This is a genomic window from Bradyrhizobium monzae, assembly GCF_021458635.1.
Taxonomy (GTDB): Bacteria; Pseudomonadota; Alphaproteobacteria; order Rhizobiales; family Xanthobacteraceae; genus Bradyrhizobium.
On record NZ_JAIRDQ010000013.1, the window covers coordinates 1 to 115,343 of the forward strand.

Genomic DNA, 115,343 nt, shown 5'->3' on the forward strand with positions numbered 1-115,343 from the left:
TTAGGTCGCACTCGCACGGATTGATGAAGAACAGGACTCACCGACATGGACGAAGACCTTTCTGTCGCGATCGACAATCACAGAACACTGTGGCTCACGGAAATTTCGCGAGTCACTTATGAGGATCAAGCTCTCGACCAACTTGGGGGGGATGGGGGGCTGTTTGTTGTTCTGGAGGACTGTGCCGAAGGTACGTTTGAGGTGCTAGCTAAGGCCGCATCGACCTGGGCCGGGCAGTCCCTCTTGAACCTATTCGCATCGCGTCTTCGAAACCCGAATCACCTCGTCGTCGTCTCTCAATAATTACTACCAAAGCGTAAAAATCGACTTAATCGCTGAACACTTTATTAGTGTTGTCCTGACTTGACTCTCTGCCAATTGCGCTTACGCGAAGTCCGATTCTATGCGCGCCAAGCTCCGGCTAGTCACCGAGGCAGCATCAACCACCTTGTGCACCAAAAGTAATCGACAATTTAACTCCCAGCCGGTGCCACCACAGGGCGATTATGGTGACGCCTGGATCGAGACCGCCCACCGGGAAATCATGAAGATTCCGAAGTATCATATTGCGGCCGATACGCAATCCGACTGAACACCGGGGTCACCACCTCGACCGCACGGTCGAGCTACACACGATTGCTCGCCACTCAGGTAGTCTTCGTTTCGTTCGCGAATGACCTATGTCGCCTGGGATTGTGTCGCTAACGATCTTCGCGCTACAGTGGCTAATTGCAGCTGAGTAATCTATGAGATTCTCACGATCGATTGATGTTTTGGGGCGCACAGTGCTGCGTCCACTCCGATACTTGGGTGAAATATGAAGAACAAGGTGCTTATCGGCTTTCTCGTCATCGTCGCCTTCGCGCTAATCGCCGTGTTCATCCGCCCATCTCCGACCATTTGTGCGGACGACGTGCGCGGATACGAAACGACCGCCAGCTCGTCAATCGAAGTCGCACGAAACGCGTTGAGCAAAATAAACTCGAGCGCATCGACGACCATCGGGACCAAGGTCGCCGCTCAGCTTGATGGACTGAATGCGACGAACTTTGCGTCTATCAAGGCGTGCGACACTCAGTGCAAGCTTCTGGATAGATGTTTGAGATTCGTGTTCTTCAAGCCTCCGTCGGAAGCTTGTCCGACCGAATATAGAGACTACAAACAGCGCATCGATGCGGCGTCCGGTCTGCTCAGGCAGGTGGAAGGGGTCGCCGCCTCCGCCGAAGACGCGCGGAAGAAGGCGGACGAGATAGGACGCAGTCAGAAGGCGATCGAAGAACTCGCCAATTCATCCGGCGCGACGGGCGGGAGGGTCGATCAATTGAAAGCGCAAATCGGAAAGCTGACGAACGATCTCTCTGCGCAACTCTCGTCAATCGACGGAAAACTCGATGAAATCGCGAAGGACCAGAGGAAGGGCGGCTAATGCGGTCAATCTTCGTCGCGCTCCTCCTGGTATTGCCTTTCGCGCAGAGTTCTTCGGTCGCAGCAGCCCCCGTCGATTTCGGGGCCGCTTGCGATTCGCCGGTGACCAATCCGGACGCCAACGCCATCGTCCACGAGGTATTCGACGTGAAGACGGAAGAGTTGGCAAAAGCCGGACTCCTTCCTCCTGGTTTCTGGGAGCGCAACAAGGATTACGGCTTCGCCATATGCGACAATCCGGGAAGCTACGACGCGAACGCGATTTACGGAAAGGGCGTCATGTTCGACTATGGCCTTGTCGTCTTTCTCTTCGCGCAAGCGAGAGCATTGATCCTGGGCCGGTACATCTCCGCTCCGCGTCAGTTCGACGTCTTCACCGAACTCGTGGCACGGTTCGCGGATCAGGGTCCGGACACGAAGATGAATCCGTTTCAAGTACTGACGGAATCCGCGGTGGAACGAGGCGTGAGTCCCGAAGAGGTCAGGAAGACTGTGTCGGATCCCGCCTTCCAGAAGCGCGAACAGACCCTCATGCTGGTGACAATGTATTTCCTGTCGATGCACGAGCGCTGCCACATCGCGCTGGATCACGGTACGAGGCTTGCGGAAATCAACAAGCTGCCGGAGCCCGAAAGAGCCAAACCAAAGCAAGATCTCGAGATCGAAGCCGATCGGTGCGCACTCGATATCATCAACAAAGATGAGTCGCGGTTCAAGAGTTCACCCGTATCATTCTTTGGCGTTCTCGTAGTCATCGCAACGCAAGCCGTCGTTTCCTCGCGTCCCGCGCTCAGCCGCGAGAATAGTCACCCCTCGACACGAGCGCGGCTCAAGATCGCTAAGGCCCGCGTCCTTGAATTCATCGGCACTCCTTCGACTCAGGCGGCCAGCAACTACGCTGCAACGATTTCGGCTACCGCAGATTTATTCGATACTCTTCTTGCGAAGCTGGAAGTTGCCCAATGATGCCCTTCCTCGCAGGATAAGCGCGCTGGATGAGTGGCTACTGTCCTCGAATACTCCCCAGTTTGAAGCAAGCCGAGGCAGGCCGCGACCTAGTAAAATCCATACCAAGCCACTATCCGAGCATTGTTAGGCTCAGGCCGCCCAGCACCGGAAGAGCGGCCAACGCGCTCAACGCAACGACTGCCAACTCTTTCTTCGCGCTTCGCTCGTCATGATCGCTTTCTTCGTTCGATGCTGTTCGAACGGCTGGAGGCTGAGTTCCGTTCCGGTGGAAACCAGATCAAATTCCGTCGTTGTAAGGGAACAAGGCGAGCGTACGCTTGATCCGTGACCCACCAAGGCTTGGCACCGTCGAAGCATAGGCACTGTTCCAAACCGTCCCGCGAGATGGACTAGTCCCTCATTCACTCGACTCGTCGCAATGCATGCGGGGCAATTCGATCGCCATGCGCGCCTGCCCTGGCCCGCCATGATCCCGCGCGATCCTCCTCCAGCGTCGTTAGTTCCGTTCGTCGGCGCAGGGATTCAGCCGGGCAAGCACTGGGACTGTGCGTCCTCCGCGCAAAGCTCGCACCGCAGGTAAGGAGGGCCGCCGATAGTAGTACCCTTGCACGAGGTGCATTTGAACACTTCCTGTCGCTTCCCGCAGATGAGACACAGCGTGGGGAGCTTCTTATTGATGTCGAGGTTTAGGTGATCGTAGATTACGCTCCGTTCAGAACAATGCTCGCACGTGAGCAGCCTTATGGAAGGATCTTCATACCCGCATGAGAAACATTTGAGTTCGTAATCCGAAAAGGCCTTCTGATCGCACATCGGACACCGCAGCACGACCCTAGAGTATTCTCTGGCGATTTTTTCGACGTGATATTGGTAGGGTGGAAAGCGAATGAGCTTTTGAAATACCTCACGAGAGAGAAGATTGGCTACGTTGTTGGGATGGTCTGAATCGTCTTCGCAGATGAAGCGCGAGACTATGTGGACGAGCATGAAAGTCGCCTCGTACTTGAGATCGTAAAGGTCTCCCTCCTCGAAGCGAAAATGGAGATGCATTATCTTGTTACGTGACTGTTGGAACCGATCGACAACTTCCTCGAAATCGGAATACCTTTCCACGTGCTTGCTCGCGATGAGTTCTCGGTAATCCTGGAATGTCTTTGTTCGCAGCTCGTTGGCCTGCCATTTTTCGCGGATCTGATCGTCAGATAGCGCTTCTGGTTTCGTGAGAATCGTCCTTATGCCATCGTGCTTGACCAGAAAGCTCGCCATAGCAAGCTCGAGCGACATTTGAGTAAGCACTGTCACAACCGTGCCTGTCTCGTGGTCAAAGGCAGTATCTTCGCTGTCGTCGTGACCTGCCATTTCGGTAGCCGCGCGGCGAAGGAATATGATTCCATTCGCCCGGATCGCTTCGGCCACCTCATGTTCAAATGTCTTCCATTCGTTCATTCATCAGCTCGGCGGGATAGAGGAGGCAACAGGCGCAAAAAGTGTTGAAGTGGCCTGCGGACAGAGGATTGAACCGCTAATGACCATCGGCCTAAGGATCAAGCCCTCGTCCCGCACGCACCAGATGAGATCCGGATAGCTGCGTCGGAAATCACGCCCCTAGCGGAGACTAAAGCAATTCCGTCGCCCTCGGCTTGGAGGTTGTCGGCGTTGATGCGCGCGTTCGAGGCGACGATCACCTGGACTTCCCGGATTTCGGACCGATGGTCCCTGACGTGCTTCACCAGCTCCGCCACTTCCGGGCGGTCGTCGAGCTCCTTATCGTTGTTCGACGAGATCGTGATCGGCGTCGTGAAGCAGGACGAACTGTACAGCATCCGCCGCATGACATCATGAAGGCCTTCATCCCAGTCCTTGGCGGGGTCGCCCGACATGCCATCTTCCTTTCTGGAGCTACGGAGCCATAGCCGCGACGCTCATCCGACGAATCCCCATTCCTTGCGCTCCAGCCAGTCGTCCGGGAAGCCCATCTCCGTCATCGGCAGATGGGGGCTGGCCGCGACTAGGGCGCGGAGTTGCTCGGCCCAATTGTTGTTGGCCCAGATGCGTTGCAGCAGGATCTGCATCGTCAGAAGCGATGCATAGATGAGCTCGTTTCGATTACCGCCAAACTGCGCACGGCGGTCGGACGGTATGACGGGCTTGATCGTCATCTGATGCTTCCACAATCGGGAATGATGAGCGCACAGGTTGCGCACGTAGGACATGGAATGTAGCCAAGAACTCAAGATCTGATGGTTGAGGCCGAACTTTCCGCACGTGGCTTTCACCTCGGGGCGGGGGACAGAAGGGCTCCGACTTGGCTATCGCGACGGCGACGGCAGCCGCCATGGTCGGGTCCTTCGGACTGGCCGGCGACACGCCGCTCCTCTACCTCGGTGCCGCGACAGACACCTCGCACCTTCTGTCGTTCGAGAGCGTGCGTGGTCAGGTGAGCACAGAATTGGAGAAATCTCTCGCGCGGAGCACGCGCATTCTCCGTCGGCACCGGAACGCACTCGACGCCATCGCCGGTCGGCTGATGCGCCATGGTCGCATCGAAGGGCGGGAGGTCGAGGCCTTCATCGACAACCCGCCGACGCCGGACTCATACCCGGATTCCAAAGATTGATCGCTCCGCTCGAGCGGACTTCGTCGCATTCGCGTTCGGTAAGTTGCAGGGATCTGTCCCAATCCTAAGCGAAGCGATGGGCCAGGTGAGTAGCTTGTGTCCATTTTTCGGCAGTCGGCCGACCCATCCCGAGCTAGGATGGATTCGGGTTCGAGCCCTTCGTGCTTCCCCTCGACCCCTTGGAAGGGGCCGAGGTCAGAAACCGCGGTTCACCTGGAAAGCTTCGTTCCGATGCGGAAGAGTACGCCGCAATGGCAAAAATGGCCGTCAGTAGCGAAGAACGAGAGCGCCTCGAGCGACCGGCGGCTCATATCCGCGAGTTGGTAAGCCAACTAGAGAAAACCTTGTCCAACGAGGCCCGGCCGACGGGCACCATGCCGAAAGAACGGCGTTCGAAGGCGAACGCTCGGTGATGGCGAAAGCAGGGAGCCGCCAGACCGGCTTCGGGAGCGTTGAACGACTTCTCTCCAGATGGACGCGGCCAAGGCTCCTCAGTGGTCTACCGGTGCGGTCTTCAGCACATCTACCCAAGTACACATGCCGGAATCGTCCTTATAGCAGACTGAGATATAACCCGGTTTCGAGGATGGAGCATGTCCGCAAACCGAACCCGCGCGGGCACCGTGCTGCGCAAACTGCACGAAGTTCTCCTCCACGTCGGAGAACTTGACCCGACGCTTTTTGTAGCCGAGTGCGAGCGCCGTCTTGAGGGTCCGCGGGATGCCGCGGTGCCGAACGGGAATATCGTCTTCCTTCATGAAATCTGCTCCTTGCAAGAGGCTTCGGTCGTCAAGGCGTGCGTCCGCTGATCGCGTTGGCAACGGCGATACCGATCGCGGCGGCGAGATCCTGGTTCTGTTGGTGCACGGCCGCGGCGGCCGCGGCGTCGTTCGGCGCAGGGCCGAGAGTCAGGACGAGATCCTGCGTGCGCGTGCGTTGCGCGTTGAAGAAGTTGCCACCCTGGTTGGCCGAAACGCGCACCAGCTTCCAGCCCGGCGTGGCGTTTCCACTGTACGACACCACGAAGGTGATCTGATTTTGCAGTACGTCCTTCTTGGCAACCTTTATTTCGTTCTGAAGGTTTTTGGCGAAGTCGCCCGTCACGCCGTTGTCGACGAAAGCCGTGCGCAATGACATGATCAGCCACTGTCGTATTTTCAGGTCGCCCTCGATGAGAACGCCGCCGGGATACTTGCATATCGGCGGCAGCGTATCGCTTCCCGCAGCGACAGCCTGCCTCTGGAGCTCATCGTAGGTCCTCTTCGCCACGGCGAGTTCTGGAGTCAACTTCCTCAGAAGATCGGTAACTTGCTTCGGGGGCGGCTTCGCTCCTGTCTGGGCCAAGAAGGACGGCTTTTCGACGTCCACCTTCGTGAACTCTCTGAAGTCGACGAACCAGGAGACTACGGCCTTCCGCGTGGCATCCGTGGAGCCAGTGGCGCCCAAAGAAATCGTTTCGAGTTGCGACGTAGAGACGTTGCCGCTCGTGAAAACCGATGTCGCGTTCGGCAACACCTTGTTCAACGTTACGCCAGGACTCAGGGTCGTCTTTTCCTGGACCGTCAAGGTGAGCGAGAGCTGCGCTCCCCAATCGTCAAGCCATTTGAGATGGCGCTTGGCAGGCAAGCCACTCGCGATGTCGTTGCGAGCAAGCTCGATGTCATCGAGAATCAGAAACTCGATCTGGCTCTTCACTTCACAGTGGACATGGCTGACGATCGCATCGATCAAGGCGTCCGGTACAGCAGACGTTGTGTCGTACAGTTCGCCGAATTCCGGAACGAACGCACCGCAACCGGAAAGCACGCATGCAAATCCGATCGTTGCAGCAGCAACCTGCAATCTCCCCATAGCCCCTCTCCCCCGCAGTTGGCGGATTAAAGCCGTAAAACTCTACGTTGTGAAGTGGCGTCCGACAATTTATCTTCGGGCGTCGCTCTCAATTGCTGACGAACACTCGAGCTTCCTTGAGAGGGAAGCTGAGCGGACTTCGGGAGTGATGGCGACGTTGGCTTGCGGACTGGAGGGCAGGATGGACGTGAGAACGGGCGCCTTCGACCACGCCGTATTGATTCCAGGCAGGGCTCTTGCCGTCATTCTGCTGATGTTGGTCGTCGGGAGGTGCCCTGCATACGGCGATACCCAGAAGCCGAGCCTCGTATTCGTAGACGGAGCCGCAGCCACGCTGTCACCGAACAGTTCAGGCGCGTTCGAACTCGATGTTCCGATCAGAAGCGCCGCAAGCGTGGATGCAGCGGGTTCGTTGAAGCTTCTGGATGAGAAGGACAACGGATGCGGCAAGGTCCCGCCCCAGGCAATCGCCAAGCTTCCGCAGGGCAATATGTCCGTGGTTCACCTTTCTGTTGCCGACGTGTCGCTGCCGGCGACGTGCTATCTCGAACTGCGCACCGACGGTGGAGACACCGTACTCAAACAGTTGAAGCTCGTCCAGCGCTACGTGACATCGGCCGTGGTCACTCCTCTGTGGTACTGTTTCTGGCTTTCCATCGGCACCGCGATTCTTGCCGGACTCGCAATCGGCCTCTTGATCGCCTGGATACCACCGTGGTTCAAACTGGGCTCTCCCGCGTGGGAATTCGCCAAAAGCTGGACATCGACCACGACCCTCGTAGGTGGGGTGCTTGCGACCGCGCTCAGCTTGAGCGCCCTTCCGGATCTTACCCTATATGCGAGCAAGGCAGGCTATTCGGCCGCGGCCCTTTTGGTCTCGTTGGTTGTCGTGGTCGCTCCGTTCATCTACGTCGCTCTAAGGAGGGGTAGCTTCGAGAAGGACGCCACGTCGAAGGTCTACTCCGTCGGATACCACGGCTATCTCTGGACGTTCCTGCTCTCATGCGCTGTAACCCTCTTCGGGGGCCTTGCGCAGATCGTCATCCTGTCTCTGCTGCTCCACGAAGTGTTTCGGGGGTACCGGTTCTGGTCTGTTTCGAGCGGTCTCGATCCGTGGGGCTGGAACTTCTGGTCGATCGCGACGTGCGTCTTGGGTGCGATCATGTGCTGGTATGCTGGCTATTCGATGTACCTGACAGTCGGCTTGCAGAAGGAAGCCGACAATGACGCAATTGCCGAGAAGAAGGATCGTCATGCCAAAGACCGTAATCTAGTGGACACAGAAGGACCTCCCGAGACGGCGAAAGGGCCACTACTTTCCTGGCCGGTGCTCTGGAGCCACTACGTCGCAGTCGGACAAGTTGCGCCGATAGAGGCGTAGGACCCGCTGTTGGCGTTCGAAGAAATCGTCGGATTGTCTCGCGAGCTAGAACAAACGGTCGAGTCCGGCCCTCGAAAAAAGCTTTAGGTTCCAACATTGCGTGCGCGGGCTCCCTCTCTGGTCCGAGGCGAAATGCAGGCATGCGGGCCTAGCGCAGATCCCTTATTCCATGCGTTCTTGGCTGACCGTATCTCCTTCGGTTATCCTGCATCCCAACGATTCGCTCCGACAGGAAGAACGCGCAACCCCATGACTCCAAACTTCGACGCGATGAACGAGACAGACGTGCGAGAAATCATCGTGCGCCCACTTCTGCAACGGCTTGGCTATGCACATGGTACAATCGCCAACGTCCGCACCGAAGTCCCACTGCGCTATGACAGGGCCTTTTTGGGCCGGAAGCAGCCTAAGAAAGATCCACCCTTGGCTGGCGAGCAGATTACATCTGCGACGCTACCTCCTATGGGCGCTGGGCCGTAGAAGTAAAAGCGCCTTCGCAGTCGCTAACTCAAGACGATGTTGAGCAGGCCCACACCTACTGTGCGCATCCAGAGATTAGCGCTGCATACTTCCTACTGACGAACGGGCGGGAGTTTAGGCTGTACGCGACGGGGCAACTTACGGAGCCTTATCTGAGCTGGACTTACGAAGAGGCCGATCAGAAGCTAATGAATCTCTTCAACGTCGTGGGTTACGACGCAATCAAAAGGCTATGGCGGTTCGAAAGATTGGATCATTCTATTCTCCCTCTACGTCGATAAAGGAGGGGAGTTTGAGCGAGCGACCTCATCGCGCGTCAGAGGCAATCGCGTGTATCGAACCTACCTCAAGGACGGGATTGAGCAAGGTGCCGTGGAACTTCTCCGCTGCTCATTCAGCGAGGCGCTGAGGGCGATGACCGAGCATTTGAGTGAGGAAGAGCGAAATCGTATGACCGTCTTTCGTTCTAACAATGCTGGTCGATACGAATTTCGGCACGAATAACGCGGTCGATTAAGCGGTCCGGCCTCGCGAGCCAACATGCCTGCAATTGAACGGCGATAACATGCATTAGGTCAGAGGCTAGAATCGCGCCATGCTTTGAAGTAGACGCGCCGATTCCGCGTGCAGTCCGATGGCTTCATGGTGCAGCACAATGGCTGACAAGAAGTTAAAGTACGTCCCGTTCGTCACCGAAGTCATGACGCCCGCTATCCGAAGCTCTCGGAGCCCGACACCAAGGGCCAGTACGCGGACAGCAAGTACAAGACCGAAGCGACCGCTGACGAGGACTATGCGGAGCGTTTCCAAGAGGAAATTCAGGCCGTCATTGACCAGCACTTCGGCGGCAAGAGGGTGGTCTATCTACCTGTGAAGAAGGCCAAGGACGGAGCTATCGTCTTCGTCTTCAAATCGCCCAAGAAGCAGCCGGAGCTTGTCGATGCTAAGGGAAACGCTCTCGGGCAGGGCATCATCATTCGCGGCGGCTCGCTCATCCGCATCACGGGCGTCATGGCCCTGTGGGAGAAGGGCGGCATTCGCGCCGTAAGTCTCTGGCCCGACGCCGTGCGTGCGGATTCCGATCGATGTCGCCCAGGATTCCGAGATGATCTCGCCCACCATTCCGATTTGAAGTCGCCCACCCGTTCCGAGATGATGTCGCCCGCCATTCCGGGATGATGTCGCCGTGACGAGGCCCCTTCTGGCTCCCATAGGATCAACCCTTTCGGCTTTGCGAAGGGGGATCCTGGATGCCGACGGAGAGGCTTGCGATGCGCCGTGTGCGCGATGTGATCAGAATGAAGGCGGCCCGGCTGCCGAGCCGCGAGATTGCGCGACGAGTGGGCGCGGCCCCCTCGACGGTGCGGCTGGCGATCCGGCGGTCGATCGCCTCGTCCACAATGCCCATCGGCTCGACCTCACCGGTGAGAGCCTGCGCCGAACCCGGCAATCCGACCGAAAGACCTGAGCCCGTGGCGCTGTGGACATGCCGCTGCGCTTGGACAGCGCAATCGCGTTGCCCACATGCCCACAGCAACCGCAGAAGAAGAAAAACAGGTTGAAGTCGCAATTCCAGATTGACCACGCGGCTTGACCGATGCCAGAGAACCAGCCGGTCAGAACGCCTCGCCACTGGGCGAGATCAAATCGGAAAGGTGGGCGACATCGTCTCGGAATCCACGGGCGACTTGATATCGGTACGCCTCGGCGACTTCGTCGGAATCCTCACCGTGCGCGTTATCAAGCCTGCAGAAGGCTTCGCCGCTGCGTTCGGTCCACCTGAAGAAGGCTTCGACGGAACAGTTCGCTGCAAAGGCCCTCGGAAGTCTGGTTTGGCGGCCGGAAGCAGGACATGGTAGCAAAGACGAAGCAGGCAAGCTGATTTGTCCTGTTTTTGCTTGGGCTTATCTCGGAGCGCTTTGCCTCCCCCTAGGCAGCGCCAGAGATTTCAATGACTTAGATCCGTTTTGAACAAGTCGTCGAATATCCATTGAATAAGCGTCGGCGAACGTTGGCGAACTCCGCCGCGCTAATCAGGAGGCCCAGCCGCAGCTTATTTTCGCTTCCATCGCCGGCTAGCGTTCGCTGTGTTCCGCTGTACATTGAGATCAGCACGAGCAACTGCTGTGGGGATCATCACACCGCGCTCGTCACGCTGAATCAGGCGTGAAACTCTGCTTGATGAACATGCCCGTTTCATCGACCAAAACGCTGAAGCGTCCACCGTCGATCGCCTGTTCGATCTCCTGCTGCGTCTTTCCTGCGACTCGTATCTGCTTCACGCTTTCGCCGAACGAGTCGTGCAGCAGGCGTCCTCGCAGTGCAAAGTTGAGTTCACCCAACTCGAAGGGATCTGGCATCACGGCCTTCTCGGTAACTAGAAGTTGCTGGTGTGATGAAGTCGAGCCGCAGCATTATCCCCCGCGCCCTTCACGGCGAGCAGCGATACTCTAGTCATCGACCTCGGGCACGGCAGCTAGACGCCGTGCGTAATTCATCAACTGGCACTTGGTACATCTCGTTGATCCCCAATTGTTGCCTGATCGGTTCGGTGTTGCCCTTATTTCGGTTACTTTGCTCGGTTGGCATCCTCCGGGCTTGTGATTGCCGTTGCAAACGCCGCGCCAAGCCAGGAAGTTTTGTTAAGATGCCACGATCGCTCTACCAGAGTAGCGTTGCTTGTCCGACATGTCGGAAACCACACAAGTGATGCAACTGCACATCTAAGAGTCTGTTTTGAAAATCCGGGATGGTATTTCGTCGGATGAGTTCCACGCATTGCGACGAGGATCATGGCGTGAACGACGTCGATGCGCTTCTCGTAGTCGCGCGCGAGCCGTAAGCGTGGACTGAGGCCGTTTGGGGATAGCGATCGTTTGCCCATGGGGAGTGAATGGCGTGGATATCGAATCAACCGAGCCTTGCCGATGTCTATCGAATCCCGGTTGCCCGAGAAGTTGTGGAAGATCGAGGCACTTTTTGCGGGAGCTAGAATGGCCGGCGAGCGGCTCGCGGCGGAAGCTGCGCTGGAACGTGTGCGGGAGAATTTGACGGAACTTGGTCGGCAAATCCGTTTATTGAGATGCAATTCTCGATCGCGGAGCGATGGTCGCACCATCCGTTTTTCGCCTTGTCGATGAACTCCTGCGCTCGTTCGCGCACCGCACGTTCAATCGGATCGAACCAATCGTCGAAAAGCTGGGAGCCGTCTCCCCTTCACACTGCGGAGAATGTGTCTTCGTGATATTGCTGCTCATGGCGTGGTCTCCGATCCGGCGCTCCAACGCCGGATGATTCGAGATTGATCAACTTGGAAACTTCGCCACCTTCAATTCCAACCAATCTCGCGACGGGACCGCGCGTTGCGGGTACAGGTTGGCGCCGTCGATAAAGAGCGCGATTTTGTCGGATGGCGCATTGGCGTTCGACCGCTGTCGCCACTCATTCGGCCGCATGCAATCCATCCAAAAAAGATACCCGATGCTCGCTCATCCGAGTTTAAGAGATAGTTCAAGAGTGTCCCCTGTTAGAAGTTGACCAATGCCGTACAACACAGACAACGCAACAATCACAGCGTAGAGATAGGCCGCAAGTTGAGACCAGAATTCACCGTCACGGCTGAACATTAGCGCGCCACTGAAGCTCAAAAGCAATCGCTGCCATCGCCTACAACAAGGCGCGTTTGCTCTGTCCAGCCCGTCATCAATGTGTCTCCCGACCTATCCGGCGCTTCCAACTAAAAATTAGGAGCCCCGCCCCCTGGATCACAAGGGCGGGGCCGCTCCCCATGCCCCCCAAGACGGGAAGCCGCGCTGCTGGGAAACAGCGCGCCTCTTCGGCGTCGCTCAGAGACCCACGGGCGTGCCGATTGTCGCCCCTCGTCGCTCTCGACGACGTTGCGCAAGACAATTTCAGAAAGCTGCACAACCAGCTGTCTGAGGCGCGCAATCTCTTGCTTGCAGCGCTCCAGCTCGCGCCGTTCGTCTGTCATCGCCGGTGCTTCACGGCGATTCCTCCTTGCATCATGATTCATGTAGAACCATTGTCCGCGAAGGGCTCAAACTATTGCGTTTGGCAGACGTCTTTTCGACCAGGAATTGCGCGGGCTCGCCGTGATTGCCTTCGACAAAGCCCCTCGCCACCAACAGCTCGCGGGCATCGCGCATCAGTGCAGGGCTGCCGCAAATCATAACGCGGTCATGCTGCGGCTCGAGTTCCGGCAGCTCGATGTCCGTAAACAGCTTGCCTGACGTGATCAGATCGGTGATCCTACCGCGGTTGTGGAAGGGATCGCGCGTCACGGTCGGATAATAGATCAGCTGGTACCGCACGAAGTCGCCGACCAGCTCATCGCTCGGCAGTTTTTCCGTGATCATCTCGCCATAGGCGAGCTCGGCGATCCGGCGGCAGCCATGCAGCAGCACGACATTCTCGAATCGCAGATAGGTTTCGGGATTCTTGATCACGCTCAGGAACGGCGCAAGCCCGGAGCCCGTGCCGATCAGATAGAGATTGCGCCCGTCCTCGAGATTATCGATGACCAGCGTCCCCGTCGCCTTGCGGCTGACGATGATCTCGTCACCCTCTTTCAGATGCTGCAGACGCGAGGTTAAGGGACCACCCGGCACCTTAGTCGAGAAGAATTCGAGCCGGTCCTCGTAATGGGCGCTGGCGAGGCTGTAGGCACGTAACAACGGCTTCTCGTCGACCTTGAGCCCGATCATCGTGAATTCGCCGCTGCGGAAGCAGAATGATGGATTCCGCGTGGTGGTGAAGCTGAAGAGATTGTCGGTCCAGTGATGAACGCTCAGCACGCTTTCCTGGTTGAAATTACTCATTGTGACCGCTCGCGAAAAAATTAGAGCATAATGATCGTTCCGAGTTGCCGAGCATCTCATCCTCAAACGGAACCTTGAATGACAAGAGCGCGAAACGCACCAACGCGTTCTCCTTAGGTAAAGGCAAAGGCGAGCAGGCTTGAGCTGAGCAGCACGAGACCGACTCCGGTCACTGCCAAGAAGCTGTCGGAGACAAGGTCATGATTGCCCATGAAATACCCTCGACAAGGCGTCGCCGCTGGAGGGATACGTAAGTCGCGCTCGGGTCGCCGCGGAAACAGGATCATGACCGCGCCTTCGTCACGCTGAGATGAAGCCTCTGCCCACCCTCCAGCAGGAGAGATAGCAGTGGGCAGTTGCTGGTTGGCTTGCTGATAGAAATCGCGACCTTGCGCCGCCCAAAATAGTATCTCAGAAGGGCTTCCTTCACGTCCTCTGCAAGGATTTCTCGAGGATCTGAAAGCACGGTGGTTGTCATGGCTTTTGGTTTCCCGGTTTGCTGTGGGGTCGAATCTGTAAAGTGGCGACCGCCGGGTGGTTGGGTTGATGTCCTAAATTGCCATCATTCAGCAGCAGCAGAGGTGTCGTAAAACTGTCATTCAGCATACTGGTGTCGTATAACTGTTTTCGTTGCATTTTCCTTGTCATTCGGAGGACTTTCTGCATCGCATGGGCATCTGGCGACGGAATCCACCTCAAAGGGAGGAGCCGATTGTGCGATACGACCGAACGGACGCCCGCATCCTCGAGATTGTGCAAAAGAACAATCGTCTAACTTCCGAGGCGATCGGCGAATTGGCCGGGCTTTCTGCGACCGCATGTCAACGACGACTGAAGAGGCTCCGCTCGGAAGGCATCATCCAAGCCGATATCTCAATCGTTTCGCCAAAGGCGGTAGGAAGACCTATTCAAGTGCTTGCGTTAGTGAGCCTGGAGCGGGAAAGTTCGGGTATAATTGATAGGTTTAAGAAGGCCATCAAATCGTCGGTTGAAGTCGTCAATGGATTCTACGTCACGGGCGACGCTGACTTTGTCCTCTACATTACCGCGTGCACCATGGACGATTATGAGCAGTTCACCCGGCGATTCTTCTATCAGAACCCGGACATTAAGGGCTTCAAGACGATGGTCATAATGGATCGCGTAAAGGCGGGCTTTGCCGTTCCAGTTGAGGTCCCGCCCGAGGATTGACGAAACTCGGATGCAGATGTCTCATCCCCCGGATCCTCTTGGCGCAGGGATGTAAAAGGCACCGAAGCTGATAACAAAATCGGCATGAAGAACGTCCATGCGCGCACGTGCACGATTACATTCGCAATCGTTCGATGAGCGAAGGTGCCAGGCGCAGTCTTTTGCCACCCTCGCCACACCGCTCACAAGAGCCTCTGCCTCTACAGATCCGAAGAGCGTCGACGGCAGATCGTACGCAACCTGAAATTACACCCGATACCCCGCTTCCACACCTAGAGCGCGGCCGCTACTACCGTCTGAAACAGGGCAGCGCGAAAACCAACAAGCGGCAACCGACGGTCCCGATTCCCTTCCGCTTGCTTGCTTACCTGCGGCGCTGGCTCCGGATTGGTCGAGGCGAAGCATTTCGTCGAGTACAACGGAAGGCCCGTAACCTCGGTCAAAACGGTGTTCAAGAGTGCCGTTAGGCTCGCAGGGCTTGGTCCCGGAATATCCCCTCATACGTTGCGACACACCGCGGCGTCCTGGCTGATACAGAGAGGTGCAGATCGATGGCAGGCAGCTCGTTATCTCGGAATGTCGCTTGAAGTTCTCCCTCAACACCTATGGCCACCATCACCCTGGCCATTTGTCGGCGGCCGTCGAGAAAATCGCCATGCACGCGTCGACAGGCGAACGAAAGGCGCACGTATATCTGGTGCGGTTTCTGGTGCGGTGATTCCGATCCGGCGAAACAGCACCTGATAAGCGGTTGATTTCATTGGTGGGCCCGGCAGGACTCGAACCTGCAACCAGACCGTTATGAGCGGCAGAATATCGCTCGGCTTCGTTGATTTTGCTGTGTTTTCGTTTGAGTTCGATCGCGTTCGTGAGGGTTTGTTCGCGTTGTTTCTGGTGCGAAACTGGTGCAGCTGAGTGTTGGGCTGCTCTGCTCTCACCACGTATGGACTCGAGCTAGTCACGCTCCAACTTGCGTTCGACCCGTCGCGTCCTGCCACCATGCCGAGCGAAGAGAGTTTGCTCGGTGACGCTTCCCCCCCCCCCATCTGCGTGCCCAAAAACTATTTTCATCTGCGAGCAGAGAACGATCAGCGCAAGATCGTGGGTTTGTAGGCGGTCTATGATTCCAACCGGCAGATGAGAACCGCAGATTGATCCCTAGCACCACCGCGGATCCTGGACCTTAACCAAACCATCTGGGGTCTGCGATCCGTCTCGGCTATCCCATCGAAGATCGCCTGCATGCAATAATGCCGTGAAGGGCATCAGAAGCGTCTCTAATTCACCGAGATGGCTGTAGTCGCGCTCCCATTCCTTCCCCGCAGCTGACGCAGCACCAGGTGCTGGAATGCGATCCCTTCGTCCTGTCTTCCGAACGTGATCGGATCGCTCGCACAACGCACGTAGGGGCCAGCGATGCTGATATTCGCCGAGATGGTTGCGGTAATCGTGGGGTCCGTTGTACAAGTCCTCAAGGCAGTTGACGTAGCGTTTCACCATCAGGTCGGCGAGCTTTCTGCCGACCCGCACCGCCGACGCCCGGCGAGCCGCGACAGATGATCGTGCTCACGACATGGGTCGCTCATCGGCAGCGCATGGAAGGCATTCAGCGGGCTACCGCTGTGAAGCCATTCTGTTGAAACGGCAGGGGTGCTCCTCGCATTGGGTCTTCATAGAAGCGAGCTCAGACGGCTAGAGCCAGAGTTATTAGGCTGGCGCTAGATCTGCCAAAAAAACGCCGTTGAGGCCAAAAACTGGCTTGTTTCTAAGGGTTTTGTGATATGAGTGTGTCGGGGAGGTGATGCAATTGGTTCGTGCGTAGTCGGTCCGCGGCCTATTTCGCTGTGGGAAAGCCAACGCTCAATCGCGAGGACGGCCACGAGACTTGGTGCTTTGCGACTTGAGATGTACGCTTTGCACAGCTTGATTCGAGGCTTCGAGGCTTTCCGAATGGCCACGCTGACGTGCGACCCATTACGTCGCCTCTCCGGCAAAATCCCTCCGATCGATCTCTATCCATTATTGGTCCAGCATCCACGCGGCAAGAAGTTTCGGTGCGTCAGTCAGTTTGTCATGATCATTTTTGAGAAGAACGTTTTCGAAGGCCGACGGCCGCTCCACGTCCTTATTGTCGTCGTTGGCGATGACAAGGATGCCCCGCTTTTCAACGCTCAGGCGTTCTGTCAAAGCGTGGTCGATTTCTGGATCCGGCATGACGATGAAACACTCGCGCACGGAATGTCCCTCGGCACGATCGACCTGGTCGCCAGCGACAGCCGCGAACCTAACGGCGCGGTAACGGTTCGGGTCCCATCCGGCACCCACACCGTGGAAAATCCAAACTGGGCTAACGCTCGCCGCGCCATCCAGAACTGGTGCGCTCGGGTACAGAAGGATGGAGCGGGCATCATTCACTGGGTTGGTCACGGCTATGCCGAAGGCATGCAAGAGGGCGGAGGTGTTCAAATATTGTTCACCGACGACAAGCTGGAAAACCGAAGGGAGGGCATTAACTGGAATACTACGATCGTTGGAATTGACGAAAGAACTCGGGGAAAGCCGGTGTTCTGCTTCGTCGACGGTTGTCGAGTCTCCCAACCCAGCGAGGGCTTGTATCAATCAGCCTTCGACGGCACCGTGTGGCCGGAAAGGAAACAGGCGGCCGTCGTTTACGGGGTCGCGCCTGGGAGTCCTGGCATCTGGGACGACATGCGCCATTTCGGCGATCGCGCGGCTGACCTCGATTTTTCGGGCGGCCCGGTCGCTACTAACGCATTTGTTAAATGTTTTGAAGGGCTTGGGGCGGATTATGTTCCAGGTCGAGGGCGGCACGACGTCAAAATGCACCGTATCGAAGAGGGTTCGAGAGCGTTAGTCTGTAGGTGGATGCACGCCATTGGCAGGCCGGTCGCCAACGGCGACGACAAGGATATGGTATTTGTGGATTATGCGGGAAGGTTCGCCCCGATGATACACAGTTTGACGCCGCAGTCGGCGGTCGACGTCATGTCGCAAGGCGCGACCGCTTGTTCTTTGACTTCGATAGCGACGGCGGTCCCGGCGCACGGCGTGATGGTGCCGAGCTCGCAGCCGTCCACGTTCGAATTCATCGTGCCGCGCGGTGACTTCAATGCTGACGTCCGCGACGGTAGCGGTAGCTATCGGAAGCCGCTTGGAGAGACCATCACGATCCCACATCAGCAGGTGACTGTCGCGCGATGAAAACGATAGCCACATCCGAGTCTCTTCCTCCTCCTCCGCTTCTCTTCATCGAGACAGTCGGAAGCGACGGAGAAGCGCAAAAGCGTATCGTTCAAACGAGCGATGAGTTTCCTGCGTGGTTTTCAATGGAAGCCCCTATCCGTGTCGTCGCTCCCAATGGCATGCGACGAGAGGGTAAGATTAGAAGCGACGTCTACAAGACAAGTTTTTACGAGGCTTGCAGGAGCGTAGTCGGTACAGATGCGGATTGGCTACCCGCACTTCCCGAGAACAAGAAGGCGTACGAGCCTAGCCACGACTATCGTGTCTGGATCGACGGGAAGCCATCGGACCTGGAGCTCGGCCGGCTGGCGGGAAAATGCATCAAGTTCGAAATTCCCAACGGTCTGTCCGATCTATATTTCGAGGTTTCGAACGAAAAGGGACCGAAGATCTTCGCTCCGATAGACGCGAACATCGTCGTCTATATCGACATCCTGAAGGGCAAGACGGGAGACTATCTATGTCCCCGGGTTCTGACTAACTTCACGTTTCCGGCAGCATTGTGGGCATTCCGGCGCATACGAATTTCGGATGCTGCTGAGGTCGCGGCTGTCGAGGTAGTGAGTCGATGCACGGAGAACGAAGATAGGATCGATTGGGTCGTTGCCGCCGGTCAAAGCATAATTCTCTATCCCGATCGAACTGAATCCAATCGTTCTAAGGTGGTCAAAGCTCTGATGAGAGCCTCGTCGAGAAGCCCCGACGCGGAGATCTGCCTTGCGCTGATCCAAATGATGAACACGGACAATCGGGAGCTGGCGTACTCGGCTGCCAAGCAGGCTGTGATAAATCTCGCGGCAACTCCACCCCGGTATGCGTGCACGATGGAAGTCTTGGACGCGAACATTGACGCTCTTGCCGACCTGTTCCGCGCGGACGGCAAGGCCGCGGAGGCACTTGCGGCGGCCCGTTCCATCATCACGCGTGTCCGAGCCAGCTTCGGGCGAGGAGACGTGAACGTATTTCGAGGGAACTCCCCGACCGAACCAGATAGCAAAGCGGTCGGTGGAAGCGGCTCAAAAAAAAAGCCTAACTTAATCGAAGATCATTTCGCTTCTCGCCAAACAGTTGCTGCAAGTCCGGAAAAAAGGCCTGAGAAGGAGCAAGCTGCCGCACGACTCGATGCAGGGCCGGCGGCCGTCCGCCCACAGTCCACCCCCGCTCCTGTGTCCAAGCAACGGGTGAACCCCGATCGGATTGACGGCACTCGCAAGCGCGAAAAGCGAGATCGTTTCGACGGGAGGAATGAGCCAGACGATGATTTCGTCGACAAGCTCGTTCACATCAATCGAGTAGCGAAGGTCGTCAAAGGCGGCAAGCGATTTGGGTTTGCAGCGCTGGTCGTGATCGGTGATCAAAAAGGCCGGGTTGGCTTCGGCCACGGCAAGGCGCGTGAAGTTCCGGAAGCGATTCGGAAAGCCACAGCGGAGGCGAAAAGCAGCTTGACGCGCATACCGTTGCGCGAGGGTCGCACGTTGCATCACGACATTGCCGGTCGTCACGGAGCCGGCAGAGTGTACCTGCGGTCGGCGCCCGCCGGTACGGGTATCATCGCCGGTGGACCGATGCGGGCCGTGTTCGAGACGCTCGGCATCCAAGACGTTGTGGCAAAGTCGATAGGTTCGTCGAATCCCTACAACATGGTTCGGGCCACGTTCAACGCACTGAAACGTCAGGAGTCGCCGCGATCGGTGGCTGCGCGCCGAAATATCAAAGAGTCAGTCATTAGAGGCCGAATGCAAGATGGCCAAGACTGGCAGCAGGCGGCAGAGTAGCACTATCACGCCTGACAAGGCGCGCAACGGATCCACCGTTCCCTTCGTACAGAAACGCTTGGTACCGTAGCGTCAACGCTTCATCTTCAGTTTGAGAGGGTGCCATGACCGAAGTTAGCGCTGCGGGACCATATCCTCTCCCGGACGTGACGATGCAAACCTGGATCGTGAGGTACGATCAGGATGGCAGCTGTTGTTCCCCCGAGACACGCGAAGCCTGCATCGATGCCGTCGCGGCCTCCGGTGATCGCCCGGTCATCCTGTTCTCTCACGGGTGGAACAACGACTTCAACGACGCCACAGATCTCTACCGCCGATTTCTCGTCGAGTTCGAAAAGGTCCAGCAGAAGCATCCGCTCAAGGGAGGTGAGCCTATGTTCATCGGCGTGACTTGGCCGAGCATATGGCTGCCGCTCGAGAAGGGTCCCAAGATGTCCGCGGACCCGACTGGAGCCTTCGATGGCGCCGCAAAATCGATCGCGGACACGATAACTGATCCGACCGATCGCGCACGATTTCACGGACTAATCGGATCGAGTTCGTTGAACTTGCAGGATGCGCGCGATCTTGCTCGGTTGCTTTCTGGGATCTTGCAGACCGGTAACGACGAGGGACCTCCCGTCGCCGCTGCCGACGAAGCGAACATGCTTGAAGCTTTCAAGGCAATCGAAGAGCTCGAGCCTGGAGAGGATTATGACGATATCGACCGGATCCGACGTGTCGATGGACCGGGAACCCGCCAGCCGCGTGAGGCCGCCGCTGCCGGGTACAGTCTGGATCCCAAGAACATACTCCGGCTGGCGTCCCTCTATCTCATGAAGGGGCGCGCGGGAACGGTGGGGTCCAAGGGCGTATCTTCTCTGGTCGCCGACATCCTCGGAAGGACCAAGGCGTCGTTGCATTTGGTGGGCCATTCGTTCGGATGCAAGGTGCTCCTGTCGGCCCTCGCCGAGAACAATCCTCCTCCCCGCAAGATCGGTTCGATCCTCCTGCTGCAACCTGCGATATCGCACCTCGCCTTCGCGGATACGATACCTGGACGCGACGGACCGGGGGCGTACCGCACCGCGTTCGCAATGGTCGAAAGACCGATTTTTTGCACCTATAGTGCTCACGATTTTCCCCTCCACGGCGTCTACCATCACGCCATGGCGAGGAGGAAGGATGTAGGGGAGATACGGAGCGCGGCTTCTAAAACTTCCGCCGGTGCGCCTCCCAACAACTACGCCGCACTCGGAGGTTACGGACCGCGCACCTCGGGAGAACAGCTCCTGGATCCTATTCCGAACGTGGGCGAACCGCACAACGTCGACGAAACAGCATTGATCGTCGGGCTCGACGGCTCAGCGGGACGGAGGATCGATGGGCACGGCGGCGTGGCCAACGTCTACACCGCCTGGGCACTGCGCGCGCAGATGACGTAATGCTTGCTGCAGTGAACTAGTACCCGGAATCATTGGTCCGCGAAACGGGCTTTGAGGCGTTTCTGGTGAACCTCAGACTTGGTCCAAACGAATGGCCTGGCGTCGGCATTGTAGGCCTCGATGAACGCATCGATGTGGGCTCTGAGTTGTTTGACCGAGGTGAAGGATTCGCCACTGAGAGACTTTCCCTGCAGGATCGAGAACCAGATTTCCACCTGGTTGAGCCAGTAGGCCCGGGTCGGCGTGAAGTGGAAGTGCACGTTCGGATGACGCCTGATCCAGCGGTCATTTTTGGGCTTGTGGGTATTGAGGTTGTCGAGCACGACATGGATCGCCGTGTTGGGGTGGTGGGCGACGATGTCATTCATGAAATCGAGGAATTCGACGCGCCGCCGACGCATCTTGTGAGCGGCCGTCACCTTGCCGGTGGCGACCTCAAAAGCAGCAAACAATGTCGAGGTGCCCTTCCGCTTGTAGTCGTGGCTATGACCGGTCAGCGCCCGGCCGTTGGGGAACTTCAGATAGCCCTGCGCACGCTCCAGCGCCTGGATCGAGGGCTTTTCATCGACACAGATGACAATCGCGTTCTCTGGCGGCGCCATGTAGAGCCCAACCACGTCAGCGGCCTTTGCAGCGAATTCCGGATCGTTGCTCTCGCACCACGACTTTCGTCCGACAAGATCGATCTTCTGGGCGCGCAGGAAGCGCCAGACATACTGCACATCGACATCGCCGAGCGCCGCGGCCAGCAGCGGTCCAGACCAGCGGGCATAGCCCTGGGGCGGCGATTGATCCAACAGCCTCAGAATGCGCTTATCGGTCGCTGCCGTGTACTTTTGGCTCGGCGCCCCGATCGCCCGTCTCGTCGAGGCCGCCAAGCCGTCGCTCGGCGTAGCGCACTCGCCATTTCGAGGCCGTGCCGGTCGTGCAGCCGACCGCACGGCCAATCGCGCGCGTGGCCACACCGTCCGCTGCCATCAGCACGATCCGCGCCCGTTGGCGCATCCGGTGTTCCGTCTTCGTCGAACGCGCCAAGCCTTCAAGCTCGGCGCGCTCCTCCTTCGTCAGGCTAATCGCTGTCGCTTCAGGGATGCTGCTCATGCACCCTTGAATCACGACTCAACTTTCAGGAATAGTGGGTACTAGCGCGTCGACCATCGGCCAAGGCCGAAGAGGTAGGAGTGGCATGACGGACTCGATCATTCGTCCGAAATTTGTTTCCGTGAATGCTTGGGACGGCACCAGAACGTTCCGATCACCGTTGCCGGCCGAGACACCATGGGAAGTCCAGCACCATTTCAAAGTGGCTTCGATCAAGACGCTCGCTGCGCCTCGGGCGGTGGAATACCGTGATTGGAGGCGTCCGGACGTCGGTTGGGGTTTGATCCTACCTGAGAATACGACGCTGTCTCCGAAGGAGCGGTCGACGGCCGTCGATGCGCCTGCCGCGATCGGTCGACTGGTTGATAGCCGCAATGGGGCGGTCGTGCTGCGGTGGCGCCCGGAAGTGGAAGATTTCCTGCTGCGGTATTACGAGGGTGGCTACAGCCACGATCTATCAATCAAATCGCCGAATCACGGCATCGGACCAGATTGCATTCCGCATTACCTGCTCATCTACGCGCCGCCTCGCCAGATTCCCTGGTCGGTTCAGTACGCACTGAACATGTCGACGTACGTTGGTCGATTGGATCTAGAAGGGCGGGCGCTCGAAAATTACGTCGATGCGTTGATCGGCAATTGGGGCGGCCAACTTGCCGATGCACGTGCACCTCTCGTCTGGAGCGTGGACCACGGCGGTGCGGATATCACGAGGCTGATGGCGCGCGCCATCGGTGGAAAGGTCTGGGAAAAGTTCGAATCCGATCCAGAACTCTCCAAGCGAAAGTTTCTGTGTGACGACCGTGCTTCGGCGAAGGATCTTGTCGCATCCCTGGTGGAGCTGACGCCTGGCTTGGTTGTTACCACGAGTCATGGAATGACGGGGCCCCTCGGAAACGGCGCGCAGCTTTCCGCTCAGTTGGGCTGTCCAGTAGACTGCGACTATTCCGTTATTCAACCGGCCGATCTGATGGCTTGGAATCCCAATGGAGCCATTTGGTACGCCCATGCTTGTTGCTCCGCGGGATCAGACAGCGTGTCGCGTTACCAGGATTTATTCCCGGCCGGAACGGATATTGGCGACCTGCTTCGCGGCATCGCCGCCGGTGCCGGCGCGATCGTCGCGCCTCTCGCGCGAGCGCTACTGGGAGCCGAAAAGCCGCTCGGCGCCTTCGTCGGTCACGTCGAACCGACCTTCGACTGGACTTTGCGAGACACGCTGAACGGACAGATTGTGACACGCCAACTCGTATCCGCACTCTACAACAGACTTTACCAGGACTACGCGCGAAATCCGATCGGTTGGGTGCTCGATCAGGTATACAGAGAGGCGGGAGCCTATTTCGCTGATTGGTCGAACGGTGTCGCCAACGCCAAAGGCCAACCGGCGTCACTTCAAGATCGGACGAGGTACTGCAAGCTGGTCGGGATGGACCGGCAAACCACTGTCATAATTGGAGATCCGACGGTTTCGCTCGCTCCCCTCAGCACAGCAACGAGCTAGAAGCTTTTTTGGCGCGACCGTTAGATGAACGTGTTGTGCAGATCGAGCGGCGCGAGGATGGGAGGAGCCGCTCGACATCGTTTCGGTTGTGCCGCCGGTCGCGGTACTGGAACGAAAGAGTCCCGGAGGCGTGCTGAATCCCTCGGAGGTCGAGCGGCTCATACCCTGATTATGGCCCTCGGAAGAGCTTTCGCTGTAGCTCTGCGAAACACGCTCAACCGTCGATGCGCCCAGCATGCGCGAGACGTAGTCGGCGGTGAAGAGATCGCTGACGGCAAAGAAGCGCTGAAACGTGTTGTTGACGAAGCTTTCCCAGCCGTCCTTGAATTCGCGCCGAAGCTAGGCTAGGTCCTGCACCGCAAAATGATATTTGATATCGAAGCCGCGCGCGACCGCGACCTCATTGAGCATGAAACTCGCCTCGCCCAGCGTGGGCAACTCATCGATCACGATATGCCGCCAGCGCTTGGCTTGAGGAAGCTTGGAATCAGACCGCGCGCGCTTGAGGGCATCGCCAAAAGCAGTCACCATGAGGCGCAACCAGGCGCGGTGCGTCATAAAGTATTCGGGCGGCAACACGACCAAGTATTTGCGTCCGCTCAGCATCGCCGGGTTGGAAAGATCAAGGCCCGGCGCCCTTTCAGCACGGAAACCATAGGCGGGCTGTCGATCCACGCTCCATCGCGCTCGATGCTGCTAAGAATGCCCGAGCGCTCCGACGTTTCTGCATGAGGGCACGCATCATGCCTGCTTCATGTCCCCGCTCGGCACCGCTCTTGCGCTGCTGCGCATGCGCGCTTACCGTCGCGCGACGCATCTTCGAACGAGGCCTCATGACGATCACTGGGACCTGCTTGAAGATGTCTTGCGTCAGGAAGTGACCATGGAGTCGCTAAGACCCCTTTCGGAGGGGCTGGCCTGTTTTTCCGAACTCGATTCCATACCCGGGCGCTCCGATGTCTTGACGACGCCGATGATGTCGACGTTCTTCAATTTCGGTGGTCTGGACGGCTCCAGGACATCGGACGAGGTCACGCGAGCGGACGGTGCAAATCTCTACCTGTTTTCGTTGCTTTTCCGCGCGCGGCAAGATCCCGATCTGACGCAGCGGCGGGAAAATGTTCTCGCGGGCCGGTTTCCGATGCGATACGGCGGGCATTTGCCAGGCTACTTGGCGCTCAAGAATATCTGGCGCGTAGCCAGACAAAGTTCATGGCGAGCAAACGATTAAGAGTTGTTCAGCAATTTCGTGCGGTCCTATTTCTACGACGACTATGGGTTCATTGCCGTGCTTCTCGATGGCAGCAGGAGCGAGCACAAGGCTGCCAATGCCATTGCCGACTATTTCCTGAGCCGGTTGAAACAACTTTTGAAACTCGATTGGGACACAGCGCTCCATGAATTCGAGAAACATTTTGGGCGAACCGTTCCTTCCACGCAGGAGACCATCAACCTTCTTCATCCTCTGCCCGGCGGGCTTTGCAATGATGCTCGACTTCACGCACAGGGAGTCGAGGAACTCGAAAGACTTGTTTGCGAGGTGGCCGATACCGAACAGACGGACCTTGTTCAGAGACTGATGTGCCAGCTGGATGCACAGCGCCTGCAGAAACGGCAGCTTCTCTGCCTTGGGAGTCTCGAAGCAGAGATCGAAGTGAACATTCATGACCGAGTATCCGTGTGGCCGAAAGATAGCGGCCTACCGCACAAAGTTCCGACGTTCAACGCCTCAGCGATGGAAGGCGTGAGGGAGGGCACAGCCAGCGGCTCGCTTGAATTCTATCTGCTTCCCAACGACCACGCCCGAGCGTCCACCATTATTCGCGAGCATGAAGTCGTTTACGTCAACTTCGATGGCGAGCTCGGCGACGAACAGAAGAAACAACTGACTTTGCTGTTCGGAACCCGTGCGAGGGATCTGAAGATGATCGAGGAGCAGGAAGCAAATCTCGAAATTGTCGTCGCAGACGATGCGATCAGGATCGTCCGCGCTCAGGCAAAAAAGACCGCGCCGGAAGGCATTGAGCAACTTTATCGCTGGCTGACGACTATTCCGATCGAGGATGATCGATGGAACGAAGCTGCCCAGAAGCTTTCAAGCGGAGGCTTTTTCAGACTCTGCGACAACGATGGCGATTTCATCCGGGGCCTGTCCTTTTTGGGCGTAGTCAGCTCCGTGAATCCTGACAAGACCGAAATCGCCGAGCTCGCCAGAGCGCGCGGCTTTGATCTGGAGGAGCTTTTGCGGCAAGCGAAAGCGCTTGAGGCCGCGACCGGATTTCCTACCATTCGGGAAGTCGACGGAAAGATTGTCGTACTCGTGTGATGGCATTGACAGCCAAAGTCAGCCAAGCCTTGGCTCTTGCGGATTTGCACGAGCGGGCTTTCGAACCGCGTGCGCGCTTAGCAATTGGCCACAGTATCAGCAGCTGTCTCAGGCGGAAAAGACTGGAGGGACAATGACGGAGCTTCGAGTCGAAGGAATTTCTCAGGACGAATTTGTTTCACTGTGCGGTCAGGTTGGCCTCTCGCATCAGGCCCTTCAGATGACGACACCCAAAAATGCGACCGGAAACGTCGTTCTCGATGTCCTTTTGCCGCTGAAAGACGTTGATCTGAATGCGTTCTCATTGCTGGGTGGGATACCTGCTTGGTCGGGGCACTGGCCTCTACGAATTGGTCGGCGGTCGCTTGCGCAAATTGCTTGATCTGCGAGACGTGAAGAAAACCATCGACAAGCCGGATGAGTGAAAAGCCTAAGGTCGCCCGGCCGTCCATCGATGCGAATCCCTTCCTGCAACGTATTCTGCGGAACAAAATTGCGCCGCCGACCATTCCATGCCTCAACCGTGTCGCTGCGGCCGAAGCGTTTCCTCATATTTTGGCCACGGTGCTAGCAGGTGCGTGGCCGTCTGGCTTGCCACTTCCGGACTTTCTTGTCGTTTCAACGCTTGCGCGAAGCCCATTTTACGAGCACGGCGTGCCAGGCATCGTTATCCATGATGAAGGCGCAGTTGACCTATACGTGGCAACAGCATCGATACTCCAACATTGCATCCCTTATCTGCCCGCGCCACCTCTTGCCTACGCCTATACGTCTGAGCAGATGATCGTGAACAGGCGCATCGATCTTGGAGCAATGCGCTGTTCCATTTGCTTCTCTGACGGCGGGCCTCCTCATCCGATGTTCGCAAAGGGCATGTTGCATGCGCGAGATCCGCAACTTGCAGCGTTTTTTGAAAGAGACTCGGACTTTTCCTTGAATAGCAGCTGGGCGATCGGGGATATCATCCTTGAGCAGGAGCTTGAGCAGATCGTGCGGCTGATTTTAATCTGCCACGAACTAGGTCACTACTTGGTGGCTGAAGGTCAGACCGCGAAGATCGTTGCTCGGCTCAGGCTGGACGACGCTATCGTTGCAAACGAGGAGGTCTTGGCCGATATCATTGCGGTGACGCTTGCGTACGCGACGTTGTATGGCGCCCCGGGCTTTACGCGCAAAGGCGCCATGTCTGCGATACTCGGCCTTTGCTTCGTGATCTTTGAAATCAACGATGTATTTTCCCACGCGCAAGAGCGCATCCGCGACCTTTGCAGCAACCCTGTCCTCAACAGGGGGACGCACCGCACCCTACCAAGCGATCGATTTAGAGTGGTTCGGGATGCGCTTACTGACACTGTGCTTGCTCGCCGGATGCTTCGTTTGGCAGGTTCTCGCGCCAGCCATATACACCCAATTATTTATGCTGCCGCTCACCCCGCTCGGGAACATGGTGGGCTGCTGTCGCGACTATCTAACGCGCATGCACGTTTGATGCTAGGTACCTAGGTGCCTGTATTGTTCTTGTTATATTGACAAGTTAAGGCTGGCTCGGACGGAGCGCGGCCGCCCGGTCCTGCCAAAACAAAGAAAGGAAGTCCGCCGATGCCCGATATAAGTCTCCTTGCAACCGGGGACTCAATGTTGACCCGAGCGATTTCCGCAACACCGGACGCTGCATTCCGAGACCTCATCGCGCTCCTGAGAAGCGCAGACGTGACTATCACCAATGTTGAGATGTCGTTTCCAGGACCTGGCCGTCAACCGTCGACGACGTTTCACGGCACCCCGCTGGGAGCAAATCCCAGCCTGCTCGCAGAGTTCGAGTTCTTGGGCGTAAACCTTTATGGGATCGCAAACAACCATGCCACAGACTACGGTACCAATGGCCTTATTGCGACCTTGGAGGCATTGGAGCGCAGAAACATGCGATACGCAGGCGCGGGGCGAACCCTGCGAGAGGCTCGGCAACCCTGCTACTTCCACACAGCAGGCGGTCAAGTAGCGTTTATCGCAGCAGCATCGAGTAACGCCAGGTTGTCGGTCGCCGCCGATGCCGGGATCGGCGACGACGGCCGGCCTGGCATTGCGCCGTTGCGCTTGCAGAAGACCCACTACGTCAAGACAGAACAGTTTGGAACATTGCGTAAAATGCTGGCCGAGACCGGCGTGAACATCGAACCGGCCGGAACGAGGGCTCCGGGAAGCCATTTCGCCTACCCCGATCGCAACGTCTATGATCCCCCGCCGCCGGGCGGCATAGCCGTAGAGAGCGTTCACTTCGTAGCCGATGATAATCCGCGGATACAAACGGACGTTCTGGAACGCGACGTAAAACCGCTTGTCAGCGCAGTCGCCGAGGCTAGTCGGATGGCCGACCTTGTCGTCGTGGCTCTTCACTGTCACGAGGGGTTGCAGGGGGGCTGGAACACGGATCTTCCTGCCGAATTCATGCAGCCGCTTGCGCGTCGGCTCATCGATGCGGGTGCCCATGCCATTATCGGGCATGGGCCTCACACATTGCGTGGGATCGAACTCTATCGCAAGCGCCCGATTTGCTATTCGCTGGGCAACTTCATCCACAATTTGGCGACTGCCTCGTTTCCAATCGAACTTTACGAGCAGCAGGGCATGCCGTTGTCATCGACACCTGCCGATCTTTATGACGTTATGCCAGGCTATGAGATCAAGCCGCACTATTGGGAATCTGTCGTGGGCCAGTTCAACTTCGCTGCCGGCCAACTTGCCAAGTTGGAGCTCCATCCCATCACAATGGGATACGGACTTCCCAGAAGCCACCGAGGAACGCCGATGCTAGCGGATGCAGAGCAAGGCGCTCGCATTCTCTCGCGGCTCGACAGCTTGTCGCGTCCCTTTGGGACGATGGTCGAGATCGATCGCCGCAACGGGCGGTGCTTGGGCCGGATGGCTGCGACAGAATAGGCCCTGCATTCAGCAAAGCCCCGAAGGATGAAGCCGGTCGAACTCGCCGACCGGCTGACGGCTGATCTTGGGTCTGGCCGACAGCCTTACCTCAAACGGCAGCGCACGCACTTCACCGCGGATCCACCCACGTGCCGAACGTTGTGGTGCATTTTTCGCCGCTCGCGTCTTATCAACGCCTCGTCGGTGCCGTCGAGATCGGAGAGGCCATATGCGCATTGCCAACGCCGTTGACGCCGCTCGACTCAATCTGTTGCCCAACGGTCTGCTAGGCCGGCAAACCACCCGTCGGTTCGCTCAACCGCAAGCGAGAGCCTCTGGGCCTTCGCTGTCCATATCGCGTGCCAGAAAGCGGTTGCTGGAGGCTTCCAATTTTCATGTGAGCTATGAACGCGCCGTTCCCTTCTGCATTTTCTTGAAATCGATGAAAAAGCTTATCCTGGACGCGCAGAGTACGTTTTCCCCGAATTTTATTGGCGTGCCGTTAGCGCAGTCCAAGTTCTCTTTGATGAATACGGGTTGAGCCATCGACATCCCGAGAAGGCGCGCCTCCGCTTCTGTCGGCATCCGCGCGTTGATCTGGACCCATTGCTGGGAATAAGCTGCGACGCCGACGCGCTTTAAAGCCTTCGAGATCGAATTGACTCCGGAGAATTCATCCAACAGCCCGGGTACACGTTCCGCCGGAAAATAGCTGTGCGCGATCACGATCGGGATTTCGTCCTGGAAGCTCAAAGTTGTCATCAGAAGAACGTCATCGCCTACCTTCAGGTGGAGATGCTTTGCCAGACGCTCGTTCGCAGCGATTGTCTCCGATGAAAGAATGGAACGACGGGCCAGGCGACCGTGCGCGACAAGGTTGTCGGTGAGGCGGGTGCCGGCCGAAAGCAGGTAAGGGGTCGTGTTTTCAACGACAAAAGTCCCTCGTCCTTGCTCCACGCGAAGGATGCCCTTTTGCTCAAGTGCTCGGATGGCATATCGAACAGTGTGTCTATTAACACCGTATAGTCGGGCAAGTTCGATGTCGTTCGGCAGCTTGTCACCAGGAGCAAAATTGTTCGAGGCGATATTCGCCTCGATCTTCGCTCTGACGAACTCCCATCGTTTTCCCTGAAACATCAGTTGTCTCTTTTTGTTTAGCTCAACGCGTATGAACGGTCGATTGGTCGCCGTTGCCGAGACTCCTAAACCATTGATAGTCGGTTCCTTTTAGATAGAGGTGCCCGCCATAGCTGTCTCTGCGAACTTTGGCCGAGCGAACCGAATTGCTAACTGACACGCTGACATCTTCGACATGATCAGACGGCATCCCTTCGCAGCTGAGAAGGGCTTCCTCGATCAGCCGCCCCTGGACTGTGACCGGAATCGGGAGGCCAAGACCAGTTAGTATAGTTGGCGCGAGATCGACAATGCCCGTGGGAGTGGTCAGCGTTCCTTGGCGGAACCAATCCCCAGCAAAGATGCCGAGGGCTGAGAGTTCATAGGAGGTAAGACCGCCATGCATTCCTACGCCGAGCGGGTAGGAGCCGTCATAAAACACGGCCTCAGGATTGCAGTCGGGGTCTGTCGCGGCGCAGTCGCCAAGGACGAATGATAAGTCTGGGCTTCTCGCATGTTCGAACATCACGGCCGAATGGGGAAGTGTGCCCACGATGCGGGGAATTTCGCCGGCCATCGTTCGCGAAAACCCGACCCCGTACCAAGGTGCTGCGGAAAGGCAGTCATGGATCTCGCCGAGCAGTCCCAAATCCTGATCCCGGACCCATAGATTGACTGCGCGTTGCGGCTTGACAACGACGTCGGCGCCCGCCTCTAACGTGTCGGCGACCTTGAATCCTGCTTTGCCAAGATAGTCGGCAACGCAGACATTCTTGCCGATGATTGCATGACCGTGGTCTGAAGCTGCGATGAGTTGAACCCGATCGCTTCTCCTGGTGCCCTCCCACCAATCGAGGATACGTCCAAACTCCTGATCGACCTTGGAAAGAACGTGTCGTGCGCTGGGATGCACCAATCCGAACATGTGGTAGCTGATGTCCGGCTCGGAGAGCCAAAGGAGCGTGAGTTCGGGAACCACCTCGCTTGTCACGTAGGACAGAAAGCCGTCGACAACACGTTTGATCGTCTGCAATGCTGGCTGTTCTGCAGTCGGAAGCTCCGGGAAGCGGGACGCAATCCCGCGGATGATCGGATTGCTTCCAAAACGTTGCGCATCGTGAACCCAATACGCAGGCCCGCCGGTTTGCCAATTGCCCCAGTTGGACAGGCCCCATGAGCCCTGCGACTGAGATCCAATGGCAAGCATCGTCTTTCCATGCTTGGCCAAAACCTCTCCAATCGCGACGGAGGTCATGACACCGCCCTGCCTACTTCCAAGAGACAGAAGCGCCGGGAGAGACGCGCCGTCGATCGCGGCTCCATTGGCGAAGAATTTGTTCGCCACGATTCCATGACGGCCGGCATGGCTGCCTGTCGCGAGCGCCGCCGACGATACGCGCGTTTCGCTTGGAAACGACGCCGTATGATCACCGAGAACGAGCCCCAGTTTCGCAAATGCGCAAAGATTGGGAGTTACTTTCTCGGCAAGTTGGTCGGGACGTAGCCCGTCGAATACCACGACTACGAATTTCATTCGCGCATGCCTCTTGTTGCGGCCCTTATTGCTCTCTCCATAGACTTCCAAAAAAAGCAGGTCGAGCTAAAAATTAGGTACCTAGGTATCTAGGCAACTGTGTTATTTCTGTCATATAAGTCAGCTATCTGCTCTCGGTGAGGGCCGTCCACAGGTCTGCGGGCCCCCCCCGAAACCGGAGCAGAGGAGCTTGAGCATGATGGCGCCATCACGTCGCAACATTTTGAAGATGATCGGGGGAGCAAGTTTGCTCCCTCGCGTCATGCCTGCCCAGGCGACCTCGGCAGCGCGGTTGCGGGTCGCCATGCAGGACCTGCGCACGGAGCTGGATCCCTTGCATCCTCGCGCAAGCGCGTTATCGAGCTTTCGCGTTCTGGAAAGCGTGCACGACAAGCTGTTCAGCATAGACTATCAGAACGGCGCCAAGCTGAAGCCGATGCTCGCCGAAGCGATCGAGACGACAGACAGCGTCGTATTCAAGGTTCGCCTGCGCCAGCGTGTCAAGTTCCACAACGGCGACGAACTAACGGCTGATGATGTGGCGTTCACCTTCGGTCCTGAACGCATGCTTCAAAAGGATGCTCCTGGCTATGGCATTGGGCAGGTCACGTTCCCAACCCTCGCAGAAGTCAAGGTCCTCGACCGCTACAACGTGGAATTCAAGACCAAGGGGGCAGATCCGGTTTTCTGGATGAGGTTCACTTCCTATGGCGGCGGGGTCATCTGCAAGTCTGCCTATCTGAAGGCAGCCAGCTTCGACCAATGGGCGAAGTCTCCGGTTGGCGCCGGCCCCTACCGGCTCGTTGAGTCATCGGAAAACAACTACATCAAGCTGGAGGCTCACCCGGAGTATTGGGGTGGTCGGCCGCCGCTTTCGGCAATCGAGTTTCGGATGGTGCGAGAGCCAGCCGCGCGCGTCGCCGGCCTTCGTGCCGGCGACTTCGATCTCATCACGACGATCGCGCCAGATCAGTTTGATGTCATCACGGCCGACAAGCGCCTGGACATCGTCGGTGGCGATACGGTTTCGTTCCGTACGATGCAGTACGATTCACTGAGCAATCCCGTGCTTCGCGACCCGAAGTTGAGACGTGCTCTCAATCTCTCGATCGATAGGCAAGGATTGGTCAAGAGCATATGGCATGGGCGGATTTCGATCCCCCGGTCCCATCAGCAGCCGGTCTACGGCGCCCTCTATAATCGGGACAGGCCGATCCCCGCGTATGATCCGGCGCGCTCGCAGCAGCTGATTAAGGAAGCCGGATACAAGGGTGAGAAGATCCTCTTCAAGACAGTCGGCGACTACTACACTGCAGAGCTTGCGGAGACGCAAGTCATGGCTGCGATGTGGAATGCCGTCGGCCTCAATGTTGAGATTCAGCGGAAGGAAAACTGGGCTCAAGTGATGGACGAAAAGCCTCGCTGGATCAACAATTCCTCAGACGGCACCTATTTCCCCGATCCAACGGCATCCTTCTCGTCGCGTTGGGGCGCGAGCAGCGCCTTCCAGAGGAGCGGGTACTGGAAGAACGACCGGTTCAACAAACTGGAGAAAACTCTCGTAGGTTCGCTCGACACGGCCGAGCGTCGTCGAGCCTATCAGGAGATGTTGGACATTTTCGACGAGGTTGATCCGCCGGGCACCGTCCTGCACTCGCTTGCTGAGTTCTTTGGAAAGCGGTCCGACTTAAAATGGTCGCCGACACCAACCGGCCTTCTGGACTTTCGCCCGGGCACGATCGCCTCGTAATGGAGACGCTTGTGTCATTCACCGCGTCGCCAAGTGCCGAACCCACCCTCGCCGATATGGCGAGGGTGCCCGGCACCGAGTCCGGCGCAGTGCAGCCGAGCTTGCTGCCCAGGACACAACCGCTTCTCGAAGTCTCCGGCCTCGATGTCTGGACGGCGGGATCTCACGAGGAAATTCGGCTGCTGGAATCCATCTCGCTGACCATTCGGGAGGGCGAGTTTTTCGCGTTGGTGGGTGAAAGCGGTAGCGGCAAAAGCCTGCTGTGTTCGACGTTAATGGGCATCTTGCCCACCAATCTCGGTGCTCGCGGGGACATATATTTCGATGGCGGGCCATTGGCGGCCGTGGACCGCAGGTCACGCGCAATGATCTTCCAGCAGCCCAGCCGATACCTCAATCCGGTCAGAACCATCGGTTTTCAGCTGACTGAAACCGTTCGCATTGTTTCGCGAGGATCGACACACGAAGCAGGCGAACGCGCAATCTCCCTCCTCGAAGCCGTCGGAATTGAAGATCCGCGTTCGACGATCAAAAAATACCCACACGAACTCTCCGGCGGCATGAACCAGAGGGTGATGATTGCACTTGCCCTTGCACGTCGCCCCCGACTTCTGATTGCCGATGAGCCGACCTCAGCACTCGACGTTACGACGCAACGTCAGATCATGGATCTGATCGAGAAGTTGCGAGCAGACTGGAACATGGCGGTTCTCTTCGTAACGCATGATCTCAATCTGGCAATAGAACGCTCGGATCGTATCGGGGTGATCTACGCGGGCCAGCTCATCGAAATGGGAGCCACCGACGCGATCGCACAACAGCCGCTGCACCCCTATACGAGAAACCTTTTCTCCGCCGTCCCGGAAATTTCGCTCAATAAGGTCAAGCTCGTTGCCTTGGCCGGTGGTGTACCGGACCCAGCCATAAGAGGCCCAGGCTGTCATTTCGCGCCCCGCTGCGCGCACGCGGTAGAGGCATGTGCGCGCGTCAAACCCGCGTTCCCAGACGCGCTAAGTCATGCAGCAGCCTGCCACAACCTTGGGCTCGGTCATGCAGCATCATAACAGAAGCGAGCTAGACAGCGGGAACGCTCAACCGCTTCTCCAGCTTGAAAGAGTAGGCTTTGACTACGGACGCGGGCGGGTGCGCGAGCATCAAACCCTGAGCGATATCAGTTTTTCCGTCAGACGAGGGCAAGCCCTCGGCCTGATCGGCCAATCGGGTAGTGGCAAGAGTACGATTGCGAAGCTGGTACTGGGACTGGCAAAGCCGCGCGAGGGCGCGATTCTATTCGAGGGAAAGCCCGTCACCCCGCAAGGTCTCCGGTCTTTCCGGAAAAGAGCACAGCCGATCTTCCAGAACCCCATGGATGCACTGGATCCGCGGATGAAGATTGGCGATCAACTGATGGAGCCCCTTCTTGCCAACTTCCGGCTGCCGCGTTCAGAACGGCTGGAGCGGATCGCGACGGCACTTCAAGATGTCGGTCTTTCTCTCGAGATTGCCGAAAAGCGCCCGCGCCAGATCAGTGGCGGCCAAGCGCAGCGTGTGACCATCGCCCGCGCGCTTCTTCTGGAGCCCGATCTGTTGATTTGCGATGAGCCTGTGTCCGCTCTCGACATGACCGTACAGGCGCAAATCCTCAATCTTCTGTGTGAACTGCGTGAGCAGCAGGGTCTGAGCCTTTTGTTCATCAGCCATGACATCAGGGCGGTGTCTTACCTATGCTCCGAGATCGTTGTGCTGCATCGCGGCCGCATCGTCGAAGCCGGGATGCGGGACGACGTCCTCCTTCATCCTCAGGCCGAATACACGCAGACCCTCATAGCCTCGGTCCCCAAACAGTCTCAGCGATTGCCATCCGCCGCAGGAGCGGATCGGCCTATCTTGAGAGAGCTGACCGACGATGGGGGGCCGCAATGATCAGCACGCTCTTTAGGTTTACCTGGATCAAACTGCTACGCGCAGCTTTATCGATCGCCTTGATGGTGACGTGCGTATTCGTGTTGCTGCGCAGCGTCGGGGACCCAGTGACAATCTTTCTCGGACCAGATGCGACGCCGGACATGAGGATCGCCTACGCCCGTGAACTTGGCTTGGATAAGCCGATTTTGCAGCAGTATTTGGCCTATGCTGAGAACATCCTCCACGGCAGCTTCGGCCGCTCCTACATCTATCACCGTGATGCGCTGACGGTGGTTTTCGACAACCTGGGAGCGACGCTGACCCTGATGGCGACGTCGTTGGCGCTTGCTGTCGTGATGGGACTTGGAGCGGGGATCATTGCCGCGATGTTTCGCCGCAAGTTCGTCGACCGTCTCGTGACGATCGTCAGCTCAGTTGGTCTTTGTGTCCCCGCATTTTTTCTTGCCCTCGTTCTGATGCTCGTCTTCTCGATCGAGCTGAGACTGCTGCCCACCAACGGTGCACAGAGCTGGTCCAGCCTCATCTTGCCCGCCATCACGGTGGCAGCTGCAAATTCTGCAGTGCTAGCCCGATATACGCGCACGGTTCTGGCTGAGGCTCTTGACAGTCCGTTCATGGTGGCGGCGAGAACCCGCGACATACCGAGTTGGCGTATTCTGGTGCATCACGCCTTGCCCAACGCAGCCATTCCCATCCTGACAGTCCTCGGACTGATGGTGGGTGGCCTGGTCACGGGATCGATCGTTGTCGAGACAGTGTTTTCCTGGCCCGGGATCGGAAATCTCTTCATCAGCTCCATCGGAAACCGGGACATTCCAGTCGTGCAGGCGATCGTCATCCTGGCCGGTGCGGTGATGGTTTTGACCAACCTTGTCGTGGATGTCCTCTACGTCGTCGTCGATCCGCGCGCGCGCAGATCCGATCATTGATGGAGATCGAAATGTCTGATGTTTCCGTGAAAGCGGCTCTGCCTCCGGCGCGACTTTCCGTGAATGCGGCTCTTCCTTCGCAGCGAGTTTCATCGAATGTGCAGTGGTGGCGCGAAGCGGACGTTTCCGTGAAGCTATCGATGTTCTGGATCATGGGCTGCGTTATCGTTGCCATCGTGGCCCAGCAGATCGCCCCATACGATCCCGCAGCGATTGACCTCAACGCCCGCTTGCAGCCGCCGATCCTGTTGGGTGGCGCCTGGACCCACGCCCTGGGCACCGATGATCTTGGCCGCGATGTGCTGTCCAGGTTGCTCTACTCGGTCCAGATAACTGTCGCGGTGGCGGTGGCCGGCACGATCATCAGTACGTCGCTGGGAACGCTGTTAGGCTTTCTGGCTGCGGAGCTGGGGAGTGCGGTCGACGAATGCATCACCGCGTTCGTCGATATGCAAGCAGCCATGCCGTTTATGATCGTTGCGTTGCTGTTGATCGCCGTATTCGGCAACTCGATTCTCCTCTTCGTCTTTGTTCTCGGCCTCTACGGCTGGGAGCGACACGCGCGCGTGGTGCGGGGCGCCGCGCTAACCACGAGAAATCACCTCTACGTAATCGCCGCGCGGACCTACAACGCCTCGAGAATCCGGATCTATCGCAAGCACGTGCTGCCCTCATGCCTGCCGACGATCGTTGCGGGCATGACCATAGGCCTCACGCAGATAGTTCTACTGGAGGGCACGTTGAGCTTTCTCGGATTGGGCATCCAGCCTCCGATGTCCAGCCTCGGTAACATGGTCGGCTTCGGACGTGGATACCTGATGACCGCGTGGTGGATCGCTGTTCTTCCCGGCCTGGTGATCGCGGCGACAGCGTTGGCGCTGATGCTTCTGAGTGATTTTTTACGTGACCGAAACTGGTCGGCGAATGATCGCATCAAACAATGAGGCGTAGCAGTGCCTGAACAAGGCAGTGCCTTGGTGGTCTTGTATTTCGAAAGATTTCCCGTTTTGGCCGTGCCGAAGAACGACATGTCGTGCTGGCCAGAACGAGGTCGATGGCAGCACTGCCATACCCATCCGACACAAAGAACCGAAGCTCGCACTCTTCAGGATAGAGAACTGGCATAATGACAGAGAAGCCCGTACGCGATCTCATCGCCGGCGGTTTCGATCACCGGCGTGCACTTGAAATTCTTGCATCGGCCCGGCCAGCCGCGATCAAGGCCTGCGCCGAAAAGGTTCTCGATGGCCTCGGCGAGGTGGCGGTTCTGGCCAATCGCACTGGGCTCGCGATGCTGCCTTATGAAGACACTGTCAGGGGCACAACCTTCCACCTCGGTGAGGTCCTCGTCGCGGAGGCCCATATCCAGGTGCCTGGCCGGGACGTCGAGGGCTATGGCGCGGTTGTGGGCAGGGATCTTGAACATGCGATGGGGATGGCCGTGATCGACGCCGCAATCGCGGCCGACCAGAGCATTTCGCCGATTCTCGAACTGCTCATCGCGGAATCTGCCCACCAGCAGCGAACGGACAGAGAGCGGCTGAGGAAAGTCGAAGCCACCCGCGTCGAGATGGAAACTTTCTGATGAGTGTCTCTCTTCAACCGACCACCGAGGATAGCCGGACCAACGCCACGTTCGAAGAAATAATGTGGGCCTTGAGCAGACCCGGGCTCGTCCGAACGCTCCCGTCCGCCGGGCTTGCAGCGATCGGGGAAAGCCTGCTCGATGCGGAATGCTCTTTCGCGGTCGTGGACGATGCAGAATTCGCACGTGTCCTGAGCAAGAACGGAGCTCGAAGCGCACCGATGCAGGAAGCAGATTATGTCTTCGCCACGGCGGACACAGCAGAAAAGACTTCGCAATTCGCGAAGTTGCGGATTGGCTCGCTAAATTATCCCGACCATGCGGCCACCTTGTTCATACCCGCCCGATTCGGTTTAGGCGCCCGTCTGATGCTGAGCGGTCCAGGCATCAAAGACGGTGTTACGGTCGCCGTCGACGGCATCGATCCTTCCTTCTGGCGTGTGCGCGCCCAAGCCGTTCGTTATCCGCTCGGTTGGGACGTCTATCTCGTCGATGGCGATCACGTGATAGGCCTTCCCCGCTCAACCAGAATCGAGGTGCTTTGATGGCCTATGTGGCAACCCGTGGCGGCGAACGCGCCATTGAACAATCGGAACGGCTGTTTCGTGAAGATCTCGATGCCGTCGACCTCGACCGAGTGACTGCTATTCGCAAGAGTCTGCCCTACTTGATCGATCGCGTCATGGGCGAAGCGTCGCTCTATGAACCGGATCTGGCTGCACTCGCGTTGGCGCAGGCGGGGGGAGACCAATACGAAGCCGTATTGCTGCTTAGGGCGTACCGAACGACACAACCCCGAATCGGCTTCGCCAAACCAGTCAGGCAGCCGGACCTCTTCACCGTGCGCCGCATTTCCGCGGCATTTAAAGACATTCCGGGAGGACAGCTCCTCGGGCCGACGCTGGACTATTCCCACCGTCTGCTTCAGGTCGGCGTCCTCAAGGGCAAGGCGTTCGCCCGGGAACCAGTGATCCCGGCAGACAAACCCGCGCCTGCAACCCAGCCGTCCTTGACCGCTTGGCAAAAGGCGCAGGGTCTCATCACGGACCATCCCGTCGAGACAATACCTCTGGAAGAGGTTCCTGACATCACCCGCCAGCCTCTGCTCTTCCCGGTAAGCCGTGCGCACAAGCTGCAGAGCCTCGCACGGGCAGATACGGGCGGCACGATGGCGCTTGGATTCTCCACAATGCGCGGATACGGCGCTGTCCATCCTACCGTCAATGAGCTTAGGCTCGCCGAAGCACCAGTTCGGCTTCGCCATCCGCGTGGCACGGTCTTTAGCGCGGGGCGTGTCCGCGTCAGCCAGGCCGAAATTGTTTCCAAGTCGAAGAGCCTGGAATTGGGATTCTCGGCCACCCTTGGCTGGAATGAGGTCAAGGTCATCGCTGCGGCGTCGCTCGACGTTGCTTCGAGCCAACCGGATACCCACCCGGCCGCGACAGAGGAGTTCATCCTTTACCATACTGAGCCGGTCGAAGGATCTGGCTTCTGTCTTCACTTCAAGCTTCCGCACTACGTGACGTTCCAATCGGCCCTCGACACCTATCGACGGGTCAAGACTGACCGCGACGGCGCTGTCGAGAAAGCTCCACCTGCGCCGAAAGTGGCACCGAAAAAGAAAGAGGTCACGCAGTGAAACTCCAAGAACTGACCAAGGAGTGGGCGGACTTCAACTACGGGTTTCTCGACGAGTCAGCCAAACGCGAAATTCGCCGTCGCATTCTCAAGGCGATCGCCGTACCGGGCTATCAGGTCCCATATGCCAGCCGCGAGGTGCCGATGGCACGCGGCTGGGGGACCGGCGGCCTTCAAGTAACGCTGACGCTCCTGAAACCGACTTCGGTCGTCAAGGTGATCGATCAGGGAGCGGACGATTCGGTCAATGCCTGCAGCATCCGCAAATTCTTTGGACGCGTCGGGGGCTGCCTCGAGACTATGGATGGGCAGGAGGCAACGATCATCCAGTCGCGCCATCGCATCCCCGAAGAAAAGCTGGGCGACCAGCAGGTCCTAGTCTTGCAGGTCCCGAACCCGGAGCCGCTCCGTCCGGTGCAGCCAGACATGTCCGTCGCGAGGGTCATGCATGGCGACGCCGACTACGGCCAACTCTGGCTCATCCTTTACGAGCAGCTTGTGAAATTCGGCCGCATCATGAAGGCCGACCAGTATCCGAGCCTAGTGAACGGGCGGCACGTGATCACCCCCTCGCCGATCCCTCGCTGGGACGTATTGAAGCTGCACCAGGCAGAGCACTTGACCATTCTTGCGGCGGGCGGCGAGAAGCGGATCTACGTCGTGCCGCCCTATACGAAGGTCGAGCCTCTTGTCTTCGACGATGTGCCCTACCGCGTCGAGGATCACCAGGACAAGACCTGCTATCGCAGCAACGTCACCGGCTTCTTCATGAACGAGCTGCCGCAGGACGACGGCTCTTCGAAAGTCGAGCTTTCCGATAGCAATTTTGCCGCCAAGCACATCCGCAAGGCGGAAGGGGAGGCGGTCGAGATCGGCGAAACCTGGTACAAGAACGGAAGGATAGACGAGTGACGGGCCTGAACATTCAAAGCGCTGCGGGCCTGACACGTCAGCAGCCACGTCTGATGCTGGCCAAGCCCATGCTGACCATGCGCGGGATCCAGCACAAGTTCGGCTCAGTTCAGGCGCTTGGCGGTGTCGACGTCACCGTCTATCCCGGCGAGGTGCTGGGTATCGTAGGCGAATCCGGCTCGGGCAAATCGACCCTGCTCCGCATGATGAACCTCGAGGACACCCCGGCCGCCGGCCATTATCACCTGGCGCTGTCGGGCCAGGAGGATCGCAACCTGTTTGCGCTCGATCGCTTCGAACGGCGGATGTTGAGAGCCCGTCATATTGGTATCGTCTATCAGAACCCGCATCTGGGCCTGCTGATGAACCACTCCAGCAGCGGCAACGTCGCCGAACGACTGCTGATTGCCGGCAACCGCAATTTCGCTGAGCTGCGGGAAAGGGCTATGCAATCGCTGGATGCATCGGAGTTTCCTGTCGAGCGCATGGACGCGACGCCACACGAGCTCTCCGGTGGCATGCAGCAGCGCGTCCAGCTGGCGAAGGCAATCGCGCTGGAGCCTGCGGTGCTCCTGCTCGACGAGCCGACCACGGGTCTCGACGTCAGCGTCCAGGCGCTCGTGCTTGATACGCTGAAGCGGCTGCAGCGCGATCGCGCCATCACCATGGTCTTGGTCTCGCACGATCTCGGTGTCATTCGCACCATGGCAGACCGGGTCATGGTCATGCGGCGTGGCATGGTCGTTGAACAGGGGCTGGCGGATCAGATCTTCCAGGATCCTCAGCACGCCTACACCCAGCAGCTCGTCCACGCGAAGCTATAAAGAATCTAACGAAATGAACATTCAACTCAATGCCCGGTGGGATGCGACGCAAGTGCTTCGCGTCGAAAATCTCTCGAAGCAGTTCGAGATGCATCATCTGAAGCGAACGCTCTTTGCTTTCGAGAATATCGACTTTGAGCTTCATGAGGGGGAATTCATCCTGCTTAAAGGCGAAAACGGCGCCGGCAAGTCAACGCTGCTACGAACACTTTATAGATCTTACCTGCCTCGGGGAGGCCACATCTATTACCACACGAAGGAAGGCGTCATCGACCTTGCCGCCGCGGCCGACGTCGACATTGCCATTCTGCGGCGCAGGGAAATTGGTTTTGTAACGCAGTTCCTCAACGCCAGGCCGCGCGTCGCGGCGGAGGAGATCGTAGCCGAACCGCTTAGGTTTGCCGGGACGCCCCATGCTGAGGCTCTGGCTCAAGCTCGCCGTTCGCTGGCTGGCTTCGGCGTAAAGAGGGGGCTCTGGGCCGCCTATCCCTCGATGTTTTCCGGCGGCGAGCAGCAGAAGGTCAACCTTGCCCGCGCGCTGATCCTGCCGCAGCGGCTGCTGCTGCTCGACGAGCCGACTGCCTCGCTCGACCGCGACGCTCGCCGCGCGCTGGTCGATCGACTGGCGGAGCTTAAGGCGGCAGGTGTCGCGATGATCGGCGTCTTCCATCATCCTGAGGACGTGGTCGACCTGATCGACCGGGAGATCCATCTCAAGGCCATCAAGATCGAAGACGAGGCGGACCATGTGGCTGAATGATTTCGAGATCGTCCTCGAAGACCGCGTCATCGAACGGGGCGCTGTCCGAATCGAGGAGGGGCTAATAGCCGAAATCCGCGAAACTCCGGTTGCGGGTGCGGATGTCGAAGGTGCAGGCGGACTGCTGCTGCCTGGCTTTGTCGATATGCATGGTGATATGATTGAGAAGGAAGTCGAGCCACGTGCCAATGTGCGCATGCCGCTGGAGCTTGGCATCCACGACCTCGACAAGAAGCTCGCCTCCAGCGGCATTACGACGGCCTATGCGGCGCTCGCCTTTACTCCGGCGATCGACGGCCGGCTGCGTTCGGTCGAGCACACCACCGCGCTGATCGAGGCTTTGACATCCAAGCGTGACGAGTTGCTGGTCGACCACCGCGTTCACGCCCGCTTCGAGGTGACCTTCCCCTCGGCGATGAGCGTCGCCGAAAAGCTGATGGAGGGCGGTGCTCTCAATCTGATTTCCCTGATGGATCATACGCCTGGCCAGGGACAGTACCGCGACATCGAAATTCATGTCGCCAATATAGCCAAGGCACAAAAGATCAGTGAAACCCAGGCATCCGAACTCGTGAAGCAGCGCATCGCCGATCGCACCGAACGGGGCGACGCGATGCGCGTTATCTCCGGCCTTGCGAAGCTGGCGAGAGCACGTGGCGTTGCGATCGCATCCCATGACGATGATCGTCTCGAGAAGGTCTCGTTGATGCACGCGATCGGCGCTGCGATCAGCGAGTTTCCGATCACCATCGAAGCCGCGGTCGAGGCGCGACGGCTCGGTCTGGCAACCGCGATGGGCGCTCCCAATGCCCTGCGTGGCCTGTCCTATTCCGGTAATCTCTCGGCGCGCGATGCCTACAAGGCGGGGCTCTTGGATATCCTCGCCAGTGACTACCATCCTTCGGCCATTCTGCCGGCAGTGATTGCACTTGACGAAATGGGTGAAGGTGGGCTTGCGAAAGCAGTCGCTTTGGCGAGTGCCAATCCGGCCAAGGTACTGGGATTGCACGACCGCGGCGCGATCGCGGAGGGACTCCGGGCCGATCTCGTCATCGCTGAGCGTGGCAGCATGCCGCGCGTGCGCGCCACACTGCGCGGCGGCAGGTTGATCTATCTCGACACCGCTTTCTTCCGATGCCCTCCGTTCGTACCGTGCCTGAAGCTCGGGCGTCACGATGGCCGGGACAAATTCGGTCGCAGCCGCTCGCTCGACTGCACTGCGTTGTAGGGCGCTTTAGGTCCGTAGAGATGCCCTTTGGCAGAGCATAGCGCGTCGACGCGACAGGGCCGAGATAGCTATCGTGGGCGCCTCTATGTGAAGCGGACCGAATACGATTGGTCGATGCCTAACCAGCTTTCGTGCCGACGTGCGTGAGACTTGATTGATGATTAAGAGAGATGATCGATGTTTCAAGGAAAGCGATGGGAGTTTGTCAGAACGAAAATCGAGGAAAACATTGCCTCAAAGAGCTTTGCGCCGGGAGAAAAGCTGCCGAATGATGTCGATCTCGCCCGGCTGTACGGGGTCAACCGACATACGGTTCGATACGCCATCCGAGCGCTTGAAGAGAAGGGCATTCTCCGTGTGGAGCAGGGGAGAGGGACATTCGTGGTGGAAAACACGACGCCGTACCTGCTGTCCACCAACACGCGACTGACCGACAACCTCGTCGCTCACGGCCATTTGGCCCGCCGAAAAATGCTATCTTCGGAAACAATGGCTGCGGACGAACGCTTGGCAAAGCATCTTGATCTTGAGATCGGAGACGATGTGCTTTTCATCAGAACCTTGAGCATTCAAGACGAGATACCGATCGTGATCGCAAACAGCTACTTCCCAGCTCAACGCGTGCCTGGACTGTTGGACGAGTTTTCTGGCGCAAACTCGATTTCCAAGGCACTGAAGCGCGTCGGCGTCGCCTCCTATTCCCAGCAATGGGTACAAATCAACGCCAGAATGCCAACCGAGGAAGAAGCCCGCCTGCTCGGGATGTCTACCGCCACGCCGGTCTTCATCAAAGAAAATCTTGATCGCTCCGAGGGCGCACCGATCAAGTTCGGGGAGAACGTACTATGCGCCTCCAGGATCAACTTCTTTATTGATTTCAATGATCTTCGGATGAGGTGAGATCCATGGGCAGCCGTGCCCGACGGCGAGCTTCTGCAGGTACCGCCGCCGCAGGAAACCACTGGTTTCCCGCAACTCGTCAGTCGTTATGAAAGTGACCCCGAACGTCTTCAACATTTATCTAAGGAGTCGTCATGTCGGACCTCGGCGCCGAGAGTTTAAGTGGTCAAATCGTGAGACACATTCCCTTGTATCGGCAAAGAAGGAACTATACTTGCGGACCATCGTCGCTGATGATGGTTATGTCCGCGCTGGATGAGAGATACCAGCCGAATGTCAAAGCCGAGCTTGAGCTATGGCGGGAGGCAACGACTATCCATGGAGGTTGCGGGCCCGTTGGTCTCGCATTGGCGCTGAAACGACGCGGGTTCGCGGCGGTTGTTGTCGTGAGCCACGGTGGGGTGTTTCTTGAGGCTCGCGCTTCGCGAACGGAAGAGATAGAGGCGATTCGGATACTCCAGGAGCGAGATCTCGTCGAGGCCAATGAGCGTGGAGTCCACGTATATGTCGGAAATTACAGCCTGCATGATCTCTCGAACTGGATGGCAGAGGGATGGTATCCTGTCGTGATGATCAGCATTGAATTCGAAGGTAAGACCGTCACTCACTGGGTGGTGATCACCGGAGTTGATACCGATTACGTATTCTTCAATGATCCCCTGAAAGACCAAGCGCAGGGGGATGATGCCACCCGTGTCGACCACGCAACCTTTGCCGACATGAATGAGTTCGGACCGAAGCGCGAAAAAGCGGTCGTTCTTGCGGGCCTTCCTCAAATGGCAAACATTGAGCTCTCGCTTCCCAAGCTCAATCTCGACCATGAGCCGCTAAGTTGACAATGGCGGAAGGCGGCTGCTCGCCAGGGGCGCGCAAAGGCGAAGGTTGTGGCCGACCGGTATGAAGAACCATGGTGGTAATCCCTCCCGGCCGTCAGATGACAGTGGCCAGAGGTGTTCGTTGTCTTTCAAGTGACCGTCACGGGCGCGATCGCAGCGCGGCGCCCTGAAGCTCATTTGCTGGCTCCGAACACGCCACGGTTCGGGATTGTCGGTTTGCGACCACGATGATCCTTCGATCAGGTCGGCGCGGTCTCACAACCGGCGATCTTTGTGTCGCCGAGGCCAGCGCCTTGCATCGCCACGTAAAACAAACCGCAATGGATTAAGCCCCCTGAGAGCGCGCTACCGCCGGGCTAGGTGAGCGGCGTGTTTTTCCCTCGTGGTTCCCTTGATGCACGTTGCAAAAAGCGATGAGTGCGGCACCAGATCATGCAGCCGAGCCCGCGGTCTCACAAAGAAGACCAATCCAAGCGGCGCAGCGTAGAGAGAGAGAGCGCGCGCGGACGGCCGAAGAACTGGCCGCCGATAGGAGGGAGATCATATGCTTGAGCCGACCGATCAGCGGCGAGGTCAGAAGAAAAGCAAAAGCGCCCTCAAAGAAAACACGCTGCTCGACATGCTGGTCATCGTCCTGCAGTCGGGCGAGAAAGGTCGTCAGGGTGCGGTGGGCGCAAACAGCCAAGAAAAAGGGAATCGCGGTTCGGCGACGAAGGTCGTTGCGCGCGCCCATTGTATCGCCTCCTACAGACCCGAGGACTGTAATTGACGAAGGAAAATCTCAAGATTGCAAATCAACCAGAGTTGTCTTCCAAATGCATCGTTCGCGGCGCGAGAGCGCTCCCCATACCATCGTCGGAGGGCGCCGATATCGAGATAATCAGCGATGGCAGCAGATCCTCCGAAGATTAAGTCGCGAAACGGTGTCGAGCATTCGTTAGTCGCCCAATGGCCCAAGGGTAACGGAAACCCGAGCTTCTTCCTCGCGGTCACGCTGGTCGGAAGACGAGTTCTGTAAAGAGTACGTAGCGCAGACTTTGAGACGTCAAGTGTTTCGCTGAATTCCTGAATAGGCGCGAAGGCCGCTCGGACTGGCGACCAGGCGTCCTTCCAACGCAAGTGTTCTGAGGCAGGCATGCCAAGAGCTAGCGTAACGAGTCGATGATCTGTGAAAGGTACGCGCCCTTCGACGCCGGCGGCCATCGTCGTGTTGTCGACCATTTCGAGCAGCGCCGGTAGATGATGACGTACGAAGAACAGCCTGATGCGATCATCAGGAGTGGCGCCACCTGAATGATAGTCAATGCTCATCCAATTAAGCAACGCCGCATCATCCGCGAGCTCTGTTCTCCACGCGGATGTCGCCAGTTGCAGCTTCTCGGATTGGGCGAAGTAGGTGTATCGCGAGAGAAAAAAGTCGAACTCCTTCGTTTCGGCCTTGGGTAGGCCGAAGCGCCGGCGCGCCGGGCAGGCAATGACGTCTGGCAAGGCGGACAAGAACGCTTGGCGTTGTAGGTCAAATGGCAGTCTGAAAATTCGGCTATACCCAGAGAATATCTCGTCGGCGCCCTCGCCGGTAAGAAGTACTTTGTGCGAGTGCGCGGCCGCCTGAGCGAGTAAATACATCGCCCCTTCATTGTGCATGCCGATTGGGTGACCTCGTAACGCGGTGAGGCGTTGGATGGTGTCAAGGCTCGTCGCGTCGGGCAGCTGTACCAAAACATGCGGTAGCTTGAGAGACTCCGCCACTTCGATCGCATAGCGACTTTCGTCGTACGCGTCACCAGCTACCATTCCGGTGAAACATGTCGGCTTTTGTGCAGAGCGCCTGGAGAGCTCGAAAGCCAAGACGCTGGAGTCCAGCCCGCCGGAAAGCAGCGCTGCGACGGGAGTGTCGGCCACCAGATGCTCTTCTACGGCACTGCCGATCAGGGCGTCCAGCGAGGAGCACGGGTCCTTGTTGTCTGAGCGAGCGGGATCCCACCACCGCGCATGCTCGTGCGATTGGGCGGTTATCTTTAGCCAAGTGCCGGGTTGCAGCTTACGAACGTCCGTAAAAAGAGTCCTCTCACCGAAGACGGCACGAAAAGAAAGAAAACTGGACAGTCCAACCGGATCGAGCTTCGAGCGAACCCCAGGCCAATGGAGAAGAGCCGACGGTTGTGAAGCAAAAACGAATCCGCGGTTCGTTTGAGCGTAATATAGCGGCTTAATTCCAAGCCGATCTCTGACAAGGAATGCTGTTCCGCTCCTTTTGTCGTAGATTGCGAATGCGAACATTCCCCGTAGACGTTCGAGGCAATCAATGCCCCAACAAGCGAATGCCTTGCATATGACCTCCGTGTCGGACTCAGTACGAAACCGGTACCCGCGTTGCAGCAAGTCGCGCCTCACGTCACGGTAGTTGTAGATCTCCCCGTTGTACGTGATTGCGATGTCCAATTGCTGATCAAGGAAGGGTTGATTCGACCGATGGTTTAGGTCGATTATGGCAAGCCTTTGATGCGCAAAAGCAAAGGATGGAGTCACATAAACACCATTCGCGTCCGGTCCTCGATGGGCAAGCGTCTGAATGCAACGAGCGATCTCACGCTCGGTCGCCGCCTCGTCAGTGACCCGTCCGACAAATCCGAAAATTGCGCACAAAGGCCCGTCCTCCTACCCCGAGCTGATTGCCTGATCCCCGGCCTTGCAGTCTCGCTCGCATGTTGGGATGGCTCGACTTGTCATAAAAAGTGGCTGCCCTGCCAAGGTCGTGCTGAAGAGGAGCGCGGCGTTCTGATGGTAATCTCGGTCGACAGTCGCCTAAGGTTCCCTCCGAAGCAGGATCTCCGGCAATCCCGGAGTCAGCTGCGAGTCCGCCGCCACGTTCAAAGCTGTGCCTGGCGCGCAGCTACGCCGAAGGATCGTTCGCACCTCGTTTGCCAGAACCCTTTGAACGAGCCACTTCGGAGGCGTGAAACGCGGTGGGAGGTATAATGCACGATACAGCCGCTCGAGTTGTTCGGCGTCGCGCGGAACATCCGCCGATTCCAGGAGTTCGGCGATCTTCCGCGTGGTGTAGAAGCGAGGCTCGCGCTTATGCTCAGCTATCAGCGACGCTTGCGATCGCGGGACAAAGGATCCGTCCAACAAGCGCAGCCATACCTCGCAGAAGAGCGCGTAGCCATAAAGTTGCGCCCTGGTGTCTAGGGAGAGAGCTGTCTCTGAAGGCAAGACGGGGAACCGCATCTCGCCGATGATGTCCCCCGTATCGGCCCGCTCCGCGAGGTAGTGGATGGTCACTCCGAAGCTCTCGGCCCCGTTAAGGATCGCATGAGTCCGGGCAAAGCTGCCACGATATTCAGGCAGTGGAGCCGGATGCAGGTTGATTCCCCCTCGATCAAACCGCGCAAGGGTGTGGGCCGGAAAAATCTTATTCCACAACACGCTTACGAGAAAGCCCCCGTAACGGGAAACGTCGTCCATTGACTCGAGATAGGGTATTCCGTAGCGGTCGGCGATCTGCCATAGCTCCTCGCTGGTTTCGTGGCTCCACCACGTTTGTTCGTTCCGGGGGGGACCGAGAATTGCGGAGACGAGGTCTTTGCCGCAGGTCTCGATGATAAACACAATGCAGCGGCTTGCGAGCCCCCGGGTGCCAGCAAACACGAGCCCGTTACTTACAGTCGACATGTCTTACCTCTGGGCCTTCTACGCCGCGACGTTATGCTCGGATGCCACTGGTTATCAGCAGTCCGGCGGACCCGATGATCGCAATTGCGATCGTAAGCACATGAACGAGAGTGCCTGAGGCTTTGATCTTGAGCGGTGCAATGTGGAGCAACGACAACGGTAGAAAGATAGCCGGAAGAACGACACTTAATTCAAGTGGTGCGACGATGCGGTGGATCAGAAATATGGCCGCGAGCACTGGCAAGTCGTAGGATAGAGGTAGACCGGTTGAATAACCCTCATCGCTCAGGCCAAAATAGTCAAAATACGCGAGACGGAGAGCTCCGATCAATAACAGGTACGCCGCGAACACCCCTGACGCAGCAAAATCCATGACCGATGCAATCACGATTGCCGGTATGACTGATCCAAAGATGAGGTCCGAGAATCCATCTAGGGATTTTCCGATGGCCTTCGCGGCCATCGTACGGTTCTTTGCGCGCCGGGCGATTGCGCCGTCCACGTCATCGGCAATTATCGCCCAGAGCCCGAGGGCTATACCCGCCTCGTAGTTTCCTCTAACGGCCAGCCCTATCCCCGCACCAGAACATAGTATCCCAAGTGCCGTAACGCTATTGGCGCGGTCAGATAGGTACGCGATCATTGAGTGCCTCGACGTTCTGGCCTCTGCGGAGAGAAGCGCACGCTATTTCCTGCGACAATCTGAATGCTCTGCATTGCTGCAGGCGAGGAGCCGGCGCATCGATCAGAGCTGGTGTGTCGACAACAGAGTGTATGCGACCTTGCATGCCGAACTCCTAGCCGGCGCGCTCGGCCTGCCAAACGTTCATCCGTCTGCTGGTGACACGTCTCTGTCGTCCGGATCAATTACTGGAGTTGGTAGTTGACCGGCTCGCAAAACGTTGCATCTCCCTATTGGATTGACGTAGCACGCCTGCTGACGATTTCCGATCCGCAGGCGGCAAGACGCTGCTCAAGGAGTGCGTCGCCGCCTGGCATGCACGATGACGGTGTAAGAATCGCCAACCTCGACCCGTTTTGAGTGGATCCAGTGACTGCAGTGCCTCGGATATACGGCTGCGCCAGGGTTTCCAATAGATGATCGGCCCGAGGCTGAAGGCGACACCTTTGCCTGTGAGCGGACCCACCGAGATGAAGATCACGCCCTTGCGCAAGAAGAGTCGCGGGGACTGACGCCAATCCGCTCCCAACGCTCCGCCAACGCCGGCTGCAGGGCGATGTATTGAGCATGGTCGAACGCAATCAGAGTATTAAAACCTGCGGTATAACCCGGCGAACTTCAGTGTCGGTCGCGAGGTCCGCGATCTTGGCCGCCGGCTCTTGGTCAGTTCTCATCAGACATTATAGCCGCCTCGAAGCGCTGACGCGTGGAAACTGCAAGCCGGCCGAGTCCAAAGTGTTCCTGCATGCCGCGGATCAACTCTTCATCCTCCTCAAGGCCCTCGGCACGAAGAAAATCGCCAAGGCCCGCCAATTCGGACAGCGGCACATCGCCGTGCTCGCGACCGCCGCCGCCGCGGTAGGGCGACTTAGCGCTGGGCGCCGTGTTTTGCGGCCAAATGATCTCTCGATCGCCGTCTCGGCTTGTGGGGAAGCGGTCTCGACCAAGCGCTGCCCGGATGATCCGCTGCACCGTTTCGCCCGAACGTTGGAAGCCGTGTGCGCGTGCGACGCGGTCGATTAGAACGTCGAAATAGATCGGTCCTTCGATTTCGATCACATGGTCAATCATATTGCGGAGATTGCCCCGGTAGCCAACGTCGTAGAAGCGCTCTCGGTCGGGGGCCACGACTGTGCTGGGGTCAGCCTTCGTGTACATCCTCGGCATTGCGGCAGGGTCAGCGGCAGCCGGCCCTGGTCCGCGCGCGTAGATCCTCGGCTCCTCGTCAGGCTCGCTCTCGTTTGCGGGTGCAGGGAGAAGCGGCTGCGAGCACGGAGGATCGTCCTCGGCGGAAGGAGCCGGGTCCGCCTGCTCGTCAGACGGTGTAATCTCCGCTGTTTCCAAGGCATCCTGAGCACTGACCGACATTTCCCCCATAACCGGAAGCGCACCAAAATCGGTGACCTCTTCCGGGGAGGTGGCAGATGGGCGTGACGCGCGGTCCGCTTCGAGATCGGCTGTCAGCCGCGTATGGATCTTTTCTGCAGCCGAGGAGCTGTCCATCCACCATTCGGTGCTCCAGATGCGCAAGATGCGCCAACCGAGGTCCGTCAGGACCATCTCGCGGAGCCGGTCGCGATCCCGGGCGGTAGCCGAGCGGTGATAGGTAGCGCCGTCGCATTCGATGCCAGCGAGATAGCGGCCCGGAAAGTCCGGGTGCACGACGCCGAGGTCGACTCGGAAGAACGAAACGCCTACTTGTGGATGGACTTCCCACCCCCGCTTTTGCAGCGCGTCCATCACGGCATCCTCGAACGGCGAATCCGTTCCGCGACCGGTCGGCGAGAACGCCTCGGCGATGGCGCGCGCGCCGTACTCGGCGAATTCCAGAAAGTGCTTGAAGTCGACCACGCCTTTGGCCCTGGTGCGCCCTAGGTCAATCTGCTCGGGGCGGAGTGTCGCGAACACCAAAAGCTCGCTGCGTGCACGGGTGATCGCGACATTGAGTCGGCGGTGGCCACCCTCGCCGTTGAGCGAGGAGATTTGCGCGGTAACTCGGCCGGTCTTATCGGGACCGACGGCGACCGAAAAGATGATGACGTCGCGCTCGTCGCCCTGCACGTTCTCGATGTTCTTGACCAGAATCGGCTCGCGAGTTTGGTTCTTGTCGAAATGGGACTCCAGGGCGAGATCGCTGCGTCGGGCCTGATCGAGCATATTTTCGATCAGGCGCTGCTGGTCGCCGTTGAAAGTGACGACCCCGATCGATTTTGACGATGTCTTCAGGCGCCGGACAACCTCGGCGACGACCGCTTCGGCTTCCTTCCGGTTTACCTTGGCACCGCCGCGTTCGTAGATGCCGCCCTCGACATGCACGTAGCGAACCGCGGTGTCGCGGGTCACCGGAGACGGAAAGGTCATCAGTTCACCGCGGTAGTATTTTGCGTTCGAAAACGCGATCAAGCTCTCGTGGCGGCTGCGGTAGTGCCACGACAGTCGCATGCTTGGGATGTTCGAGGCGAGACATTCGTCCAGTATGCTCTGCTGGCTCTGGACTGTTGAACCGTCGTCGTCCTCATCGTCGACGCCGCGCTGGCCGACGCTGGTTGGCGGAAGCTGCTCAGGGTCGCCGACGATGATCACTTGGCTGCCGCGAGCGATGGCGCCGATGGCGTCCCAAACGGGAATTTGCGAAGCTTCGTCAAAGATCACGACGTCGAACGGTTTCGCTTCCGCCGGAAGGTATTGCGCGATCGAAAGCGGGCTCATCATGATGCAGGGCGCAAGCTGGGTCATGACGTTCGGAATCTTCCCGAAGAGCTGGCGCAGCGGTATGTGGCGGGCCTTCTTGTTGATCTCACGCGCTAGCGTCCCCCATTCCGGGTCCTTGCCGAAATTGGTCTGTGTCGGCACGGAGGCGCCAATCCGCGCCTTGACGATCTGCCTGGCGAGCTCGCAGACCTTCTGGTCGGCGGCGACGAAGGCATCGATGAGGGCCTCATGCCTCTCGGCCAGGAACCCGCTCAGCACCTCGTCCTCGTTCACGATGGTCTCCGCGACCCAACGCGCGTAAGCAAAGTCGAACGCGCCGGCGAGCTCGTCGCGAGTAACTCGGCCGTCCTCAACGGCGTCCACGAGCGGCGAAAGTCCGGCCGCGCGCGCAGTTTTTGCAGCTGCCCGCCATGTCGCCCATTGCGGAGCCTTGATGATGTTGGCCTTCCACCGTGCCGTGCGTTCCTGCAACTCGTTGATCCAGCCGGGCTCCAGCTGGATGATCTCTTCAGGGCGATCGAGGCCGATATACGTGCCAACATCCTTGGCCGCCTGATGCATGGCCGGGAAAGCCTGCTGCATGGTGTCAAACGCCCTGCGTACCTGACCCCCGGGACGAAAGCGTGAGATGTCCTGAGTGAGGAGGGCGGTGATGTGTGCGGCTATCTGTTCTGGTGGCACGTCGTCGATCTCGAAGCCGTCGACGGCAGCTTGCAGGTCTTGAGCCCATTTGATGAGCGCTGCGATGCGCGCCGGGTCGCTATCCAATCCCCGCCACAACCGCTCGATACCGCGGAAATGCGGCCTCAGTGCTTCCAGTCCGCGAATCAGATCGCAAAGATCTTGCAAGACGATGAGGTCACGCCCGATCTCGTCTGGCACATCGCCCGGGCAGTACGGCTGCAGATGAACACGTATCTTTTTCTTGCGGCCGCCGCGCACCAGCATGTTGGATGCGCAAGCCTCGGTCCATTCCCGCTGCAGGACCGGTAGGTCGAGCAGCGCTGCCGCCTTGAGGTCGTATTCGGCCGACAATTCGGACGCCTTGTCGCGGATGCGGCCAACCACGTCGGCCAGGGCGGTCAGCGCACGGATACGATGGTGAGCCTCTTCGCCGAACAGCAGCGCACCGTCTGCGGCGTCCGGGTTCAGCATCAGCGCAACCAACTTGACGAGTTGCGGCAACGAGCTGTCGTCGACCACCTCGTTCAGTCCAAGCGAGGTGACGAGCGCGTCCGCCGCCGCGCGCATTTGCTGCAGCGTGTTCTGCAGCCGATCGATCGCCTGCTGCAAGGATTGCGCCCAGGCCGGATTCCAGCGAGTATGCTCGATACCCTGCAACGGATGGACAGACGGGTCTCCGACCGCCTCCAATGCGGTGCGGATGTCCGCGCAGCTCTCACGCATCCTGGCGAGCTGCTCCGGCGAATGCACTGTTCCATCGGGCCATGCCAGTTCGATGTCGGCGAGGCGGTCGCGATCTGCGACCACGCGTCCGAAAGCCTCGTAGGCCGTCATGCCGTTCGCGCGCCTGCGGTGCAGCGCCAAGACCAGCCTGTTCAACTGATCGCGCTTCTTCTTCAGGTCGCCGGCGGCCGTCGACCAGTGCTCTTCGGTCACCAGATTGCGCTCGCGCCAGGCGGTCGCGAGTTGCTCAAGCACGCTGGACTTCTGGGCCTTGGTCGAGTGCACTTCGAGACAATAGTTGCCGAGTCCGATGGCCTGCATGCGCTGCCTGACGACCTCGAGCGCTGCAGTTTTCTGTGAGACGAACAGCACCGTCTTCTGGTGGGCAAGGCAGTTCGTGATGGCGTTGGCGATGGTCTGGCTCTTGCCAGTGCCGGGAGGGCCGAAGAGAACGTAGTCCGCGCCCCGCTGGGCGGCGACCACGGCAGCGATCTGCGAGGAATCGGCCGAGAGCGGCGCGAACAGTTCAGCCGGCTCGACGATTTCGTCGATGGTTCGCGCGTCGATGAAGCCCGCTCCGGATCCCTCATAGCTGTGGGTCGGGGTATCGATCAGGTGGCGCACCACGGGATTGCGCTTGAGCAGATCGGTGCGGTCGACGAGGTCCTTCCACATCAGATACTTGGTGAAGGAGAGTGTCGAGAGCGTAACCTGCTCGGTGACCTCCCAGCCCTTGATGCTCTTGATGTGGCGGCGGACGGTCTTCCAGATCCCGGCGACGTCGATGCCCGAGGCGTCCTGCGGCAATTCTCCATCGAACTCCGGCATCGACAGATCGAAATCCTGCTTTAGCATCTGCAGGAGTGTCGGATTGAAGCGCGCTTCGTCTTCGTGCAGCGCGAGGCGGAAACCAGAGCGCACGCTTTTGCGCTCGAGCTGCACGGGTACCAGGATCAGCGGCGCTCTGTAGGGCCCGGACCCGTCCTGCGGCGTCCATTTCAAGAAGCCGAGGCAGAGATAGAGGATGTTCGCGCCACCCTCCTCGAAGGCGAGTCGCGATGCCCGGTAGAGATCGGTGAGCCGGTTTTCCAGCTCGATGTCGGCGACGTTTGTGTGCAGGTCGCCTCGTTTCATCGCGTCCAGGATGAAGTCCTTGCGTGCGTCCTCATTCTGGCGGTCGGCAAGCAGCGTCGTATCGCGCCCGTCGCTGCCGTCGAGCACCGTGGTCCTGCCCAGCAGTTTGAAACGTTCGCCATCGGAGAGCCTGTCCTCGAGCATCGCGCAATCGGGGCACTCGATTGCGATGGTCGATTTTGCATCCTTGAAATTGAGCAGCCGGTTCTTCAGCGAGAGGTCGAGAAGGTTGCGCTTCCAGATCTCGAGCCTGTCGAGGTTCTTTTCGGGGGCCGGCTCGCGACGCTTGTCGAGATCCTCTTCGAAATGCGGAGCTTCGCCCACTTCCTGCGCGATCGCCGCAGTGTCGGTGACGGGCCGGATTGCCGGTTCGGCCGAGCCCGACAGGTCGAGAGGACGGATCTTGGCACTTCGCGCCCGACGTACGTCGATGGCGAGTTCGAATGGTGAGGCGGCGTCCTCAGCAATCAATTTCTTGGCCGCTTCGACCGCCTGCTTGAAGCGCGCCGGGTGCGCACCCGTGAGCAGGGTTGTCTCGACCACGACCATTTCTTCCAGTTGCACGCGCTTGCGCAACATCTGGGGATCGTCGACGACGAGGCCGGAGAAATCCTCGTCCACCAGCCAGATGCCGACAAATGCATGGCCGTCGGTGAGGGCAACGACAGGGTTGAGGCCCGCTTGTTCGAGGCACGACGCGTACAGCAGCGTCAGGTCGAGACAGGTGCCGACCTTGCGCGAAAGAATTTCGCTGGGGCCACGGACCATCTGGCCAGAACGTTCGAAGCTTTTCGGCGGCAAGACGTAGGCGATCGAATGTGACACCAGCGCAGCCCAGATCGCCTCGGCGATCTCCCAGGCGCGAGCCTTGGTCCCCTTGCGGTACCCATCCAGGGCCTCGTCACGACCGGCGGATGCAAGTTTGTTGGAGGCTTCGCGCAGGATGACATCGATGCTGGGATCGGTCGGCCGGACGAAGGCCGCCAGCAGTTCGGGCGCTGAATTGACGCCGCCCCAGTGCGAGGGTGGCAACAGATTGATTTCGACGGTTTGATCGCCAAGCACGGTCCCCGCCGCTTCGACCCGGATGCGAAGTTCGCCGCGCCGAGAGGCGTTGATGCCAGCGAGAAAGGCAGGATCAAGCTTCAGATCAAGACTGCGAATATGGTGGACAGTTTGGTCCGCAATACGATCGATGCGCCAAACCCCGGGGGTGAGAAATGGCGGTTCCGACGTAAGATGGATCGAAACTCCCGTTAGATCGCTACCCAGCGCGTTTTCGACCGCGAGATCCCGGATGATGGGCACGGCATTCTGATAGAACGCGACGTTGACGTTATCAGCGGCGGTGCAAGCGATTTTTATGGCTCCGCTCACCGCGTTCTCACATTGGATCCGCTCCAGCATGATTTGCCCTCAGAATACCCCATGCAACTCGTGTTCGCCCGGCACCAGACGTGCTTGAGAGCAGCGCTGGTGTGGTCCGATCACGAACTGCTTCGTTTATGGGAGGCGTCGGATATTCTACACGACGGGTCAAATGGATAGGTCAAACAACCCGATTGCACTATGTCGTACAGCGATCTGGCCCTAACGGGCCGAATCTCCCAAACAAGCCAATGCCCCCACATACTCTTTTGACGCGATTATAAGTGGATTGCTCGCCCAGTTCGAGCATATTCACAGGGCTGATCCCTGGAAAGATCGAATAATATTGGCGCTTAGATCGAGCGTGCCGAAAGCTCCAGCCGTGCATAAGAAGCTCGCTCACCTCTAGTATCTGACACTCCTATCCAAAAAGAGGTCACGATTGCCGCCGGGGCGGTGTGACCGTCAAATTGATGGATATGACGTAGGGTCTTCCGGGCCCCGGACTGGCCAGCCGCAGATAGGGATGAGCACCCTGCGAGACTTGCCGTCCTTTCTTACCCCGCCTTGCGACCGGGGTCGCTCTCATTCTCCAACAGTGGCATGTCCAGACTTGGGATGTCCGGCATAGCCTTGCCGGCTATGGCCTGAAGATCTCCCACCATACCCACGGTGGAGTCGATGACAGCCAATATCTGGGTTTCCCGCTTGGCCCACTGTCGGCCCATGAATTTGCGCTCTTTGTCGAGATCTTCCCGCATGTCGTTGAACTTCTCGACCACGGCTTCGACGCGCTGCCTGAACTTGGTGCCCGTCAGATAGTGATAAACCTCCTCCATCTTGGATTTTTGACCCTGCTGGACGAGTCGCGAACCGCTGATGTCAATGAGCGCCTGACGGAGAGCGACGGCAACCGGCAGTGCACAGCGGGGGTGCGTCACCCACACGCCGTCGACGAGGTCGAAATGCTCGACTTGCTTGGGAAGTGTTTGCGATACTATGAGAGCAACATCAGCCCCACACCGGCGTTGATCGTCCCGAAGCTTGCCGAGCCATCCGTCGCTCCAAGCTTTGGTACGCTTCGATTCCCAGAGAATAATGCCCGCCGGCTGTCCAAGCGACCCGTTGACTTGCTGAACCACGTCAGCGCCAAGCTCACCTTTTCCGACTGGCTCGACCAGGTCAGTCGGAAAACGACCGCGCAGAAGCCCTTCGAGTTCAAGTTCCAGGACCTCGCCCTGTGACTGCTGCGATCCCTGCTCGGCCTTACGCTTCAACTCCTCGATCGTTCGGGACATCGACTCGATCGTCTGATCTTTCTCCGCGACCCGCAGCCGGGCCGCCTCGTCAGCCTCTTGCTTGGCCTTTGTCTGGATCTGATCGACCGAGGCCTGGACCCGTTTCTCAACTGTTAAGTCCAACTCTCGCTTCTCCTCGTCGAGAGCCCGCTGCCTCCGCATGAGTTCAGCCTGTGCCTGCTGCGCCTCAGCCAGCTTGACGTTGTTGGCGTCAAGCACCAACCGAAGCTCCGTCGCTTCGTCTGTTCGGGCCTGCACCTCGGCCGCCGCCGCGTCCCGGGCCTTCTTGGCTTCCGCAGCGACGAGCCGGCTGCGTTCCGCGGCCAATCTTTGCGTCACTTGGTCTTCGACCTGCTCGCGATCCTTTTCGAGCTGTTCGCGCTCCCCTCGAAGGGCTTCCGCCTTACGTGCGATTTCCGCATCCTTGTTGGCCAGCTGTTCCTGAAACTTCTGACGTGTTTCCGCGAGAAGGGGCGCGGCAAGCGATTCCGTCAACCGAATCTCGTGATTGCAATTCGGGCAATGAAGGGTGGGTTCATGTGCGGCACCAGCCGCGGTCGCGTTGAATGTCATGAACTCTCCCGTTCCGTGGCACCAAGCCGCAATAGCCGTGATCCAGCCAGCTTCGTTAGGCTTGCGATATGCCTTAGCGCTATTTCAACGCTCCGGTCGAACGCCGTCGGCATGTGCGGCGGCTTTTCCACTGAAACCAACTTGAAATCCGCTCGAAGCAGCTTTGACAGGCGGGTTGCTCCATCTCAATCAGCTTGACGCTTTCAGTCCGCGTTATCTCTCGCCCCGCCACTAGCGGCTACAGCTGGACAACGAGGACCGCTTTCAATCGATGTTTTTCGGCGTGTGATAGGCCTAGATCGGCGAAAAACGGTGCCGGAGCCCATGCTATCGTTTCAGCACCTTTGTTATGCTCATCACACTCTCGCTTTTTGCGTTGTGGATGGTCTCGGCGTCGCCCGCGCGCCACCGACCGACGCAATGCGTCGCTGCGGGTGGGCAACCTCGCTGGCGGAATCTTCTGGAATGCGTGCGCGACGTACAGAACGACCTCTAGGTCCTTTGTGTAGACAGTGCGGTAGGTATCAAGGTCAAGATTGTCGCGAATCGGACGTTCACCACGTGCGCTTCAAACAAAGGATCTCCGATCTCGCTTCGTACGGTCGCAGAAAAAAGCCGGCAGGCCCTTCTTGCTCGAGCCCGCAAAATCCCCTGGGCTCATCGCTGCGGATCAATCAGGGCACCATAGTGATACGCTTGGAAGCGTATCGACGACTTTCATCGGAGAACGGGAAGGGCGGCTTGACAACCCAAACGACGCCCCCTTCCATTGCTGCTATCAATAGTTTTGCATTGCCTGATATACAATTGCCCTGGAGTACGAATGACTGGCGATAGCGATCTGTTTGGATGGTGCGTCGCACGCCCCCGCTGGCAGCAAGAGGCCATACGTCTTCTGACCACCAAGCCGAAGTTGGACGAGGACGAACTTGGCGCACTCGAGGCCGCTATCAGAATCGAAGCCGGAGTCCTCGACGGCACACCTCCGACGTGGGCCGACCTCACCAAAGCCAGCCTGAAAGCGGGCAACAAGTTTGCGCCCGTCACTGTTCTCGGCTCGATTGGACCGCTTCGCAACATTGATCGATTGGCTACAGATCAGCCGCCACTGAAGTTTGCGATTAATGGCCTGACGCTCATCTACGGCCCGAACGGTTCCGGCAAAAGCGGCTATTGTCGTATTGCCAAGAAAATCTGCCACTGTCTGCACGATGTGACCCTGCGAGGAAACATATTTGAGCCCGAATCGCTCGACCCGCGGGAGATCACGCTCACCTTCAAAGTCGACGGTGACAAGGAGAAGCGTACGGTTGTCTGGAACGATCAAAGCGCTCCTCCACCCGAACTGGCCAGAATTTCAGTGTTCGATAGCGATGCGGCCGGCCTGTACGTGGATGCTGAACGCAACATCGAATTCTTACCTTTCGAACTCGCGCTGCTGACGAATCTGGCTGAAGCCCTGCGTACGCTGGACGCTCGCTTTCGGGCGGAGGAGGCGCAGCTCAACAAATCGCACCAAGCGGCTCTTCCGCTGGGCTATATGGAAAACACCAAAGTATCGGCCATGATCGCCACGTTAAAGGCAAATCAACCGCTGCCCAGCGAAGCCAGCATGCGAGCGCTGGCGACCTGGGACGAAGAGGACGAGGCCGAATTGCTCGAGCTTAAGCTGGAGCTCAGCAAGGATCCGATCTTTCTGTCGAAAGTAAAGGAAGCGACCAGATCAACGGTCGACACATTGGTTCACGAGGCAAACACGATCTTCGATACCATCGGAAACTCCGGCATAGAGACACTGAAAGAAGCGCGACGGCAGGCGACTGCATCACGCGATGCTGCCAAGGCGGCCGCAATCGGCCTGGCAGAGGAGTCAGCAGTCCCGCAGCTAGGCAGTGAGACATGGCGCCTGATGCTGATGTACGCGCGCGACTTCGCCGCCGAAGCGTATCCGGCCCTGAACCCGCCCCAGTTGGTTACCGCGGGGGCCTGTGTGCTGTGCCACCAGCCTCTCGATGCGCGGGCGCGTGCCCGCCTGGCTGCGTTCGATGAATATGTCGAAGGTCGCGCCAGTGCGGACGCCGAGAAAGCAAAACACCGTTTTGCGGAGATTGCTCGGGCCATCCTCGATCTGAAGGTCGTCGATGCTCAGGAAGTCACGACGAGGCTTGTCAACTTCGTAGAAGGACACGGCCACCGCCAAGCTTTGGCGGAAAGGTTGAAGGGGTTCTACGACTCCTGCCGCGCGCGCCACGCTGTGCTGGTAACGGCCATCCAGGCGCTCGATTACGAGAGCCTCGACGATCTGGTGGATATCGACAGGTCCGTGGTCGACGAGCTTCTGTGCGAAGTGCCTGCTCTTCAGATGGAAATCGAAGAACTAAAGCCGAATGCAGGTGAGGCTGATAAGCGCCTGCAGCGCAAGCAGCAGGTCTGCGAGCTGGAGGCGCGGAAGAAACTTTCGGCCGACATCGAAACATTTGTGGCACGGCGAAACTCGTTGGAGCTGCTTATGAAGACCAAGGCGTGCACGGCGGCCTGCTCTGTCGCCGGCATCACAGCCCAGATTACCCGCCTGAGAAGAAAGGTTCTTACGCCCTCCCTAAAAGCCAGTCTTCAGGATGAGATCACCGCTCTCGACCTTGAGCATTTGCCCCTGAAACTCGCTGATCGGGGCGAGGTCGGCAAGAGCAAGGTTCATATCGGACTAGAAGCCCAGCAGAAGATAGCAAAGAACAGCGATATCTTGAGTGAGGGCGAGAAGCGGGCTCTAGCTTTGGCAGGCTTCCTTGCTGAATTAAAGGAACTCGGTTCGAAGCACGGGATCGTGGTCGATGATCCGGTATCGTCGCTCGATCATGCCCGGATGGAGGCGGTCGCGAAACGTCTGGTGAAAGAGGCCGCAGCGGGGCGCCAGGTTATTGTCTTCACGCACAATCTGTTCTTTCACTACACGGTGCTCGAAGCCGCGCGCGAAATGAAGGTCGGCGTGCGGGAGGAATGGATCGCCAAGTATGGTGATGGGCGATTCGGCATCATCGACGATAAGCAGCAACCGTGGATTTCCATGAGTGTCACCAAGCGGATATCAATCATTGATGGCCTGCTTCAGAGCGCGAAGGAGACGTATTCCGAAGCTGACGAAGCAAAGCGCTCGTTTGTGACGGACGTCTACACCAAGATGCGCGAGACGTGGGAGCATACTGTTGAGGAAATCCTCTTCGCCGGGGTCGTAGGACGGTTCCGGCCAAATGTTGCAACTCTGAGACTGAGGGCTGCCCATGTGGACAAAACGGACTACGAGGCGGTGCTCGCTGGAATGACGCGATGCTCGAAGTTCTCGGGCCATGACCAGTCAGTCGGAGTGCCGGCCGGTCTTCCAAAGTTCGCGGATATTAAGGCCGACCTCGACAAGCTCAGCTCCTTCGTTTCCGCTGCGAACGCTCGTCGGAAAACGCTCGAAAAGGAAGGGCACGCCTACGAGGAAGGCCCCGTGGCGGCTGACGTCCTCGACTAGTCATCTTTGCGGAAGGCCACGCCCCTACTGCGGGATTGCAACGGCGCCCGGAGCTGCAGTTTCAGGGATAGTCGTGCAAGCTTATTTGCGGTGTACACCGGTTAAAAAAGCGATGGCCAACTTGGACATAAGCGAACTTGTCAAGGATTGCGGCGGGTTAGACAAACTCGTGGCCGAGCTGCACGAAACCGGCGAAGGCATCTCCCGCCGAAAACGGCAAATGCTGCCTAGAACCCACTGGGAATAGGGCTGCATCGCTCGGACGCGGCCTCCTAAAACAAATTGTTAGAAAACTTAAGCCTCTTGCATTCTACGGCAATCTCGCCGGAGGTAGCGGACCTGTTGCCGGGCTCGGCCCGACGCTAGCGCAAGAGCTCGAAGATCGAGCCCTTCCATCGCTCAGTGTGTGCACGCCCGCAGCAACGAGCGCACATGAGGCGCATGTTGCGCGTCTTGCGTCCGCGGCCATCGAATAGACAACCAGTAGTACGCAGCAGGTTTCCCGGTAGCTCTTCATTGCTTGTTCGATCGGCGTTTCGGCAATTTCCGCTCGCGAACGGAAATAGCTATAAAGACTTTACACCCAGATCCGCCGCGAGGAGGCTTGGCTTTGGAAAAAGCTCCATTGATCCATCGCTACAACGCAAATGATAGGCCGATGAATCCGGTGCCAGCAAATAGAACAAAGGAGATATGAGAGCTCAGCATCTTGGTGGCGTCACCCAGAATCTTCAACATGAAAGGCGCGAAAGAGACGGGGAGGTCGCGCCAGAGCGCAACTGCAAGATCCTGCGCTCGTTGTGCTACTTTCGGCGACATTGCGTTTGTCAATGACGGCTAAGTATCTCGCTGGCGCTGCCTTGTCGCTCTTCGAAATGGTGCGCTCGTGAAACGGTTGCGTTCGTCTAAGCACAATAGCCGCACCTCAACTATTGATGGATGCAACTGGGCCCGGGCCGACGCTTAATTTCCGCGCTCCGGTGGATTTTTTCGACGGATTTCACCATCTGGTCGGAGCACAGAAAGACTGATCGAAGACATTCTGGCGGTATCCGTCCCCAATCATAATTCGGAACAGCTAGGCACGATTCACGCAAGTTGTGTTATCCGTTTTCACTTTCCAACGTTGCGAACTTCCCGCTAGACTGCCAAAAGGAGCATTGGGGTGATCGAGGGGGTTCGTTGCGTCATGACCTTGGAGAAGTTGATTGAAGCGGACATCGATCCATATCGGCGCAAAGAACTAGAAGTCTCGGGTTGGATCTGCGTCAACATCGATCGGCAAAAGCGGAATGTCGTAAACCGGCCGTCGTTACTACGCCAAGTATTGCGACAGCAACTGTGGCCATCAACCCGGCCGGTCTGGTTCGGCATATCGTCGGTGGATGTCTCTTTTCCGAGCCGACGGGACGACGCAAGGTTACGTGTGACGTCGAACTGACGTTGTCCGTTCTAGATCGATCGAAATTCGGATCAGTGCAAGCGAGCAATGCGCTCGGCTATCTGGCCAGCCTGGACCTCGACCCAATTTCTGCCGTCAAGATACTCGTCGACATCGCGGCGGCAGAGGTTCAGCGGAGGTTAAGGAATGAAACGATCCACGACTTTGACAGAGTCGTCCTGCCTCGGTTCCGGGATGAAGTAGTCGAGTACTTTGCACGGATAGACCTGCACGCTGACGCGACCATCGAATGGGAGAACTATGGCGAGCGTCCCGCATTCGATATGGATGAAATCGTCGCGCCGTTCCGCATTCCCGGTGTGGCGCGCCGTCTCGAAACAAGATTGCACTGTGAGGTTGTCCCCGATCCTCGATTTAACGCAGTCATCGCCTGCTTGCAGCCCGACAAAGCAATCCTGACGCGCGTAGTAAACGAAGCTGTAGCGACGTTTTTCGACGATGCTACGCTATTTGACCGTATTCTCCGCGATCGCCGTGCCGTTGAGAAGGCCAGCGAAAGCTTCATCAATGATCGTCTCAGGCATTACGGACATCAGTTGCGTGGCTTTGCTTTGCCCGAACCGCGCGGTCTGCCGGACAGGCCAGCGAACCAGATTGAGGTCGAGGTCGAGACCCCGATTCAACTCAGTGATAGCGAGCAGCCGGTTCCGCTCCGGCACACCGCGCAACTAGTCCTAGCGGATTTCAGCAAATTCGTCGGCGAAAGCCTCGATCGGACGGTCGATCCTAAGGATTACGCCATTAAGGCGATTAAGGGCGCCGCAGCGAAAAAGCTGCAGGGCAAAACGTTCGTTGACCTGATTCAGGCCTTCGTGCTCGATCCGTTGAATGTCGAACGTAACAAGGAAGAGCCGAAGCTCCCGCTGGGCAAGGAATTCAATACGGAGATCAAGGACAAGCTCGCGGCGATCGGATATGATATCTATCACCTTGTGACCGCGCCGAAAGCAAAGCTGGTCGAACTCCTTATCCAGGCGCCGAATATCACGCTTACAAAGAAAGAATACCAACTCAAGGGTGGATCGCAGGTCAGCGTCACCATCAGCTTCAGCGGCAGCGTCACGAGTCTCGATCAAATCCGGGGCCGAATGACGCTCGAGACCGATCCGATCGCCGATATGCAAACTGATCTGCCAGGGACAGTTCAAACGGTGCTCGGTGATGTGAATCCCTTCAACTACGACACCGGAATGCCAATCGGCGAAAATGGCGAAAACTGGATGAAGAGGTTGGAAGGCGAGATCAAGAAGCGGCTGGAGGACGCTTATGGATTCCGTATTCACAGCATTCAAATTAATGGACAAGAGAGCGTGCCGCGATCGTATCTGCGCGCGCTACAGGCAGGAGGTGGGCATAGTTTCACCATCAATAACCTGGCGCAGAGCGCGGGCGGCCAACTGGGTGGTCTGGTGCTGCGAGCCACCTATGTGGTCAAGGAGCCGCGTTATACCGATGCCATCGCACAGGGAAATGAGCCCAGCACCTACGAGCGCTATATTGAAACGAGCCTCTATGCGTTCGACGTTACCGAGGTCCACGGTCGGATTGAGGCGGCCGTCGTCAGTCAGTTGAATCAGCTTCTCAGCAGGATGAATCGGGACCAAATCCAGACGCTTCTTGCGACCGGACGAAACGGACCGAACGCGGAGATGCGGGGATATTATCAAAGCTTAGTGCAGCGAGCTGAGACATTCGTTGCAAAAACCTTCGGGCTGATTGTCGAGCTCGAAATTGCAGTGAACGACGATGATCCGCTGGGAATGAAATCAATTGCGGCCAATAGCTATCTCGAAAATTTCAAGGATCTCTTAGCCCTCGCCAACGACTTGCAGCGGACGCGGAACGACGCAGCTCGGGTGGCTCTGACGCAGTATCATACCGCTTTGTTGAAATTCGATCCCGTTACGAGTGACGAGAAAGATAAGCAGGCGCTCGACCTGTTGAAAGAACGCGCGCAAACGCTCGCAACGGAGGCCACTCTTGATCAGGGTGACGGGCCGGGACATGGAACATTGACCTTTCCAGGTTCTGCTTCGCCGGCTTTGCTGTCCGAGGTCTTTGGCTCGAAGGAAGGAGACGATCGCAAGCAACTTTCACAACATGCGTCGGCGTGGCGAGCCGATGGAGACATCGTTGATCAGCAGCCGTCGTGAACAGAGCTGGCTCGCCTCAGAGCCCACTCCGTCGAGAACTGTTAGGCTCTTACTGGAGGACAGGAAGACATGATTGACGCTATTATTTCAGCTCTGGCTTCAGGTGCGGCGTCCGAGGCGAGCAAAGAACTGGTCAAGCGGATCGGGGTTGGTCTCGGGATGCTGCTGAAGACGAGGGACGCTCCCGCCCATGCAACGGCGGCTGCGGAAAAGCTTGAACGCAGTGAAATTGATCGTGACGGGCTGCGCTACGCGCTCTCACTGCTCACTGAGCGGGAACTCGCCCCCATCGCCACCGAGGCGCAAAAGCTACCCAAGGGCGGAGATATCACCGCGAATCTCAATTTTCAGGGAGCAACAATCAACTCATCGTCAATTATCGGCCTCTCGATCGGATCCCGGAGAGACTGACGCAAGGTTCTAGGACCGACAGGAAAGACACAAGGGTTTTTGAGAATGCAACCGGCGGAAGCGCCCAAAGAGATGGAGGCTCCGGCGAACGCTGCAGCGGCGGCGCCCGCGGTCGACCCCAAGCCGGAACTAGCTGCGGGCGCATCTTTGCCATCGCAAGGCGCCGACGAGGGCTTAGCCAATCCAACCCCGTCCCAGGCCCCGCAAGCAGCAATTGCCGGCGGACCGGTGCCCCCGAGCGAGCCACAGACGTTCGTAAACACGCTGAGTGTGAATGCCAATTTTGAAAAGGCAAAGCTCGAAGGTTCCGAGATCAATTTCATAAAAGCGGTACTGAATGCCGGAGCGCGTAACATATCCGATTTGATTGAAATCGGCGTGAAACCTCATGTCGAATGTCGCGTCGACCTGGTAGTTTGCAATCGCCTTCGTCAACGAGCCTTCCATAAGCCATTTCCGGAAGCGGGCCTCGTCGTTATTGAATATCCAAACGACGATGTGCTCGGTGTCGTGCGAGCTTCGGCGCTTTCTGCTGTACGGCTCGACAGTGCCGGCTCCGGCAACGACGTGCACCGGGTTGATGTAATATTCCGGGAAGAGCGCCGTAACTGGATTGCGAAGGCGATTGAAAAAACAATCACCGAGTTGGCTGAGAAGGCGGTGACGGTTGGACTACTCTATCCCCTCACCGGATCAGACTTCTACGAAGACTTCATGCGGTCCGACGATCAGATCCGTCACCTAGGCGAAGCTTGCAGGCAGACGAATATCCTGTTGATTGTCTTCCTCGAGGAGCGGCCAGCGCTTCCGGGGGCGACGACAGGTCGCCGCGACAGTGATGTGCGTATCTGTGTGCGCCTCGAGACAGCTCTCGCCGCAACCTTCGATAGGGAAGAAACTTGGGTCGAAGACTTGAGACGAAGACTGGTTGCCGGCGGCACGGGTGCTGAGTTGAGCTATGTTGAACTCAAAAGTGCTTGCGAGGCTGCACTTAGATTCACGAACCTCAAGCAATATACGGAATCGCTGCGCAATGATGCCGATGCCTCAGCCAACTTTCTGCTCAAGGTCATGACGGAACAATTGGGCGAAAACGTTGATCATGTGTTCGACCTGGTTGCACTGTTTCTCGCGGCCTACATTCCTGGCCTCGGTTTGTCCGATTTTGAAAGATTGGCAAATGCGATCATCGCGACGCTACCTTTACCGCCTCCTGTAACAGGCACCGCCGTGCCCGTAGCCCGGCCGAGATGGACGCCAGCACGCTTGCAACGGCTGCGGACTGAAGGGATCGTGCAGTTGAAGACAGGGGCCGAAGGAATGCGTCAGGTATTCTGCGCATCTCCGGCGATTGCCGCCCGGCTGAGAGCGGAATTCGATGACGAGCACGTCACGCTCGCAGGGCTGCGGCGTGCGTTGGTACCCAGTACGTTGTTTGTCGAGAAGCAACTTTCGACTGACCAAATCGAATGCTGGACCGCGCTAATGACGGTGGCGCAGAGAGATGACGCCAGTACGGATGCTATAGCAGGATTCGCAAAGACATTTGGCGATGACGGTATTCGGCTGCCCTCGCGAGAGCGCGGCCATCGAGCCGGACTGGCATTAACAAGTTTTTGGCTGAACCCGCAGCAGGATGAGAGCCGCGGACCGGCTACGGATTTTGTCCGAGCTTTGCTCAAGCAGGCCGGTCCTGAAGTCGCATTTCAAGCGCTTCGCTCTTGCAGCCGCAACGCGTCGAATCCAATTGCCATCAATGCCCTGAAAAGCTGGACCCATCGAATTCTCCAGACGGGACAGTCCATACCGGAAACGCTGACATACGCTTATGTACGTGATCTGCTCTCAACCCCAACTGTGGAACGTCGACAGAAATTTGTTGTGCAGCTTGTGGAGTGGATCGGGACGGACGATGAACCGGACGCGCTGAGCAAGGTACTCCGCGACAGCATTGCAAACGCTCTATGGGCGCCGCTTGTGACCGCTGCCGCCAACGCCTCCGATATTCCGACCGTCGGAACGTTACCAATTTTCGGCGGCCTTCCTGCCGAAACCTGTTCGAAGCTGTTGGCCTGCCTCATAACCGAGGCGCCTGTTCGGATCATCGACTCGAATGTCCGTGAGGCTTTTGCAGCCACATCCAGGCCGAACATTGACGAACCCCAAAGCTGGCTGGAAATGCCACCGGGCCGGATTGTAGCCTTTCTCTTCGCCATGTGGCGGGAATGGCTAGCTGCTGGCGATGCGTCGGCGCAGGCTGAAGGCGATGCTTGGCTCCAAACCATCCTTCGAGAACTCCGCCAGGATCGTAGGCACCGTCGATATTTGCTTCAATCTGTGACGGAACTCTTGGCTCTCTTTCGCGACCACAGGCAAAGAGAAGTGGACAAGGCTGTGCAGCAGACCTACCTGCGACTTATCCAGCAGCTTCTATGGGTGCGTGCGGCTTCGGCATGAGCAGACGATGAGACATGTCGGTAACTCGTCCACATGGGGCTTTCTTGGAGGTCGGAGAACATGAGCTATGAGCCGGAGAGCAGACAGACTGCTTCGTCAGAATTCCGAACGCGGCTGCAGACGATCGGTGCGGAGCTTGAGAGTCAGACCAGACAATTTGCGTATGTGACGCGTCTCGACTTTCTCATTCAGTTTTGCGTGGTCGCGGCGATCTTCGTGATCATCATGACGTTGCTTGGCAATCCCTGGGTCGGCATTTTCTTGCTGGCAATCGTCTCAAGCGTACTCGTCGCACTGCGCTGGATCCAGGTGCATGGTGTGCTGACCGCGATCGACAAGATTAAAGAGATTTTGCGGTAGCCGAGCCGTTCGGTGAAGGAATAGCCGAAGCTTATCAGTTAAAGAGAAAACACGCTATTCACCTCCAAATGTTGTATCATATCGCATTATTGAACGATTGCGAGCGGATCCTCTGTTGAAGAGAGATTTCCGTCAGCAAGATACTGACCGAGGTTGGGACCTCAACTATTTTAGGCAATGCTGCAACATTGATCGGGTAGGCCCATCGACGAAGAGCAAGCTAAGCGTTGGTCCACGCTCACTGTTTTCGTGGCGCAATAGAACGCGCCGCATGAAGGCCAATGGTCCCGGGCGCATACTGGGCGAATGGTGAGTCTCCGATAAGAACATCGGCGTACTGCGCGACGACGACCGGGTCGAATGTTCAAGCGGCGAGCGTTTCTGGCTATTTCGGGACGCGCCCGTCGAAGCGGGCGGCTGTCGGTGGTTGTAGGGAATTGGCGAAGCATGAGGTGAACCAAATCAACTTTGGGATAGGAATCTCGCGCCAGTCGAGAGCCGCGACGCGAACTTCTCATTTGTAATTGCAATTTGTTTTCCTTGAGCAATCGCCATTGCGCGATCCGAAATCCAGAACCTGGCCCGCCTTACTGAGTAACGACAGGCTTGATGGAGGCGTTTTGGATGCTTGAGGCGCAAGGATATATCGCAATTTCGGTCATCTATCTGGTCGTCGCCTGGGTTCATTGGCGGTTTTCAAACAAAGCTGACGTTGCGACCGGCCCATCGACGGCGAACGAACCGAATGAGCAAGGAGCCAGAGAATGAACAAGCAGACCCTGATCATCTGCGCGAGTTGCCGTCCAGCCGGGCGACATCGTCATCGCGGATGATGACGGCGTGATGGTCGTGCCAAAGGCGACCGGCGCCGCGTTCGTGAAAGTCGCAGCCGCACGTGACGAGAAGGAAGCAGGAGTCATGAAGGCAGTCCTGGATGGTGGCGACATTCTCGAGCCTTCCGGGGTGCTTTCCGTCAAGAATTGCAGTTGGGACTGAGGCCGGGGTGCCGCTTTTCGCGCCGATGGCACCGGCAAGCGAGAATTGGTGCTAATGAAGGCGGTCACACGGTTTCCTTTGGCAGCAAAAGCATCGCACCTCATCGGCTTCGTTTCGCAAAAATCGCCGGCCACGTCATCCTGTTGGATGGCGAGCGTGCTGTCGAAAGCGAGCGAGACGGAAAGCCGTCCCCGCTCTCTTACCGAGCGGCGGCAGGAACTGTCTGGATCAGATCATCCGGCAGACCAGGTTCACTGTGGAAGACCACCTTGATGCATGGGATCGGGCGCATCGAAAGGGCGCTTCACTCCATGAGTTGCGGTCTTGGAATAAGCAAACCGCGACGGGCGCAGCCGGAAGATCGACCGAGCGCGAGGGCCTGGTAACCGATTGCCACAGGGCGAACGGCGCTACTTTCGGGCCTGCTTGTCAGCCCCGAGGGTCGCGCCGTGAAGGGGCTCAGAAGCCAGCTCGTTTCATCACCGTCCCCCGGGGTGGGAAACCATCAGGGAACTCAGGGCATCGGCTCTTTTCTAGGGAAAGACCCGTTTAGGGATCATTGATGATACCGAAGATACGTAAACATATCAGATTGACTAGCATGTCTATGATCTGCATACGTATCAATTAGCCTCTGAATGTTCCGAGAACGTATCATGTCTGCTGCACCGGATCCACTCCTCAAGGACCTTGGCCTGCGCTTTCGCAAGGCGCGCTTGGCCGCTCGCTTGTCGCAGCAGCAAATCGCCCAGCGGGCCAACATCAGCAGGCCTCGCTATCGGGACATCGAAACGGGCGCTGCCGCCGCCCGTGCAACCACGCTCGTCAATGTCGCACGCGCGCTTGGCATGGAGATGATGCTGATCCCGCAGGCGATGGTGCCCGCTGTTCAGTCCATGCTCCAGCCTGCGGATAGCGATGATGATCGTCCAGCGTTCACGTCGGATGTCGAAGACGAGGAAGGATCATGAGCGCGACACCCCACGCCGCCGAGCGTATCCAGTCGCTCGATATCTCGTTGAACAATCTTCCGGTCGGCACCCTGGTCCGGACGCCGGGCGACTACAACGCGTTCAACCTCTTGCCTTCTTATCGGAGCTTGAACAACCCGCCGATCTTCAGCCTGTCGCTTCGATCGATCGATGGCGGCCTTCGCAGGGACCCGAAACCGATACGCGGCGCACTTCCACCGTTCTTTGCAAACCTGTTGCCCGAAGAGAAGCTGCGCGAGGCTATGGAAAGGCACCACGCCGCGTCAGTCAGGCCGGGCAACGACTTCGATCTGCTCGCAGCCTTGGGGACCAACCTGCCCGGGGCGGTGCGCGCACTGCCAAGTGACGGCATTCCCGTTCCAATTGGCCCGGAAGCGGAAGCCGGCAAGAAGGCACGCTTCTCGCTCGCCGGCGTGCAGATGAAGCTGTCGGTCATGAAAAACACGGGAAAGGAAGGCGGGATCACGCTCGCCCTGGACGACGAACAAGGCCAATACATCGCAAAATTTCCCTTGCTTACGCACATAGGGCTTTCGGAGAACGAATTCGCGATCCTGGCCCTTGCGGAAGCGCTGGGAATGGACGTGCCCGCCCGCGAACTCGTCGACAGATCAGAGTTCGCTGGCATCCCGGAGGAATTCAACACCATGTCGACGGGCAAGGTCCTGCTTGTCCGCCGCTTCGACCGCGAGGCTAGCGGCGGGCGCGTGCACATGGAGGATTTCGCGCAAGTGTTTGGCCGATATCCGTCCGAGAAATACAGCGGCGCAGCCTATCACAATATCGCGGCAGCGCTGAACAGCGGCGTCTCCTTCGATGCAGCCATCGAATTTGTGCGACGCCTCGCCCTCACAGCGCTCACAGGCAACGGTGACATGCACCTCAAGAACTGGTCTCTGCTGTATCCCGGAGACGGCCGGACACCAACGCTGTCGCCTGTCTATGACGTGCTTTCAACGATTCCCTATATCCCAAAAGACGGCATGGCACTTAGCCTTGCCGGCGAAAAGTCGTTCAAGGCGCTGACCCAGGAGCGCTGGCGCAATTTTGCAAACCGCAGCCGTCTTCCGGAAGGGGCCGTGGTGACAGCAGTAGCTGAGACTGCGGCGGTCGTGCGCGAGAAGTGGTCGGTTCTTCCGGAACGCGATGTTGTGCCTGCGCAGGTCCTCGAACGGATCGATGCGCATGTCGATGAAATGGCCGCCATCCTCGACTTTTAATGTTGGCAGGCCTTGTGTCCCTTGTCGGCGGCAACGAATTTGACGGTGTCGCCGGGCTCGATTTGCACCAGCGTCGGCTCGAACACCATGATCCCGCCGTCTAAACCTTTGTTCAGCATCTTGACCTCGATTTCGGCCGCAGCATACTCTTGTGCCGTTACGGGCGAACGTATCGCACGGAACGAAGCGCAGATGGATCACTTTCCTCCAGATCGCGACCCTTGGGAAAGGTCTCCGCTGAGGGCACCAAGGCCTCTATCGCTGTGGCGCAAATTGCTCCGACCCCCGGAATGGTCATTAGACCTGAAGCGACCTCGTCTCGTCTGGCGCGCATGCGTTGTCCTTTCTCCAGTTCTGCTATTTGCTCCGACAGCGCCTCCACATGTTTCAAGAGATTCTGGCAAAGGGTCCGGGCAGACGTCATATCCTGTCCCGGCCCCATAGCAGCCAACACAATGGGGTGCTTTCCGTGCCGCTCTCGGAAAGCTCCCTCGGAGTGGAACGAACGCGATGGCGATCGTCGGTCCGCGCCGATCAACTCCGGCCGTAAACTTCGGCACCGCCGCCGCGCGCAGGGCCGGCGGTAGGATCGTCGACGCCTTCAGGAAGATCGACGACGAGCGAATGGGTCGTCAGGATCAGCTTGGCCACCGACACCGCATTCTCGAGAGCGGCGCAGGTAACCTTGACGGGATCAATGACGCCGGCTTCGAACATGTCGGTAAATTTGCCGCTCCTGGCATCGAAGCCCGTGCCGGGTTGCTCGGCGACGACCCGTGTCACGATCAGAGCGCCATCCTGTCCGGCATTGCCGGCGATGATCGCCAATGGGCGCTTGATCGCGTCGCGGACCAGCATCGCACCAGCTTGTGCGCCATCAACCTCCTGATCCACCAATGGATCGAGCCGCGCTGCGACCTGCGCGAGGGCAGTACCGCCACCGGCCACCACACCTTCGTCACGGGCAGCCCGGGCTGCGTTAAGGCCATCTTCGAGGAGTTGCGCCGTGCGTTTTTGCTCGACTGGCGTGGCGCCGCCTGCGAGCAGGAGTGCGGTCCCGCGAGTGAGCTTTGCAAGGCGATCGGCCAGCTTGTCGCGCTGGATATTCTGCGGTGCCTCGTCCCACAGCTTCTGGACCAGTTGCCGCCGCCCGTCGATGGCCGCTTTGTCGCCATTGCCGCCCAGGATCACGGTCGCGGATGCGGATACCCTCGCGCGCGTCGCATTGCCCAGATCGGCGATCGTCACCTCCTCGATCCGGGCACCCAGGTCGCGCGCGATCACCCGGCCACCCGTCATGATCGCGAGATCCTCCATCATCGCCTTGCGCCAATGGCCGAATTCCGGCGGATTGATCGCGACGACGGTGCCACGTCCTGAAGCCGAGCCTGCATCACCGCCGCGATGACCTCAGGCGCGATCTCGTCCGCTACCAGCAGCAGCTGCCGCCCGCTTTCCTTGAGCTGGTCGAGGATCCGCAGGATCGGCTCGGCCGATGGCACTTTGTGGTCGGTCAGCAGGATCGCCGGATTGTCGAGTTCGGCGGCCAGGCTTGAACTGTCGGTCGCCATATGGTGCGATACGAATCCGCGATCGAGCACGAGCCCTTCGTCGACCTCCAGCCGCGTCGGTGAGCCCGGCAACGCATATTCGACATGGACGACGCCTTCGATGCCGACCCGCTCGAGCGCTTCCGCTATAAGCTCTCCCAGTGACGTCTCGGTGGCCGCGACGCTTGCAACCATGCGCAATTCGCCCTGACGCAGCGGCCGAGAGCCCTCTCGCAGTGCTTTGATGACCAGATCGCGGGCGTGGTCCATGCCGGCGACAACGTCGACCGCCTTGTGCTCGTGCTCGACCAGTTTCACGCCATCCTGCACCAGCGCATTGGCGAGCGCTGTCGCGGTCGTGGTGCCGTCACCGGCGATCTCATTGGTCTGGGCGGACACCTCGCGAACAACCTGCGCGCCCAGATTCTCGAACCGGCAGGGTAACTCGATCTCGGCCGCGATGCTGACACCATCGCGCGACACCAACGGCGTCCCGATCGGGCGATCCATGATGACGTTGGTTCCCTTGGGGCCGAGCGTACCGACGACAGCGCGGGCAAGCTGGTCCACGCCGCGCGCAAGCGCCGCCCTAGCTTCAGCATCGTAAAGCATGATCTTGGCCATCTATCGTCTCCTGTGTGCGCCGCCATCCGTTGGGCGGAGCCTTGTCATTCCGGTCTGGCTAGGGGGATAGCCCGCGCCGGTGGCGCGGCCGCCGGCGCGTGATCGTGTCATTCGTATTGGAGCGCCTCGTCCATGTCCCCGAAGAGGATCACGGTGTTCTCGTCGATCATCACCATCCGGCCGTAATGGGTGGCGGTGGAAATCTCGAAGATGTGCGGTGTCATCTCGCGGCCGAGCGCCTCGCTGATCTCGGCCATGTCGAAGACGATCTTACCCTCGCCGTCCACACGGATCATCGCCGGCAGGTAGGTAACCTTGATTCCGGGACGCTGTTCCATGATCTCGGCGATGCAACGTGCCTCGACGCTGTCGTTCATCGTCACGCCGCATTGATGCGAGATGATGCGTTCCTGGGTGATGTCCTTGAGCGGCGTGAAGAGCTGCTGCTCGGTGGTAACGGCCATGTTGTGGGTTCCTTTCGTCGCGCGATTATTCGACGGGCTCGGCGACCTGCAGCTCCGGCATCGGAATTTGCGTCGAGAAGACGCCGATCTCCGACACGATCGCCTGCAGGCGGTTGATCGCCGACGCATAAGATTTGGCGAACTGCGCAGATTTCACCCGCGGCTGTGACCAGATGGGTTGCAGATCGAGCGCCGCCTGGGTCGCGATCGGCGAATATTTGTCGAACCAGTCCTGCAGCAGGCGCCGATTGTCCTCACCATGCGCGGGATCGCGCACGAGGGTCGCAAACAGCTCAACCGTATTGGCAAGGTTGCGCTCGTAATCCGCTTCCGCCGCTGAGATGACGACGGGCGACGAATAGTCGTTCTGTGTCGCCGCGACCTGCATGACGAAACCAGAGCGGAACAACTCGCCCACCAGTGGCTCGAATAGCACGTTGACGATGAAATACTGCTCCAGGAAATCCTCGGCGCCGCGTGCAGATTCCACGAGTTCGCGAGCCTTCTGCCAGATCGAATTCTCCAGCCAATTGCGCTTGCCGGCGTCGACGTCGAAGCCTTCGATGTCGAGCGCGATCTCGCCGAGATAGAGCGTTAGATCCTGCGCCAGCCGCAGCTTGTAGGACGAGTTGGTCAGGATCGCGTTGTTGACCATTTGGGTATAGCCGTAGCGCTGCGCGCGCATCAGCGCGGTGCCCAGGCCATATTCGGCATGCTTGAAGGCACCCAGATGATCTTGCAGTATCTTCACCCACGCCTTGTCGAAGCGCCTCGGTGCGCCGGCGCGCCGCGCGTTGTCGATTACGTTCTTGATCATGCCGCAGATGGTCGACTGGCGTTGATAGTGCGTCCGTTCCCATTCCTGGTCGGGCGCGCGATAGAGGTGCCAGTCGCTGCTCTTCAGCGCGGTCCACTCCTTCGAGTATGTCGGCGTGCCGTCCCCGAAGGAAATGATCCAATTCTGGAGGAGGTAGCGTTCGGGGTCCGGCTGGACGTCAACGGTGACGTCCTCGTAATGCGTCGCCCGACGCCCCTTCGGCTCGAAATAATTATAGGCTCGGCTATCCGATCCCGGGAAGGTCTTGGCGCCCGCCGCTGCGGACCTCTGCTCCTGCTCCATCACTCGTCCAGACATCGTCTTCTCCCTCTCTCTCTTGGGCATTCGGCCTCATGCTTGGGTGGCGGGCGTGAACTTGTCGAAATACATCCTGGCCGGATCGATATCGGCCATTTGCAGGATCGGCAGTGCGGCATCGATCATCGGCGGTGGACCGCAGCTATAGGCGTCCGCTTCCTCGGTATTCTCCATGTCGAGCAGGTGGCGGCGCAGCACGTCGTGGATGAATCCGGTTTCGCCGTTCCACTCCGAATCCGCTTCGACATGTGACAAGGCGGGAATGAACTTGAAGTCGGGCATCCGCGCTTCAAGGTCGGCGAAGACGTCGAGTGCGAACAGATCCCGCGTTGTCCGGGCGCCGTAGAAGAAGCGAACCGGGCGCGTCTCGCCGCTTGCCGCCTGGTCGAGCAAGATCGACATCAACGGTGCCATGCCCGATCCGCTGCCGACCAGGATCATCGGCCCGTCGCGCTGCTCGCGACGGAAGCAAGAGCCATAAGGCCCCTTCACCGTGATCGGATCACCGATCTTCGCCTCGCCGATCGCGGTCGAGAAGGCACCGCCGGGATAACGCTTGATGATGAACTCCAGGCCATCGGGCTCACTCGGTGGATTGCTCATCGAATAGGAGCGCGTGATCTCCGCGCCATGGAGCGTCAGGTCCGCAAACTGTCCGGCCCAGAACTTCATCGGCTCGTCTAGGTCGATCGCGATGCGAACGATGTCGTGCGTCAGCGGCTCGACGCTCGCCAGCTTTCCGTTGAACGCCTTGACTGCGACCGAGCGCGACAGCAGGTCCTCGTCATAGTTGAGCAGCTCGACATCGACGTCGCTATAGACGAGCGTCCGGCACAGCAGGACCTGACCGCTTTCCTTCTCCGGGTCGGAGAGCGCGAAGGTGGAATATTTGAGCATCTCGACATCCCCTTCGTTGAGGATGCATTTGCACGCGGAGCACTGCCCTTCCTTGCAGCCGTGCGGCAGGGCGACGCCCTGGCGGAAGGCTGCGTCGAGGACGGTCTCACCTTCCTCCACTTCCATCTCGATCCCGACCGGCTCGAGGCGCACCCTGTGCACCGCCGGCCTGCGCTGAGGCATTTCCTGTCCCATGATCATTCTCCGTGAGGCAGCCGCAGCGGATGCCGGGGGAGGCGGCGACACCACTTCCCCGGCTGCCGGTGGGGGGGTCAGATCCGGCGGATCTTGAAACCCTTGCGATAGTCCTCGACATGTTTGGCCCGCGCCTCGGGCTTCAGTTCGCGCAACGCGAGCAGCGGGCTGCGGATGGTGTGGCCTCGGACATGGTCAAGCGTCCACATGTCCTTCTCCTCGAACGACATGTGCGGCTGAGCGATCAGCGTCTTGCCGTCAGGACGCACGAAGCCCATGTCAACGATGGCGTCGGCGAGATCCCAGCCGTCATAGATTTCTTCCCACTGGCGGCGGCCCGAGAAGCGGCCCATCGCCGGGGTCGGACGGCCCTGATATTCGGCGGCGAACGCTTCCTTGTGGGTCCAACGGTCGACCTCGCTGGCATAGGTGAACAGCTCGCCGTCCACCTCGTCGACGCAGAAGTCCTCGCGGACGACGCATGGCACCAGGCTCGACCAGCAGCGATGCGGATAAACGTAGCCGGTGTCGGCGAAGGTGATGATCTCGCTGCCGGGTTTGGAGAGTTTCTCGTAATTCTCCCACCAGGCGCCGAACTCGTCGTACCAGCCCGGATACTTGGCCTCGAACCATTCGAAGTCGCGCTCGGTCTGCGCCTCGATCCGCCAGAAATTTGCCCACCAGCCGGCCGAGATGGCCTGCGCGACCTTGTGGACATAGCCCTTCTTGACGATCGAATCGAACGCCTCATGGACGTCATCGTGGTGGATCTTGATGCCGTATTTTTCGAGCGGCAGCATATAAGTGCGATAATAGTCCTCGAAGATCCAGCGGTGCCACAGCTCCGCGTAGCTCTCCTTATTCTTGTCGCGATTCTTGGTGCCATATTCGATGATCGTACCGATCATCGCGTCAACGAACATGTGGTTCTGCCAGAAGGAATAACGAATATCGCGTTCCAACAGCAGATGATTATCTGGCTCCTTCAGTACCGACATCAGCATCGAATGGCCGTTGCCGATATGGCGGCTTTCGTCGCTCTGGACCGAGAGGAATACGGTCGGCAACGCGTAGTCGCCGTTGCGTGCGGCCTCCGACGGCATCGCCACAAACAGCGTGTTGGTGAACGCCGTCTCGGCGGCGACTTGGAGATAGATATTCGATGCGGTGATCGCATCACCGGTCAGGAAGGCCTCGCCAAACTGCCGCCCGATCGTCGTCGCAGCGCATTTGCCGAACGCCTTCTCAGTGATGTCGAACCCGGCCGGATCGATATAATTCTCCATGTACCATTTCTTGAGGTTCATCTGGATGGTCGAGTGCCGGAACTCGTCCACCATCTGCATCGTGAAGCCGGTGCGCAGATGATCGCCGGGGGCGAGCTGTCCGAGCGGCGCCATTGCTCGGGCGGCCGAGATCTCGGGGAAGGGGATGATCGCCAGGAACAGCTTCATCCATTCAATCCAGCGCGGCTCGACGTTGCGGAACATGTCGCCGCGCAAGGCTGCGTCGAGCGCGCCATAGACACGATTGTCCTTCTCTTCCTGCATGGGGAAATAGGAACGCAGCACCTGCTTCATCGGGTCGCGCGGCGTCTTGCTGATCTTGTAATCGGTCGGGAACGCCATCGCGTCCTGCACATAGGACGGGGTCCAGCCCAGATCGGCGATGAGGCGCGTCGCCTCCCCGATACTGATGCCCTTCTGGCTTGTGATCTTGTTGAGTGTGAGTGCCTCAGTCATCGCTCATCTCCTTTCCCTGGCGCGGCGGGGCTTTTTGCAGTTTGGCTGTGACGACATGGCCCGATCATCAGGCACGGCCACCGCTTGAGTCCGCTCAGCAACATACGTGCCAAGGGGAGAAGTGCTGGATTTCTTGGAATGGGCGGAGCGGGGCGCGTCATCGATGCGACACGGCGCGCAACACTATTGTCCCGTCGGTGACGCAGACCTGTTCCGTCGACGCGCGATGCGGGTCCGCCGATCGTCTTCGGCTCTTCACAGAAACGACCTGTTTCCGTCACCCAAGCGCCTCACCTTCCTGCCTGGCATCATCAAGCATGGCATTTGCCATCGCTTCACCTCCTCCCATCAGCTCATGCCAGCCTGTATCCCAAGCGAACCGCGCGATGACGAGGTGGCGGCCTCATGCCGGTTACGGTGGTTTTGGGAAATTGGCGAAGCATGAGGTGAACTAAAATCGACCTCGGGATGGGAATCTCGCGCCAGTCGGGAGCAGCGGCGCGAACATCTCATTTGAAATTGCAATTTGCTTTCCTTGAGCAATCGCGCGTCGCGCGATCCGAAATCCAGAACCTGAGCCGCCTTACTGAGTAAGGACAGGTTGGATGGAGGCGTTTTGGATGCTTGAGGCGCAAGGATATATCGCAATTTCGGTCATCTATTTGGTCGTCGCCTGGGTTCATTGGCGGTTTTCAAACGATGCTCACGTTGCGACCAGCCAATCGACGACGGACGAATCGAATGAGCAAGGAGCCAGAGAATGAACAAGGAGACCCTGATCATCTCCGCGAGTTACGCCGCCATCGCACTGATCTACTTCGCGATGGCGATTGCTCATGCGGTGGGCATTTAGAAGAAGCGGGCGAGTGAGAGTGCACTCGCCGGCTTGATTGCTAGCTCTCAGGGCCGGATTTTGTCGGTATTGGTTGGCAATGGCGAGCACCGAACACTGCTCATATATCCGAGTTTCTCGAGGTCGATGGACGAGTTAACGTCGCGATTCAATCTTGGCATCTCGATGACCTTCGATGTGGATGGCATTGCATGAGCCAAAGACAATGTCCGATCCTTCATTCCAGAGGCTTGAGTCTCTTGGAGTGTCGGAGGGGAGAACATGATCTGTCCTTCCCGATTGGCAAAGGTAGCCCGCGCAGTCTTGATCTGTAAGGCGATCTCGGAAATCTCATTTTGCCCTTTCTTTAGCTCTGCTGTGACTTCCTTTTGCTGCCTCACAAACGAGGCGACGACATCTGCTAGCGATTCCGAGCGCGCAGGCTTCAGGGACTGGTTGATCCAGTGCATCTCGGCAACTTCAGCTCGCAACTGGAGAGAGAATTCGATCATCGTCATCGTGCTTGCAACGAGAGCGACGCCAGCTATTCCAAACCCTAGACGCAAGCACCATCGCGTCGTGAAGAAGCGCGCAATGGCGTTTGCAGCAGCGCCGAACCGCCCATATGGGTGGAGGTCTCCTCGAGGCTTCGGATCGCCCTGAGACTTTGCCGTCAGCTCGCGCAAGGCCTGCGGCATTTCGGGGCGCAGTCCCGCTGCTCGCAGTTCCTCTCGAATGACGGCGTCCGGATAATCAAGAACATCCGTATGATCTTCCGGCGGGTTCGCCTCGAGGCGAGCCAAGATCGTTTCGATCAGCGGTTTATCCATGTTTACTCCTCCAATTCAGCGATCTTGGTGCTAGACGGCGGCTTACGCTTGAGGCGCAAGTCGTTCCCTCCAAGCTCCAGAATGATGCGGCGCAAACTCTTCTTGAGCGCGTCCACTTTCTGAGGAGAAACACTCATGGCCTCGGCTATTTCACGCGAGGTTCTCAGTCCTGCGAGCAAATGCATCGCCACTTGGTTGGCCCCTGGGTCCTGTTGTTCGATGAGTCGCGAAAGACCCGCAATCGACAGTGCGTCGTCTTGAATGGGACGCGCGGGGAAGCGGATCACCGCTTCATCATCGAAATCGAACAACCTTGCGCCTGGTGATCTCATCTGATCGCTGCGAATGCTTCGCATGATGCCGACGAGATAGACGAAGAGCTCATACCTTTTTAGATCAACCGTCCTGGTTGTGAAGCTCCGCGTGATAGCTTCTTGCGCAAGTTGTTCGGCTTCGTGCCGCCTGTTCGCTCGACCGACACTTATCCGATAGGCGACAGCGAGGACTCTTGGATAGAGGTCGTCCCAATCGATGTCGTCCACCCACTCCGGTCGTTTTTGCATTCTTCACCGCCTTGATCGAGGCATTCCAATGCCCGCCGCCAATCAGGTTGGCGAACAGCTGAATCTCATTCGGGTAGGCGAGCCTGCGGCACGTTTTCATCGCCACCAGACCAAATAAATTCGGCAACATAACAATCTTTGCAAAATCAGCGGCTTGTTCTTTTGGCAAGACACTGTCGGCGCGACGTGGCGGCGATCCGCGTGTTCGGCTTCAACGTGTTCAGCTGTGAGCTCTTCACGAAGGGCTCCGTCAAGCAGACACTCGGGACGATCAATCAGCCAGTCCTCTGCTTGCGGCATTGTGTCACTTGTCGGCGGCAACGAATTTGATGGTGTCGCCGGGTTCGAGTTTCATCAGCGTCGGCTCGAACACCATTTTGCCGCCGTCTGAACCTTTGTTCAGCATCTTGACCGCGATTACGGCCGCAGCGGCGAAGCTCGTATGATCTGCATCGCTGCGGCATCCAGAAGCAGCGCCTTGTGCATTGTGATCTCCTGTCATCTCGCGTTGACGGACTTCGACGATATCCGGGATGTCACGAGACCGAGGAGCGCGGATGAAGGGGGTAACGCGAGTCCTTCGGGAAAAATTCGCGCCGCCCCTTGAAACCTTTTCCGGCCTTCTTAGTCTTTTCGGCGTCGCGACCGCGGCGATCGGGATGCTCTCGGGGGCCCGCGAATGAGTCGGGCGCCGGACGGTGTCCGGAGCCTGCTCGTACCCATCTTGCTCCAGGGAGGATTTGGCGATGAGGTATGATTGGACTCCCCTCGGGAGGTCCGCTATCGGCTTCGACCGTCTTTTCGACGTGCTCGACGAGGTCCAGCGGACCGCCGAAGAGAGCTATCCCCCTTACAACATCGAACGTCTCGACGAGAACCGTTTCCAGATCGCGGTGGCGCTGGCCGGATTCACGCCGGACGAGGTCGCGCTGACGGTCGAGCAGAACGTCCTGACCCTCGAGGGCCGCAAGAACGAGAAGGAGGAGAAGACCTACCTGCATCGCAGCATCTCGGCGCGCAATGTCAAGCGCCAGTTCACCCTCGCCGAGCATGTCGAGGTCAAGGGCGCCCGCTTCGAGAACGGTCTGCTCATCATCGAGCTGCAGCGGGAGATCCCCGAGGCGATGAAGCCGCGCCGCATCGCGATCGACGGCATCGCTGCGAGCAACGTCACACAGATCGAATCCCGGTTCGCCTGATCGGTCCCGAAAATCTGCAAAATCTGAAATTGCCGCCGCGAGGACCCGCGCGGCGGATGCTGTAACTCGTCCTGGATCAGGAGGCGACCATGCGGCCGGCGACCGCTCCCGGCGAGAACATTGTCGATTTCTACTCTTCCTTCATCCCGGCGTCGCGTTCGAGCACCCGCCCGATGTCGTCTCACACCCGGGCCTCAGCTTTTCCGGGAAGCGCGCCATCCGGGCCTCGTGGGCATCGGATGCGACCGCGATCGCGTCGTGCCCGTCGCTCAGGGTTCCCGAAGGGCTCAAGGCGCCGGTGACCATCGACGAGCTCCTGGAAGCGCTCTGCGCGCTGGACGGCGGCCCGCGGCAATTGCATGCCGGCGTCGCTATCACTGGCCCGGGTTTGGCTGCCTTGTTCCATGACCGATCGAAGCTGCCGCCCGATCCTCGCCAGCAAGACGCCGCGGTGACATCTATCGGCATCGCGCAGGATAATGATCGACCGACATCGCCGGCGCCCTGATCAGACATTCCCGCCCGCCGAAGCAGGCGGATCTTGCGGCGGCTCGGACTTCCATGACACCTCCAAGGGTGCGAGCTCGCTCAACATGATTGAGATCGAGATTGAGCATCTTGCGGGGAAAATGTCTCTATCGGCTCGATCGATGATCTAACCCATTACGCCGCGCGATCACCGCTTGGGAACGGCAGTGGGATGCCGGGACGCTTCCGCATCAAATGGATGTTGGCTACAGACAGGCCCGCGCCAAAAGGGGTCGAAGCGATCCCGACACTTCCAAAGAGTCATGATCGCTGTGCAGAGGCCCTCGTGCGGTCGGAGGCAGGTGGCGGCGCTGCTTATGTCCGAAAGCAAACGCACGGCTTGTCCGAAGCTCGCCAAGCGATCGCGAACGCGACATTGCGCGCGACCAACCAGAGGCAATGAAGGCCGCTTTGGTGCTGGCCTCAATCCTGCAATCGCGAAGGCTGCGTGTGTAAAGCGGCGTCACAGCATCAGCAACGCAACGATTTTGGACTGCGATGAGACCCGCTGCCCGTCGCAGGCGGTGAGCTTCGACGCATTTCCATCTCGGTGTGTCGCTGATGCATGCGCTGTGGCGACACGCCTGAAGCAGATGTCGCACCGGTCCACCGAAGGACGGGTGCAAATTTCTGTGTGTCATCAGCCTTCGTTCGATGATGACGCACATGATGAGGTGATGATGCGATTTGGAGTTCTTACCTGGGCTGCTGCCGCAACAGCTGCGCTTGTTGCAAGCGGAGCGGTCAATTCAACAGATCTAAAGCCGGCAGCAAAAGCCCCGCCGAAACTGTGGAGCTGGAGCGGAGGATATATCGGCGGACACGTCGCCGGGGGCTACGGCCGGACGTCGTTCAGTGATCCCTATGGCCCGTCAATTTACGGGGACGTCGTTGATACGCCTGCATTCCTGGCTGGCGGACAGCTCGGCTACAACTGGCAGAGGGACCGCTGGGTGTTCGGCGTCGAACTGGAGGCGAGCCGTGCTGTCTCGGACGGCACAAACACCTGTCTTGCCTTCTCCAGCGTTGTTGTGATCGCAACCTGCAACGCGGGTCCAAGCGTCCTTGCCACGGGAACCGGTCGTGTGGGTTACGCTTTTGGCCCGCACGGCCACACGCTGGCCTACGTCAAAGGAGGCGGCGCCTGGCAACATAATCGCGGTGCGATCGCCAATCACAACGAATTTCGGGACGGGAACTTTGCCGGCTTCCCGCGGCATACGACGCAGTTCGATGACGGTCGCTTCGGCGGGACTGTCGGCGTCGGCATCGAGCAGCAGCTCACACCCGCCTGGTCCGTCAAATTTGAGTACGACTATATGGGGTTTGCCGGCCCTCGTGTGGCGACCCCTCCAACCGTGCAGCGTCCGCCCCTTGCGATCATTCCTGCCAGCACCAGCAGCCTATCCAGCGATTATCACGTCGGTAAAGTGGGCTTGAATTATCACTTTGGCGTCGATCCGAGGGCGGAATGGGCCGATGCGCCGCTGCACCCCGCAACAGCGACCGCCGAAGCCAAGCCTGTTCTATCGACAGGCGACTGGTCGCTCGAAGGCGGCTCACGGGTCTGGCTCAGCCGGGGAGCTTTCCAGTGGGACTACACAATTCCGCCCCGGTTTCCAGGAGATGAGAGCGTTCCCAGTTCAAGGCTCACCTATCAGGGGTTGGACGGCGTGTCCGGCGAGTTGTTCGGACGCCTTGACAGCCCCTTTGGGATATTCCTGAAGGGCAATATCGGCCTCGGGCGCTTCAACAAAGGAAAGATGAACGACGAAGATTCGAGCATCTTGAACCGTGCCTATTCCAACACGTTATCAGGTCAGGCGAACGGACGGTTCGTGTACTACACGGCGGACGCCGGCTACGATTTTCTGCGCGGCAGCACCTACAAGCTGGGCGCATTTATCGGATGGACCTCCTACGGCCAGAAGTCTGATTCGATAGGTTGCGTGCGGATCGCCTCGTCCTCGTCGGACCGGGCATGCGCGGGGCAGCGGCAGATCATCGGCAGTCAAGACACCAATTGGAATGCGCCGCGCATCGGCCTCAGCGCCGAGGCTTTGGTGCTTGAACGCTGGCGCGTGAGCGCCGACGTAGCTTACCTACCATGGACCGATTTCACTGGTCGCGACAACCATCTCCTCCGCCCAGCGACAACTTTCTACGATCAGCGCGGAGACGGTGGTGGAGGCCTTCAGGTGGAAGGGGTGCTTTCCTACTTTCTCACCAAGAATGTCAGCATCGGAGTTGGTGGCCGATATTGGTCAATGTGGACCAGGAAGGACAGCGATGTGACCTACAACGCCAATTTGGAGAATACCCGCGTCCAAGGGCCTGCTCTTGCGAAATACCGCATGGAACGATGGGGTACGTTCATCCAGGCCTCCTACAAATTTGACTGACAAGCCAGGTGGCTCTGCACGGTGTTTTGACCGGTTGCGTGCGGCGGCGGTCAGATGTCGTGCGCGACAAGTGATCGCCCTTCCAGAACGCGATGTCGTTCTACGGGACCCTGATAGTTGCGCGAAGGCGCGCGACCGACATACGGGAGCTCTCCTACTTGGAGGGAGTCTTGACGGCTTCCAGTTTCTCGAACAGCGTCGCAAACATCTGCTTGGCTTTGCCGACCTGCGGCACCGCCTTGGCCTGCTCGATGTTGGTCGGCGTGCCGACCACGATCATCGCCACCATGCCCAAGGCGTAATGCGGCACGCACTTCACGCCATAGACGCCGGCCTGATCGAATTTCACGCTCATGTCTTCGCCATTCTTGCCGACGAAGGGAGCCGCGCCGTCCGGCAGCATGCCCTTGATGCTCGCGGCATTGTGTCCCTTGTCGGAGGCAACGAATTTTACGGTGTCGCCGGGCGCGATTTTCACCAGCGCCGGCTCGAACACCATTATGCTGCCGTCAGAACCCTTGTTCAGCATCTTGATCTCGATTTCGGCCGCGGCAGCGAAGCTCGTCATCGTCAGCATCACTGCGGCGGCCAGAAGTAGCGCCTTGTGCATTGCAATTTCCTGTCGTCGCGAGTTGACGGGCCACTAACTAGAGCTGGAAGGCCGGTCGAGATTTGAGCTGACGCAATCTTTCCGAAGAATCTCCCTTTTGTGATCACTCTGGAGCTGCCGCGGAGAGAAAATGCCGGCAATCGACCGTTCGGTCGAGATCCCGTTGTTTTCCTGACTTTCACCTGGAGAACTCGAAACTTCGCGTCAGGCGCGCTCCGTCCGCTATGAGAAGGACACCGCTGTCGTCGAGCGGGGCCCGATGCGAAGTTGTTTCTCGTGCTGTTGCACGGCCATTTGCGCGTTGACAACACGACGCCGTGCTGTCCGTCGGTAGCGCGGCAACGGCTGGCGGCGAAATTTGCGGTGCTTGCGGTGAATGCGCTACAGACCGTCGGCCGCCGGCTGCAGGACACCCAGACGCGGGTGCTGGAAATGTCGCGCGAGCCGGTCGAGCAGCGGGTTTCGCATGCTGTTACGCCTTTCCGAGCAGGTCGGCGGCAAGACCGACCCGGGGATCGATATCATGCATCCGGTCAGCCAAATCCTCGGTGTATGGCGCAACGGGAGTTGGTTGAAGGCGGTCGCCAGTGGATCGTTCTGCGCAATCTCATGAGTCGTTCGGGCTTGCCGAGGCCAGCCGAGGCGGTTTCGGCCAACCTCAACGTAATTTGCGCGCGCTCGCGCAGCCGTTCCAGAAGTTTCTCGAGATCGATCCCGTGTTCGCGGTAGGCCTCGTCGACCGCGTGGAAGGTCGCGATCAGGCCGCCGGCGCAATGCATGCTGAAATCGAGGGAGATTCGGATGCTCGAAGGCGAACGCTGTATGATTGTGTCGACAATCAGCTCGATGGTCGGGAACGCGATCTCTATCATGGTGCCAGTCTGCGCGTCTGGCGTTGCCGCCTGTTGTGTTAATGCAAGCAGCACGGCGATGACCGCTTCGCCGGATTGACGGACAACGGCTGCGCGTCGTTCTTGACCTGCGTCAATGCCCCGGCGGCAAGCGTTGCTAATGTGCACTCTTTGTAGAAGTCTCGCCAAGGCGCTGGATGCGCGACCGTTGCATGCTCCTCAGGCGGGCGAGGGTACCCTGCGAGATGGAAGCAATGGACGAGCGAGCCATGTGGGAAGGGATTTCGACGGCCCCGTACGAGCGAGCGCTCGAGCTCGCTGTGATCGAAGGCAATCGCGTGCATCCGCTGATCTTCGCCTGCCGTCGCACACCGAGCGGCTGGGTCAATGATACGACCCGTGAGCGGGTTGTCGTCCATCCGACGCACTGGCGTCCATGGCCTTCGAAAGACTAGTTTGCTCCAGCTCCCCTCTTGCCGAAGAGACGGCCAGTCGTGCTATGAGGCGATCACCGTCCCAGTCTCACAAAGGCGCGTTCGTTTCTGCATCGGGTTACTGAATGACAGCACAAGGCCGATTTTGGCTTCGCTACGGGGCGGCGGCCGCTGCCGTCGCTGCCATATTTTGCGTGCGCCTTGCCTTGCATCATTATTTCGAGGACCGGACCTTCACCGTGATCTATGTTCCGGTCGTGGTCTTTGCGGCATTTGCTGGCGGCCGCGGGCCTGCAATCTTCGCCACTCTGTTGTGTCTTGCGAGCGCCAGCTACTTCCTGGGACCGAGCCTTTACAGCAACCCGGCGAACCTGATCGATGTCTCGTTCTTCGCAGTCATGGGGCTCATCCTCGGCGTGATGGGCGACCGGCTGTTGCGGGAGACGGAAGACGCCGGATATCGGCAGGCGCAGCTCCAGTCGATCCTGGATACCGTCCCGGAAGCCATGGTTCTGATCGATGAGCGGGGCATCATGCGATCCTTCAGCGTCACAGCCGAGCACCTCTTCGGCTGGTCGGCCGCGGAGGCGATCGGAAAGAATGTCTCGATCCTCATGCCCGCGCCGTACCGGCAGGAGCACGATAGCTATCTCGATCGCTACCGCTCTACGGGCGAGCGTCGCATCATCGGGATCGGGCGGATCGTGGTCGGCGAGCGCAAGGATGGCTCGACGTTTCCGATGGAGCTCGCAGTGGGCGAGGCCAAGGCCGGCGCCGAGCGATACTTTACCGGCTTCGTCCGCGACCTGACCGAACGAAGAACCCAGGAACGCCGGATGCAGGAATTGCAGTCCGAGCTGGTGCACGTGTCGCGGCTGACCGCCATGGGCGAGATGGCGTCCTCGCTGGCGCACGAGCTCAATCAGCCATTGTCCGCGATCACGAGTTATTTGCGCGGGGCTGCGACGCTGCTGAAGGCGAGCGAGGTCGACAAGGAGCGCGTGCGCGAGGCCATGGATCGCAGCGCCGACCAGGCGTTGCGCGCCGGCGACATCATCAAGCGCCTGCGGGAGTTCGTCGCCAAAGGCGAGACCGAGCACACCATCGAGGACCCGGCAACGCTGCTCGAGGAGGCGGCTGCGCTGGCCCTGGTCGGCGCCAGGGAACAGGGTGTGCGCGTGTCGCTGCGCTGTGACCACAATCTTCCCGATATTGTCGTCGACAAGGTGCAGATCCAACAAGTCGCGCTCAACCTCATCAGGAACGGCATCGAGGCGATGGAGACGACCAGCCGGCGCGAGCTGACCATCGGTGTCATCCGCCAGAACAGGTTCGCGTTCTTCTCCGTCACTGATACCGGCATGGGCATCGCGCCGGAGATCGACGAGAAGCTGTTTCAACCCTTCGTCACCAGCAAGGCAAACGGCATGGGTGTCGGTCTTTCAATCTGCCGAACCATCATCGAAGCACATGGCGGCCGCATCGCGGCGCGTCCCAATGATGACGGCGGCGGCACAATATTCGAGTTTACGCTCCCCTTCGCCGAAACGGAGGTGGGCGATGAACGATAAGACCGTCATTCACGTCATCGACGATGACGCTGCGATGCGGGATTCGCTGGCGTTCCTGCTCGACGTCAATGGATACAAGTCGCAGGTCTACGAGACGGCCGATGCGTTTCTGGCTGGCGCCGGCGCCGGGACGTTGAGCTGCGTCGTCTCCGATATTCGCATGCCGGGCATAAGCGGCATCGAGCTGGTTAGGAAGCTGAAACGCCAAGGAACATCCAGCGCGGTCATCCTGATCACCGGTCACGGCGACGTCGCGCTCGCCGTGGAGGCGATGAAGGCGGGTGCCGCGGATTTCATCGAAAAGCCGTTCGACGATGCCGCGCTGCTGGGGGCAATCCGCTCTGCGCTGGAGGCGCGGCCCGCGGCAGGAAGCGAGAGTTCGGCGAAGAAGGAGGCTGAAGCGCGGCTTGCCGATCTGTCACCGCGCGAGCGGGACGTCCTGCAGGGGCTTGTGGCAGGCAAAATCAATAAGGTCATTGCGCATGACCTCAGCATCAGTCCGCGCACCGTTGAGGTCTATCGTGCCAATCTCATGGTGAAGACGGGGGCGTGCAGCATGTCCGAACTGATGCGTCTCGCGCTCGCTGCGGGTCTGTGAGGCCCGGGCAACCAGGCATCTCGAAAAGCTTCACAGAGATGCCCCTGAGTGCGCCCTGGTCCGGGACCTTGCGACCGACAAGGCCAAGCGATCTGTTTGATCGGCTAGCGAGCCATCTGACGGGTCTTGCGGAACACGTTGAGATGGCGATGCTCGAACGGAACAACGGAACGGAAAAGTAGGGCCGTCTCAGTTGGCGGCCTCCGCCAGTGACACAGCGACATCATTCCGCTTTTCCATCAGCTGCAGCACGCGCTGCAATCTCCTCGGACCCTCATGATGTGGTGCAACATGATCTCGTCGATGGCCGTACCCATCATGTCACGTCGTGCGGCAGGATGCCGCTTGACTGGGAACAAAGCCTTCAATGCATCGGCTTTCGAGACGATCCCGCCTAGTGGCTCTGCACAGTGATTTTGACAGGTTGGGTCCGGCGGTCAGATTAGCTCCTCGGATCAATGAGGACCTCGATGCTGCGAGGCGTCCTTGGCTGCCGTCTGATGAGGCCGACGCGTTCCCGCGTCAGCACCATCTGGTGAACCGAAGGCGGGCTGACGCGGAAATATTCCTGCATGTCGGTCTCGACCGGGGGCCTGCGATGCAGCCGGGTATAGAGGTGGATAAAAGCCAGATACTGCCCCTGCGTGGGCGTGAAGAGTTTTGACGAAGGACTCAAGCCGGTCATCCGATTCAGTTGTTCGTGCGTGCCTCGAACGAGGTCGGCACGCCATGAATGTACGCTATCGGGTCGAACTCAGCCAAATCGAGCGCACCGAACTGAGGGCGCTGCTCAGCGGCGGCAAGCATGCGTCCCGCAAGCTCAAGCGAGCGCAGATTTTGCTGGCCGCCGATGCCGGGACCAGCGACGAGGAGGTCGCAAGGAGCGTTGGCGTAAGCGGCTCGACCGTATATCGGACCAAGCGACGCTTCGTGGAAGGCAATCTGGAGCGGGCGCTGAGCGAAGAGCCGTGCCCCGGAGCGAAGCGCAAACTCACCGGCAAGGAAGAAGCCTTGCTGGTGGCGACCGCCTGTGCCAGTCCCCCAAAGGGCCGTGCGCGCTGGACGCTCAAGCTGCTGGCAGGCGCGAAGGTCAAACTCACCGAACACAAGAGCCTGCCGCATGAGACGGTTCGGCGGCGCCTGGCCGAGAATGACCTCAAGCCCTGGCGCAAAGACATGTGGTGCATTCCGCAGGTCGATGGCGAATACGTCGCCCGCATGGAGGATGTGCTCGACCTTTACGCCGAGGCGTCTGATCCCGCGCGGCCGGTGGTATGCTTCGATGAAAGCCCCGTGCAACTCATCGGCGAAACGCGTCAGCCCATTCCGGCCAAGCCCGGTAGCTCGAACGTTACGATTATGAGTATCGTCGCAGCGGCGCGCGGCAAGAGACTACGCCGAATGCATGCGCGAGCTCGTCGACATCCATTATCCCGACGCCGAGACCATCCGGGTCGTCCAGGACAATTTATCGACCCACTCCGCCGGCGCCCTCTATCAGGCGTTCCCGCCCGCCGAAGCCAGGCGGATTTTGCGGCGGCTCGAATACACCCCAAAGCACGCAAGTTGGCTCAACATGGTCGAGATCGAAATCGGCGTCCTGCGAGGCCAGTGCCTGGATCGCAGGATCGACGATCCCAAGCGACTGCGCCGCGAAATCACCGCCTGGGAACGGCAACGAAATGCCGCCCGCTCCCGCATAAAAAGGTTGTTCACAACAGACAAGGCTCGCGCCAAAATGGCAGGCGCCTATCCGGATCAGGCGAACGCCGATGCAAGTCAATACTGCTGAGCGCGGGATCCTGTACTCGATCTCGAATGCTGACCCGATGCCGCCGCACTCGGTGCTGATTAGTTCGTCTCATCTCAGTTACCCGCCGGGTTCGCCCGCGATGTACTCCTCCCACAGGATCGACCGCGTCACGTGCTTGCGCTTGAGCTCGCGATGCACCGCCGCCCAGTCCGGCTCCGCCTGCCGGCGATGGCCTCGCCGGGTGCCGGAGCCGGCTCCCGCACCGGCGAACAGCCGGGGCTCCAGCTCCGTGTCGGTGATGTGGTCCGGTATCGAGGGCGCCAACGGCGGCAGAGATCGCTATGCGATGCTGCCGCCATGTCTTCTGGAGATCCTTCGTGCTTATTGAAAGCGAGCGCAGCCGGGCTTGCGGCCGTTTCCCGGTCGGGAGCCCGGGAGCCATGTGAGCCGCGGCGCCCTTCAATCTGCCTGTCGCGCAGCAAGGCGGCGGGCCCGGATCGGCAAGCGTGTGACCCCCCATTCGCTGCGGCAGCAGCTCATTCGGCCGACATTGGCGCCTATCTCGGCCTAACACCAAGACGTCATCAATCCGGTGAGATCGATCGCACTGGCCGCATCTCAAAGCGCGGTAATCACCAGGTTCGAACTTGTCTGTTCGAGGCCGCGAACGTCCTGCTGACCGTTGTTAGACGAGGTTCTGCGCTCAAGCGCTGGGGCAGCAAGCTGGCCAAACGCATCGCTGCCAAAAAGGCCAAGGTCGCCCTCGCTCGCAAAATGGCTGTCATCCTCCATTCCATCTGGACCGCCTTAAACCTACCCTGATCCGCCTTAGGCGGAACATGCGTCCCTGCTTCTTTTTTGCCTGCGGCCCTTGCTGCCGCGCATTCTCTTCAAATTGACGATTGATTCGGCGATAGCGCTTGTCGTGGAGATCTCACGGCAAGTCGCAAGTCGACAGTGACGGATCCGGGACAGGGGATGTGGGAAAGTTCACGACCCGATCGTGAACTGACGGAACCGTTGAGACGGACGCTGCGATTTGAACGCGTCATGATCCGATCGCGTCGCCAGGCCGGCTGATGAGAATTCTCGGACCCCGATTGTTGAGAGAGTTGTGCTGCGGACGTAAAAGGTTGATTTTCGCCCCTGCAGAGCTTCTTCATGAGCCGCTGCGCCGCGCGCGAATCTCGTCGGCGCTTGATCACGACGTCGAGCACGAGGCCATTCTGGTCGACAGCGCGCCAGAACCAATGATGTTCGCCGGAATCGAGATAAGGACTTCGTCGAGATGTCTTTTGTGGCTGCGAACGGAGCTAGCGAATCCAATCGGAGTGGATAACGCAAGTACGTTAGATGCCCGACAATATCGGACGAGTGAAATAGCAGTATTAGAGCTAGCATATTGACAGAGAACGATTTCTCCTTTGGCACAGTACCTGCTTAGCCTCCTCTATAAAGGCGCATTAACTGAGGAGAAGTCGTCCGATTCCTACGGAGAAAACGCCGCCGGGGCATGAGCTCACGACAACCCGACGATCTGCCAGGTGCCAGCGGAGGAGGCCGGCAGCTCCGAAACCCCGGCCAACTCCGCACCCAGCCTCCTCCTCAACCCAAGCCGGGAGCAAAATAGATGAGGCAACCCATCACCGGGAGCATCGATATGTGCGGCAATACGCACTGTCACTTTGATCGTCGCGCCGCACGTGGAGGCGCATCAGCTCGGATGGACGGCGGCCGGCACGTCCGAATGGGGACCTGGCGATTTTGATAGGTTGTGTCGCGGAGCGTCACATGTGAGAGTTCACACCGACGGGGGTCGGCCACAACATCAAGCCATTGCTTCCGCAGAACGTGTCCAGACGACATGCGCACTAGCGTCTCAAATCCTTGTTAAAGGGAGTATCACATGACTAACGCCAAAGCGCTCGTTCAGGAGCGGTCCCGGCCCATGCCAGCGGACCTTCCACTTCCAGCAGTGGCACCTCCGACTATTAAGTGGCCCAAGGGCTCTCTCCCGAATGACAGCGCTTATGCCGGCTATCTCACCTGAGTCTATCGGATTATGCCTACTTGGCGCCGCCCCTCAGACGAGGGCGGTCGAGTTATAAAACAATGCTCAAGGCCTGCCTGAGGATACGCGACCTTGAACTCTTTGATCCTGTGGCCAATGGCTCTTCAATATCAATTGGCGACAGCTATATTCACCCTTTCCATCATCAGAGTCTCGAGAGCTTTCTCCTCAAGACGTCTGAACAATGGTTCGTCGTCACGCGAGAGCGCCTGCGATCGGAAGCTCACTTGAGCGCCCCGATTGCTGTCGCCGCTAACGTCTCTGCCAATCACTTTCGCCAGTGCTATCAGGAGAGCCTGAATTGGCCTCTCGACTTCATTATCGTCGAGGCGGCCCGCAGCGGCGGCCGGCTCCGTGTGCGAGCTGGCCAATTGGGGAGCCTGCCGATCTATTTCACCGTTGAGGAACGCATTCGTTCGGTGACGCTTTCCTGGGACTTTGCTGATTTCTTGCGTGAATCGCGCGCGCTTGACACCGAAGTGATCGCGCATCATCTGGCGATGAGAACGTTCTACTCTGCACGGCAAGCCTGCCTCGGCGTTAACCTACTAACAGTTGGCGCGAGTTTATACGTCGACACGTCGGACACACTGTTTGATTGCGGCCCAAGACGATCACTACCTGATGCGCACGCTGGGTTGACGACCACCGATGCGATTCGTGAGTTTCATCAATTGCTGCATGAGGTTGTCGTTTCTCGACCAACCAACTGTGGTGCAAGTGCGGTGGAATTGAGCGGAGGAATGGATTCCGCTTCCGTCGCGATCGCTGTCGGCGAGGGCGTCGGATCGTTAACATGTGGGGGCATACTACTGGGTGATGAGAGTAGCCCCAACCAGACTGATAGACGAAATAGTATTGTGGCCGCACTGAATTGCCGCGACTACGCGATCGAAATGAACGCCCACATGCCGGCGATTGATCTGAATCTCGACTTAATCCACCACCTGCCACTTGTTTCGGAATATTACCTTGAGGCGTTCGACGCACTTTGGGGTAGGTTTCGTGACGCGGGTTGCGAGATAATCTGGTCCGGTATAGGAGGAGATGAGCTCTTCTTTCGCTACTCTGGCGAGGATGGTGAAGCAAGGTCTCCGTCGTCACGTTGCTTCGATATCGCCGTTGGACATGCGGAAGCCTTGCTAACGAGACGCGGCCTTGATGCCGCGCGTTCGTCTTTCCTATTTAGCGCGCCTCCTGGCGTCATCGCGTCAACGACTCTTATAGGGAAACTGTGTCATGCTCGACCTCTCGCGATGCGAGGACTTTGGCCAGTGACCCCGCTAGGCGATCCGCGATTGATCAACTTTTCAGCGACCCTACCGCTCGAACTTCGAGCAAACAAGCAGATGCTCCGTCTTTGCATGCGTGTCCGTAACGGCCTTGAGATGTTTCCGCGAGACTATAAGAAGGAGAGTTTCGAGCTTGTATTGCCAAGGGCGATTTCCGCGCGGGCGGACTCACTTGCATGCCAGCTAAAGTCTTGCGCATTGGCGGACTTAGGCTTGGTTTCGCCAGATTCGGTTATGACGCTTCTGAACAAGGTAATAGCAACGCGCGAATTTTCTGCGACGAGTGCCTTGGTGCGTTTTCTGTGGGCGGAGCGTTTCGCCCGGCAACTTGGTTGATGGTGTCCGTCCGACGCAGCGGCTGAATTCTGAGGCTTAATCGTCCAAAAGAATATCAAAGAATATCAATGACATGGAGCGGGGAGTCATACTCCTCGTAGGTGCCAAGCATGGTTTGGCCAAGTGCCAAATTGTGCACGGGATCGATGACCGAGGGCGATTCGTAAGTTGGTGAAATGGACCCAGCAAACAGTACTTCTTCGTCCCGCTCGTCACGTCGGAACGTTCGGTCCGCGCACCATTTGACAAGTTGCGTGCGGCGGGCCGCAAGCCGCTGTTCGGCTAGACCGCCTGCAGGCGTTCGATCACTTCATGAGCGAATGGCGACTGCATCGTCTTGTACACCTCGACGAACTTGCGTCGGTGCGCCAGACAAAAAGCCAGCTGGATCGCGCCGCCATGATTGCGCGCCAGCGCCTTGTAGGCGGCATAGCCGTCGACCTGCAGAATGCCGGAAAAGCCGTCAATTGCACGGCAATCTTGTCGGTGCCGCGGCCGTCGGCGAACACATAGGCGACCGCCGGCGGCGACGGGCCGCCCCGTGGGCGATCATCGATCGCATGCGCCCAGAACTGGCAGATGCGGGTGCGATGTCGCCCAGGATCAAGCACCGGGCATCGGCGTCTCGTCGCAGAACAGCCGCGGCGAGGCCTGGATCGTCTTGAGTTGCAACTGATAGAGGCTCTCGAGCCACCATGCGGCACGCTTCACCCAGCCGGCGAGCGTCGCGCGGTCGAGATGAATGCCCTGGCCGGCCAGCATCTGCACCTGCCGATACAGCGGCAGATACCAGGCGAACTTCGACACCACCACGTGGGTCACCAGCGCCGTCGAGGCCATGCCGCCCTCGATCAGCCGCGGCAGCACCTTCGCCTGTACCACGCCGTCGGTGCAGCCGCGGCAGGCATATTTGGGACGGATCGTGCGCAGCACCCGCAGAGCGCCGGGATCACGTCCAGCACCTCGCTCACGTCTTCGCCGATCTTGTGCAGACCGCCGTCGCAGCACGGGCACGCCGTCGCGTCCGGCTCGAGCACCTGCTCGTAGCGCGGCAAGTGCTTGGGCAGCGCGCCGATGTTGCGCCTCGCCTTCTTGCGCGGCTTGCCGAGCGGCTTCGTCGCAGGGGCATCGTCGTTCGCAGACAGAGGCGGCGTGGCGCCGGTCGCGAGATCGTCCAGCTCGAGCGCGAGTTGCTCGGCGACGATCGCCGCAAGCCGCTCCGAACGCTTGCCGAAGATCATCTCCTTGAGCGTCTGCATCGCCACGCGCCGCATCTCATTCTCGGCGTCGAGCGCGAGCACCATCTCGGTCAGAGCCGCTGCGTCAGTCGGGAGAGCTTCGGGACGAATCGCCATGACAAAACGATACATGCGTTCGCCATCGGCTCCAGCGAAATCCTCGCCTCTCAGCCGACAACGGCCGGCCGCGGCACAGGGCTTGGGTGAAACACGCGTCCATGCTGAACCGTCTCCTTGAGACATTCGTACAAGACAGCCTCTTCGCGGTCGCGGGTTTGATTGCGCGATCATCCAGCGATGGCGCGACCGCTCCTTGAGCTGGATCAAGTGATAGCGACAGTTGATTGAGATCAACGCGCGCACCGTTCCCCCGGGCTAAGGATCTCTTAGCGAAACCGGGAGGCGGGACATGCCCCAAATATTGGAAGTGGTCCACGCCGTAGTCGGCTTTGCCGCGATCTCCTAAGAATGGACCTTGCGTTCGAAGGCCTGGGTCTTACGGCCTTTATCGCCGCCAATCGGCTGGCGACCGCGCCCTTTCTCTTTTGCTCGCCTTATGGCGTCTTCGGGCTGTCCACTTATGGACGGCTGGATGGTTCGGTCGGAGCCATCCGAGAAGTGAAGACAAGCCGCGTCGCGCCTTCAGCGTCTCGGCCGATCGCGTCCGTCATGCAACACAGTGAACGAGTTGGACCCGGAGCCGGCTGCAGTCGACAGGCGAGGCGGAGCCATGGTTTAACCCGCGAGCTTTCCGGGCAGTTCCCGACGCTTGATGTTGGGTTATCAGTTGCAAATGAAGGCTGGGGTCTTGGTCCCGTTGTGAGTTTCGTTGCTGTCATCCTGATCATCGGCTTTGCCGTTGTTGCAGTGGGATGGGCGATCGGGCGCGATGTCTGATTGATCTTGCTCAAGGACTTCGCTCCGGTTCTGAGCAACATGTCGGCAAATAGGAGAACATAATGCCCTTATTTGAGGTGCGCTTCATCAAGACCGTCTGCGACGACACTGGGCACGAGCATCGTGCCTGCCAGGCGGCGTTCACCATCGAAGCTCCGTCCCTGACGGAAGCGGTGCGACGATCGGAAGCGGACTTCTGCAGGCAGAGGCACGTCCACGACTGGACGATCTTCGCGGATGCCGTCGAATTCCGGGCGCCGACCGCGCTGGAGCGGGCCGGGGCCTCCTAGCAAGGTCGATGCGTCTTGAACCCCGTCGTGCGCCGCTATGCGGGCTACAATGTGCCGCGCTATACGTCTTATCCGACTGCCGTCGATTTCTCGCCTGAGGTTGGCGCGAAAGACCACGAGACTTGGCTCGCCGGCCTCAACGCGCGTCAGGCCGTCTCGGTCTATCTTCACGTGCCTTATTGCCGAAAGATATGCCTGTACTGCGGTTGCAACACCAAGATGGCGGTACGTGACGATGTGATCGATGGCTATCGCCGCGCGCTTGAAGCCGAGATCGATCTTGTTGCGAGCCTGGTCGGGGCGAGGCCTGAAATTGCCCGTCTGCACTGGGGCGGCGGCACGCCCGGGATTCTCGGACCTGACGGCTTGCGATCCGTCGTCGCCGCACTCCGCCGTCAATTCCCGTTCGCGAACGGCCTCGAGCACGCGATCGAACTGGATCCACGTCACGTGACTGTCGCCTTCGTGGACGCCCTGGCGGAACTCGGCGTCGGCCGTGCAAGTCTGGGCGTTCAGGACATCAATCCTTTAGTCCAGGCCGCGATCGGCCGCCAGCAGCCGCGCGTTGTCATCGAGGCGGCCGTCGAGCGATTGCGGTCGGCCGGAATCGGAAATCTGAACTTCGATCTGATGTATGGGCTGCCGCTGCAGACCGCCGACTCGGTTCGAAAGACCTGCGCCTCGGTTGCGGCGATGGAGCCGGACCGCATCGCCTGTTTCGGCTATGCCCATCTGCCGCGGTTCAAGGCCAACCAGCGGCGGATCGACGAAGCCGGGCTGCCGTCGCAGGATCAGCGCATCGAGCAGGCCGAGGTCATGTCCGAGGAGCTGATTTCCGCCGGCTATGTGAGAATCGGCATCGATCATTTTGCCAGGCCCGGCGATGCGCTCGCAAGGGCTGCGGCAGGCGGGAAGCTGCATCGCAATTTCCAGGGTTATACCGAGGATGCCAGCAGCGTCCTTCTCGGGCTCGGCGCCTCCTCGATATCGACTTTCGCGGACGGCTTCGTGCAGAACGTCACGGATGTTCCAAGATATGTCGGCGCCATCGCTGCCGGCTCACTCGCCTCTGCCAGGGGGTGCCGGCGCGATGAAAACGACCGACAGCGCGCGCGAATCATCGAGCGGCTGATGTGCGATTTCGCCGTCGATCTCGATGAAGTCGCGCCGAATGCCGATCTTCGCGATGAACTGGCGAGGCTGACACCGATGCAATCGGAGGGGCTGGTCGAGATCGAGGGCGCGAGATTGACGGTAACGGACGCCGGCCGGCTCGTCGTTCGCGTCATCGCCGCAACTTTCGATACCTATGGACGCTCGCGCGCCGCACAGTTCAGCAAGGCAATTTGATCTGCATCAACGACAATGTCCCTTGGCGGATGTAACACATCATCGAAAAAGGGACCCAAATCGTCAAATGTTGATTGAAGCGGCCGGCAAGACGTGCAGCACACTGTTCGGCAATCTCCGTGACCGTTTGAAGGGCGCCATGGATCGCAGGAACGAGTTGCAGCGGCTGGACCCGCGGGAGATCGACGTTATCGCGCGCGAGCTGAATCTTTCCAGGACGGAGTTCGCTGCGCTGATCTTGAAGCCTTCGGGGTCGCTTCAGTCCCTGAGCAGGCGCCTCTCCCATGCGGGCCTTGCCGAGGACGACCTGGAAGCATCTCACGGTGACGTGCTCCGCGATCTGCGACGCGTGTGCTGCCAATGCTCGTCCAAGGCGCGCTGCGCCCGGGACTTGAATCACGAGCGGCAAGCGAGCCCAGCAAAATACTGCCCAAATGAGCAGACGCTGCGGGCGTTGGCGGACGATGTGCAGCGGTGCGCCCCACCGGTTCTGCCGGCCCCCGCCACCCGCAATTGATGTCGATCAACCCGGGCGCCGCGCGTGCCTCCCTGATCCACTCATTGAGGATGTCGCACCATGACGAACGTCTCCGCTGGCGCAAAATCGATGACGATCGGAGAAACGGTGTTGTGGCCGCTGTTTGCGGTGCTCGCATTCCTGTGCCTGATCGGTGCGGGATTCGCGCATGACGCCCCGTTCGCCTTTCACGCGTCGCTTGGATGCGCCGCCAGCATCGCGGCTGCGTTTGCGATCCTCAACCGCTACTATGATCGCCCGGCCAAACTGCCGCCGCAGGAGATCAACGGGCGTCCCAACTACAACATGGGTCCGATCAAGTTCGCATCGGTGGCGGCGATGTTCTGGGGCATCGCCGGCTTTGCCGTCGGGCTGATCATCGCCTCGCAACTGGCATGGCCCGCGCTTAATCTCGATTTGCCCTGGACCACCTTCGGCCGCCTGCGTCCGCTGCACACGTCGGCCGTGATCTTCGCGTTCGGCGGCAACGTCCTGATCGCGACCTCGTTCTACGTCGTGCAGAAGACCTGCCGCACGCGGCTTGCCGGCGATCTCGCGCCCTGGTTCGTCGTGCTCGGTTACAACTTCTTTATCCTGATCGCCGGCACCGGCTATCTGCTCGGCGTCACCCAGTCCAAGGAATATGCGGAGCCCGAGTGGTACGCCGATCTTTGGCTGACCATCGTTTGGGTGACTTATCTGCTGGTGTTCCTGATGACGCTGGTCAAGCGCAAGGAACCGCACATCTTCGTCGCCAACTGGTTCTACCTGGCGTTCATCGTCACAATTGCCGTGCTCCATCTCGGCAATAATCCGGCGCTGCCGGTATCTGTCTTCGGCTCGAAGTCCTACATTGCCTGGGGTGGCGTGCAGGATGCGATGTTCCAATGGTGGTACGGGCACAATGCGGTCGGCTTCTTCCTCACCGCCGGCTTCCTTGCGATCATGTACTATTTCATCCCGAAGCGCGCCGAGCGGCCGATCTATTCCTATCGGCTTTCCATCATCCATTTCTGGGCGCTGATCTTCCTCTACATCTGGGCCGGCCCGCACCATCTGCACTATACCGCGCTGCCTGACTGGGCGCAGACGCTGGGCATGACCTTTTCGATCATGCTGTGGATGCCCTCCTGGGGCGGCATGATCAACGGGCTCATGACCTTGTCCGGCGCCTGGGACAAGCTGCGCACCGATCCGGTGCTGCGCATGCTCGTCGTCTCCGTCGCCTTTTACGGCATGTCGACGTTCGAAGGCCCGATGATGGCGATCAAGGTCGTCAACTCGCTCAGCCACTACACCGACTGGACCATCGGCCACGTGCATTCCGGCGCGCTCGGCTGGGTTGGCTTCGTCTCCTTCGGCGCGCTCTACTGCCTGGTGCCGTGGGCGTGGAATCGCAACGGACTCTACAGCCTGAAGCTGGTCAACTGGCACTTCTGGATCGCCACCATCGGCATCGTGCTCTACATTTCCGCCATGTGGGTGTCCGGAATCCTGCAGGGTCTGATGTGGCGCGCCTACACCTCGCTCGGCTTCCTCGAATATTCCTTTATCGAGACCGTCGAGGCCATGCATCCCTTCTACATCATCCGTGCAGCCGGGGGCGCGTTGTTCCTGATCGGCGCGCTGATCATGGCCTTCAATCTCTGGATGACCGTCAGGGCCGGCGAAGCCGAGGAGGCACGAGCCGCCGGACGGCTCCAGCCTGCCGAATAGGTCATCCCATGTCCTTCTGGAATCGACACAAGATCTTCGAGAAGAACGCGACCATCCTGATCGGTGGAATCCTCGTGGTCATCGCGATCGGCGGTCTCGTCGAAATCACGCCGCTGTTCTATCTCAAGAGCACGATCGAGGTGGTCGACGGCGTTCGTCCCTACACGCCGCTCGAGCTTGCCGGGCGCAACATCTATGTCCGTGAGGGTTGCTATCTCTGCCATTCGCAGATGATCCGCCCTTTGCGCGACGAAGTGGAGCGCTACGGCCACTACTCGCTGGCCGCCGAGAGCATGTACGATCACCCCTTCCAGTGGGGATCGAAGCGTACGGGTCCCGATCTCGCCCGCGTCGGCGCCAAATATTCCGATGATTGGCATGTCCGGCACCTGATCAATCCGCGGGCGATCGTGCCGCAATCGGTGATGCCGGGGTATCCATCGCTGGCTGCGACCGAACTCGAGCTTGAGGACGTCGCCGCGCATCTGCGGACCAGCCGCGCGATCGGCGTACCCTATACCGACGACCAGATCGCCAATGCCAAAGCCGACCTCAAGGCTCAGCTCGATCCCGATGGTGCGGATGCCGAAGCGTTCCAGAGGCGCTATCCAAATGCGGTTGTCCGCAACTTCGACGGCAAGGCTGGCGAACCCACCGAACTCGATGCGCTGGTCGCTTACCTGCAGATGCTGGGGACGCTGGTCGACTTCAAGCTCTATGACGAAAAAGCCAATCTGCGGTGAAGGTGATTTGTGATGAAGGCGATTGTCTCCGTTGACAACCTGGTGTCGCAGTTCGTGCTCAATTTCTGGACGCCGATCTTCGTCGGCATCTTCCTTGCCATCGTCTTTCACGCGCTGCGTCCCCGCAACAAGGCGCCGTTCGATGCCGCGGCGAAAATGCCGCTGCGGGAGGATTGACAGATGAGCGCGCACAACGACATCGACCGCGTGTCCGGCCGGTCGACCACGGGCCACGAATGGGACGGCATCAAGGAGCTGAACACGCCGCTTCCCCGCTGGTGGGTGCTGACCTTCTACGCCACCATCATCTGGGCCTTCGGCTATTGGCTAGTCTATCCGGCGTGGCCGCTGGTGAGCGGCTATACGACCGGTGTCCTGCACACCACCAATCGCGCCGCCGTTACCGCGAATCTCGCCCAACTCGAAGCTTTGCGCGGCGAAAAGATGAAGGCGCTTGGCACCGCGTCTCTTGCCGACATCGAGAAGGACCCAGCCCTCCTGGCCTTGGCGCGGGCGCGGGGCAAGGCGGTGTTCGGCGACAATTGTGCGCCCTGTCACGGCAGCGGCGCCGCCGGCGCGAAGGGCTATCCAAATCTGAACGACGACGACTGGCTCTGGGGCGGCACGCTCGACCAGATCATGCAGACCATCCAGTTCGGCGCGCGATCCGGGAACGCGAAGGCGCATGAAGGCCAGATGCTCGCTTTCGGGCGCGATGGCATCTTGAAGAAGGACGAGATCGTCACGGTTGCCAATTACGTGCGCTCGCTCTCGGGACTTTCGACCGCGGCCGGCTATGACCCGGCCGCCGGCAAGACGATCTTTGCCGAGAACTGCGTGAGCTGTCACGGCGAGGATGGCAAGGGCAATCAGGAGTTCGGCGCGCCGAACCTGACCGACCAGATCTGGCTCTATGGCTCAGACGAGTCCACCCTTGTGGAGACGATCACCAAGGGCCGCGCCGGCGTCATGCCCGCCTGGAGCGGACGGCTGGACCCGGTCACGACCAGGGCGCTCGCAGTCTACGTCCACTCGCTGGGCGGCGGCAAATAGCAATGCCGGGCGAGGTTTGAGCGGTTCACCCAGGTGAAGCGGTAATGGAGCCTTATCGGGGGATTTTGATGGGCCTTCCGATGACCAAGAACGTCACGCCGAAGGTGCTGATGGGCGGCGATGATGATCTGCCGCTCTATGCACCACAGAAGAAAATCTATCCCCAGCGGGTTTCCGGCACCTTCCGGCGACTCAAATGGGGGCTGATGGCGCTCTGCCTCGGCGTCTATTACCTGCTACCGTTGGTGCGCTGGGATCGCGGCCTCGGCGCGCCGGACCAGGCCGTGCTGATCGATTTTCCAAACCAGCGCTTCTATTTCTTCTTCATCGAGCTGTGGCCGCAGGAGATCTACTACTTCACCGGGCTGTTGATCCTCGCTGCCTTCACCTTGTTTCTGATGAATGCGCTCGGCGGCCGCATCTGGTGCGGCTACCTCTGTCCGCAGACGGTGTGGACCGACCTGTTCTACGCGGTGGAGCGCTGGACCGAGGGCGACCGCCGCGAGCGAATCAAAACCGATGCCGGTCCGCTGACTGCCAAGCGCCTGGCGCGGCGCGCGTTGAAGCAGGCGATCTGGCTGATCATCGCCTGGTGGACCGGCGGCGCATGGGTCCTCTATTTCTCGGATGCACCGACGCTGGTGAGGGATCTCGCCACCTTCCAGGCGCCGGCGATCGCCTACATCTGGATCGGCATTCTGACGGCGTCGACCTATCTCCTGGCCGGCCACGCACGGGAGCAGGTCTGTCTCTACATGTGCCCATGGCCGCGCATCCAGGCCGCGCTCACCGATGAGTGGGCGCTCAACGTCACCTACAAATACGACCGTGGCGAGCCGCGTTGTTCGATGAAGAAGGGAAGAGACCTGCGCGCGCTGGGCGAGAAGATCGGTGAGTGCATCGATTGCAAGCAGTGCGTCGCAGTTTGTCCGACCGGCATCGATATCCGTGATGGCGCGCAGCTCGGCTGCATCCAGTGCGGCCTCTGCATCGATGCCTGCGATAACGTGATGAAGAAGATCGGCCGGCCGATGCGGCTGATCGGCTACGACAACGACATCAATGTTCAGCGCCGGACATCCGGCAACACGGAAGCCTTCAAGCCGATCCGTGCCCGGACGGGGGTCTATGCATCGTTGATCACCCTGGTTTGCGCGGTGATGCTGCATACGCTGCTGACGCGCTCGCTGCTGGACGTCAACGTGCTGCACGACCGCAACCCCGTGGCGGTCAAGCTCAGCGATGGCGCGATCCGCAACGGCTATACGCTGCGCTTCCTCAACAAGCGCGGCTTTGATCGCGTGATTGCCGTCGATGTCGACGGGCCCGCCAATGCGCAAATCCACATCGTCGGCGTCGACTCCGTCACGCCCGAGCGGCCAATGATCGTCCTCGCGCGCGATGCCACCACCGAGTTGCGCGTGCTGGTGACCGCACCCTTCGACGAGAAAGTGGAGAAGACCCAGCCGGTCAAATTCCGCATCACCGACATCGGGCTCGGCGAGGTTGCCTCCGCCACCGATCATTTTGTGACGCCCTGAGATGAGAGGAAACCGGACATGACAACGTCTTCATCCGCCATACGGCCAATCACCGGGCGCTTCGTCCTGATCGCCGTGGTTTCTTTCTTTGCCGTCGTGATCGGCGTCAACGCGGTGATGATGCGGCTTGCCATCGCCACGCTGCCGGGGACCGACGTCGACAGCGCCTATAGCGCGAGCCTGGCCTATCAAAAGGAAATCCAGGCCGCGCATCAGCAGAACGGGCGCGATTGGAAGGTCGCCGCGCATATCGAGCGCCAGGCCGACGGGACGGCCCGGCTGAACCTGGATGCAAAGGCGCAGGACGGCGCGCCGCTTGCGGGATTGTCGGTCTTCGGCCGGCTCGAGCGTCCCACTGATCGCAGAGCCGACCAGGTGCTCGAGATGATCGAGGGCGGCGGCGGCAGCTACCGCGGCATCGCGCACGGCGTTGCAGCGGGACAGTGGGAGCTGGTGATCGAGGCCGATCGGGACGGAAAGCGCCTGTTCCTGTCGCGCAATCGTGTGGTCCTGAACTGACGGAGCGCTGCAATGCAGTCGACGATCGATTTTTCGCACTTCCTGAAGAAGTCCGGCTCGAATCTGCGCCTCGATCTCGCAGTCGACGGCATCCGTTGCGCCGCCTGCATGGCCAAGATCGAGCGCAACTTATCGCAGATCCCGGATGTCACCTTGGCGCGAGTCAATCTGACCGATCGGCGCCTGGCGCTGGAGTGGAAGGCGGGCGCGGTGGATCCCGCGCTATTCGTCGTTCGTCTTGCCGAGCTCGGTTACAGGGCCTATCCGTTCGAGCGCGCCGACGCCGAGACACGGGAGGCCGAGCGCGCAAGTGCGCTGCTGCGGCGCCTGGGCGTCGCCGCCTTCGCGGCGATGAACGTGATGATGCTGTCGGTGCCGGTCTGGTCCGGAAATCTCAGTGACATGCTGGGCGAGCAGCGCGACTTCTTCCACTGGCTCTCGGCGCTGATCGTGCTGCCGGCCGCGGCCTATTCGGCCCAGCCGTTCTTTTCCTCGGCCTGGGCGGCGCTCCGCGCCCGCAATGTCAACATGGACGTGCCGATCTCGGTCGGCATCGTCCTGGCACTGGCGATGTCGCTGTTCGAAACGGCCATGCATGCCGAGCACGCCTATTTCGACGCGGCGATCATGCTGATCGCGTTCCTGCTGGCAGGTCGCTATCTCGACCAGAACATGCGACGGCGCACCCGCGCCTTTGCCGGCAATCTTGCCGCGCTGAAGGCGGAGACCGCGACCAAGTTCGTCAGCGAAGAGGAGATCCGCACGGTCCCCGTCGCCGCGATCCGCCCCGGCGACATCGTGCTGCTCCGTCCTGGCGAGCGTTCGGCCGTCGACGGCAACGTCATCAGCGGCCGCTCCCAGATCGACCAAAGCCTGATCACCGGCGAGACAGTGCCGACGACGGTAATAGCGGGAAGCGCGGTCTATGCGGGAACGCTGGTGCGGTCGGGCGCGTTGCGTGTCCGCGTATCGGCGGCCTCCGAAGCAACGCTTCTGTCTGAAATATCGCGCCTGCTCGAGAATGCCGTGCAGTCGCGCTCGCGCTACCTGCGTCTGGCCGAACGTGCCTCGAGGCTCTATGCCCCGCTCGTCCACGCCACTGCACTGCTGACGATGATCGGCTGGCTCATCGCAGGCGCCACGCTCCACGATTCGATCGTGACGGCGATTGCGGTCCTCATTATCACCTGTCCCTGCGCGCTCGGCCTCGCCATTCCGGCCGTGCAGACGGTCGCTTCCGGCGCCTTGTTTGGCTCGGGCGTATTGCTCAATGCGGGTGACGCGATCGAGCGGATCGCCGAGGTCGATCGCGTGATCTTCGACAAGACCGGCACATTGACCTTGCCCGAGCTCGACGTTGCGAATGCTGCGGCGATCCCTCCGGATGTCTTCAGTCTTGCGGGCCGCCTGGCGCTGTCGAGCCGCCACCCCGTCGCTGCCGCAGTGGCACGTGCGGCCGGCGCCAAAATGCCGCTGCCAGGCATCGAAGAGGAGCCGGGGCAGGGTGTATTCGGCGTGGTCGATGGCATTGAAATCAAGCTCGGGCGTCCGTCCTGGTGCGGCGCGGACAAGGCGGCCAACCAAATCCTGCAGAGCGATCCCGAGGCATCCGTCGTTGCGTTCCGGCATGGTGAGACCTGCCATGTCTTCGCGGTCAGGCAGCGGATCCGTCCCGACGCCGCGAAGATCGTTTCTACACTGCATCGGCTGGGTCTGATCGTCGAGATGCTGTCCGGCGACCGGGAGCCGGCCGTGAGGGCCGCTGCCGAGGCGCTCGGCATTCAGCGATGGCGCGCCGAGGTGACGCCGGTCGATAAGATTGCGCGCATCGACGATCTCAAGCGCTTCGGCCACAAGGTGCTGATGGTCGGGGACGGCCTGAACGATGCGCCGGCGCTGGCAGCCGCCCATGCCTCGATGTCGCCGGTCACCGCGACGCATCTCAGTCAGTCGGTCGCCGATGCCGTGTTTCTCGGTGAGCGGCTTGCACCCGTGGAAGCCGCAATCGGAGTTTCGCGCAAGGCGCTGCGGCTGATGCGGCAGAACCTCTGGCTCGCGGTGATCTACAACGCGCTCGCCGTGCCGGTGGCCATGGGCGGCCTGGTGACGCCGCTGATCGCCGCGGCCGCGATGTCCACCTCATCGCTGCTCGTGATGCTCAATGCCTTGCGCGCGCGCCGGTAGAGGGAAACTGCCTGATGGAAGTCCTGCTCTATCTGGTGCCGCTTGCGATCGCGCTTGGCGGGCTCGGCCTTGCGGCCTTTCTCTGGTCGCTCAGGAACGGCCAGTATGACGATCTCGATGGCGCCGCCTGGCGGGCGATCGCCGACGATGAGCCGCCTGAGACATCCGCCACCTCGGCGCACCCCGCGAGCGCCCAGCATCGTCAACGCGATCGCAATCCCGGCAAAGACCAGTAGGGCCCACCAGGACGCCTGGGCGGCGAACCGAGCGGGGTTCGGTAAACCGGACGGTCGCCACCACTCAGCGATGCCGCCCACCCATCAACATCAGCTGATCGGCGGCGTTACCGGCCGCCTGTAGCGCCAGTGCGTGGCAGTTACATCGACCTGCCTCAGCGTTCCTCGAGCCAACCCGCGCCGTGACGCAGGCATGAGCCGGCGCACATGATGATGCAGCCGTCAATCATGGCAACCTCGATCTCACGATCGAACGGCGCACTGGCGATCTCGCGCCATCTGTCGCGCAGCAGGCGCGACAAGAATGCTCTTGGTCGAATGATGCCTGCATTCCGCCATCTTGAGGAATGGTGACGATGGTAGCGCAAACATGCGTGAGCCGCCTTGAGCTGCGCCAAGGGGCGCACGAACCGCCGTGCAACTTTCGAAAAATTGCAGGTGCCTCCGGATTTATACTTAGGGGAATAACACGAGTTTCGAAACCCGGGGAAGCGGGCAGACTGCCGTCACCGACGATCGAAAGGAGTTTCTGCCATGCTCACCGCCGCAACCGCCGAGTCTACAATCCACGCGCGTCCGGCCGCCGCGGTTCGGTCGAACTCCCTGCCCGAAGGCCCGCTGGGCTTGATCGGCGCTTCGACGCGCTTTGCGCGCAATGCTGAAATTTACAGCGAAGACGATCCGGCTGAATACCTTTACCAAGTTATCTCCGGCGCGGTGCGAACCTGTCGCACGCTGGATGACGGCCGTCGCCAGATCGGCAGCTTCTATCTGCCCGGCGATATCTTTGACGTCGAAGCCACCGAGGTGCATCTTGCCTCGGCGGAAGCGATCAGGGAGGCGCATGTCGTGGTCGCCAAGCGCAGCGCCGTAATGGCCCGGGCCGAGTACGAAAAGGATCTTGCCAGACAGCTCTGGACGCTTGCGGTCCGCGAGCTGCAGCGTATGCACGAGCATTCAATGGTGCTGATGAAGAGCGCGGAAGAACGGGTGGCCGGATTTCTGCTGGAAATGGCGGGCCGCAATGCCGCCGCTCAGTCGATCGAACTGCCGATGACGCGTCAGGACATCGCCGACTATCTGGGCATGACGATCGAGACGGTGTCGCGGACGCTCAGTCAGCTGGCGCAGTCCGGAACCATCGCCCTGGAAACCTCGCGCCGTATCCTCCTCCGCGACCGCGTGGCGCTGAGCCGGATCAATGCCTGACAATCGAATCTCTGTCCGAGTTTTTTTGTCACCAGCGATTTCGCTTTGCTGCGTTTGGCCCCGAGCACCGTGTCGTGAACGGGGCAGTGAGGTGAACGGGCTGAGAAGGCGAGGCAGGTCACCATCCCATCGCGCGAGCCGGGGGAGGTCTCCTCCGCGACCAGCCCCTGGATCTTCTGGCCGGTCACCGGGCAATCGAACAGGGCGCCAGCGCTCATGGGCGGTCATTCGTCACTCCAAAGCGCGGTGAGATTGGGATGAATCGTCATCGCGCTTTAGATATATTTGAGCATGATCTCCGAGCAAACGCTCCGCGTTTGTCGCGAGGGAAAACCGCTGCTCACGTTCTGCGGATCATGCTCTAAGTGCGTGCCCCGCGCGCTGCGCTCATCTGCCGTCGTTAAAGCCGCTCGAGAATTGGCCGCATTTGATCCGCGCAATCTGCGCTGACCACTGGAACTCCATGATCATGAGCAAGCGCAAAACCCTCCTACTCATGCTCCTGCTGTTGTCGAGGGCGGCCTCGGCTGCAGATTTTGTCGGACAGGCCAGTGTCATTGATGGTGATACGCTGGAAATACAGGGAATACGCATCCGGTTTTGGGGGATCGATGCGCCGGAAAGCACTCAGCTGTGCCGAGGTGCTGACAGCAATCTGTATCGCTGTGGCGCGAACGCCGCAAATCAACTCGATAGTTTCATCGCCCGACGTCCGGTGAGCTGCACCTCGCTGTCCAAGGACCAATATGGGCGTACGGTCGCGACATGTCTGGTCGGGACTGCCGATCTCGGGGAATGGCTGGTCAGCAACGGTCTCGCACTGGATTGGCCGCACTATTCCGGCGGCCGGTATCGCGCCGCGCAGCGCGATGCTGATCGTTCAGGTCGCGGGATGTGGGCAGGCAGCTATGTGGAGCCCTGGCTGTACCGCGCGTGCATGCGATCGGGCGGCTCACCGGTTCATTGTTCGGATGACGCCAACGCACATCCTTGAAGGCATCTTGGATGCGTCTTGGATGCAGCGAATCAGCGCCCGTGCAGCTTGGCCGAAAAATCAACAATTTTGGTTCACTGGCGCGCATTGGGCGACTCGGGGTAAGCCGTTATCCTCGATCTCGCCGTTGAGCAAAGGACTAAGATGGTTGCAGCTGCCCGTGAATTGCCAGCTTCAGGTTATGCGCTCGAAGTTGATGGCCGCCTCAAGGCCGAATTTGCGACCAGGGATGGGGCCAAGACCGGTGCGGAAGAGCTGAAGAAGCGTTTTCCGATGCTTCGGATCAGAATCTATGACGCAGAGACAAAGACGCGTGAGGATATCTAAAGCGCGATAAGATCGGGCTGCATCGTCATCGCGCTTGAAGTTGTCGTTTGAGCATGACCTCCGCGCAAACGCGCTGCCGCGTTTGCCGCGAGGCAAAGCCGCGGCACACTTTTTTCGGATCATGCTCTGGCGCTCCAGGCGCCTGGATGTTCCATCCGCATTGGATTTGCGGTGCATCTCCCTGCGGGACCGGGCTGTCGGCTGCGCTGAAACCCCGGCTTTGGCCGGGTTTTCACCCATTCGGGCTTCCATCCCTGACGCGAAGGCCGGCGCTCATCTGAGGATCTGGCACCGCCACGTTGCTCCTGCAACAGACTTAACGCGCCTGCAACAAGCATTGAGAGTGAGAGGGCTGGCCGGGTTCGGCAGCGACGGGTTGGAGCTGCGAGAGAGGCTTGCAGCGCCCGTCGCGAAAGACCCGCGATGTCCAGACATCCTCGCGCGCGCACCGGCCAGGACCGGGCCACCCTTTATGACGAAATCACCGACAAGATCATCGCCGAGCTGGAGGCGGGGCGCGTGCCCTGGGTTCAACCCTGGGGGACGGAGGCAGCAAAGGCGCCGCTGTCGATGCCAAGGAACGCCGCGTCTGCCCGGCCCTACAGCGGCATCAACGTTCTCATCCTCTGGGGGGCGGTGATCGAGCGCGGTTTTGCCGGCCAAAGCTGGCTGACCTTCCGCCAGGCGCTTGCGCTCGGCGGTCACGTCCGCAAGGGCGAGCGCGGCATAACCGTGGTCTATGCCGACCGCTTCGTGCCGGCCGACGAACGGCGCCGCGCGCGTGAGACGGGCGAGGAGGCACAGGCCGTTCCATTTCTGAAACGGTTCACCGTCTTCAACACCGATCAATGCGACGGATTGTCCGCCGACATCGCGACCACCGCGCCAATGCCGCCGCCGGGCATGATCGAGCCGCAAGTCGAGGCGCTGATCAAGGCAACCGGCATCGACTTCCACATCGGCGGCAATCGCGCCTTCTATATGCCGGCAGAAGATTATGTGCAGGTGCCGCCGCCGGCGGCCTATTTCGAACCGATCAATTGGCACCGGACCGCGCTGCATGAGCTCGGCCACGCCAGTGGTCATCCTTCGCGCCTCAACCGCGATCTCGGCGGTTCGTACGGCACACAAAAATACGCGTTCGAGGAATTGATCGCCGAATTGTGCGCAGCGTTTTCCTGCGCTTCACTCGGCATCGTTCCGACCGTGCGGCACGCCGACTATATCGGTTCCTGGCTGGAAGTTCTGCGCGAAGACAACCGCGCGATCGTGCGGGCGGCCTCACAAGCGAGTAAAGCCGCGGATTATCTGCTTGGCTTCCTGCCAGCAGATAGTCCAACCGCTTCGGCCGATTGTGCCGAGGCAGATCAGGAGGCGGCGTGAGCGGAGTTGAGCCGCCAGACAGAGGAAGAGGGCGGCGCCGAGCGCCATGACGGGTTGGAGGTCGAGAGAGAGGCTTTCGGCCGCCCGTCGTGGAGCAGAAAAATGACAAAGGCAGTCCAAAAGATCACGCTGTCGCCCTCGCGTGACATTCCCTTCAACAAGCTGGTGCTGAGTCAGTCCAACGTTCGGCGCGTCAAGGCGGGCGTCTCGATCGAGCAGCTTGCCGAGAGCATCGCCCAGCGCACGCTATTGCAAAGTCTCAATGTCCGCGCCATCGTGGACGAAGAGGGCAACGAGACAGGCATGTTCGAGGTGCCGGCCGGCGGCAGGCGCTACCGTGCTCTCGAGCTCCTGGTCAAGCAGAAGCGTATGTCCAAGACGCAGGCCGTGCCCTGCGTTGTGCGCGAGGGAGGCATTGCGGAAGACGATTCGATCGCAGAGAACGATGAGCGCGTCGGACTGCATCCGCTTGATCAGTTCCGCGCATTCCAGACGCTCCGCGACCTCGGCATGAGCGAAGAGGACATTGCCGCGCGGCATTTCGTGGCGGCCGCAATCGTCAAGCAGCGCCTGCGCCTCGCCTCAGTCTCGCCGAAGCTGCATGAGGTCTATGCCGACGACGGCATGACGCTGGAGCAGCTCATGGCATTCTCGGTGAGCGGCGATCACGCGCGCCAGGAGCAGGTCTGGGACAATGTCAGCCGGTCCGGCTATGATGAGCCGTACCAGATCCGCCGCATGCTGACCGAGAACACCGCGCGTGGGTCCGATCGCCGTGCGCTGTATGTTGGCGTCGAGGCCTACGAGCGCGCCGGAGGTCCGGTCCTGCACGATCTGTTCGAGCATGACGACGGTGGCTGGCTCCAGGACGTTGCCCTGCTCGATCGTCTTGTCACGGAGAAGCTCAAGCAGGACGCCGAGGTGATCGCGGCGGAAGGGTGGAAGTGGATCTCGGTGGCCATCGATTTTCCATTTGGCCACACCAGCGGCTTTCGGGAACTGGAGGGAACGCCGGCCTCGCTCAGCATCGAGGAGCAGGGCACGATCGATGCGCTCAATGCCGAGCATGACAGGCTCGAAGCCGAGCATCAGGATGCTGACGAACTCCCCGAGGCGGTCGACCAACGCCTTGGCGAGATCGAGGCGGCATTGCTCGCGTTCGAGGAGCGACCAATGATCTACGATCCGGCCGACATCGCCCGCGCCGGGGTCTTCATCAGCATCGATTCCGACGGACGGCTCTCGGTGGATCGCGGCTACGTCCGGCCGGAGGACGAACAGGCGGTCGTCGAAACTGAGCCCGGACAGGGCAGCACAAGTGTTGACGGGGAGGAAGCCGTTGCTCCGGCGTACTGTACCGCCATCACCGTCGGTGGCGCGCCAACCGAGCCGGCCGAAGAGGATGAGGACGATGCTGCAAGACCGCTGCCGGACCGCCTGATCACCGAGCTGACGGCCTATCGAACGCTGGCGTTGCGCGACGCGCTTGCCGAGCATCCCTCGATCACGTTCCTGGCGGTCATGCACAGTTTCGTGCTGGCAACATTTTACAGGTTCGCATCGTCCGCCAGTTGCCTCGAGATCGCGGTTCACACGCCGACATTTCCGGCCCAGGCTCCGGGATTGAAGGACAGCGCGCCGGCCAAGGCGATCGATACCAGGCACGAAGCCTGGAAAGCGCGGCTGCCCAACGATGCGAAGGAGCTTTGGGATACGCTCTGCGCATTGAACGGCGATGCGCAAGCAGCCCTGTTCGCTCATTGTGCGTCGTTCTCGGTCAACGCCCTCTTTGAACCCGTGAACCGCTATGCCCAGGGGCGGGTATCGGCTGATGGGCTCGCGCGCAGGCTCGGCCAGGCCGACGTGCTGGCGCGGGCGGTCGGGCTCGACATGGTGCAGGCCGGCTGGAGGCCGACCGTCGATAACTATCTCGGCCGCGTCACCAAGCCACGTATTCTGGAGGCGGTGAGGCAAGCAAAGGGCGAAGCCTCGGCAGAACTGATCGACCATCTGAAGAAGGCCGATATGGCCAGCGAAGCCGAGCGCCTTCTCGAGGGCGCGGGATGGCTGCCGGAGCCACTGCGCCTCACTGACGCTATCCAATCGGCAGACCAGGACGCAGACGCGGGCCCGCTTCCCGAGTTCCTCGCTGGCGATGAGGAGGGTCGCGGCACCGCAGACGACGTTCAGCCACACGGCATTGCCGCTGAATGAATGTCCGGGCGTAGCGCGGCCATCCCGCCGTGCGCTTCATTCGAACTTGCTTCCGAAGCCCGGCATCGCGCCGGGCTTCTCATTTTGGAATGCGGCTGCGGCGCACAAAGCCTTGCGCGCGGCGTGGCCGCGTCCTCCCCCGTGCGGTGGAGGCAAGGGGGTCAGCAGAGTGAGAGATCGGCCGGGACAGGTTTGAGCCGGTCGGGTCGAGAGAGCGCCCGTCGGCCCGCTCCATTCCCGCTCTCCTCGAAAGCTCAACTCCCATGATCAATCTGTCCTGCTCCGCGACCGCCGCGGCTGCGTCCTCCATCGCCCAAGCCGCGCGGCTTATCCTCTCTAACCTCGAACATGGCCGGCGCATCGATGCAGCAAATGTTCTGCGTTCCGCCATGGAAAGCGCAGTCGGCGGCTCGGATGCCGCCGGCGCCTGGCATTGGAAAGCCGCCTATGAGGCCTGTGAGGCGGCAACCGTTCTTTTCCTTCGCAAGCATGGCGCCGCCATGCGGACCGAGGCGGGATCGCCGGCAGCGCACCTCTCGATGCTGGCGAAGGTCGCAAGCCTGCTTCCAACCCATACGCGCAGGTCCGAAGAAAGCGAGGCGTTTCAGCAATTCTCGACGCCGATCCCGCTCGGCTTCGTCGCCTGCACCGCCGCCGGCATCACCAACACAGACCTCGTGCTGGAGCCCTCGGCGGGCACCGGACTTCTCGCCATCCTCGCTGAGATCTCCGGCGGCACACTTGCCCTGAACGAGCTCGCCGAGACCCGTGCCGGGCTGCTCGATCTTCTGTTTCCCAACGTGACCGTCACGCGCTACGACGCGGCGCAGATCGACGATCATCTCGAGGCGGCTGTTGCCCCGAGCGTCGTGCTGATGAATCCGCCATTTTCGGCTCTGCCCAATGTGGATCGGCGGATGGCGGACGCAGCACTGCGCCATCTCGCCTCGGCATTGGCCAGGCTTCGCCACGGCGGTCGCCTCGTGGCGGTGACCGGCGCAAGTCTCGCCCCCGACAATCCAGGCTGGACCGAGGCCTTCATCCGTCTCCAGGAGCGCGGCCGCGTGGTATTTTCGGCTGCGATCGCAGGGGCGGCTTTTGCCAGGCACGGGACGGCGATCGATACCCGGCTCACCGTCATCGACAAGCAGCCCGCGCCGGACAGAAACGTCTTTCCAGCATCTCCGGGCGTGGCGCCGGACGCAGCCACGCTGCTGGCATGGGTCCTCGAACATGTGCCGCCGCGGCTTCCGATCACTTCACCTGTTCTCGCTCCGGTCAGCTCGACCGTGCCGGTTCGGCGATCCGCTCCCGCCCTCACGATGCGCGCCTCGTCCGGTCAGCGGCTCGGCGATCCGCAAAGCGTAGAGCTCACCTACCAGACGGTCGACTGGACGCCTCCGGACGGAGCTCATCTGACCGATGCCCTCTATGAGGACTACACCCTGCAATCGATCCGCATTCACGGATCGCAGCCGCATCCGACCAAACTGGTGCAGTCGGCAGCGATGGCCTCGGTTGCTCCGCCGAAGCCGTCATACCGGCCCCATTTCCCGGTCAACCTCGCTATGGACGGCCTGTTGTCGGACGCCCAGCTCGAGAGCGTGGTCTACGCCGGCGAAGCACACGCGGCCTTCCTTGCAGGCGCCTGGACGGTCGATGCGACCTTCGACGGTGTGGCAGCTGCGCGCGACGACGCTTCAAATGCCGTCCGCTTCCGCCGCGGCTGGTTTCTGGGCGACGGCACCGGCGCGGGCAAGGGCCGGCAGGTCGCCGGCATCCTCCTTGATAACTGGCTGAAGGGCCGGCGCCGGGCGGTCTGGATCTCCAAGAGCGACAAGCTGATCGAGGACGCGCAGCGCGACTGGTCGGCGCTCGGCATGGAGCGGCTCCTGGTCACGCCGCTCTCACGCTTCCGCCAGGGCACCCCGATCCGGCTGTCGGAAGGCATCCTATTTACCACCTACGCTACGCTGCGCACCGATGAGCGCGGCGAAAAGCTTTCGCGTGTCCGGCAGATCGTCGAATGGTTGGGCTCCGATTTCGACGGAGTGGTTGTTTTCGACGAGAGCCACGCCATGCAGAACGCCGTGGGCGGCAAGGGCGAGCGCGGCGAGCAGGCCGCCTCGCAGCAGGGACGCGCAGGTCTGCGGCTGCAGCACGCGCTCCCCAATGCACGGGTGGTCTACGTTTCCGCCACCGGTGCCACGACCGTTCACAACCTCGCTTATGCCCAGCGGCTCGGCTTGTGGGGCGGTGATGATTTTCCGTTCGCCACGCGCGCCCAGTTCGTCGAGGCGATCGAGGCGGGCGGTGTTGCGGCGATGGAGGTGCTGGCACGCGACCTCAAGGCGCTTGGTCTGTATGCGGCGCGTTCCCTTTCCTATGAAGGCGTCGAATATGAACTGATCGAGCATGAGCTCACCCCCGAACAGATCCGCATCTATGACGCCTATGCAGCCGCGTTCAGCATCATTCACAACAACCTCAATGCCGCGATGCGAGCGGCCAACATCACCGGCGAGACCGGGACCTTGAACGCCCAGGCGAAGTCGGCGGCCCGGTCGGCCTTCGAGTCCGCAAAGCAGCGCTTCTTCGGCCATTTGCTGACGTCGATGAAGACCCCGTCCTTGATCTGCGCGATCGAGCGCGATCTCGGGCAGGGGCATGCCGCCGTTATCCAGATCGTCTCGACCGGCGAAGCGCTGATGGAGCGCCGGCTCGCGGAAATCCCGACCGAGGAATGGGGTGATGTCCAGGTTGACATCACGCCGCGCGAATATGTGCTCGACTACCTCGCCCATTCCTTCCCGGTCCAGCTTTACGAGCCTTTCACCGACTCCGAAGGCAACCTCTCCTCCCGGCCCGTATACCGTGATGGTCAGCCCGTCGAGAGCCGGGATGCGGTTGCGCGTCGCGACCGGCTGATCGAGAAGCTTGCCTCGCTCGCGCCCGTGCCCGGCGCCCTCGACCAGATCGTCCAGCGCTTTGGCACCGACAGGGTCGCCGAAGTCACCGGGCGCTCACGCCGGATCATC

The 115,343-nt window shown here is 59.5% G+C and carries 94 protein-coding genes and 9 pseudogenes (1 of these 103 running past the window's edge); 67 read left to right on the plus strand and 36 right to left on the minus strand.

Going from position 1 to position 115,343, the window contains the following annotated elements; genetic code table 11:
• Positions 1 to 403: 403 nt before the first annotated feature.
• From K3F49_RS33105 to K3F49_RS33115, 3 genes are all read left to right on the plus strand, one after another.
• Positions 404 to 592 carry a hypothetical protein gene (locus tag K3F49_RS33105; protein ID WP_234685084.1) on the plus strand — a complete coding sequence of 63 codons (189 nt, stop codon included), beginning with the start codon at positions 404 to 406 and terminating at the stop codon, positions 590 to 592.
• A gap of 225 nt (positions 593 to 817) precedes the next feature.
• The gene (locus tag K3F49_RS33110) at positions 818 to 1,426 is read left to right on the plus strand and encodes a hypothetical protein (RefSeq protein ID WP_234685085.1); all 609 of its coding nucleotides are present in this window, start codon (positions 818 to 820) and stop codon (positions 1,424 to 1,426) included.
• On the plus strand, positions 1,426 to 2,391 hold the full coding sequence (locus K3F49_RS33115; protein ID WP_234685086.1) for a hypothetical protein: 966 nt from the start codon (positions 1,426 to 1,428) through the stop codon (positions 2,389 to 2,391). The genes K3F49_RS33110 and K3F49_RS33115 overlap by 1 nt, the downstream gene beginning before the upstream one ends.
• A gap of 525 nt (positions 2,392 to 2,916) precedes the next feature.
• Here the strand turns inward: K3F49_RS33115 and K3F49_RS33120 are convergent.
• The 4 genes and pseudogenes from K3F49_RS33120 to K3F49_RS39730 form a co-directional block, all read right to left on the minus strand.
• The gene (locus tag K3F49_RS33120) at positions 2,917 to 3,840 is read right to left on the minus strand and encodes a hypothetical protein (protein ID WP_234685087.1); all 924 of its coding nucleotides are present in this window, start codon (positions 3,838 to 3,840) and stop codon (positions 2,917 to 2,919) included.
• Between the two features lie 98 nt (positions 3,841 to 3,938).
• Positions 3,939 to 4,274 (minus strand): hypothetical protein, encoded by a 336-nt coding sequence (locus K3F49_RS33125; RefSeq protein ID WP_234685088.1) that lies wholly within the window; start codon positions 4,272 to 4,274, stop codon positions 3,939 to 3,941.
• A gap of 42 nt (positions 4,275 to 4,316) precedes the next feature.
• Positions 4,317 to 4,553 (minus strand): Abi family protein, encoded by a 237-nt coding sequence (locus tag K3F49_RS33130; protein ID WP_234685089.1) that lies wholly within the window; start codon positions 4,551 to 4,553, stop codon positions 4,317 to 4,319.
• Positions 4,554 to 4,571: 18 nt separating this feature from the next.
• Positions 4,572 to 4,670: pseudogene (locus K3F49_RS39730) on the minus strand (Abi family protein); the annotation flags it as partial.
• A gap of 29 nt (positions 4,671 to 4,699) precedes the next feature.
• On the opposite strand from K3F49_RS39730, the gene K3F49_RS33135 reads away from it, so the two are divergent.
• Positions 4,700 to 5,011, plus strand: a complete 312-nt coding sequence (locus K3F49_RS33135) for a hypothetical protein (RefSeq protein ID WP_234685090.1) — start codon at positions 4,700 to 4,702, stop codon at positions 5,009 to 5,011.
• Positions 5,012 to 5,502: 491 nt separating this feature from the next.
• Here the strand turns inward: K3F49_RS33135 and K3F49_RS33140 are convergent, their stop codons facing one another.
• Together K3F49_RS33140 and K3F49_RS33145 are read right to left on the minus strand one after the other, a co-directional pair.
• Complete coding sequence (locus K3F49_RS33140) at positions 5,503 to 5,769, minus strand: hypothetical protein (RefSeq protein WP_234685091.1); 267 nt, start codon at positions 5,767 to 5,769, stop codon at positions 5,503 to 5,505.
• A gap of 31 nt (positions 5,770 to 5,800) precedes the next feature.
• The gene (locus tag K3F49_RS33145; protein WP_234685092.1) at positions 5,801 to 6,862 is read right to left on the minus strand and encodes a hypothetical protein; all 1,062 of its coding nucleotides are present in this window, start codon (positions 6,860 to 6,862) and stop codon (positions 5,801 to 5,803) included.
• A 181-nt stretch (positions 6,863 to 7,043) separates the two neighbouring features.
• On the opposite strand from K3F49_RS33145, the gene K3F49_RS33150 reads away from it, so the two are divergent.
• Together K3F49_RS33150 and K3F49_RS33155 are read left to right on the plus strand one after the other, a co-directional pair.
• On the plus strand, positions 7,044 to 8,243 hold the full coding sequence (locus K3F49_RS33150) for a hypothetical protein (RefSeq protein ID WP_234685093.1): 1,200 nt from the start codon (positions 7,044 to 7,046) through the stop codon (positions 8,241 to 8,243).
• A 1,335-nt stretch (positions 8,244 to 9,578) separates the two neighbouring features.
• Positions 9,579 to 9,902 (plus strand): hypothetical protein, encoded by a 324-nt coding sequence (locus K3F49_RS33155; protein WP_234685094.1) that lies wholly within the window; start codon positions 9,579 to 9,581, stop codon positions 9,900 to 9,902.
• A 37-nt stretch (positions 9,903 to 9,939) separates the two neighbouring features.
• Here the strand turns inward: K3F49_RS33155 and K3F49_RS39270 are convergent, their stop codons facing one another.
• From K3F49_RS39270 to K3F49_RS33170, 3 genes are all read right to left on the minus strand, one after another.
• Positions 9,940 to 10,308: a hypothetical protein gene (locus K3F49_RS39270; protein ID WP_276575439.1), complete on the minus strand. Its 369-nt coding sequence runs from the start codon at positions 10,306 to 10,308 to the stop codon at positions 9,940 to 9,942.
• A 565-nt stretch (positions 10,309 to 10,873) separates the two neighbouring features.
• On the minus strand, positions 10,874 to 11,083 hold the full coding sequence (locus K3F49_RS33165) for a hypothetical protein (protein WP_234685095.1): 210 nt from the start codon (positions 11,081 to 11,083) through the stop codon (positions 10,874 to 10,876).
• 1,662 nt (positions 11,084 to 12,745) lie between these two features.
• Entirely contained in the window at positions 12,746 to 13,561 is an 816-nt protein-coding gene (locus K3F49_RS33170; protein ID WP_234685096.1) for a ferredoxin--NADP reductase, read from the minus strand.
• Between the two features lie 714 nt (positions 13,562 to 14,275).
• On the opposite strand from K3F49_RS33170, the gene K3F49_RS33175 reads away from it, so the two are divergent.
• From K3F49_RS33175 to K3F49_RS33195, 5 genes are all read left to right on the plus strand, one after another.
• Complete coding sequence (locus tag K3F49_RS33175; RefSeq protein WP_234685097.1) at positions 14,276 to 14,752, plus strand: Lrp/AsnC family transcriptional regulator; 477 nt, start codon at positions 14,276 to 14,278, stop codon at positions 14,750 to 14,752.
• 447 nt (positions 14,753 to 15,199) lie between these two features.
• Positions 15,200 to 15,496, plus strand: coding sequence for a tyrosine-type recombinase/integrase (locus K3F49_RS33180; RefSeq protein WP_234685267.1), 297 nt, complete (start codon positions 15,200 to 15,202; stop codon positions 15,494 to 15,496).
• A 1,206-nt stretch (positions 15,497 to 16,702) separates the two neighbouring features.
• A complete protein-coding gene (locus K3F49_RS33185) occupies positions 16,703 to 17,974 on the plus strand; it encodes a hypothetical protein (RefSeq protein ID WP_234685098.1) in 1,272 nt (423 codons plus the stop codon).
• A 1,238-nt stretch (positions 17,975 to 19,212) separates the two neighbouring features.
• Positions 19,213 to 19,791, plus strand: coding sequence for a 30S ribosomal protein S5 (gene rpsE, locus K3F49_RS33190; protein ID WP_234685268.1), 579 nt, complete (start codon positions 19,213 to 19,215; stop codon positions 19,789 to 19,791).
• Between the two features lie 104 nt (positions 19,792 to 19,895).
• The gene (locus K3F49_RS33195; RefSeq protein WP_234685099.1) at positions 19,896 to 21,215 is read left to right on the plus strand and encodes a hypothetical protein; all 1,320 of its coding nucleotides are present in this window, start codon (positions 19,896 to 19,898) and stop codon (positions 21,213 to 21,215) included.
• A gap of 29 nt (positions 21,216 to 21,244) precedes the next feature.
• On the opposite strand, the pseudogene K3F49_RS33200 reads toward K3F49_RS33195, so the two are convergent.
• Positions 21,245 to 22,316 (minus strand): annotated as a pseudogene (locus K3F49_RS33200) (IS630 family transposase).
• Positions 22,317 to 22,401: 85 nt separating this feature from the next.
• On the opposite strand from K3F49_RS33200, the gene K3F49_RS33205 reads away from it, so the two are divergent.
• Positions 22,402 to 23,820, plus strand: a complete 1,419-nt coding sequence (locus K3F49_RS33205) for a hypothetical protein (protein WP_234685100.1) — start codon at positions 22,402 to 22,404, stop codon at positions 23,818 to 23,820.
• Here K3F49_RS33205 and K3F49_RS39735 read toward each other — a convergent pair.
• Both K3F49_RS39735 and K3F49_RS33210 read right to left on the minus strand, forming a co-directional pair.
• A pseudogene (locus tag K3F49_RS39735) lies at positions 23,707 to 24,138 on the minus strand (TraM recognition domain-containing protein); the annotation flags it as partial. The gene K3F49_RS33205 and the pseudogene K3F49_RS39735 sit on opposite strands and share 114 nt — an antisense overlap.
• 21 nt (positions 24,139 to 24,159) lie before the next feature.
• The gene (locus tag K3F49_RS33210) at positions 24,160 to 24,495 is read right to left on the minus strand and encodes a type IV secretory system conjugative DNA transfer family protein (RefSeq protein WP_234685101.1); all 336 of its coding nucleotides are present in this window, start codon (positions 24,493 to 24,495) and stop codon (positions 24,160 to 24,162) included.
• Between the two features lie 79 nt (positions 24,496 to 24,574).
• On the opposite strand from K3F49_RS33210, the gene K3F49_RS33215 reads away from it, so the two are divergent.
• The 5 genes from K3F49_RS33215 (at position 24,575) to K3F49_RS33235 (ending at position 29,083) form a co-directional block, all read left to right on the plus strand.
• Positions 24,575 to 25,051 (plus strand): hypothetical protein, encoded by a 477-nt coding sequence (locus K3F49_RS33215; RefSeq protein WP_234685102.1) that lies wholly within the window; start codon positions 24,575 to 24,577, stop codon positions 25,049 to 25,051.
• A 3-nt stretch (positions 25,052 to 25,054) separates the two neighbouring features.
• Positions 25,055 to 26,146, plus strand: coding sequence for a hypothetical protein (locus K3F49_RS33220; protein ID WP_234685103.1), 1,092 nt, complete (start codon positions 25,055 to 25,057; stop codon positions 26,144 to 26,146).
• Between the two features lie 133 nt (positions 26,147 to 26,279).
• Complete coding sequence (locus K3F49_RS33225) at positions 26,280 to 26,528, plus strand: hypothetical protein (RefSeq protein WP_234685104.1); 249 nt, start codon at positions 26,280 to 26,282, stop codon at positions 26,526 to 26,528.
• Between the two features lie 35 nt (positions 26,529 to 26,563).
• Positions 26,564 to 27,649, plus strand: coding sequence for a hypothetical protein (locus tag K3F49_RS33230; RefSeq protein WP_234685105.1), 1,086 nt, complete (start codon positions 26,564 to 26,566; stop codon positions 27,647 to 27,649).
• 96 nt (positions 27,650 to 27,745) lie between these two features.
• Positions 27,746 to 29,083 carry a CapA family protein gene (locus K3F49_RS33235; RefSeq protein ID WP_276575440.1) on the plus strand — a complete coding sequence of 446 codons (1,338 nt, stop codon included), beginning with the start codon at positions 27,746 to 27,748 and terminating at the stop codon, positions 29,081 to 29,083.
• Positions 29,084 to 29,467: 384 nt separating this feature from the next.
• Here the strand turns inward: K3F49_RS33235 and phnF (K3F49_RS33245) are convergent, their stop codons facing one another.
• Together phnF (K3F49_RS33245) and K3F49_RS33250 are read right to left on the minus strand one after the other, a co-directional pair.
• Entirely contained in the window at positions 29,468 to 30,202 is a 735-nt protein-coding gene (gene phnF / locus K3F49_RS33245; protein WP_234685107.1) for a phosphonate metabolism transcriptional regulator PhnF, read from the minus strand.
• Between the two features lie 22 nt (positions 30,203 to 30,224).
• A complete protein-coding gene (locus tag K3F49_RS33250; RefSeq protein WP_234685108.1) occupies positions 30,225 to 31,715 on the minus strand; it encodes an alkaline phosphatase family protein in 1,491 nt (496 codons plus the stop codon).
• A gap of 196 nt (positions 31,716 to 31,911) precedes the next feature.
• Between K3F49_RS33250 and K3F49_RS33255 the strand changes: the two genes are divergently transcribed.
• From K3F49_RS33255 to K3F49_RS33325, 15 genes are all read left to right on the plus strand, one after another.
• A complete protein-coding gene (locus tag K3F49_RS33255; protein WP_234685109.1) occupies positions 31,912 to 33,465 on the plus strand; it encodes an ABC transporter substrate-binding protein in 1,554 nt (517 codons plus the stop codon).
• A gap of 11 nt (positions 33,466 to 33,476) precedes the next feature.
• Positions 33,477 to 34,529: an ABC transporter ATP-binding protein gene (locus K3F49_RS33260; protein ID WP_234685110.1), complete on the plus strand. Its 1,053-nt coding sequence runs from the start codon at positions 33,477 to 33,479 to the stop codon at positions 34,527 to 34,529.
• Positions 34,483 to 35,388: an ABC transporter ATP-binding protein gene (locus tag K3F49_RS33265; protein WP_234685111.1), complete on the plus strand. Its 906-nt coding sequence runs from the start codon at positions 34,483 to 34,485 to the stop codon at positions 35,386 to 35,388. Before K3F49_RS33260 ends, K3F49_RS33265 begins: the two co-directional genes overlap by 47 nt.
• Positions 35,385 to 36,320, plus strand: a complete 936-nt coding sequence (locus K3F49_RS33270) for an ABC transporter permease (protein WP_234685112.1) — start codon at positions 35,385 to 35,387, stop codon at positions 36,318 to 36,320. Before K3F49_RS33265 ends, K3F49_RS33270 begins: the two co-directional genes overlap by 4 nt.
• Before the next feature lie 11 nt (positions 36,321 to 36,331).
• Entirely contained in the window at positions 36,332 to 37,264 is a 933-nt protein-coding gene (locus tag K3F49_RS33275) for an ABC transporter permease (RefSeq protein ID WP_234685113.1), read from the plus strand.
• A 182-nt stretch (positions 37,265 to 37,446) separates the two neighbouring features.
• A complete protein-coding gene (gene phnG / locus K3F49_RS33280; protein ID WP_234685114.1) occupies positions 37,447 to 37,905 on the plus strand; it encodes a phosphonate C-P lyase system protein PhnG in 459 nt (152 codons plus the stop codon).
• Positions 37,905 to 38,450 carry a phosphonate C-P lyase system protein PhnH gene (phnH, locus tag K3F49_RS33285; RefSeq protein WP_234685115.1) on the plus strand — a complete coding sequence of 182 codons (546 nt, stop codon included), beginning with the start codon at positions 37,905 to 37,907 and terminating at the stop codon, positions 38,448 to 38,450. Before phnG ends, phnH begins: the two co-directional genes overlap by 1 nt.
• Complete coding sequence (locus K3F49_RS33290; protein ID WP_234685116.1) at positions 38,450 to 39,544, plus strand: carbon-phosphorus lyase complex subunit PhnI; 1,095 nt, start codon at positions 38,450 to 38,452, stop codon at positions 39,542 to 39,544. Before phnH ends, K3F49_RS33290 begins: the two co-directional genes overlap by 1 nt.
• Complete coding sequence (locus K3F49_RS33295) at positions 39,541 to 40,455, plus strand: alpha-D-ribose 1-methylphosphonate 5-phosphate C-P-lyase PhnJ (RefSeq protein WP_234685117.1); 915 nt, start codon at positions 39,541 to 39,543, stop codon at positions 40,453 to 40,455. Before K3F49_RS33290 ends, K3F49_RS33295 begins: the two co-directional genes overlap by 4 nt.
• Entirely contained in the window at positions 40,452 to 41,279 is an 828-nt protein-coding gene (locus K3F49_RS33300) for an ATP-binding cassette domain-containing protein (RefSeq protein ID WP_234685118.1), read from the plus strand. The genes K3F49_RS33295 and K3F49_RS33300 overlap by 4 nt, the downstream gene beginning before the upstream one ends.
• Before the next feature lie 13 nt (positions 41,280 to 41,292).
• Complete coding sequence (locus K3F49_RS33305) at positions 41,293 to 42,039, plus strand: ATP-binding cassette domain-containing protein (protein ID WP_234685119.1); 747 nt, start codon at positions 41,293 to 41,295, stop codon at positions 42,037 to 42,039.
• Positions 42,026 to 43,267, plus strand: a complete 1,242-nt coding sequence (locus tag K3F49_RS33310; protein WP_234685120.1) for an alpha-D-ribose 1-methylphosphonate 5-triphosphate diphosphatase — start codon at positions 42,026 to 42,028, stop codon at positions 43,265 to 43,267. The genes K3F49_RS33305 and K3F49_RS33310 overlap by 14 nt, the downstream gene beginning before the upstream one ends.
• A 177-nt stretch (positions 43,268 to 43,444) precedes the next feature.
• Positions 43,445 to 44,167 carry a phosphonate metabolism transcriptional regulator PhnF gene (phnF, locus tag K3F49_RS33315; protein WP_234685121.1) on the plus strand — a complete coding sequence of 241 codons (723 nt, stop codon included), beginning with the start codon at positions 43,445 to 43,447 and terminating at the stop codon, positions 44,165 to 44,167.
• A gap of 134 nt (positions 44,168 to 44,301) precedes the next feature.
• The gene (locus tag K3F49_RS33320) at positions 44,302 to 45,003 is read left to right on the plus strand and encodes a peptidase C39 family protein (protein WP_234685122.1); all 702 of its coding nucleotides are present in this window, start codon (positions 44,302 to 44,304) and stop codon (positions 45,001 to 45,003) included.
• 544 nt (positions 45,004 to 45,547) lie between these two features.
• Positions 45,548 to 45,772, plus strand: a complete 225-nt coding sequence (locus K3F49_RS33325; protein ID WP_234685123.1) for a hypothetical protein — start codon at positions 45,548 to 45,550, stop codon at positions 45,770 to 45,772.
• On the opposite strand, the gene asnB is transcribed toward K3F49_RS33325, so the two are convergent.
• The 5 genes from asnB to K3F49_RS33350 form a co-directional block, all read right to left on the minus strand.
• Positions 45,748 to 47,649: an asparagine synthase (glutamine-hydrolyzing) gene (gene asnB / locus K3F49_RS33330; RefSeq protein ID WP_234685124.1), complete on the minus strand. Its 1,902-nt coding sequence runs from the start codon at positions 47,647 to 47,649 to the stop codon at positions 45,748 to 45,750. The genes K3F49_RS33325 and asnB overlap by 25 nt on opposite strands.
• A 159-nt stretch (positions 47,650 to 47,808) precedes the next feature.
• Positions 47,809 to 48,678 (minus strand): formyltransferase family protein, encoded by an 870-nt coding sequence (locus tag K3F49_RS33335; protein WP_234685125.1) that lies wholly within the window; start codon positions 48,676 to 48,678, stop codon positions 47,809 to 47,811.
• Between the two features lie 31 nt (positions 48,679 to 48,709).
• Positions 48,710 to 49,321 carry a CDP-alcohol phosphatidyltransferase family protein gene (locus K3F49_RS33340; protein ID WP_234685126.1) on the minus strand — a complete coding sequence of 204 codons (612 nt, stop codon included), beginning with the start codon at positions 49,319 to 49,321 and terminating at the stop codon, positions 48,710 to 48,712.
• 702 nt (positions 49,322 to 50,023) lie between these two features.
• Entirely contained in the window at positions 50,024 to 56,020 is a 5,997-nt protein-coding gene (locus K3F49_RS33345) for a DUF3320 domain-containing protein (RefSeq protein WP_234685127.1), read from the minus strand.
• Positions 56,021 to 56,538: 518 nt separating this feature from the next.
• Entirely contained in the window at positions 56,539 to 57,852 is a 1,314-nt protein-coding gene (locus tag K3F49_RS33350) for a DUF2130 domain-containing protein (RefSeq protein WP_234685128.1), read from the minus strand.
• Positions 57,853 to 58,675: 823 nt separating this feature from the next.
• On the opposite strand from K3F49_RS33350, the gene K3F49_RS33355 reads away from it, so the two are divergent.
• The 9 genes from K3F49_RS33355 to K3F49_RS33395 all read left to right on the plus strand — a co-directional run bounded on the left by K3F49_RS33355 (position 58,676) and on the right by K3F49_RS33395 (position 71,417).
• The gene (locus K3F49_RS33355; protein ID WP_234685129.1) at positions 58,676 to 61,366 is read left to right on the plus strand and encodes an AAA family ATPase; all 2,691 of its coding nucleotides are present in this window, start codon (positions 58,676 to 58,678) and stop codon (positions 61,364 to 61,366) included.
• 1,257 nt (positions 61,367 to 62,623) lie between these two features.
• On the plus strand, positions 62,624 to 64,981 hold the full coding sequence (locus tag K3F49_RS33360) for a hypothetical protein (RefSeq protein ID WP_234685130.1): 2,358 nt from the start codon (positions 62,624 to 62,626) through the stop codon (positions 64,979 to 64,981).
• Between the two features lie 69 nt (positions 64,982 to 65,050).
• Positions 65,051 to 65,392, plus strand: coding sequence for a hypothetical protein (locus tag K3F49_RS33365; RefSeq protein ID WP_234685131.1), 342 nt, complete (start codon positions 65,051 to 65,053; stop codon positions 65,390 to 65,392).
• Between the two features lie 45 nt (positions 65,393 to 65,437).
• Positions 65,438 to 67,849: a hypothetical protein gene (locus tag K3F49_RS33370; protein ID WP_234685132.1), complete on the plus strand. Its 2,412-nt coding sequence runs from the start codon at positions 65,438 to 65,440 to the stop codon at positions 67,847 to 67,849.
• Positions 67,850 to 67,909: 60 nt separating this feature from the next.
• Positions 67,910 to 68,209, plus strand: a complete 300-nt coding sequence (locus tag K3F49_RS33375) for a hypothetical protein (protein ID WP_234685133.1) — start codon at positions 67,910 to 67,912, stop codon at positions 68,207 to 68,209.
• 624 nt (positions 68,210 to 68,833) lie between these two features.
• Positions 68,834 to 68,977 carry a hypothetical protein gene (locus K3F49_RS33380; RefSeq protein ID WP_234685134.1) on the plus strand — a complete coding sequence of 48 codons (144 nt, stop codon included), beginning with the start codon at positions 68,834 to 68,836 and terminating at the stop codon, positions 68,975 to 68,977.
• A 75-nt stretch (positions 68,978 to 69,052) separates the two neighbouring features.
• Entirely contained in the window at positions 69,053 to 69,205 is a 153-nt protein-coding gene (locus K3F49_RS33385) for a hypothetical protein (RefSeq protein ID WP_234685135.1), read from the plus strand.
• Between the two features lie 656 nt (positions 69,206 to 69,861).
• On the plus strand, positions 69,862 to 70,176 hold the full coding sequence (locus K3F49_RS33390; protein WP_234685136.1) for a helix-turn-helix domain-containing protein: 315 nt from the start codon (positions 69,862 to 69,864) through the stop codon (positions 70,174 to 70,176).
• Entirely contained in the window at positions 70,173 to 71,417 is a 1,245-nt protein-coding gene (locus K3F49_RS33395) for a type II toxin-antitoxin system HipA family toxin (RefSeq protein WP_234685137.1), read from the plus strand. The genes K3F49_RS33390 and K3F49_RS33395 overlap by 4 nt, the downstream gene beginning before the upstream one ends.
• 8 nt (positions 71,418 to 71,425) lie before the next feature.
• On the opposite strand, the pseudogene K3F49_RS33400 reads toward K3F49_RS33395, so the two are convergent.
• From K3F49_RS33400 to K3F49_RS33440, 10 genes and pseudogenes are all read right to left on the minus strand, one after another.
• Positions 71,426 to 71,590: pseudogene (locus tag K3F49_RS33400) on the minus strand (pseudoazurin); the annotation flags it as partial.
• 361 nt (positions 71,591 to 71,951) lie between these two features.
• A complete protein-coding gene (locus tag K3F49_RS39510) occupies positions 71,952 to 72,737 on the minus strand; it encodes a TCP-1/cpn60 chaperonin family protein (protein ID WP_346657376.1) in 786 nt (261 codons plus the stop codon).
• Positions 72,734 to 73,591 (minus strand): TCP-1/cpn60 chaperonin family protein, encoded by an 858-nt coding sequence (locus K3F49_RS39515; protein ID WP_346657377.1) that lies wholly within the window; start codon positions 73,589 to 73,591, stop codon positions 72,734 to 72,736. The genes K3F49_RS39510 and K3F49_RS39515 overlap by 4 nt, the downstream gene beginning before the upstream one ends.
• 107 nt (positions 73,592 to 73,698) lie before the next feature.
• Entirely contained in the window at positions 73,699 to 74,055 is a 357-nt protein-coding gene (locus K3F49_RS33410; protein ID WP_234685138.1) for an MmoB/DmpM family protein, read from the minus strand.
• Positions 74,056 to 74,080: 25 nt separating this feature from the next.
• On the minus strand, positions 74,081 to 75,190 hold the full coding sequence (locus K3F49_RS33415) for an aromatic/alkene monooxygenase hydroxylase subunit beta (RefSeq protein WP_234685139.1): 1,110 nt from the start codon (positions 75,188 to 75,190) through the stop codon (positions 74,081 to 74,083).
• A gap of 33 nt (positions 75,191 to 75,223) precedes the next feature.
• The gene (locus K3F49_RS33420; RefSeq protein WP_234685140.1) at positions 75,224 to 76,282 is read right to left on the minus strand and encodes an NADH:ubiquinone reductase (Na(+)-transporting) subunit F; all 1,059 of its coding nucleotides are present in this window, start codon (positions 76,280 to 76,282) and stop codon (positions 75,224 to 75,226) included.
• A 77-nt stretch (positions 76,283 to 76,359) separates the two neighbouring features.
• The gene (locus K3F49_RS33425) at positions 76,360 to 78,024 is read right to left on the minus strand and encodes a ferritin family protein (protein WP_234685141.1); all 1,665 of its coding nucleotides are present in this window, start codon (positions 78,022 to 78,024) and stop codon (positions 76,360 to 76,362) included.
• A gap of 900 nt (positions 78,025 to 78,924) precedes the next feature.
• Positions 78,925 to 79,686 carry a hypothetical protein gene (locus K3F49_RS33430; RefSeq protein ID WP_234685142.1) on the minus strand — a complete coding sequence of 254 codons (762 nt, stop codon included), beginning with the start codon at positions 79,684 to 79,686 and terminating at the stop codon, positions 78,925 to 78,927.
• Positions 79,687 to 79,688: 2 nt separating this feature from the next.
• Positions 79,689 to 80,249, minus strand: a complete 561-nt coding sequence (locus K3F49_RS33435) for an RNA polymerase sigma factor (protein WP_234685143.1) — start codon at positions 80,247 to 80,249, stop codon at positions 79,689 to 79,691.
• A gap of 304 nt (positions 80,250 to 80,553) precedes the next feature.
• Positions 80,554 to 80,751, minus strand: a complete 198-nt coding sequence (locus K3F49_RS33440; RefSeq protein WP_234685144.1) for a cupredoxin domain-containing protein — start codon at positions 80,749 to 80,751, stop codon at positions 80,554 to 80,556.
• A 244-nt stretch (positions 80,752 to 80,995) separates the two neighbouring features.
• On the opposite strand from K3F49_RS33440, the gene K3F49_RS33445 reads away from it, so the two are divergent.
• The 3 genes from K3F49_RS33445 (at position 80,996) to K3F49_RS33455 (ending at position 84,378) form a co-directional block, all read left to right on the plus strand.
• Positions 80,996 to 81,448: an Hsp20 family protein gene (locus tag K3F49_RS33445; protein WP_234685145.1), complete on the plus strand. Its 453-nt coding sequence runs from the start codon at positions 80,996 to 80,998 to the stop codon at positions 81,446 to 81,448.
• Positions 81,449 to 81,746: 298 nt separating this feature from the next.
• Positions 81,747 to 81,956, plus strand: coding sequence for a hypothetical protein (locus tag K3F49_RS39520; RefSeq protein WP_346657378.1), 210 nt, complete (start codon positions 81,747 to 81,749; stop codon positions 81,954 to 81,956).
• A 613-nt stretch (positions 81,957 to 82,569) separates the two neighbouring features.
• Positions 82,570 to 84,378 (plus strand): outer membrane protein, encoded by a 1,809-nt coding sequence (locus K3F49_RS33455; RefSeq protein ID WP_234685146.1) that lies wholly within the window; start codon positions 82,570 to 82,572, stop codon positions 84,376 to 84,378.
• Between the two features lie 154 nt (positions 84,379 to 84,532).
• On the opposite strand, the gene K3F49_RS33460 is transcribed toward K3F49_RS33455, so the two are convergent.
• Entirely contained in the window at positions 84,533 to 84,988 is a 456-nt protein-coding gene (locus tag K3F49_RS33460; RefSeq protein WP_234685147.1) for a pseudoazurin, read from the minus strand.
• Between the two features lie 533 nt (positions 84,989 to 85,521).
• Complete coding sequence (locus K3F49_RS33465; protein WP_234685148.1) at positions 85,522 to 86,007, minus strand: hypothetical protein; 486 nt, start codon at positions 86,005 to 86,007, stop codon at positions 85,522 to 85,524.
• Between the two features lie 391 nt (positions 86,008 to 86,398).
• Here K3F49_RS33465 and K3F49_RS33470 point away from each other — a divergent pair, with 391 nt between their 5' ends.
• The 4 genes and pseudogenes from K3F49_RS33470 to K3F49_RS39740 all read left to right on the plus strand — a co-directional run.
• Positions 86,399 to 87,844, plus strand: a complete 1,446-nt coding sequence (locus K3F49_RS33470; protein ID WP_234685149.1) for a PAS domain S-box protein — start codon at positions 86,399 to 86,401, stop codon at positions 87,842 to 87,844.
• Entirely contained in the window at positions 87,834 to 88,442 is a 609-nt protein-coding gene (fixJ, locus tag K3F49_RS33475; protein WP_234685150.1) for a response regulator FixJ, read from the plus strand. The genes K3F49_RS33470 and fixJ overlap by 11 nt, the downstream gene beginning before the upstream one ends.
• 729 nt (positions 88,443 to 89,171) lie before the next feature.
• Positions 89,172 to 90,234, plus strand: a pseudogene (locus K3F49_RS33490) (IS630 family transposase).
• Positions 90,235 to 90,729: 495 nt separating this feature from the next.
• Positions 90,730 to 91,017 (plus strand): annotated as a pseudogene (locus tag K3F49_RS39740) (transposase); the annotation flags it as partial.
• 68 nt (positions 91,018 to 91,085) lie between these two features.
• Here K3F49_RS39740 and K3F49_RS39745 read toward each other — a convergent pair.
• Positions 91,086 to 91,289 (minus strand): annotated as a pseudogene (locus tag K3F49_RS39745) (hypothetical protein); the annotation flags it as partial.
• A gap of 53 nt (positions 91,290 to 91,342) precedes the next feature.
• Positions 91,343 to 91,501: pseudogene (locus K3F49_RS39750) on the minus strand (DDE-type integrase/transposase/recombinase); the annotation flags it as partial.
• An 806-nt stretch (positions 91,502 to 92,307) separates the two neighbouring features.
• Here K3F49_RS39750 and K3F49_RS33505 point away from each other — a divergent pair.
• Positions 92,308 to 93,894, plus strand: coding sequence for an adenine nucleotide alpha hydrolase family protein (locus K3F49_RS33505; RefSeq protein ID WP_234685152.1), 1,587 nt, complete (start codon positions 92,308 to 92,310; stop codon positions 93,892 to 93,894).
• A 282-nt stretch (positions 93,895 to 94,176) separates the two neighbouring features.
• Here K3F49_RS33505 and K3F49_RS33510 read toward each other — a convergent pair.
• Positions 94,177 to 94,734 (minus strand): annotated as a pseudogene (locus K3F49_RS33510) (IS66 family transposase).
• 11 nt (positions 94,735 to 94,745) lie between these two features.
• Entirely contained in the window at positions 94,746 to 95,198 is a 453-nt protein-coding gene (locus tag K3F49_RS33515) for an IS66 family transposase (RefSeq protein WP_234685153.1), read from the minus strand.
• A gap of 402 nt (positions 95,199 to 95,600) precedes the next feature.
• Here K3F49_RS33515 and K3F49_RS33520 point away from each other — a divergent pair, with 402 nt between their 5' ends.
• The 12 genes from K3F49_RS33520 to ccoS all read left to right on the plus strand — a co-directional run bounded on the left by K3F49_RS33520 (position 95,601) and on the right by ccoS (position 106,178).
• Positions 95,601 to 96,029, plus strand: a complete 429-nt coding sequence (locus K3F49_RS33520) for a hypothetical protein (RefSeq protein ID WP_234685154.1) — start codon at positions 95,601 to 95,603, stop codon at positions 96,027 to 96,029.
• Between the two features lie 62 nt (positions 96,030 to 96,091).
• On the plus strand, positions 96,092 to 96,319 hold the full coding sequence (locus tag K3F49_RS33525) for a hypothetical protein (RefSeq protein ID WP_234685155.1): 228 nt from the start codon (positions 96,092 to 96,094) through the stop codon (positions 96,317 to 96,319).
• Between the two features lie 15 nt (positions 96,320 to 96,334).
• On the plus strand, positions 96,335 to 97,669 hold the full coding sequence (gene hemN, locus K3F49_RS33530; RefSeq protein WP_234685156.1) for an oxygen-independent coproporphyrinogen III oxidase: 1,335 nt from the start codon (positions 96,335 to 96,337) through the stop codon (positions 97,667 to 97,669).
• A 67-nt stretch (positions 97,670 to 97,736) separates the two neighbouring features.
• Positions 97,737 to 98,186, plus strand: coding sequence for a hypothetical protein (locus K3F49_RS33535; RefSeq protein ID WP_234685157.1), 450 nt, complete (start codon positions 97,737 to 97,739; stop codon positions 98,184 to 98,186).
• Between the two features lie 90 nt (positions 98,187 to 98,276).
• A complete protein-coding gene (gene ccoN / locus K3F49_RS33540) occupies positions 98,277 to 99,902 on the plus strand; it encodes a cytochrome-c oxidase, cbb3-type subunit I (RefSeq protein WP_452101147.1) in 1,626 nt (541 codons plus the stop codon).
• Positions 99,903 to 99,910: 8 nt separating this feature from the next.
• Complete coding sequence (gene ccoO, locus K3F49_RS33545) at positions 99,911 to 100,645, plus strand: cytochrome-c oxidase, cbb3-type subunit II (protein ID WP_234685159.1); 735 nt, start codon at positions 99,911 to 99,913, stop codon at positions 100,643 to 100,645.
• Between the two features lie 12 nt (positions 100,646 to 100,657).
• Positions 100,658 to 100,822, plus strand: a complete 165-nt coding sequence (locus K3F49_RS33550) for a cbb3-type cytochrome c oxidase subunit 3 (protein ID WP_234685160.1) — start codon at positions 100,658 to 100,660, stop codon at positions 100,820 to 100,822.
• A gap of 3 nt (positions 100,823 to 100,825) precedes the next feature.
• Positions 100,826 to 101,698, plus strand: a complete 873-nt coding sequence (ccoP, locus tag K3F49_RS33555) for a cytochrome-c oxidase, cbb3-type subunit III (protein WP_234685161.1) — start codon at positions 100,826 to 100,828, stop codon at positions 101,696 to 101,698.
• 80 nt (positions 101,699 to 101,778) lie between these two features.
• Entirely contained in the window at positions 101,779 to 103,239 is a 1,461-nt protein-coding gene (gene ccoG / locus K3F49_RS33560; RefSeq protein ID WP_234685269.1) for a cytochrome c oxidase accessory protein CcoG, read from the plus strand.
• A gap of 18 nt (positions 103,240 to 103,257) precedes the next feature.
• Positions 103,258 to 103,758, plus strand: coding sequence for a FixH family protein (locus K3F49_RS33565; RefSeq protein ID WP_234685162.1), 501 nt, complete (start codon positions 103,258 to 103,260; stop codon positions 103,756 to 103,758).
• 12 nt (positions 103,759 to 103,770) lie between these two features.
• The gene (locus K3F49_RS33570) at positions 103,771 to 105,942 is read left to right on the plus strand and encodes a heavy metal translocating P-type ATPase (protein ID WP_234685163.1); all 2,172 of its coding nucleotides are present in this window, start codon (positions 103,771 to 103,773) and stop codon (positions 105,940 to 105,942) included.
• 14 nt (positions 105,943 to 105,956) lie between these two features.
• Entirely contained in the window at positions 105,957 to 106,178 is a 222-nt protein-coding gene (ccoS, locus tag K3F49_RS33575) for a cbb3-type cytochrome oxidase assembly protein CcoS (RefSeq protein WP_234685164.1), read from the plus strand.
• A 155-nt stretch (positions 106,179 to 106,333) separates the two neighbouring features.
• Here the strand turns inward: ccoS and K3F49_RS33580 are convergent, their stop codons facing one another.
• The gene (locus tag K3F49_RS33580; protein ID WP_234685165.1) at positions 106,334 to 106,480 is read right to left on the minus strand and encodes a hypothetical protein; all 147 of its coding nucleotides are present in this window, start codon (positions 106,478 to 106,480) and stop codon (positions 106,334 to 106,336) included.
• Positions 106,481 to 106,712: 232 nt separating this feature from the next.
• Here K3F49_RS33580 and K3F49_RS33585 point away from each other — a divergent pair, with 232 nt between their 5' ends.
• The 6 genes from K3F49_RS33585 to K3F49_RS33610 all read left to right on the plus strand — a co-directional run.
• Positions 106,713 to 107,387: a helix-turn-helix domain-containing protein gene (locus K3F49_RS33585; RefSeq protein WP_234685166.1), complete on the plus strand. Its 675-nt coding sequence runs from the start codon at positions 106,713 to 106,715 to the stop codon at positions 107,385 to 107,387.
• A gap of 469 nt (positions 107,388 to 107,856) precedes the next feature.
• On the plus strand, positions 107,857 to 108,381 hold the full coding sequence (locus tag K3F49_RS33590; protein WP_452101141.1) for a thermonuclease family protein: 525 nt from the start codon (positions 107,857 to 107,859) through the stop codon (positions 108,379 to 108,381).
• Positions 108,382 to 108,525: 144 nt separating this feature from the next.
• On the plus strand, positions 108,526 to 108,708 hold the full coding sequence (locus K3F49_RS33595; protein ID WP_234685167.1) for a hypothetical protein: 183 nt from the start codon (positions 108,526 to 108,528) through the stop codon (positions 108,706 to 108,708).
• A 423-nt stretch (positions 108,709 to 109,131) separates the two neighbouring features.
• Complete coding sequence (locus K3F49_RS33600) at positions 109,132 to 110,091, plus strand: ArdC family protein (protein ID WP_234685168.1); 960 nt, start codon at positions 109,132 to 109,134, stop codon at positions 110,089 to 110,091.
• 102 nt (positions 110,092 to 110,193) lie between these two features.
• Complete coding sequence (locus K3F49_RS33605) at positions 110,194 to 112,305, plus strand: ParB/RepB/Spo0J family partition protein (RefSeq protein WP_234685169.1); 2,112 nt, start codon at positions 110,194 to 110,196, stop codon at positions 112,303 to 112,305.
• Positions 112,306 to 112,568: 263 nt separating this feature from the next.
• On the plus strand, positions 112,569 to 115,343 hold the 5' portion of the coding sequence (locus K3F49_RS33610) for a bifunctional class I SAM-dependent methyltransferase/DEAD/DEAH box helicase (protein WP_234685170.1). 1,521 nt of this gene lie beyond the right edge of the window; the window shows 2,775 of its 4,296 coding nt (coding positions 1-2,775); it begins with the start codon at positions 112,569 to 112,571; the stop codon falls past the right edge of the window.

What these genes read in the sequence shown, in the direction of transcription:
- K3F49_RS33105 (WP_234685084.1), top strand. Translation starts at nt 404, where the DNA reads ATGCGCGCCAAGCTCCGGCTAGTCACCGAGGCAGCATCAACCACCTTG.
- K3F49_RS33110 (WP_234685085.1), top strand. Translation starts at nt 818, where the DNA reads ATGAAGAACAAGGTGCTTATCGGCTTTCTCGTCATCGTCGCCTTCGCG.
- K3F49_RS33115 (WP_234685086.1), top strand. Translation starts at nt 1,426, where the DNA reads ATGCGGTCAATCTTCGTCGCGCTCCTCCTGGTATTGCCTTTCGCGCAG.
- K3F49_RS33120 (WP_234685087.1), bottom strand. Translation starts at nt 3,840, where the DNA reads ATGAACGAATGGAAGACATTTGAACATGAGGTGGCCGAAGCGATCCGG.
- K3F49_RS33125 (WP_234685088.1), bottom strand. Translation starts at nt 4,274, where the DNA reads ATGTCGGGCGACCCCGCCAAGGACTGGGATGAAGGCCTTCATGATGTC.
- K3F49_RS33130 (WP_234685089.1), bottom strand. Translation starts at nt 4,553, where the DNA reads ATGACGATCAAGCCCGTCATACCGTCCGACCGCCGTGCGCAGTTTGGC.
- K3F49_RS33140 (WP_234685091.1), bottom strand. Translation starts at nt 5,769, where the DNA reads ATGAAGGAAGACGATATTCCCGTTCGGCACCGCGGCATCCCGCGGACC.
- K3F49_RS33145 (WP_234685092.1), bottom strand. Translation starts at nt 6,862, where the DNA reads ATGGGGAGATTGCAGGTTGCTGCTGCAACGATCGGATTTGCATGCGTG.
- K3F49_RS33150 (WP_234685093.1), top strand. Translation starts at nt 7,044, where the DNA reads ATGGACGTGAGAACGGGCGCCTTCGACCACGCCGTATTGATTCCAGGC.
- K3F49_RS33165 (WP_234685095.1), bottom strand. Translation starts at nt 11,083, where the DNA reads ATGCCAGATCCCTTCGAGTTGGGTGAACTCAACTTTGCACTGCGAGGA.
- K3F49_RS33170 (WP_234685096.1), bottom strand. Translation starts at nt 13,561, where the DNA reads ATGAGTAATTTCAACCAGGAAAGCGTGCTGAGCGTTCATCACTGGACC.
- K3F49_RS33185 (WP_234685098.1), top strand. Translation starts at nt 16,703, where the DNA reads ATGGCCACGCTGACGTGCGACCCATTACGTCGCCTCTCCGGCAAAATC.
- K3F49_RS33195 (WP_234685099.1), top strand. Translation starts at nt 19,896, where the DNA reads ATGACCGAAGTTAGCGCTGCGGGACCATATCCTCTCCCGGACGTGACG.
- K3F49_RS33205 (WP_234685100.1), top strand. Translation starts at nt 22,402, where the DNA reads ATGACGGACTCGATCATTCGTCCGAAATTTGTTTCCGTGAATGCTTGG.
- K3F49_RS33215 (WP_234685102.1), top strand. Translation starts at nt 24,575, where the DNA reads ATGTCCCCGCTCGGCACCGCTCTTGCGCTGCTGCGCATGCGCGCTTAC.
- K3F49_RS33225 (WP_234685104.1), top strand. Translation starts at nt 26,280, where the DNA reads ATGACGGAGCTTCGAGTCGAAGGAATTTCTCAGGACGAATTTGTTTCA.
- K3F49_RS33230 (WP_234685105.1), top strand. Translation starts at nt 26,564, where the DNA reads ATGAGTGAAAAGCCTAAGGTCGCCCGGCCGTCCATCGATGCGAATCCC.
- K3F49_RS33235 (WP_276575440.1), top strand. Translation starts at nt 27,746, where the DNA reads ATGCCCGATATAAGTCTCCTTGCAACCGGGGACTCAATGTTGACCCGA.
- phnF (WP_234685107.1), bottom strand. Translation starts at nt 30,202, where the DNA reads ATGTTTCAGGGAAAACGATGGGAGTTCGTCAGAGCGAAGATCGAGGCG.
- K3F49_RS33250 (WP_234685108.1), bottom strand. Translation starts at nt 31,715, where the DNA reads ATGAAATTCGTAGTCGTGGTATTCGACGGGCTACGTCCCGACCAACTT.
- K3F49_RS33255 (WP_234685109.1), top strand. Translation starts at nt 31,912, where the DNA reads ATGATGGCGCCATCACGTCGCAACATTTTGAAGATGATCGGGGGAGCA.
- K3F49_RS33265 (WP_234685111.1), top strand. Translation starts at nt 34,483, where the DNA reads ATGCAGCAGCCTGCCACAACCTTGGGCTCGGTCATGCAGCATCATAAC.
- K3F49_RS33270 (WP_234685112.1), top strand. Translation starts at nt 35,385, where the DNA reads ATGATCAGCACGCTCTTTAGGTTTACCTGGATCAAACTGCTACGCGCA.
- K3F49_RS33275 (WP_234685113.1), top strand. Translation starts at nt 36,332, where the DNA reads ATGTCTGATGTTTCCGTGAAAGCGGCTCTGCCTCCGGCGCGACTTTCC.
- phnG (WP_234685114.1), top strand. Translation starts at nt 37,447, where the DNA reads ATGACAGAGAAGCCCGTACGCGATCTCATCGCCGGCGGTTTCGATCAC.
- phnH (WP_234685115.1), top strand. Translation starts at nt 37,905, where the DNA reads ATGAGTGTCTCTCTTCAACCGACCACCGAGGATAGCCGGACCAACGCC.
- K3F49_RS33290 (WP_234685116.1), top strand. Translation starts at nt 38,450, where the DNA reads ATGGCCTATGTGGCAACCCGTGGCGGCGAACGCGCCATTGAACAATCG.
- K3F49_RS33305 (WP_234685119.1), top strand. Translation starts at nt 41,293, where the DNA reads ATGAACATTCAACTCAATGCCCGGTGGGATGCGACGCAAGTGCTTCGC.
- K3F49_RS33310 (WP_234685120.1), top strand. Translation starts at nt 42,026, where the DNA reads ATGTGGCTGAATGATTTCGAGATCGTCCTCGAAGACCGCGTCATCGAA.
- phnF (WP_234685121.1), top strand. Translation starts at nt 43,445, where the DNA reads ATGTTTCAAGGAAAGCGATGGGAGTTTGTCAGAACGAAAATCGAGGAA.
- K3F49_RS33320 (WP_234685122.1), top strand. Translation starts at nt 44,302, where the DNA reads ATGTCGGACCTCGGCGCCGAGAGTTTAAGTGGTCAAATCGTGAGACAC.
- K3F49_RS33325 (WP_234685123.1), top strand. Translation starts at nt 45,548, where the DNA reads ATGCTTGAGCCGACCGATCAGCGGCGAGGTCAGAAGAAAAGCAAAAGC.
- K3F49_RS33335 (WP_234685125.1), bottom strand. Translation starts at nt 48,678, where the DNA reads ATGTCGACTGTAAGTAACGGGCTCGTGTTTGCTGGCACCCGGGGGCTC.
- K3F49_RS33340 (WP_234685126.1), bottom strand. Translation starts at nt 49,321, where the DNA reads ATGATCGCGTACCTATCTGACCGCGCCAATAGCGTTACGGCACTTGGG.
- K3F49_RS33345 (WP_234685127.1), bottom strand. Translation starts at nt 56,020, where the DNA reads ATGCTGGAGCGGATCCAATGTGAGAACGCGGTGAGCGGAGCCATAAAA.
- K3F49_RS33350 (WP_234685128.1), bottom strand. Translation starts at nt 57,852, where the DNA reads ATGACATTCAACGCGACCGCGGCTGGTGCCGCACATGAACCCACCCTT.
- K3F49_RS33355 (WP_234685129.1), top strand. Translation starts at nt 58,676, where the DNA reads ATGACTGGCGATAGCGATCTGTTTGGATGGTGCGTCGCACGCCCCCGC.
- K3F49_RS33365 (WP_234685131.1), top strand. Translation starts at nt 65,051, where the DNA reads ATGATTGACGCTATTATTTCAGCTCTGGCTTCAGGTGCGGCGTCCGAG.
- K3F49_RS33370 (WP_234685132.1), top strand. Translation starts at nt 65,438, where the DNA reads ATGCAACCGGCGGAAGCGCCCAAAGAGATGGAGGCTCCGGCGAACGCT.
- K3F49_RS33375 (WP_234685133.1), top strand. Translation starts at nt 67,910, where the DNA reads ATGAGCTATGAGCCGGAGAGCAGACAGACTGCTTCGTCAGAATTCCGA.
- K3F49_RS33380 (WP_234685134.1), top strand. Translation starts at nt 68,834, where the DNA reads ATGCTTGAGGCGCAAGGATATATCGCAATTTCGGTCATCTATCTGGTC.
- K3F49_RS33385 (WP_234685135.1), top strand. Translation starts at nt 69,053, where the DNA reads ATGGTCGTGCCAAAGGCGACCGGCGCCGCGTTCGTGAAAGTCGCAGCC.
- K3F49_RS33390 (WP_234685136.1), top strand. Translation starts at nt 69,862, where the DNA reads ATGTCTGCTGCACCGGATCCACTCCTCAAGGACCTTGGCCTGCGCTTT.
- K3F49_RS33395 (WP_234685137.1), top strand. Translation starts at nt 70,173, where the DNA reads ATGAGCGCGACACCCCACGCCGCCGAGCGTATCCAGTCGCTCGATATC.
- K3F49_RS39510 (WP_346657376.1), bottom strand. Translation starts at nt 72,737, where the DNA reads ATGATGGAGGATCTCGCGATCATGACGGGTGGCCGGGTGATCGCGCGC.
- K3F49_RS39515 (WP_346657377.1), bottom strand. Translation starts at nt 73,591, where the DNA reads ATGGCCAAGATCATGCTTTACGATGCTGAAGCTAGGGCGGCGCTTGCG.
- K3F49_RS33410 (WP_234685138.1), bottom strand. Translation starts at nt 74,055, where the DNA reads ATGGCCGTTACCACCGAGCAGCAGCTCTTCACGCCGCTCAAGGACATC.
- K3F49_RS33415 (WP_234685139.1), bottom strand. Translation starts at nt 75,190, where the DNA reads ATGTCTGGACGAGTGATGGAGCAGGAGCAGAGGTCCGCAGCGGCGGGC.
- K3F49_RS33420 (WP_234685140.1), bottom strand. Translation starts at nt 76,282, where the DNA reads ATGGGACAGGAAATGCCTCAGCGCAGGCCGGCGGTGCACAGGGTGCGC.
- K3F49_RS33425 (WP_234685141.1), bottom strand. Translation starts at nt 78,024, where the DNA reads ATGACTGAGGCACTCACACTCAACAAGATCACAAGCCAGAAGGGCATC.
- K3F49_RS33430 (WP_234685142.1), bottom strand. Translation starts at nt 79,686, where the DNA reads ATGGATAAACCGCTGATCGAAACGATCTTGGCTCGCCTCGAGGCGAAC.
- K3F49_RS33435 (WP_234685143.1), bottom strand. Translation starts at nt 80,249, where the DNA reads ATGCAAAAACGACCGGAGTGGGTGGACGACATCGATTGGGACGACCTC.
- K3F49_RS33440 (WP_234685144.1), bottom strand. Translation starts at nt 80,751, where the DNA reads ATGACAGGAGATCACAATGCACAAGGCGCTGCTTCTGGATGCCGCAGC.
- K3F49_RS33445 (WP_234685145.1), top strand. Translation starts at nt 80,996, where the DNA reads ATGAGGTATGATTGGACTCCCCTCGGGAGGTCCGCTATCGGCTTCGAC.
- K3F49_RS33455 (WP_234685146.1), top strand. Translation starts at nt 82,570, where the DNA reads ATGTCGCACCGGTCCACCGAAGGACGGGTGCAAATTTCTGTGTGTCAT.
- K3F49_RS33460 (WP_234685147.1), bottom strand. Translation starts at nt 84,988, where the DNA reads ATGCACAAGGCGCTACTTCTGGCCGCCGCAGTGATGCTGACGATGACG.
- K3F49_RS33470 (WP_234685149.1), top strand. Translation starts at nt 86,399, where the DNA reads ATGACAGCACAAGGCCGATTTTGGCTTCGCTACGGGGCGGCGGCCGCT.
- fixJ (WP_234685150.1), top strand. Translation starts at nt 87,834, where the DNA reads ATGAACGATAAGACCGTCATTCACGTCATCGACGATGACGCTGCGATG.
- K3F49_RS33505 (WP_234685152.1), top strand. Translation starts at nt 92,308, where the DNA reads ATGCTCAAGGCCTGCCTGAGGATACGCGACCTTGAACTCTTTGATCCT.
- K3F49_RS33515 (WP_234685153.1), bottom strand. Translation starts at nt 95,198, where the DNA reads ATGGTGCTCGCGCTCGACGCCGAGAATGAGATGCGGCGCGTGGCGATG.
- K3F49_RS33520 (WP_234685154.1), top strand. Translation starts at nt 95,601, where the DNA reads ATGGACCTTGCGTTCGAAGGCCTGGGTCTTACGGCCTTTATCGCCGCC.
- K3F49_RS33525 (WP_234685155.1), top strand. Translation starts at nt 96,092, where the DNA reads ATGCCCTTATTTGAGGTGCGCTTCATCAAGACCGTCTGCGACGACACT.
- K3F49_RS33535 (WP_234685157.1), top strand. Translation starts at nt 97,737, where the DNA reads ATGTTGATTGAAGCGGCCGGCAAGACGTGCAGCACACTGTTCGGCAAT.
- ccoN (WP_452101147.1), top strand. Translation starts at nt 98,277, where the DNA reads ATGACGATCGGAGAAACGGTGTTGTGGCCGCTGTTTGCGGTGCTCGCA.
- ccoO (WP_234685159.1), top strand. Translation starts at nt 99,911, where the DNA reads ATGTCCTTCTGGAATCGACACAAGATCTTCGAGAAGAACGCGACCATC.
- K3F49_RS33550 (WP_234685160.1), top strand. Translation starts at nt 100,658, where the DNA reads ATGAAGGCGATTGTCTCCGTTGACAACCTGGTGTCGCAGTTCGTGCTC.
- ccoP (WP_234685161.1), top strand. Translation starts at nt 100,826, where the DNA reads ATGAGCGCGCACAACGACATCGACCGCGTGTCCGGCCGGTCGACCACG.
- ccoG (WP_234685269.1), top strand. Translation starts at nt 101,779, where the DNA reads ATGACCAAGAACGTCACGCCGAAGGTGCTGATGGGCGGCGATGATGAT.
- K3F49_RS33565 (WP_234685162.1), top strand. Translation starts at nt 103,258, where the DNA reads ATGACAACGTCTTCATCCGCCATACGGCCAATCACCGGGCGCTTCGTC.
- K3F49_RS33570 (WP_234685163.1), top strand. Translation starts at nt 103,771, where the DNA reads ATGCAGTCGACGATCGATTTTTCGCACTTCCTGAAGAAGTCCGGCTCG.
- ccoS (WP_234685164.1), top strand. Translation starts at nt 105,957, where the DNA reads ATGGAAGTCCTGCTCTATCTGGTGCCGCTTGCGATCGCGCTTGGCGGG.
- K3F49_RS33585 (WP_234685166.1), top strand. Translation starts at nt 106,713, where the DNA reads ATGCTCACCGCCGCAACCGCCGAGTCTACAATCCACGCGCGTCCGGCC.
- K3F49_RS33590 (WP_452101141.1), top strand. Translation starts at nt 107,857, where the DNA reads ATGAGCAAGCGCAAAACCCTCCTACTCATGCTCCTGCTGTTGTCGAGG.
- K3F49_RS33595 (WP_234685167.1), top strand. Translation starts at nt 108,526, where the DNA reads ATGGTTGCAGCTGCCCGTGAATTGCCAGCTTCAGGTTATGCGCTCGAA.
- K3F49_RS33600 (WP_234685168.1), top strand. Translation starts at nt 109,132, where the DNA reads ATGTCCAGACATCCTCGCGCGCGCACCGGCCAGGACCGGGCCACCCTT.
- K3F49_RS33605 (WP_234685169.1), top strand. Translation starts at nt 110,194, where the DNA reads ATGACAAAGGCAGTCCAAAAGATCACGCTGTCGCCCTCGCGTGACATT.